The sequence below is a fragment of the Peribacillus sp. NPDC056705 genome, from assembly GCF_043656335.1.
This window is the reverse complement of record NZ_JBHTYI010000001.1, coordinates 1-115,343: the sequence shown is the minus strand read 5'-3', so window position 1 is coordinate 115,343 and position 115,343 is coordinate 1. Positions and strand designations below refer to the sequence as shown.

At 42.6% G+C, this 115,343-nt stretch carries 108 protein-coding genes, 5 tRNA genes and 1 riboswitch (1 of these 114 running past the window's edge); of the genes, 27 read left to right on the top strand and 86 right to left on the bottom strand.

Annotation, left to right across the window (positions count from 1 at the left end; all coding sequences use genetic code 11):
- The 3 genes from ACFRAK_RS00565 to ACFRAK_RS00555 all read right to left on the bottom strand — a co-directional run.
- Positions 1-170, bottom strand: the 5' end (the start) of a protein-coding gene (locus ACFRAK_RS00565) for a YwgA family protein (RefSeq protein WP_076368383.1). 340 nt of this gene lie to the left of the window's left edge; only the first 170 of its 510 coding nucleotides appear in the window; it begins with the start codon at positions 168-170; its stop codon lies off the left edge, out of view.
- Between the two features lie 32 nt (positions 171-202).
- Entirely contained in the window at positions 203-1,510 is a 1,308-nt protein-coding gene (locus ACFRAK_RS00560) for an HD domain-containing protein (protein ID WP_096339124.1), read from the bottom strand.
- A gap of 237 nt (positions 1,511-1,747) precedes the next feature.
- Positions 1,748-1,969 carry a YuzB family protein gene (locus ACFRAK_RS00555; protein WP_048683566.1) on the bottom strand — a complete coding sequence of 74 codons (222 nt, stop codon included), beginning with the start codon at positions 1,967-1,969 and terminating at the stop codon, positions 1,748-1,750.
- 290 nt (positions 1,970-2,259) lie between these two features.
- On the opposite strand from ACFRAK_RS00555, the gene ACFRAK_RS00550 reads away from it, so the two are divergent.
- Positions 2,260-3,006 (top strand): RsfA family transcriptional regulator, encoded by a 747-nt coding sequence (locus ACFRAK_RS00550; protein ID WP_394571152.1) that lies wholly within the window; start codon positions 2,260-2,262, stop codon positions 3,004-3,006.
- A 213-nt stretch (positions 3,007-3,219) separates the two neighbouring features.
- Here ACFRAK_RS00550 and lipL read toward each other — a convergent pair whose 3' ends face one another.
- Both lipL and pta read right to left on the bottom strand, forming a co-directional pair.
- Entirely contained in the window at positions 3,220-4,068 is an 849-nt protein-coding gene (lipL, locus tag ACFRAK_RS00545; RefSeq protein ID WP_377448635.1) for an octanoyl-[GcvH]:protein N-octanoyltransferase, read from the bottom strand.
- Between the two features lie 34 nt (positions 4,069-4,102).
- On the bottom strand, positions 4,103-5,089 hold the full coding sequence (gene pta, locus ACFRAK_RS00540) for a phosphate acetyltransferase (protein WP_394571151.1): 987 nt from the start codon (positions 5,087-5,089) through the stop codon (positions 4,103-4,105).
- A gap of 262 nt (positions 5,090-5,351) precedes the next feature.
- Here pta and hemQ point away from each other — a divergent pair, with 262 nt between their 5' ends.
- Together hemQ and gerQ are read left to right on the top strand one after the other, a co-directional pair.
- Complete coding sequence (gene hemQ, locus ACFRAK_RS00535; protein ID WP_260285869.1) at positions 5,352-6,101, top strand: hydrogen peroxide-dependent heme synthase; 750 nt, start codon at positions 5,352-5,354, stop codon at positions 6,099-6,101.
- Positions 6,102-6,515: 414 nt separating this feature from the next.
- Positions 6,516-7,031, top strand: coding sequence for a spore coat protein GerQ (gerQ, locus tag ACFRAK_RS00530; protein ID WP_394571149.1), 516 nt, complete (start codon positions 6,516-6,518; stop codon positions 7,029-7,031).
- A gap of 76 nt (positions 7,032-7,107) precedes the next feature.
- On the opposite strand, the gene ACFRAK_RS00525 is transcribed toward gerQ, so the two are convergent.
- The 3 genes from ACFRAK_RS00525 to ACFRAK_RS00515 all read right to left on the bottom strand — a co-directional run bounded on the left by ACFRAK_RS00525 (position 7,108) and on the right by ACFRAK_RS00515 (position 8,708).
- The gene (locus tag ACFRAK_RS00525) at positions 7,108-7,476 is read right to left on the bottom strand and encodes a DUF423 domain-containing protein (protein WP_076368389.1); all 369 of its coding nucleotides are present in this window, start codon (positions 7,474-7,476) and stop codon (positions 7,108-7,110) included.
- Positions 7,477-7,499: 23 nt separating this feature from the next.
- Positions 7,500-7,757 (bottom strand): YwdI family protein, encoded by a 258-nt coding sequence (locus ACFRAK_RS00520; RefSeq protein ID WP_192207291.1) that lies wholly within the window; start codon positions 7,755-7,757, stop codon positions 7,500-7,502.
- A 270-nt stretch (positions 7,758-8,027) separates the two neighbouring features.
- Positions 8,028-8,708 carry a uracil-DNA glycosylase gene (locus tag ACFRAK_RS00515; protein WP_387601436.1) on the bottom strand — a complete coding sequence of 227 codons (681 nt, stop codon included), beginning with the start codon at positions 8,706-8,708 and terminating at the stop codon, positions 8,028-8,030.
- 152 nt (positions 8,709-8,860) lie between these two features.
- On the opposite strand from ACFRAK_RS00515, the gene ACFRAK_RS00510 reads away from it, so the two are divergent.
- Together ACFRAK_RS00510 and ACFRAK_RS00505 are read left to right on the top strand one after the other, a co-directional pair.
- Complete coding sequence (locus tag ACFRAK_RS00510; RefSeq protein WP_394571148.1) at positions 8,861-10,294, top strand: phospholipase D family protein; 1,434 nt, start codon at positions 8,861-8,863, stop codon at positions 10,292-10,294.
- Positions 10,295-10,429: 135 nt separating this feature from the next.
- Positions 10,430-10,777: a YflT domain-containing protein gene (locus tag ACFRAK_RS00505; RefSeq protein ID WP_192207294.1), complete on the top strand. Its 348-nt coding sequence runs from the start codon at positions 10,430-10,432 to the stop codon at positions 10,775-10,777.
- A gap of 77 nt (positions 10,778-10,854) precedes the next feature.
- Here ACFRAK_RS00505 and ACFRAK_RS00500 read toward each other — a convergent pair whose 3' ends face one another.
- From ACFRAK_RS00500 to mobA, 4 genes are read right to left on the bottom strand one after another with little or no spacing between them, the layout of a single operon-like run.
- Positions 10,855-11,874, bottom strand: coding sequence for a MoeB/ThiF family adenylyltransferase (locus ACFRAK_RS00500; RefSeq protein WP_387601443.1), 1,020 nt, complete (start codon positions 11,872-11,874; stop codon positions 10,855-10,857).
- Positions 11,875-11,898: 24 nt separating this feature from the next.
- Positions 11,899-12,132, bottom strand: a complete 234-nt coding sequence (moaD, locus tag ACFRAK_RS00495) for a molybdopterin converting factor subunit 1 (RefSeq protein WP_387601446.1) — start codon at positions 12,130-12,132, stop codon at positions 11,899-11,901.
- The gene (locus ACFRAK_RS00490; RefSeq protein WP_387601449.1) at positions 12,125-12,589 is read right to left on the bottom strand and encodes a molybdenum cofactor biosynthesis protein MoaE; all 465 of its coding nucleotides are present in this window, start codon (positions 12,587-12,589) and stop codon (positions 12,125-12,127) included. The genes moaD and ACFRAK_RS00490 overlap by 8 nt, the downstream gene beginning before the upstream one ends.
- Positions 12,582-13,214 carry a molybdenum cofactor guanylyltransferase gene (gene mobA, locus ACFRAK_RS00485; protein WP_394571146.1) on the bottom strand — a complete coding sequence of 211 codons (633 nt, stop codon included), beginning with the start codon at positions 13,212-13,214 and terminating at the stop codon, positions 12,582-12,584. The genes ACFRAK_RS00490 and mobA overlap by 8 nt, the downstream gene beginning before the upstream one ends.
- Positions 13,215-13,584: 370 nt before the next feature.
- On the opposite strand from mobA, the gene pdxK reads away from it, so the two are divergent.
- From pdxK to bshB2, 3 genes are all read left to right on the top strand, one after another.
- Positions 13,585-14,412 (top strand): pyridoxine/pyridoxal/pyridoxamine kinase, encoded by an 828-nt coding sequence (gene pdxK, locus ACFRAK_RS00480; protein ID WP_181762157.1) that lies wholly within the window; start codon positions 13,585-13,587, stop codon positions 14,410-14,412.
- Positions 14,413-14,536: 124 nt separating this feature from the next.
- Complete coding sequence (locus tag ACFRAK_RS00475; RefSeq protein WP_076368396.1) at positions 14,537-14,884, top strand: YojF family protein; 348 nt, start codon at positions 14,537-14,539, stop codon at positions 14,882-14,884.
- Between the two features lie 97 nt (positions 14,885-14,981).
- The gene (bshB2, locus tag ACFRAK_RS00470; RefSeq protein WP_098370231.1) at positions 14,982-15,647 is read left to right on the top strand and encodes a bacillithiol biosynthesis deacetylase BshB2; all 666 of its coding nucleotides are present in this window, start codon (positions 14,982-14,984) and stop codon (positions 15,645-15,647) included.
- A 148-nt stretch (positions 15,648-15,795) separates the two neighbouring features.
- Here the strand turns inward: bshB2 and ACFRAK_RS00465 are convergent, their stop codons facing one another.
- The 23 genes from ACFRAK_RS00465 to ACFRAK_RS00355 form a co-directional block, all read right to left on the bottom strand.
- A complete protein-coding gene (locus ACFRAK_RS00465) occupies positions 15,796-17,001 on the bottom strand; it encodes an MFS transporter (RefSeq protein WP_387705007.1) in 1,206 nt (401 codons plus the stop codon).
- 18 nt (positions 17,002-17,019) lie between these two features.
- The gene (locus tag ACFRAK_RS00460; protein WP_228467576.1) at positions 17,020-17,439 is read right to left on the bottom strand and encodes a MarR family winged helix-turn-helix transcriptional regulator; all 420 of its coding nucleotides are present in this window, start codon (positions 17,437-17,439) and stop codon (positions 17,020-17,022) included.
- A 506-nt stretch (positions 17,440-17,945) separates the two neighbouring features.
- Positions 17,946-19,037 (bottom strand): PQQ-dependent sugar dehydrogenase, encoded by a 1,092-nt coding sequence (locus tag ACFRAK_RS00455; RefSeq protein ID WP_387601462.1) that lies wholly within the window; start codon positions 19,035-19,037, stop codon positions 17,946-17,948.
- Positions 19,038-19,063: 26 nt separating this feature from the next.
- Positions 19,064-19,930 carry a Cof-type HAD-IIB family hydrolase gene (locus ACFRAK_RS00450; protein ID WP_387705011.1) on the bottom strand — a complete coding sequence of 289 codons (867 nt, stop codon included), beginning with the start codon at positions 19,928-19,930 and terminating at the stop codon, positions 19,064-19,066.
- Between the two features lie 166 nt (positions 19,931-20,096).
- On the bottom strand, positions 20,097-21,215 hold the full coding sequence (locus ACFRAK_RS00445) for a PRK06851 family protein (RefSeq protein WP_387601467.1): 1,119 nt from the start codon (positions 21,213-21,215) through the stop codon (positions 20,097-20,099).
- 88 nt (positions 21,216-21,303) lie between these two features.
- On the bottom strand, positions 21,304-21,780 hold the full coding sequence (gene ybaK, locus ACFRAK_RS00440; protein ID WP_063234213.1) for a Cys-tRNA(Pro) deacylase: 477 nt from the start codon (positions 21,778-21,780) through the stop codon (positions 21,304-21,306).
- 97 nt (positions 21,781-21,877) lie between these two features.
- The gene (gene gntK, locus ACFRAK_RS00435; protein WP_394571145.1) at positions 21,878-23,422 is read right to left on the bottom strand and encodes a gluconokinase; all 1,545 of its coding nucleotides are present in this window, start codon (positions 23,420-23,422) and stop codon (positions 21,878-21,880) included.
- A gap of 22 nt (positions 23,423-23,444) precedes the next feature.
- Positions 23,445-23,588 (bottom strand): GntT/GntP/DsdX family permease, encoded by a 144-nt coding sequence (locus ACFRAK_RS00430; RefSeq protein WP_387601590.1) that lies wholly within the window; start codon positions 23,586-23,588, stop codon positions 23,445-23,447.
- 97 nt (positions 23,589-23,685) lie between these two features.
- Positions 23,686-23,970 (bottom strand): GntT/GntP/DsdX family permease, encoded by a 285-nt coding sequence (locus ACFRAK_RS00425; RefSeq protein WP_387705015.1) that lies wholly within the window; start codon positions 23,968-23,970, stop codon positions 23,686-23,688.
- Between the two features lie 70 nt (positions 23,971-24,040).
- Positions 24,041-24,262: a GntT/GntP/DsdX family permease gene (locus tag ACFRAK_RS00420; RefSeq protein ID WP_387705017.1), complete on the bottom strand. Its 222-nt coding sequence runs from the start codon at positions 24,260-24,262 to the stop codon at positions 24,041-24,043.
- 38 nt (positions 24,263-24,300) lie between these two features.
- The gene (locus ACFRAK_RS00415; RefSeq protein WP_387601478.1) at positions 24,301-24,999 is read right to left on the bottom strand and encodes an ATP-binding protein; all 699 of its coding nucleotides are present in this window, start codon (positions 24,997-24,999) and stop codon (positions 24,301-24,303) included.
- Positions 24,996-25,490, bottom strand: a complete 495-nt coding sequence (locus ACFRAK_RS00410; protein ID WP_387601481.1) for an ECF transporter S component — start codon at positions 25,488-25,490, stop codon at positions 24,996-24,998. The genes ACFRAK_RS00415 and ACFRAK_RS00410 overlap by 4 nt, the downstream gene beginning before the upstream one ends.
- A 2-nt stretch (positions 25,491-25,492) precedes the next feature.
- Positions 25,493-26,077 carry a cob(I)yrinic acid a,c-diamide adenosyltransferase gene (locus tag ACFRAK_RS00405; RefSeq protein ID WP_063234218.1) on the bottom strand — a complete coding sequence of 195 codons (585 nt, stop codon included), beginning with the start codon at positions 26,075-26,077 and terminating at the stop codon, positions 25,493-25,495.
- 14 nt (positions 26,078-26,091) lie between these two features.
- Complete coding sequence (locus ACFRAK_RS00400) at positions 26,092-26,466, bottom strand: bifunctional adenosylcobinamide kinase/adenosylcobinamide-phosphate guanylyltransferase (protein ID WP_387601484.1); 375 nt, start codon at positions 26,464-26,466, stop codon at positions 26,092-26,094.
- Positions 26,467-26,471: 5 nt separating this feature from the next.
- Positions 26,472-27,089 (bottom strand): histidine phosphatase family protein, encoded by a 618-nt coding sequence (locus ACFRAK_RS00395; protein WP_387705021.1) that lies wholly within the window; start codon positions 27,087-27,089, stop codon positions 26,472-26,474.
- Entirely contained in the window at positions 27,047-27,838 is a 792-nt protein-coding gene (gene cobS / locus ACFRAK_RS00390) for an adenosylcobinamide-GDP ribazoletransferase (protein ID WP_387705023.1), read from the bottom strand. The genes ACFRAK_RS00395 and cobS overlap by 43 nt, the downstream gene beginning before the upstream one ends.
- Positions 27,835-28,410 carry a bifunctional adenosylcobinamide kinase/adenosylcobinamide-phosphate guanylyltransferase gene (locus ACFRAK_RS00385; RefSeq protein ID WP_387705025.1) on the bottom strand — a complete coding sequence of 192 codons (576 nt, stop codon included), beginning with the start codon at positions 28,408-28,410 and terminating at the stop codon, positions 27,835-27,837. Before ACFRAK_RS00385 ends, cobS begins: the two co-directional genes overlap by 4 nt.
- Positions 28,383-29,456, bottom strand: coding sequence for a threonine-phosphate decarboxylase CobD (cobD, locus tag ACFRAK_RS00380; RefSeq protein WP_394571144.1), 1,074 nt, complete (start codon positions 29,454-29,456; stop codon positions 28,383-28,385). Before cobD ends, ACFRAK_RS00385 begins: the two co-directional genes overlap by 28 nt.
- Entirely contained in the window at positions 29,431-30,396 is a 966-nt protein-coding gene (cbiB, locus tag ACFRAK_RS00375; RefSeq protein WP_394571143.1) for an adenosylcobinamide-phosphate synthase CbiB, read from the bottom strand. The genes cobD and cbiB overlap by 26 nt, the downstream gene beginning before the upstream one ends.
- Positions 30,393-31,865 carry a heme ABC transporter ATP-binding protein gene (locus ACFRAK_RS00370; protein WP_394571142.1) on the bottom strand — a complete coding sequence of 491 codons (1,473 nt, stop codon included), beginning with the start codon at positions 31,863-31,865 and terminating at the stop codon, positions 30,393-30,395. Before ACFRAK_RS00370 ends, cbiB begins: the two co-directional genes overlap by 4 nt.
- 6 nt (positions 31,866-31,871) lie before the next feature.
- Positions 31,872-32,927 carry a FecCD family ABC transporter permease gene (locus ACFRAK_RS00365; RefSeq protein ID WP_076368413.1) on the bottom strand — a complete coding sequence of 352 codons (1,056 nt, stop codon included), beginning with the start codon at positions 32,925-32,927 and terminating at the stop codon, positions 31,872-31,874.
- Positions 32,890-33,855 (bottom strand): ABC transporter substrate-binding protein, encoded by a 966-nt coding sequence (locus tag ACFRAK_RS00360; protein WP_483878276.1) that lies wholly within the window; start codon positions 33,853-33,855, stop codon positions 32,890-32,892. The genes ACFRAK_RS00365 and ACFRAK_RS00360 overlap by 38 nt, the downstream gene beginning before the upstream one ends.
- 181 nt (positions 33,856-34,036) lie before the next feature.
- Positions 34,037-34,211, bottom strand: a riboswitch (cobalamin riboswitch).
- A gap of 86 nt (positions 34,212-34,297) precedes the next feature.
- On the bottom strand, positions 34,298-35,152 hold the full coding sequence (locus ACFRAK_RS00355) for a polysaccharide deacetylase family protein (protein ID WP_394571232.1): 855 nt from the start codon (positions 35,150-35,152) through the stop codon (positions 34,298-34,300).
- A gap of 228 nt (positions 35,153-35,380) precedes the next feature.
- Between ACFRAK_RS00355 and ACFRAK_RS00350 the strand changes: the two genes are divergently transcribed.
- Positions 35,381-35,454 (top strand) — tRNA-Arg (locus ACFRAK_RS00350).
- A 197-nt stretch (positions 35,455-35,651) separates the two neighbouring features.
- On the opposite strand, the gene ACFRAK_RS00345 is transcribed toward ACFRAK_RS00350, so the two are convergent.
- Positions 35,652-37,640, bottom strand: a complete 1,989-nt coding sequence (locus tag ACFRAK_RS00345; RefSeq protein ID WP_394571141.1) for an acyltransferase family protein — start codon at positions 37,638-37,640, stop codon at positions 35,652-35,654.
- Positions 37,641-38,252: 612 nt separating this feature from the next.
- Between ACFRAK_RS00345 and ACFRAK_RS00340 the strand changes: the two genes are divergently transcribed.
- Positions 38,253-38,417, top strand: coding sequence for a hypothetical protein (locus tag ACFRAK_RS00340; RefSeq protein WP_260285827.1), 165 nt, complete (start codon positions 38,253-38,255; stop codon positions 38,415-38,417).
- A gap of 145 nt (positions 38,418-38,562) precedes the next feature.
- Here the strand turns inward: ACFRAK_RS00340 and ACFRAK_RS00335 are convergent, their stop codons facing one another.
- Positions 38,563-40,755, bottom strand: a complete 2,193-nt coding sequence (locus ACFRAK_RS00335) for a DNA topoisomerase III (RefSeq protein WP_394571140.1) — start codon at positions 40,753-40,755, stop codon at positions 38,563-38,565.
- Positions 40,756-40,969: 214 nt separating this feature from the next.
- Between ACFRAK_RS00335 and ACFRAK_RS00330 the strand changes: the two genes are divergently transcribed.
- Entirely contained in the window at positions 40,970-42,520 is a 1,551-nt protein-coding gene (locus ACFRAK_RS00330; protein WP_260285825.1) for an ABC-F family ATP-binding cassette domain-containing protein, read from the top strand.
- Positions 42,521-42,625: 105 nt separating this feature from the next.
- Here the strand turns inward: ACFRAK_RS00330 and ACFRAK_RS00325 are convergent, their stop codons facing one another.
- The 3 genes from ACFRAK_RS00325 to ACFRAK_RS00315 are packed head-to-tail and all read right to left on the bottom strand — an operon-like array spanning position 42,626 to position 46,408.
- On the bottom strand, positions 42,626-43,813 hold the full coding sequence (locus ACFRAK_RS00325) for a class I SAM-dependent methyltransferase (RefSeq protein ID WP_394571138.1): 1,188 nt from the start codon (positions 43,811-43,813) through the stop codon (positions 42,626-42,628).
- A gap of 33 nt (positions 43,814-43,846) precedes the next feature.
- The gene (locus tag ACFRAK_RS00320) at positions 43,847-44,755 is read right to left on the bottom strand and encodes a phosphotransferase (RefSeq protein WP_387705613.1); all 909 of its coding nucleotides are present in this window, start codon (positions 44,753-44,755) and stop codon (positions 43,847-43,849) included.
- A 15-nt stretch (positions 44,756-44,770) separates the two neighbouring features.
- Positions 44,771-46,408: a DEAD/DEAH box helicase gene (locus ACFRAK_RS00315; RefSeq protein WP_394571137.1), complete on the bottom strand. Its 1,638-nt coding sequence runs from the start codon at positions 46,406-46,408 to the stop codon at positions 44,771-44,773.
- 296 nt (positions 46,409-46,704) lie between these two features.
- Here ACFRAK_RS00315 and ACFRAK_RS00310 point away from each other — a divergent pair, with 296 nt between their 5' ends.
- Entirely contained in the window at positions 46,705-47,997 is a 1,293-nt protein-coding gene (locus ACFRAK_RS00310; RefSeq protein WP_387601518.1) for an NCS2 family permease, read from the top strand.
- 98 nt (positions 47,998-48,095) lie between these two features.
- Here ACFRAK_RS00310 and ACFRAK_RS00305 read toward each other — a convergent pair whose 3' ends face one another.
- Positions 48,096-48,635: a hypothetical protein gene (locus tag ACFRAK_RS00305; protein WP_387601521.1), complete on the bottom strand. Its 540-nt coding sequence runs from the start codon at positions 48,633-48,635 to the stop codon at positions 48,096-48,098.
- Between the two features lie 8 nt (positions 48,636-48,643).
- A complete protein-coding gene (locus ACFRAK_RS00300; RefSeq protein ID WP_387601524.1) occupies positions 48,644-49,840 on the bottom strand; it encodes an Alp7A family actin-like protein in 1,197 nt (398 codons plus the stop codon).
- Positions 49,841-51,032: 1,192 nt separating this feature from the next.
- Here ACFRAK_RS00300 and ACFRAK_RS00295 point away from each other — a divergent pair.
- The 3 genes from ACFRAK_RS00295 (at position 51,033) to ACFRAK_RS00285 (ending at position 53,654) form a co-directional block, all read left to right on the top strand.
- Positions 51,033-52,553, top strand: coding sequence for an FAD-dependent oxidoreductase (locus ACFRAK_RS00295; protein ID WP_387601526.1), 1,521 nt, complete (start codon positions 51,033-51,035; stop codon positions 52,551-52,553).
- Between the two features lie 109 nt (positions 52,554-52,662).
- Entirely contained in the window at positions 52,663-52,857 is a 195-nt protein-coding gene (locus tag ACFRAK_RS00290) for a YwbE family protein (protein ID WP_387601528.1), read from the top strand.
- Between the two features lie 140 nt (positions 52,858-52,997).
- On the top strand, positions 52,998-53,654 hold the full coding sequence (locus ACFRAK_RS00285) for an SIMPL domain-containing protein (protein ID WP_387601530.1): 657 nt from the start codon (positions 52,998-53,000) through the stop codon (positions 53,652-53,654).
- Positions 53,655-53,710: 56 nt separating this feature from the next.
- Here the strand turns inward: ACFRAK_RS00285 and purU are convergent, their stop codons facing one another.
- Positions 53,711-54,613, bottom strand: coding sequence for a formyltetrahydrofolate deformylase (gene purU / locus ACFRAK_RS00280; RefSeq protein WP_260285818.1), 903 nt, complete (start codon positions 54,611-54,613; stop codon positions 53,711-53,713).
- 438 nt (positions 54,614-55,051) lie between these two features.
- On the opposite strand from purU, the gene ACFRAK_RS00275 reads away from it, so the two are divergent.
- The 4 genes from ACFRAK_RS00275 to ACFRAK_RS00260 all read left to right on the top strand — a co-directional run bounded on the left by ACFRAK_RS00275 (position 55,052) and on the right by ACFRAK_RS00260 (position 59,232).
- The gene (locus ACFRAK_RS00275) at positions 55,052-55,831 is read left to right on the top strand and encodes a transporter substrate-binding domain-containing protein (protein WP_387705625.1); all 780 of its coding nucleotides are present in this window, start codon (positions 55,052-55,054) and stop codon (positions 55,829-55,831) included.
- A 26-nt stretch (positions 55,832-55,857) separates the two neighbouring features.
- Positions 55,858-56,523 carry an amino acid ABC transporter permease gene (locus tag ACFRAK_RS00270; RefSeq protein ID WP_076368450.1) on the top strand — a complete coding sequence of 222 codons (666 nt, stop codon included), beginning with the start codon at positions 55,858-55,860 and terminating at the stop codon, positions 56,521-56,523.
- 11 nt (positions 56,524-56,534) lie between these two features.
- On the top strand, positions 56,535-57,272 hold the full coding sequence (locus tag ACFRAK_RS00265) for an amino acid ABC transporter ATP-binding protein (RefSeq protein ID WP_286182402.1): 738 nt from the start codon (positions 56,535-56,537) through the stop codon (positions 57,270-57,272).
- 307 nt (positions 57,273-57,579) lie between these two features.
- A complete protein-coding gene (locus ACFRAK_RS00260) occupies positions 57,580-59,232 on the top strand; it encodes a glutamine--tRNA ligase/YqeY domain fusion protein (protein ID WP_387601535.1) in 1,653 nt (550 codons plus the stop codon).
- A gap of 62 nt (positions 59,233-59,294) precedes the next feature.
- On the opposite strand, the gene ACFRAK_RS00255 is transcribed toward ACFRAK_RS00260, so the two are convergent.
- The 9 genes from ACFRAK_RS00255 to ACFRAK_RS00215 all read right to left on the bottom strand — a co-directional run bounded on the left by ACFRAK_RS00255 (position 59,295) and on the right by ACFRAK_RS00215 (position 68,179).
- A complete protein-coding gene (locus tag ACFRAK_RS00255; protein ID WP_387705627.1) occupies positions 59,295-60,149 on the bottom strand; it encodes an STAS domain-containing protein in 855 nt (284 codons plus the stop codon).
- 22 nt (positions 60,150-60,171) lie between these two features.
- The gene (gene msrB / locus ACFRAK_RS00250; protein ID WP_387705629.1) at positions 60,172-61,131 is read right to left on the bottom strand and encodes a peptide-methionine (R)-S-oxide reductase MsrB; all 960 of its coding nucleotides are present in this window, start codon (positions 61,129-61,131) and stop codon (positions 60,172-60,174) included.
- A 158-nt stretch (positions 61,132-61,289) separates the two neighbouring features.
- On the bottom strand, positions 61,290-62,474 hold the full coding sequence (locus ACFRAK_RS00245; RefSeq protein ID WP_387705631.1) for a NupC/NupG family nucleoside CNT transporter: 1,185 nt from the start codon (positions 62,472-62,474) through the stop codon (positions 61,290-61,292).
- 264 nt (positions 62,475-62,738) lie between these two features.
- A complete protein-coding gene (locus ACFRAK_RS00240) occupies positions 62,739-63,194 on the bottom strand; it encodes a hypothetical protein (RefSeq protein WP_387705633.1) in 456 nt (151 codons plus the stop codon).
- A 128-nt stretch (positions 63,195-63,322) separates the two neighbouring features.
- Positions 63,323-64,561 (bottom strand): sensor histidine kinase, encoded by a 1,239-nt coding sequence (locus ACFRAK_RS00235; RefSeq protein WP_387601547.1) that lies wholly within the window; start codon positions 64,559-64,561, stop codon positions 63,323-63,325.
- Between the two features lie 10 nt (positions 64,562-64,571).
- On the bottom strand, positions 64,572-65,243 hold the full coding sequence (locus ACFRAK_RS00230; protein ID WP_387705635.1) for a response regulator transcription factor: 672 nt from the start codon (positions 65,241-65,243) through the stop codon (positions 64,572-64,574).
- Positions 65,244-65,351: 108 nt separating this feature from the next.
- Positions 65,352-66,530: an ABC transporter permease gene (locus ACFRAK_RS00225; protein WP_394571231.1), complete on the bottom strand. Its 1,179-nt coding sequence runs from the start codon at positions 66,528-66,530 to the stop codon at positions 65,352-65,354.
- Positions 66,469-67,209, bottom strand: a complete 741-nt coding sequence (locus ACFRAK_RS00220; protein WP_387705639.1) for an ABC transporter ATP-binding protein — start codon at positions 67,207-67,209, stop codon at positions 66,469-66,471. The genes ACFRAK_RS00225 and ACFRAK_RS00220 overlap by 62 nt, the downstream gene beginning before the upstream one ends.
- A 1-nt stretch (position 67,210) precedes the next feature.
- A complete protein-coding gene (locus ACFRAK_RS00215) occupies positions 67,211-68,179 on the bottom strand; it encodes an efflux RND transporter periplasmic adaptor subunit (RefSeq protein ID WP_387705641.1) in 969 nt (322 codons plus the stop codon).
- A gap of 244 nt (positions 68,180-68,423) precedes the next feature.
- Here ACFRAK_RS00215 and ACFRAK_RS00210 point away from each other — a divergent pair, with 244 nt between their 5' ends.
- Positions 68,424-68,762, top strand: coding sequence for a DUF485 domain-containing protein (locus ACFRAK_RS00210; RefSeq protein ID WP_387705643.1), 339 nt, complete (start codon positions 68,424-68,426; stop codon positions 68,760-68,762).
- 14 nt (positions 68,763-68,776) lie between these two features.
- Positions 68,777-70,315 carry a solute symporter family protein gene (locus ACFRAK_RS00205; protein WP_387601563.1) on the top strand — a complete coding sequence of 513 codons (1,539 nt, stop codon included), beginning with the start codon at positions 68,777-68,779 and terminating at the stop codon, positions 70,313-70,315.
- A 104-nt stretch (positions 70,316-70,419) separates the two neighbouring features.
- Here ACFRAK_RS00205 and ACFRAK_RS00200 read toward each other — a convergent pair whose 3' ends face one another.
- The 3 genes from ACFRAK_RS00200 to ACFRAK_RS00190 form a co-directional block, all read right to left on the bottom strand.
- Positions 70,420-70,869, bottom strand: coding sequence for a threonine/serine exporter family protein (locus ACFRAK_RS00200; protein ID WP_260285808.1), 450 nt, complete (start codon positions 70,867-70,869; stop codon positions 70,420-70,422).
- 16 nt (positions 70,870-70,885) lie between these two features.
- Complete coding sequence (locus ACFRAK_RS00195; protein ID WP_260285807.1) at positions 70,886-71,641, bottom strand: threonine/serine exporter family protein; 756 nt, start codon at positions 71,639-71,641, stop codon at positions 70,886-70,888.
- Positions 71,642-71,925: 284 nt separating this feature from the next.
- On the bottom strand, positions 71,926-72,732 hold the full coding sequence (locus tag ACFRAK_RS00190) for an alpha/beta fold hydrolase (RefSeq protein ID WP_387601569.1): 807 nt from the start codon (positions 72,730-72,732) through the stop codon (positions 71,926-71,928).
- Positions 72,733-72,898: 166 nt separating this feature from the next.
- Between ACFRAK_RS00190 and ACFRAK_RS00185 the strand changes: the two genes are divergently transcribed.
- Positions 72,899-74,161: a dicarboxylate/amino acid:cation symporter gene (locus tag ACFRAK_RS00185; protein ID WP_394571136.1), complete on the top strand. Its 1,263-nt coding sequence runs from the start codon at positions 72,899-72,901 to the stop codon at positions 74,159-74,161.
- A gap of 365 nt (positions 74,162-74,526) precedes the next feature.
- Positions 74,527-75,198 (top strand): lysoplasmalogenase, encoded by a 672-nt coding sequence (locus ACFRAK_RS00180; RefSeq protein WP_394571135.1) that lies wholly within the window; start codon positions 74,527-74,529, stop codon positions 75,196-75,198.
- 86 nt (positions 75,199-75,284) lie between these two features.
- Here ACFRAK_RS00180 and ACFRAK_RS00175 read toward each other — a convergent pair whose 3' ends face one another.
- The 3 genes from ACFRAK_RS00175 to gltC all read right to left on the bottom strand — a co-directional run bounded on the left by ACFRAK_RS00175 (position 75,285) and on the right by gltC (position 78,892).
- On the bottom strand, positions 75,285-76,484 hold the full coding sequence (locus ACFRAK_RS00175; RefSeq protein WP_387601576.1) for a class I SAM-dependent rRNA methyltransferase: 1,200 nt from the start codon (positions 76,482-76,484) through the stop codon (positions 75,285-75,287).
- Positions 76,485-76,592: 108 nt separating this feature from the next.
- The gene (locus tag ACFRAK_RS00170; RefSeq protein WP_394571230.1) at positions 76,593-77,585 is read right to left on the bottom strand and encodes a PTS sugar transporter subunit IIC; all 993 of its coding nucleotides are present in this window, start codon (positions 77,583-77,585) and stop codon (positions 76,593-76,595) included.
- A 404-nt stretch (positions 77,586-77,989) separates the two neighbouring features.
- Positions 77,990-78,892, bottom strand: coding sequence for a glutamate biosynthesis transcriptional regulator GltC (gltC, locus tag ACFRAK_RS00165; RefSeq protein WP_387601578.1), 903 nt, complete (start codon positions 78,890-78,892; stop codon positions 77,990-77,992).
- A 156-nt stretch (positions 78,893-79,048) separates the two neighbouring features.
- On the opposite strand from gltC, the gene gdhA reads away from it, so the two are divergent.
- A complete protein-coding gene (gdhA, locus tag ACFRAK_RS00160) occupies positions 79,049-80,431 on the top strand; it encodes an NADP-specific glutamate dehydrogenase (protein ID WP_394571134.1) in 1,383 nt (460 codons plus the stop codon).
- A gap of 189 nt (positions 80,432-80,620) precedes the next feature.
- On the opposite strand, the gene rbsB is transcribed toward gdhA, so the two are convergent.
- The 12 genes from rbsB to ACFRAK_RS00100 all read right to left on the bottom strand — a co-directional run bounded on the left by rbsB (position 80,621) and on the right by ACFRAK_RS00100 (position 94,994).
- Complete coding sequence (gene rbsB / locus ACFRAK_RS00155; protein ID WP_387604945.1) at positions 80,621-81,541, bottom strand: ribose ABC transporter substrate-binding protein RbsB; 921 nt, start codon at positions 81,539-81,541, stop codon at positions 80,621-80,623.
- A 15-nt stretch (positions 81,542-81,556) separates the two neighbouring features.
- Positions 81,557-82,501: an ABC transporter permease gene (locus ACFRAK_RS00150; RefSeq protein ID WP_394571133.1), complete on the bottom strand. Its 945-nt coding sequence runs from the start codon at positions 82,499-82,501 to the stop codon at positions 81,557-81,559.
- Position 82,502: 1 nt separating this feature from the next.
- Entirely contained in the window at positions 82,503-83,984 is a 1,482-nt protein-coding gene (locus ACFRAK_RS00145) for a sugar ABC transporter ATP-binding protein (protein ID WP_394571132.1), read from the bottom strand.
- Positions 83,985-84,002: 18 nt separating this feature from the next.
- The gene (gene rbsD, locus ACFRAK_RS00140) at positions 84,003-84,395 is read right to left on the bottom strand and encodes a D-ribose pyranase (RefSeq protein WP_034316088.1); all 393 of its coding nucleotides are present in this window, start codon (positions 84,393-84,395) and stop codon (positions 84,003-84,005) included.
- Positions 84,392-85,276, bottom strand: coding sequence for a ribokinase (gene rbsK / locus ACFRAK_RS00135; RefSeq protein WP_387604943.1), 885 nt, complete (start codon positions 85,274-85,276; stop codon positions 84,392-84,394). The genes rbsD and rbsK overlap by 4 nt, the downstream gene beginning before the upstream one ends.
- Complete coding sequence (locus ACFRAK_RS00130) at positions 85,273-86,259, bottom strand: LacI family DNA-binding transcriptional regulator (protein WP_387604942.1); 987 nt, start codon at positions 86,257-86,259, stop codon at positions 85,273-85,275. Before ACFRAK_RS00130 ends, rbsK begins: the two co-directional genes overlap by 4 nt.
- A gap of 350 nt (positions 86,260-86,609) precedes the next feature.
- Complete coding sequence (locus ACFRAK_RS00125; RefSeq protein WP_387604941.1) at positions 86,610-88,421, bottom strand: IucA/IucC family protein; 1,812 nt, start codon at positions 88,419-88,421, stop codon at positions 86,610-86,612.
- Positions 88,422-88,443: 22 nt separating this feature from the next.
- Positions 88,444-89,772, bottom strand: a complete 1,329-nt coding sequence (locus ACFRAK_RS00120; protein ID WP_387604940.1) for a lysine N(6)-hydroxylase/L-ornithine N(5)-oxygenase family protein — start codon at positions 89,770-89,772, stop codon at positions 88,444-88,446.
- Positions 89,747-90,331 (bottom strand): GNAT family N-acetyltransferase, encoded by a 585-nt coding sequence (locus ACFRAK_RS00115; RefSeq protein WP_387705413.1) that lies wholly within the window; start codon positions 90,329-90,331, stop codon positions 89,747-89,749. The genes ACFRAK_RS00120 and ACFRAK_RS00115 overlap by 26 nt, the downstream gene beginning before the upstream one ends.
- Entirely contained in the window at positions 90,321-92,123 is a 1,803-nt protein-coding gene (locus ACFRAK_RS00110) for an IucA/IucC family protein (RefSeq protein ID WP_394571131.1), read from the bottom strand. Before ACFRAK_RS00110 ends, ACFRAK_RS00115 begins: the two co-directional genes overlap by 11 nt.
- A gap of 2 nt (positions 92,124-92,125) precedes the next feature.
- On the bottom strand, positions 92,126-93,634 hold the full coding sequence (locus ACFRAK_RS00105) for a pyridoxal phosphate-dependent decarboxylase family protein (protein ID WP_387604937.1): 1,509 nt from the start codon (positions 93,632-93,634) through the stop codon (positions 92,126-92,128).
- Between the two features lie 7 nt (positions 93,635-93,641).
- Positions 93,642-94,994 carry an aspartate aminotransferase family protein gene (locus ACFRAK_RS00100; RefSeq protein ID WP_394571130.1) on the bottom strand — a complete coding sequence of 451 codons (1,353 nt, stop codon included), beginning with the start codon at positions 94,992-94,994 and terminating at the stop codon, positions 93,642-93,644.
- Between the two features lie 888 nt (positions 94,995-95,882).
- Here ACFRAK_RS00100 and ACFRAK_RS00095 point away from each other — a divergent pair.
- Positions 95,883-97,346 carry an alpha-amylase gene (locus tag ACFRAK_RS00095; protein WP_387604935.1) on the top strand — a complete coding sequence of 488 codons (1,464 nt, stop codon included), beginning with the start codon at positions 95,883-95,885 and terminating at the stop codon, positions 97,344-97,346.
- 165 nt (positions 97,347-97,511) lie between these two features.
- Positions 97,512-98,747, top strand: coding sequence for a peptidase T (gene pepT, locus ACFRAK_RS00090; protein ID WP_387604934.1), 1,236 nt, complete (start codon positions 97,512-97,514; stop codon positions 98,745-98,747).
- A 63-nt stretch (positions 98,748-98,810) separates the two neighbouring features.
- Here pepT and ACFRAK_RS00085 read toward each other — a convergent pair whose 3' ends face one another.
- On the bottom strand, positions 98,811-100,880 hold the full coding sequence (locus ACFRAK_RS00085) for a catalase (protein WP_387604933.1): 2,070 nt from the start codon (positions 100,878-100,880) through the stop codon (positions 98,811-98,813).
- 266 nt (positions 100,881-101,146) lie between these two features.
- Positions 101,147-102,595: a DEAD/DEAH box helicase gene (locus tag ACFRAK_RS00080; protein WP_387604932.1), complete on the bottom strand. Its 1,449-nt coding sequence runs from the start codon at positions 102,593-102,595 to the stop codon at positions 101,147-101,149.
- Positions 102,596-102,891: 296 nt separating this feature from the next.
- Between ACFRAK_RS00080 and ACFRAK_RS00075 the strand changes: the two genes are divergently transcribed.
- On the top strand, positions 102,892-103,224 hold the full coding sequence (locus tag ACFRAK_RS00075; protein ID WP_387604931.1) for a heme oxygenase: 333 nt from the start codon (positions 102,892-102,894) through the stop codon (positions 103,222-103,224).
- 57 nt (positions 103,225-103,281) lie between these two features.
- On the opposite strand, the gene rlmN is transcribed toward ACFRAK_RS00075, so the two are convergent.
- The 14 genes from rlmN to ACFRAK_RS00005 form a co-directional block, all read right to left on the bottom strand.
- Positions 103,282-104,349, bottom strand: a complete 1,068-nt coding sequence (rlmN, locus tag ACFRAK_RS00070) for a dual-specificity RNA methyltransferase RlmN (RefSeq protein ID WP_387604930.1) — start codon at positions 104,347-104,349, stop codon at positions 103,282-103,284.
- Between the two features lie 82 nt (positions 104,350-104,431).
- A complete protein-coding gene (rlmH, locus tag ACFRAK_RS00065; protein ID WP_387604929.1) occupies positions 104,432-104,911 on the bottom strand; it encodes a 23S rRNA (pseudouridine(1915)-N(3))-methyltransferase RlmH in 480 nt (159 codons plus the stop codon).
- A gap of 387 nt (positions 104,912-105,298) precedes the next feature.
- On the bottom strand, positions 105,299-105,460 hold the full coding sequence (locus ACFRAK_RS00060; protein WP_065310847.1) for a CxxH/CxxC protein: 162 nt from the start codon (positions 105,458-105,460) through the stop codon (positions 105,299-105,301).
- Positions 105,461-105,634: 174 nt separating this feature from the next.
- On the bottom strand, positions 105,635-106,846 hold the full coding sequence (locus tag ACFRAK_RS00055) for a S1C family serine protease (RefSeq protein WP_394571129.1): 1,212 nt from the start codon (positions 106,844-106,846) through the stop codon (positions 105,635-105,637).
- 253 nt (positions 106,847-107,099) lie between these two features.
- Positions 107,100-107,894 (bottom strand): MBL fold metallo-hydrolase, encoded by a 795-nt coding sequence (locus ACFRAK_RS00050; protein ID WP_192207358.1) that lies wholly within the window; start codon positions 107,892-107,894, stop codon positions 107,100-107,102.
- 6 nt (positions 107,895-107,900) lie between these two features.
- Positions 107,901-108,698 (bottom strand): two-component system regulatory protein YycI, encoded by a 798-nt coding sequence (locus ACFRAK_RS00045; RefSeq protein WP_387604927.1) that lies wholly within the window; start codon positions 108,696-108,698, stop codon positions 107,901-107,903.
- The gene (locus tag ACFRAK_RS00040; RefSeq protein ID WP_387604926.1) at positions 108,685-110,013 is read right to left on the bottom strand and encodes a YycH family regulatory protein; all 1,329 of its coding nucleotides are present in this window, start codon (positions 110,011-110,013) and stop codon (positions 108,685-108,687) included. The genes ACFRAK_RS00045 and ACFRAK_RS00040 overlap by 14 nt, the downstream gene beginning before the upstream one ends.
- A complete protein-coding gene (gene walK, locus ACFRAK_RS00035) occupies positions 110,010-111,842 on the bottom strand; it encodes a cell wall metabolism sensor histidine kinase WalK (protein WP_387604925.1) in 1,833 nt (610 codons plus the stop codon). Before walK ends, ACFRAK_RS00040 begins: the two co-directional genes overlap by 4 nt.
- A 5-nt stretch (positions 111,843-111,847) precedes the next feature.
- Positions 111,848-112,555, bottom strand: a complete 708-nt coding sequence (gene yycF / locus ACFRAK_RS00030; RefSeq protein ID WP_034316131.1) for a response regulator YycF — start codon at positions 112,553-112,555, stop codon at positions 111,848-111,850.
- Positions 112,556-112,837: 282 nt separating this feature from the next.
- On the bottom strand, positions 112,838-114,259 hold the full coding sequence (locus ACFRAK_RS00025; protein ID WP_387705401.1) for a peptidoglycan DD-metalloendopeptidase family protein: 1,422 nt from the start codon (positions 114,257-114,259) through the stop codon (positions 112,838-112,840).
- A 410-nt stretch (positions 114,260-114,669) separates the two neighbouring features.
- A tRNA-Phe gene (locus ACFRAK_RS00020) sits at positions 114,670-114,742 on the bottom strand.
- A 27-nt stretch (positions 114,743-114,769) separates the two neighbouring features.
- Positions 114,770-114,845 (bottom strand) — tRNA-Asp (locus ACFRAK_RS00015).
- A gap of 23 nt (positions 114,846-114,868) precedes the next feature.
- Positions 114,869-114,940: transfer RNA gene (locus ACFRAK_RS00010), tRNA-Glu, on the bottom strand.
- Positions 114,941-114,948: 8 nt separating this feature from the next.
- A tRNA-Lys gene (locus ACFRAK_RS00005) sits at positions 114,949-115,024 on the bottom strand.
- Between the last annotated feature and the right edge of the window lie 319 nt (positions 115,025-115,343).

Below are 115,343 nucleotides of genomic sequence, written 5' to 3'. Positions count from 1 at the left end.
CGTAAGGTCAACTCCTCCGAATACGGTCCGTAAAAGTGAAATTGAAACTTTTCATGAAATGGGAAGGAAAGCTTCTTCGCGATATAAACGATTTTTTGCAACTTTTTCCGACCCGAGATTTCACCTGCAGTAGAAATTGCATTGATAATGTTTGCATGATCCTTAAACAAGGCTCGTCACTCCTCACCAAAAATGTACCACTTTAATCCGATAGCTCCAAAAGCTTACGAATCTGTTTTTTTATATTTTTCTTCGTAGATTCATCACGCAATAAATCCGCTGGATAATACAACTTATGATCCGTTCTTCTTTTCCCTGAAATTGCGTCGACAATTTCGGATTCACGCGATAATTCACGAATTTCTCCATTATTTTTAAGCAAGTGAATCGGCAGTCTCTCCTCTTCCTCACCTGGCCGGTAAAAATCATACGGCAGATCTGATGAAGAATCGACGACAAGATAATAATCCGGATCGATGCCTGCCTTCTTGAATAGCGTCCTTAACTCCATCAACCTGTTCATTTGACTGTTCGATGGATGGAATTCCACATATTTAAATAGTTTACGGTTAACGAAGCGAGTGCATAAATCTTTTAAAATCGCATCGTTCTCCTCTTCCCATGCTTCGAAATAATAGAGCATCACCGCTTCATCCATTTTCAAGTAGTCCGTTAAAGTCACTTCACCCTTGAACAATGAATAAAAATGGTGCGGTTCTTGAGCAAACTCATAACCGGATTCATATAAATGCTTCGCCCTATGTAGAATCTTGGTAAGTATGACCTCCGCACTTCTCGTAACTGGATGGAAATAAACCTGCCAGTACATTTGGTAGCGACTCATGATGTAATCCTCAACCGCATGCATCCCGCTTTGTTTTATGACGGCATGTTCTTCCCTTGGCCTCATTACACGCAAAAGCCTTTCCATATCGAAATGTCCATAACTAACGCCAGTGAAGTAAGCATCACGCTGTAAATAATCCATTCTATCGGCATCGATCTGACTTGAAATCAGGCTGACTACTAATTTGCCTTTATAGGTTTTCGCTATGACTTCTGCCACTTTTTTAGGAAAATCACGTCCAACTCTAAGGAGGATCTTATTCACTTCCGTATCGCCGAGGATTATTTGCCGCGTGAATTGCTCATGATCCAGGTCAAACACTTTTTCAAAAGAATGAGAGAAAGGACCATGCCCCAAATCATGCAGCAGTGCTGCGCATAAGGATAGTAACCGTTCCTCAGGTTTCCATTCCGGTCTGCCCTCGAAAACATCATCCACGATTCTCCGGACAATCTCATATACCCCAAGCGAATGGCTAAGCCGACTATGTTCCGCACCATGAAAGGTCAAATAAGTCGTTCCCAGCTGTTTAATCCTTCTAAGACGCTGGAATTCCTTCGTCCCTATTAAATCCCATATAACCCGGTCACGAACATGTATATATCGGTGCACCGGGTCCTTGAATACCTTTTCTTCTTGTAACTTTTCGCCGGAATATCCCATGAACTTCCCTCTTTTTCATAATCTCGATGCATTCATTATAGCGTGTTTTGACAAAAAACCCTAACATCCACCTTGCTAGCAAGAGAGGTCCTTTTGTAAGAAAACGGAAGTTTCAGTCTGAGTTTGTCTTGAAAATAAGAAAATAAAAAATCACCGCAGTGTGTTGAATTCTGGGTGATGATCACTTGTTCCATTTATCTTAAGCAAACAATCCACTCTACCTATATATCATGGATCCTACTTTAGTTTTTTATTGATTTTATCTAGTAACTCGTCTTCTGTCGGTGCAGCAACTGGACGGTTATTGACAAAGGCAAAAGACTTCTTTCTGCCAGGACCGCAATAGGATTGACAGCCCACTTCAATTTTCGCGTCGGGATCAAGCTTTTCAAGACGCGGGATCAATGTTTTAATGTTCACCGCCAAGCAGTCATCGCACACTCTGAATTCATTGGACATCCTCCGGTCACCATCCTTTCCATGACAAACTATTTTTCATCCATTTATATGACTAAAGGGTATTTTACCGCTTCTACTTATGAATATCAAGAGGGCTTGATTGTGTGAATAGGAAGGGCAGCCGCTGTAAAAGTATGTAATTAATCAAAAAACTAGTATCCTTTTAACCTTTTTGTATAAAAAATCCAGATTTTGTCCAAAATGCTAGTAGAACACTCCATAAATCACTGCCACACGATATTTTATATAGTTATTTATTTTAAAAGTTACCAGAAAGGGAGTATGTAGAAATGAAGGTTCGTCAAGACGCCTGGACAGAAGAAGATGATTTACTTTTGGCTGAAACGGTATTGCGCCATGTGCGGGAAGGCAGCACTCAGCTTAATGCTTTTGAAGAAGTAGGAGATAAGTTGAATCGCACCTCTGCAGCATGCGGATTCCGCTGGAATGCAGTTGTCCGCCATAATTATGATAAAGCGCTTTCCCTTGCCAAGAAACAGCGTAAGCAGCGGCAAAGGATCCTTGGAAAAGATCAAGGAGGAAAAAAACGGCTTCTTTATACACCGCCGTCCCCAACGATTTCCGATATAATGGTTCCCCATGTACAAGAAGAGGAACTAGAGGCGAAATCCGAAGCCGATACAACCAATTATGAAGCAGCAGAGGAATTCGTTGTGGCTGAAGCCCTCGCTCCTAAGACACAGCACACGCCAGTGACTCTGGAAACGGCCATGAGCCTTGAGGCCGTCATCGCTTACTTGGAATCCATGAACGCCCGCATGCTTCAAGCTGAAGTATTAAAAACCGAAAATGAAAGATTGAAGCTTGAAATTAAAGGGCTGAAAAAGCGAAATGAAGATTTGGAGAATAAAATCAGCCACCTGGAACAAAACAGCGGCTTGATGCAGGAAGATTATGAAACTTTGATGAATATTATGAATCGGGCAAGAAAGCTGGTCTTGTTAGAGGAAGAGGAACGTCCGGCAACGAAGTTCAAGATGGACCGGAATGGCAATTTGGAAAAAATGGCCGAGTAATAAGATAATGTGGGGTTCAGTTATAATAGATCAACCACATGCCAAAGGCCGTTTCACCCATGTTTATCTTAAAAAAGGGAGCCGACAAGGCTCTTTTTTTCATTGTTTCAAGAACTCCTCCTATCATACAGGCCTTTTACAGTTTCAGTGAATGCTAAAGTCGTATTTAATGAAAAAAACCGATCCCGAATTACTGGAACGGTTTCTTTTATTTCAATCCTTTAATGCATCGAATACTTTATCATTACGTTCCACCACTCTTGTCAAGTATGCCTCATACATCGGCCATTCCTGAACGGAAAGAGTGTCAGAGAATATCCTTTCACTATGTTCCTTCAATACATGCAGGAATCTGAGCATAACGTCCTGAACACTCAATTGCACGCCCAACAATTCCGTTAGGGACGCCATTACCGAAGGGACGATATCAGGATAAGCGAATTTGGTTTCTGCATTTCCTTTAGCTGCATCATAAAAACCCTTTACGAGGCTGGCACGTTCAGCCCCGCTTCCATTGACACACAAATAGATTTGCACCGCTACGCCATTGCGGATCCTGCGTTGGGATATCCCGGCAAATTTTTGCCCATTAATACTTAAATCATAACTTCCAGGACAATAGGAACCGACGATTTCCCTTGCCTCCATCGTGACCGGGAAATCGGCAAACATCAATTGGACAAGCTCCCACATCGCATCATATCCACGATTGATTTCAATTTTCTGCTCGTTTTCAGGAAAAATGAGCGACAAATTAAGGACACCCTCATCCAGCACGACTGCCAGCCCCCCGGAATTCCTCACGATCGCCTGAAAACCATGTTCTTCTAAATGATCCAACCCCTTTTTAAGAAAAGGCAACTTCGTATCCTGAATACCCATGACGATGGTTCGATGATGTACCCACGCCCTCGCTACGGCCGCTGATTTACCTGACCCTACGGAAGCACAAAATGTATCATCCATCGCAAAGGACTCCAGAGCTGGAAACTGAGGCCCAACGGAAGATTGATCAATAATCCTCCACTCTTGCTGCATTAATAATGAATCTGTTTCACTCATACGAATCTCCCTCTACATTTAATCCTCAGGGTGCCTATTGATACTGCGCCACAAATCCCTGTGCCGCTGTAATGACAGCCAGTTTATATACATCCTCTTCACTGCATCCCCTCGAAAGGTCATTCACCGGACGGTTCAGCCCCTGTAGGATCGGACCGACCGCTTCGAAGCCACCCAAGCGCTGTACCATCTTATAGCTAATGTTCCCTGCTTCGAGACTTGGGAAAATAAAAACATTCGCATCCCCCTGAATAAGGGAATCCGGCGCTTTTTTTCTTGCTACCGAAGGAACGAAAGCCGCGTCAAACTGAAATTCCCCATCAAGAATGACTTCAGGGGCCCTTTCTTTTGCCAAATCGACAGCATCAGCCACTTTTAAGGTTTCGGGGGATGTTGCCGACCCCTTCGTCGAAAAGCTCAGCATCGCCACACGCGGTTCGATATCGAACATTTGTGCAGTCTTCGCACTTTCGATAGCAATTTCGGCTAAATCTTGGGAATCGGGGTTTATATTGATCGCACAGTCCGCGAACACATATTTTTCTTCATCCCGGACCATGATGAATACTCCTGATGTTTTTTGGACGCCTGTCTTTGTTTTTATGATCTTTAAGGCGGGGCGAACCGTATCGGCAGTCGAATGCATTGCACCACTCACCATTCCATGTGCCAGTTTCATATGGACGAGCATGGTTCCAAAGTAGTTCTCATCCATTAATATTTCACGTGCTTGTACCTCGGTCGCTTTACCCTCACGGACCTTCACGAACGCTTCAACCATTTCATCCATCATGATATAATTCTTCGGATCATATATTTCGATTGCGTCAAGGGAGATTTTCATATCTTTTGCCTTCTCTTGAATCAACCCGATATCCCCGATCAATACCGGTGTCACCAGTTTAGCATTGGCAAGCCCTGCTGCCGCTCCCAAAATCCGTTCATCCAGCCCTTCTGGAAAAACGATCTTTAAATTATGTCCCATAACTTTCGCTTCCAGTATTTCAAATAAATCACCCATTGGCTCTTCCTCCTTTTTTAGATACGTTTTCCCTCTTTCCTTCAATATTTAACCATCCGGTGAAAATCCATAGTCGTCTTCTTTTAAGAATACTCTAGCAGCCAGGTAAATTCCAGCCACTTTGGTACCCTGCCAATCGGACGCAAATTTGAAAATTGTTTGAACACCGAAAAACAGTGATGGTGTTTGCGGGTTGATATAAATTTCCTTATACTGAAACTATGTTATATTAAAGTTATAATAAGACTTAGGAGTGATTGTAATGAGTGAAGCAGCACAAACACTGGACGGCTGGTATTGTTTACATGATTTCCGCCTGATCGACTGGGCTTCTTGGAAAACGTTATCAAGCGACGAACGCCAATTGGCCATCTCGGAATTCCAAGGTTTACTGGATAAATGGAATATGACACAAAGCGACAATGAAGGCAGCCATGCCCTATATTCCATCGTAGGTCAGAAAGCGGACTTCATGCTTATGTTTGCCCGCCCAACCATGGAAGAATTGAATGAAATTGAAAACGAATTCAATAAAACGAAGCTTGCCGAATATACAGTTCCCGCTTATTCATACGTTTCCGTCGTGGAATTGAGCAATTACTTAGCTGGAGGAGATGGTGAGGACCCTTACCAGAACCCTCATGTCCGTTCAAGACTTTATCCGATACTTCCAAAAGCGAAACACGTATGCTTCTATCCAATGGACAAGCGTCGTGATGGCGATGATAACTGGTATATGCTTTCCATGGAAGAGCGCAAAGGCTTAATGCGTTCCCACGGCTTGATTGGCCGCAGTTATGCCGGTAAAGTAAAACAAATCATTTCGGGTTCTGTCGGTTTTGACGATTATGAATGGGGCGTTACACTTTTCGCAGATGATGTCCTTCAATTTAAAAAATTAATCTATGAAATGCGTTTTGATGAAGTGAGTGCACGTTACGCCGCATTTGGTTCTTTCTTTGTAGGTAATATCCTGCCGGAAGAAAACGTACCTTCATTCCTATACGTATAAGACGATGGGCTTCCGGTTTCCGGAAGCTTTTTTTGCGTCCCCTCCTTTTTATTTTTCCCCGGCTGTGGAATAAATCCAATCCACATCCCATACATTTTCAATAGTGATGAATTTATTTTTTCACAGTCCCATTCAGTATCAGGAAAATTGATCAAGGCAATTCCTGACTCCAGCGAGGTGAAGGAACGTTACTTCTATTCATTGGCCGGCAAGAGGATATGGTTTATATCATGAACGGCAGCCGTTATGTATCGCTTAACTTTCATTGTGGTTTTTTAAGCCACCCGGGGATTGTCCAGAAAACATATACAATACTACCGGTCGCTATAAATCGCACAGTTTCTCCCAGTCCACACTCTTGGATTGTCCAAATTCCACAGCATCAACTAAACCTTGAATTTAGGAGGGAATGCAATGTCACAAAATAATCCTTATGGTAACTACCCGTACGGGGGAAGCCCCTATTATCCCTATGAGAATAATGAGCCTGAACTAAGGCAGCAGAATCCTAGCCCGCAACAAGGTTACCCGCAGCAAGGATTCCAACAGCAAGGATTCCAGCCACAACAGCCCACTATGGCAGGCACGCCACAACAAATGCCGATGCAGGTGAGTCCAGCCACTTCCGGGCCACAGATACCTGGCATGCTCCCGATCGAAGCGTCATACATCGAGAACATCTTGCGATTGAATAAAGGGAAATTAGCCACTGTTTATACAACGTTTGAAAACAACAAGGAATGGAATGCTAAGATCTTCAAAGGAATCATCGAGGCTGCAGGTCGCGATCACTTGATCATAAGCGACCCTCAAACGGGAAAACGATACTTAATCCCGATGGTATACTTAGATTATATAACGTTTGATGAAGAAATCGAATATGAATATCCATTTGGAGGCGCTGGGCTTGCCACCTACTCCCCAAGGTGAAGAAAATCAAAAAAAGAAGAGCCTCAGAATCCATTTGATTTTGAGGCTCTTCTTATTATTGGAATGAATTTTTTCATTACAAGTATTTATATGCAGCAATGATCATCAAAACCCAAGCAACCAAGAATGAAACCCCGCCAAGCGGTGTGATGGCCCCAAGGACTTTGATTTGCGTAACGCTTAGAACGAATAGGCTTCCGGAAAACAGGATAATTCCTATTAGCATAAGCCAGCCGGACCAGTTGATCAGCGGACTTGAGATTTTCCCAGCCAATAAACCGATTACCAATAAACCCACTGCATGGAACATTTGATATTGAACAGCGGTTTGCCAGGTTTCTAAATATTTATCAGGAATTTTCCCTTCCAGTCCATGTGCGCCGAATGCACCTAGTGCCACAGCAATAAACCCATTCAATGCACCTAAAATGATGAACAATTTCAATTATTTCGCTCCCCTTCCCTCATTTAAAAATCGAACAAGGACTCCCCATTGGCTTCATCCATTTTAACCGGTTCTACATTCGGTGTAGCCGGCATAACGGGCTGGGTCAATGTGATTGGCTTCGGCATGCTGATGTTCGCAGCTTTTTCATCCACCATTACTTCACAAAGGGACTTAATGGCGATTACATACCCCTGCACCTTATCCTCTGAATTTGCCTGTTTCGCTTTTAAAACAAGCTCTTCGATTTTATCCAACATTTGTCTTGATGAAATATCCAACTTTACCACCTCGTCTATATACAGGTCAAAACTATCATAACTAGCATAGCAAAAATCAGAGAAGAAAACACCTTGCATATTTCCTACCTCTTAATTGGCTTGGCTTGAAATTTCAAGCATGGCTGTCCTGAAGAATGAAAGACATCAAGAGAAGGCTGGTTTGATGTTTTAAATTGAAAAGCACGGCAGCCCTTTGGAAAACTGGGATCCCAAGTTATATAGAAATGGCCGCACGCCATACAATTCACCCGTTTCGATTTCTTGCCCATATCATCGGTTCGAGATTTTCCAATCAATTGGGGATTCCCCCATTTCCACCAGCAATTGATTTGTTGTGGAAAAAGGTTTGGTGCCAAAGAAACCACGGGATGCCGACAGCGGACTCGGATGTACAGACTTAATGATTTTATGACGGGTCTCATCAATTAATGGGATTTTGGTTTGTGCAGGTTTCCCCCACAGGATGAATACAACAGGTTTCGGACGGTCATTCAATAGGTGAATAACTTGATTCGTAAAGATTTCCCATCCTCTTCCGCGGTGTGAGTGAGCCTCTCCCTCACGGACAGTCAAGACGGTATTCAATAGAAGCACTCCCTGTTTTGCCCATTCGACTAGGTAACCATTATTCGGAACCTCATAGCCTAGATCTGTGTGTAACTCTTTAAAAATATTTCTTAAAGAAGGCGGGATGCGAACCCCCGGCTTAACTGAAAAACTAAGGCCATGTGCTTGTCCAGGGCCATGGTATGGGTCCTGACCAAGGATGACAACCTTTACGTCTTCATAAGGAGTATAGTGAAGTGCATTGAAAATATCGTCCTGATCGGGATGAACGACCTGCTGACTGTACTCTTGCTTTATGAATCCTCTTAGCTCCTGGTAATATTCTTTTTTGAATTCCTCTTCCAATAGAGGCCACCAATCATTTGTTAATAACTGCTTTGCCATCTGCCACAGCCCCTCTCCACTTTTTGAAACTATATTATATCAAACTTCATCGCCTTGCCTTTTTCCATAGATTACGATTTATGTTTCTATATACCCCAAAAGTGGGAACATAGAAAGTCAGCAAGCAATTTAACCATGTTGGAGGATTCCCTATGAAAAAATGGTACAAAAGAAAACGATTTTATCTGCTTGTCAGCATTTTGATCGTCCTTGCACTCGTAATCGCCTATAACAGCTACAAACCTCTCCCCGATGGCATTTCCTATGAAGGAAAGGTTCACCATGTCGAGGATATCGATTTCATCTATGACCTTTCCTATCACGATGAACAAGGGGAAATACAACATGAGCAGCGAATTTTCAAAACCATAAATCAAGCCATAGAAGAGGCTGATTCTTATATCGTAATCGACATGTTTTTGTTTAATGCTTTTTATGATGAAAAGATAAACTTCCCGAAGCTAACCGAGACTCTGAAGGATAATCTCGTTGAACAGAAGAAAAAGAAACCTGGCCTCCAGGTCATTTTCATTACGGACGAAGTGAATACTTCCTATAATTCCTACCAGCTAGAGGCCTTGGAAACGATGAAGAAAAATGGCATTGATGTCATTGTTACCAACTTAGACCGCCTCCGGGATCCGAATCCTCTCTATTCAGGTGTATATCGGACCTTTTTCCAATGGTTCGGTGAAAGCGGGAAAGGCTGGGTTGTGAATCCAATGGCTAAAAGCGCACCAAAGGTCACCTTGCGTTCTTATCTTAGACTGATGAATATCAAAGCCAATCACCGAAAAGTGGTCGCTACTGAAAAAACGGCCATCATCTCATCTGCCAATCCTCATGACGCAAGTGGATTCCATTCCAATATTGCATTCCAGATGGATGGGAATATCATCGGAGATTTTGTCAAATCCGAAGAAGCCGCTTCGAAATTCTCGGGAGGGCCGAAGTCATTTCCTGAATTTAAAGGGACATCAGCAGATAAAGGACCGATATCAGTACAACTGCTAACGGAAGGAAAAATTAATAAACATGTCCTTAAGGCTATTAAGGATGCAAAAAAGGGGGACAACATCCACCTTGCCATGTTCTACATTGCCGATCGCGGAGTTGTTGAGGCATTAACGGATGCAGCTAAACGGGGTGTGAAGATTCAAATGATACTGGATCCGAACCAAAACGCTTTCGGAAGTGAAAAAATCGGGCTTCCCAATCTTCCGGTTGCCGCCGAATTCGAAAAACTGGGGGATGAAAACATCTCGATCCGCTGGTACAAAACAGATAAAGAACAGTTCCATACAAAGTTGATGATGATCCAAAGAGCTGATGAAACGGTTATCCTTGGAGGATCCGCTAATTATACGTCACGCAATCTAGATGACTATAATCTTGAAGCGAATGTTGAAATCCATGCTCCAAATGATGCGGATGTCTCCAAGGACGTCGATAGCTATTTTCAAAGACTCTGGACAAATCAAAATGGAACATACACGGTGGATTACAGTGCATACCAGAAGAAACTGCCTGTCTTTAAATACTTGACCTACCGCATTCAGAAGGTGTTCCGCTTCACCACTTACTAAAATTTTCTTTTATATAAATGTTTATCAGTGCCCAAATGAGGTTATATATTACTATAGCCGCACAGCAACTGTAATAAGCAAGATTCCATTTACCTATATTCAAGAGAATCTCACTAAATTCAAGGAGGAGTTTATATGTATCAAGTACATGTAGTAGAAAACGGTTTACAAGCAAAGGAAAAAATCGATGAATTAGTTACATCAGGTTATACGAAAGACGATGTATATTTGTTTGCCCATGATAAAACCCGTTCAAAACACCTTACCGAGAATACAAATACAGAAGATGTAGGCATGAAGGAACAAGGTTTCCTTGATACCGTCGGAAATCTCTTTAAATCACGCGGAGATGAACTTCGTAACCGAATGAGCAACCTTGGCCTTAGTGATATGGAGGCAGAACGTTACGAGGAAGTGCTTGACGAAGGAAAAGTAGTCATCGTTGCTTCCAAACAAGATAATAAAGACGGGGTTACACACTAATACCCGCTAACCATTACCCTATATGGATTCATAAAAAAACGAGGCTCCTTAACCGGCAGCCTCGTTTTTTATACTCATTATCCCAGGATGCTTTGGTACGTGGCCTTTGCATGGACCATGTCCTTCGTACCGTGAATCAACGCCCGGCCATCCTTGAAAATGACGATACGCTCCCCAGCTTTTTCACAAGAGAGAAGAAATGGATTGAATTTCACCAAATAGCCGCTGCCGTCCAGATCTTTGGCCAGTTTCTCGAGTTGAAGTTCCAAAGGTTTTGGCGGTCTTACCTGTACAGTATCCCTCCCGCAAAGAACAGCCGTTTTCGTTGCATTTTCCAGTGTTAAAAAGGGGTAGGTCCTCTTCTCCCCGCATGAGAGACAATCCTTCTTTTTTGCTTTTGTCAATTTAACGGTTTGGTATTGATTTCTCCACAGATCAAAAGAAACAAGTGCAGGCCGTACCGATTTCCAATCTTCAACAAGGATTTTCAAAGCTTCGGCAGTTTGGTGTGCCACTACCATCGTTACAGCTGGTGATATGATTCCTCCTGTGTCACAGGTCATTCCTTGAATGGGGATTGCTTTCAGCAAACAGTGCAAACATGGAGTCTGTCCGGGAAGGATCGTCAAAGTCATGCCAACACTCCCCACACATGCCCCATAAATCCACGGTATATGAAGCTTTTGTGATAAATCATTAATAATCATCCGTGTCTCAAAGTTATCGGTTGCATCCAATATCAAATCAACATCACCAAGCAACTGTTCGAGGTTCTGGGCAGTTGCGTCCATGATGATGGCATTCACTTCAACTTCATGATTGATATCAAACAAATGACGCTTTGCCGCTTCTGCTTTTGGCAGTTTCTCCTCGACATCCCGTTCCGTATACATTTGTTGCCGCTGTAAATTACTGATCTCTACATAATCCCTGTCGACAATGGTAAGCTTTCCTACTCCTGCCCGAGTGAGGGCCTCGGCATTAGCAGATCCCAAAGCCCCTGCACCAAGAAGCAAGACATGCTTCTTCATAATTTTCAATTGGCCCTCTTCACCAATGGGGCCGAATAAAGTCTGCCTTGAATATCGCTCTTTCACCTTGAACCCTCCCTTCCGAACGCTTTAGCCCCCACTTACTGGTGGAATGAAAGCAACTGTATCTCCATCAGATAGAAGCGTGTCATCATCGGCAAATTCTTCATTGACCGCCGTCATCACGGTTTCTAGACCTTCCAATTGAAAATCCACCTTCATTTTTCCTTTTAGCTCCGCCACACTCATTCCACTTCCCTCTATAGAAAGAGTCTCTTTGCCTAGCTCATCTTTCAATTGGGCAAATAAAAGTACATTAATCATCAATATCCCCCTTTTCCGGTTTCCCCGATGGATATGGAACGGTTTCCAACTGGTTTCCTACCCATGTCTCCCCATCTTCCCAGTGTTCTTTTTTCCAGATCGGGACGATTTCTTTAATTCTTTCAATCGCATACCTGTTCGCCTCGTATGCATCATTTCGATGTGGCGTACTAACGGCAATAACCACTGCGATATCCGTGATTTCAAGTTTACCTACACGATGGGTGATCGCCGTTTCTGCATCAGGCCAACGTTCCTTGATCTCAGATCCGATTTGCTCCAATTTCTTGATGGCCATCGGCTCATACGCTTCGTAAATTAAGAAGAGAGTCTTTTTTCCTTTCGTCATTTCCCTCACTGTACCAATAAAGGTCGTTACGGCACCTGCATTTCGCTTGACTACTTTATCAATCACTTCCTGGATGACAATCGGCTCTTTTGAAATATTATTATTCATGTCTACCATCCTTTATATATAATTCAGTTTGATCAATATAACCTGCCTCTTGATAATCTTCCATTGTATTCATATTGAAAAAAAGGTATTGAAAATGTTCAGGATTCTCGCGATATAACTTAAAGTCGGTTTCTTTCATGACTTTCACCGAAATCTTTTCTAAAAATAGACTCATTTTTAATTCGTGTTTTAATAAACACTCCGTCAATGCAGGAAGGCACCTTTTATGGTAAACAGCAAAAAGCGGCTGGAGCCTGCCATTTATTTCTGGAACGACAGCATCGAATTCAGGTTCATGATGGGAGATGATATCCTTTATGGCTTCTGCACTCACAAACGGCATATCACAGGCTGCAAGAAACTGAAGCTCCGTTTTCGATGTGGTCAACCCTGCATGCAATCCGCCAAGCGGGCCTTGATCTTTATGTAAATCCGGAATGAGCGGAAGTTGCAGAAAATGATATTCTTCAAAAGTATTCGTAATGACCATGATGTTTTCTGATACCTTTTTCAATTCGGATGCCACTCTTGAAATGTTCACAACGCCACCTATGGTCAACAGGGCCTTATTCACTCCCATACGACTTGATTTCCCACCAGCTAAAAGCAACATTGTCCATTCCACAAGAATCTCCCTCCCTTTTTGGGTTTAATCCGGCATAGAACGGTAAAGCTATACTAAATGTGTCCGCTATATTTAAATATTTTAAATCAACTTTGAAAATAATGACACCTTCTCAAACTTTACTTTGTATATCAAAGGATGGAAAGTGGGGTCCAAAGCTAAAAAAGCAGGCAACCCGTCCATCCGATTTCCAGAATTCCAGGTCCGAAAAAATGACTTATGCGTAACCATTGCAATTCTTTCTCTAAGACACTCATAATAGGGTGAAAACTAAGTTTTACATAAAAGAAATTTTGGTATATTCTAAAAATAGGATATTAACTGGTATGCTGATAATATCGAAAACTAATTCTCCTGAGGAGGTCACATAATGACTATGAAAAGAGCTATGACAGTTGCCGGATCGGACTCGAGCGGCGGTGCTGGTCTTCAAGCAGATTTAAAGACATTCCAAGAATTCGGTGTTTACGGTATGTCCGCTTTAACGACAATCGTGACGATGGATCCGAAGAATGGCTGGTCGCATAATGTATTCCCTACGCCGGTCGAAGTTTTGGAAGCCCAAATCGAAACGATTTTATCAATCGGCATTGACGCAATGAAAACGGGAATGCTTGGATCAGTGGAAATCATTGAACTTGTTGCCCGTAAAATAGACGAGCTGAAGCTGGACAAAGTCGTAATCGATCCAGTTATGGTATGTAAAGGTGAAGATGAAGTATTGCACCCTGAAACGGCCGTAGCTCTGCGGGAACTGCTTGTTCCACGTGCAACTGTAGTCACGCCAAACCTGTTCGAGGCCGCTCAGTTAGCGGGAACTGCGCCTATCAAGACGATTGATGACATGAGGGCTGCAGCTGAGAAGATTCATGCACTTGGTGCAAAATATGTCTTGATCAAAGGCGGTAATAAGCTGGATCTTGATAAAGCCATCGACCTTTTATATGATGGAAAAGAATTCGAAATCCTAGAATCAGAAAAAATCGAAACGACCAATACACATGGTGCCGGCTGTTCTTCTTCTGCAGCTATTGCAGCCCAATTGGCCGAAGGGAAAAGCCCGCGTGAGGCTATCCTCATTGCTAAAGACTTCATTACCGAGGCGGTTCGCCATTCTTGGAAGATGAATGACTATGTTGGGCCTGTCAATCATGGTGCATACCATAAATATGGAATTGCGGAAAAAACACAAAAATAAAACATCAAGTTTAATGGCTGCTCAAATTCATCGAGCGGCCTTTTTCGCTTTTTTTGCTTTTATTTAGTAAAATGGAAAGAAGGAAAAGCTTATCTAGCCGCCCAGTTAAGGAGGAAATTATAGAATGAAACCTATAGACCGTACAGAGGTGCAAAATGCCATTGATTCTTTCGCAGGACAAGATGTATATCTTCACCTTGAAACGACAAATGGCGCCTATGCCACTCATGTAGATGAAGCTTTCTTTTCGGCAGGTGCCTATATTCGTAATGCTTTTATACAGTATGAACATGGGAAGATAGTTGGGGATGGACCCTACCGCATCGGCTTGAAGCTCAATATTGGCTGGGTATATGCAGAAGGCGTTAACCACTTCGAATTGGATGAACAGGGGAGATTGCTATTGGCAGGCCTTGATTTTTCCGGAAAGCTCGCTGTCTCCATGCAGCTCAGTCCCACTCCCTTTGAATGATGACAACTTGCTTGATATATATCATATGATTCCGATGAAAACTCCCATTCACCAATAACCATACTCACTGTAAGTAGAACGGAAGGAGAAATATACCTTGGAAAAAGAACGCCATGTATTAGTTATATTCCCACATCCCGATGATGAAGCATTCTCGGTCTCCGGAACGCTTGCCCTTCATAGAGAAGCGGGCACTCCTGTCACCTATTTATGCTTAACTTTAGGAGAAATGGGACGTAATTTAGGAAACCCTCCATTTGCAACAAGGGAATCGCTACCTAAAATTCGTAAAAAGGAATTGATCGATGCAGCAAATGCGATTGGCATCCAAGATTTACGCATGCTTGGATTGCGTGATAAGACAATTGAATTCGAAGATGATGAAAAGCTGACTTCATTATTTACCGATGCCATCAATGAATTGAACCCTTCATTGATCATTACGTTTTACCCAGGATACAGTGTCCATCCAGACCATGAAGCGACAGCACGTGCTGTGGTTCGGGCAGTGGAAAGGATGGAAGAGAAAGAGAGACCTAAACTTCATTGTGTCGCCTTCTCGAATAACTGCATTGACGAATTGGGACAGCCTGACATCATCCAGGATATCTCTGCCGTCGAAGAAAAAAAGGTAGCTGCATTCACTGCCCACCGTTCGCAAACGCAGGCAATGGTGATCGATTGGAAAGAGAAATTCGAAAATCAGGATGCAGATTTTCTGGACTGGATCCGCAAAGAACGATTATGGACCTATAAATTTTAAGGAAACCGCCAATAGGCGGTTTTTTTGTTTATGGCATAAAAAAAACGCCTGTCGATTACAGGCGGAGAAAAGGGGGATACTTTGGAAAATCAATCATAATATAAGCATCCCCAAAATTCTTCGTTTTATACAAACCTAATCAAAAAAATTAGGCGGACAAGCGTTTTTCATGCTGCATTTTCGTTCTTGCCGAGGCCTTTTTTCCATGCGCCAAGAAATAAATGCCAATAAGTATGAATGCAAAGATCGACATTCCCATGAATAACCCTTTGAACCCTGTAAATGGAATAAGGAATCCCAATAGGAACGGGCCGACACCAATACCGAAGTCATACATTGTAAAAAACGTGGATGTGGCTAATCCCATCCGATTTGATGGAGCTTCCTTAATCGAAATCGCTTGACAGCTTGATTGGAACGTACCATACCCGACTCCGATAAAGGCGCCGGCAATCAGAAGCGTAATACCGTGATGGGATTGGCTGAGGATGACCATACCGACGGCAAATAGTAGTAGCGATGGGTAAATGACTGCATTTTCCCCCTTCACATCAAACATACGTCCTGTAAACGGACGGGACGCCAAAAGGAATACAGCAAATACGACGAAGAAAAAGCTTGCCGCATCCATTAAATCCATTTCCTTTGCAAAAGACGTTAAATAGGACAAAATGCTCGAATAGGTAAATCCGGCAAATCCGATAAAAATGGAAATGGGCAGTGCCCTTTTCTCAAAGTAATCACTGATTTTAAACCCTTTTTGTGTTGAAGCTCCACCCTTTTCCCCTTCAGGCACATTCATGAATAATGATGCAACTAAAGAAAATGCGGCAAATAAGGAGGCTGCATAGAAAATGATGGAATAACTGAAATGCTGTGTTATCAGCAATCCAATAAACGGACCGAATGCCATTGCCAAGTTTGTACTCATGGCAAAGTAACCTGTACCTTCCCCGCGTCTTTCATTCGGAATGATATCTGCAGCAATCGTTCCAGTCGCCGTTGTGGCCAGGCCAAAAGCAAAACCGTGAATAAGCCGGTCAATCAATAAGAGGGATAAACCATTCACCAGGAAATAGCCAATGGATGCGATCAGGAATAGAACCAATGATCCAAGCAACATCTTTCTGCGGCCAATCTTGTCAATTTTTTTCCCTGCAATCGGTCTGACAAGCACAGCCCCGAGAACAAAAATACTTGAAGCAAGTCCTGCTTGTGCTTGCGACGCATGAAAGTTATCCATCGTGTAAATGGTCAATGTCACCATCAAGACATAAAAAGTTAAAAATAAAAAAAAGTTCGCAGACGAGACAATCAGGAAGTCTTTCGTCCACAGTTTCGGTTTGTGATTCATTTCAATCCTTCTTCCTTACTATTGTTTTAATTTTTCCTTCAGGAAAATCAGCGTTCGTAACGTTGCCTCTCGATCCTCTTCAGCCAAACCGCTCATTAATTGAAGTTCAAATTCTTCAACTACCTTTTTGGCCTCGTGATAAGTCCTTAAACCCGACTCCGTTAACTGTATTCTCCGTTCCCGCTTATCTTTCCCTGGGACTTGTTCAATCAAATCAAGTTCTTCCAACCGGTTTACCGTCCTGGTTACCGTCGGTTTCTCCACATCTAGATATGTGCTTATTTCAACAAGTGTAGAACAGCCAAACTGACTCAGATAATATACAATCGACCATTGGGAATGAAAAAGATCAACCTTGGCCAATTGTTCATTTAACTTTTTGGTAAATGACCTCGAAAATTGTAAGTTATGATGAAAAAAACCATTATTAAAGGACAAAGGTATTCCTCCTGTAAATTAGTTACCTAGGTAACTATACACCCATTCATTAGAAATGTCTAGCTTTCAGCTGAACGAAAATAATCGTATGAACACTGTTTCCTCAGCTTCTCCATTGCTTCAGGACAAAATTCAGGAGGTTCATGCTTTTAATTGGAAGTTTGGTGAGAAACACTGTGTATTTGGAGTAAATACCCGTGGGTTTGGACGTTACTCGTGAATTTGGAGCGAATACTCGTAAGTTTCGCGCTTTTACTCGTGAGTTTGGAGCAAATACTCGTGAGTTTCACGCTTTTACTCGTTAGTTTGGAGCAAATACTCGTGAATTTGGCGAAATCGTATGGGGCAAATCGGGGCCATGTCATGCTCTTCGTGGTCGATGCTTCGAGGCCATAAACAAAAAGGAAACCCCGCTATTAAAAAGCGGGGCGTCCGATATTCGATCCTTGCGATGCAGAAGGATTTCATTCGAACAAATCCACATCTCCGAGCTTCTCATGATAACTTCAGGGCATATTTCCTTTTAAGCTAGATAGTGGCAAACGAAAAAGTTTATCATCCTTTTCATCAGGATTTCCTCGGCCGTCCGTATTATTGCTTATGAAATAAAGGAATTCTTCATCAACGAATACATCACGTATCCTTCCTGAGCCTGTAATGATATTAGTCAGTTTTCCGCTTTTTACATCATAACTCTTAAGCGCTTCGCCCCTTAAGGCTGCAAAATAGAGCTTTCCGTCAAAATAGGCCATGCCAGATGGAGCCCACGTATTCTCACCGGAATGAATCAATGGTGTTACCATATCAGGTTTTTGCTCATCGCCCTCTATATCTGGCCAGCCATAGTTCTTACCTGGATCAATTTTATTTAATTCATCGTGTGCAGAATCTCCGTGTTCACTTTCATATAACTGTCCTGCTCCATCCCAGGCCAGACCTTGTGGATTGCGGTGACCGTATGAATAGACGTATGAATTCCCGAAAGGATTATCTTTCGGAATGGTGCCATCCAGGTTCATGCGCAGAATTTTCCCGCCTAAAGAATCCAGGTCCTGTGCGATTTCAGCCTTTCTTGCATCGCCTGTTGTTGCGTATAGCTTATCATCCGGTCCAATCTTGATCCTGCCGCCATGGTGGTAGTCCCCGCTTGGTATTCCGTCGATTAAGGTCTCCATCTCCTGCCATTTATCATCATTTTTTTCTAAAACGACGATTCGATTGATGGAATCCCCGCCTTCTTCATAGGTATAATAGGCGAAAGCTTGCCCGCTCTTAGAGAAATCGGGAGCTAGCAAAAACCCAAGCAACCCGGCTTCCGCTTTAGCTGACAATGTCCTTTTAAGGTTGACCTTTTGCCGTGTCATCTTATCCTTGTCCAATTCAACGATTGTTCCTGCCCGCTCTGACACATACATTGTGTCGCCATTCTTCTGGATCGACCATGAGGCCTGCAGGTTCGTTACAAGCACATCCGGGTCTCCCCCTATAGTGCCCGTCTCTTCTTTGACAGGATTCGGCTGAGGTTTGCTGTCGCCATCTTTCATGTTACAACCAGTTAAAATCAAAGCCATAAGGAAAAAAAAGAGCGATTTTTTCAAAATCTTTCCTCCTTCGATTCATGAGTTTAATAGGCTGACTGTTTAAGCACCTTTAAAATGGCCTCCGCGACACCGGCTTCATCATTCCTTCCTGTTATTTCATCACACAGTTTTTTAATTTCGAGCGGGGCATTTCCCATTGCGACAGACAAACCTGCCCGTTCAAACATGGATATATCATTATAATTATCCCCGATAGCCATCGTTTCTTGCATTGAGCCGGATTTTCCATTCACGTATGTTTCAAGTGCCGTACCTTTTTGAGCTGTTTCACTCATGATTTCCACATTTTCGCGTCCCGATGAAGTGACTGTAACTCCCTGTCCTTTCAATTTCGAAGCAATTTGATTTAATAAAGTTAAATCCTTTGAGAAGCTAAGAATTTTATAATATTCCTCATTCGAACGGCTGAATAACTCGGAATAATCGGAAATGGAAGTTACCTGTCCAAGCTGTAAACGCTGCTCCGCATATTTCCGCATGTTCTCAGGGTCAATGTCAGGGTTCGCTGTAACGAATACATCAACCAAAACAGATATTGCATTTTCATAGTCTTTAGAATAAATCCCTTGGCTCGTATATATTTCGAAATAAATCCCTTGTTCTTCGAGGAATTCAGCGACCATTTTGGCAGTGGCAGCTGACATTGGATTGGAAGCGGCAATTTTTCCGTCCTCCGTGAAGATGGCCGCACCATTTACACAGATGACAGGGCAAACGATGCCAGCTTCATCCAAGGCGAACCTAGCTTCCACATAAGATCTTCCAGTAGCAATGATCACTTCCACACCCTCGCTTTGCGCCTTCTGGATGGCATGTTTATTTTCCTCACTGACTTTTTGCATTTTGTTTAGCAATGTTCCGTCCATATCAATCGCAATCGTCTTAATCAATTCAATCGGCCCCTTTTTTCAATATAATCCCTATTTTAACCGAAAGATCGTGGATAAACACGTTTAACAAACCCGTATATATTCTTGGTGTGACTTCAGTCATTAGAAAATTCGATTATGTAAATAAATAAACTGCACCTAACTAAGATAGGTGCAGTTTGTTTTCTTAATGTAGAATCGTTTTTCTATCCACATCTTGGGCACGTTCAATAATCTGTTCGTGGATGTCTTTTTGAATGTCATCGATTGCTGTAAAATCCATTGCTTTTACATAAATCCTTTCGAGTTCGTCATGCAGCTCTTTTGCCTTAGCCAGATTTGCTGTCGCTTCATTCATTTTCGTCCGGTACCTAGTGGAAACATCCTTTAACTGTTCGGCATATATTTCATCTGTTCCCGGCAGGATGGCCGTCTTATATATATCAATGATTTCATCCCCTCCACAACTCGGGAAATATTCATGCGGCGATGTGCTGTCAAATATGGCGATTCCAACCTCCCGGACGATTACCATGTCCAAGCTATGCGGATCGAAACCACAATGATATATTTCCACATCAAAGCCTCTTTGCTCCGCAGCTTTTGCTATCTTCTTCAGCATCGTTGATTTACCGGAACCTGGACGGCCCTTTAAAAAGTACCGTTTTTGTATTCCCTCAGTAATATTGGGGATGAAATCAACTGCACCCTTTGGTGTAGCTGCACCTAAGAATCGGTGACGAACATCCGACTTTTTATTAAGGACGATATCTCTATAAAAGCTTTCTATCAATTTATTGGTCAACCCATTCAATTTTGCGAAATCAATATTTGCCTTATAAATGTCTTCCCATTCATCATGTATTTTCAATGCTTCAGCGAACAAGGCATATGCCTTATCGAAACTCTTGCTTCTCGCATTCGTCAACTTTATGATGGCCGCTCTTTCAGAAGCCAACTGCTGGGAATCCCAGGCTGCTCCTAGATTGACATATTCCTCAATGGCCCCTGGTGCCTTCGGTTCAATCACATGCGGGGCGGTCCCATCCACGATCCCGATTTTCAAAGCCGGTATGATGATTCCATCAATGGAATCATTATCGGATGAACAATGTAAATACTCGATGTCAAAGCCTTTATCCAGCCATTCTTGGCCGATTTTTTTCATAATGGTCGATTTACCGGAACCAGGTCCGCCTTTTAATATGAATAATCTTTCTAGACCTTTTAAATTGGAATCATATAAACTATAAAAACCTTTAGCCGTATTGCCCCCAGCAAAATAATTCATCACTTTTCCTGTCACTATCACACTCTCCCTCACAATACAGATATGACTTCAAGACAGCGTATGATGAAAAGACCCAATAGGTGAATACCTAAAGGCAAACAGTTTATTTTATGAGGGCTACAGATTCCGCTTGGGTGACTTCCAGGAATTCCGACGGTTTTAATACGATCTGTGTACCGATTTTCCCTCCACTTACGATGATTTCAGGCAGGTTTGTTGCACTTTCATCGATAAAGGTCGGGTATTGCCTTTTCATTCCGATCGGGGAACAGCCTCCCCGAATGTACCCTGTGTATTTTTGCAGATCTTTAACCGCAAGCATTTCAATTTTTTTTGCACCTGCGGCCTTCGCTGCCTTTTTCAAGTCCAGTTCGGTTGCTACAGGGATGACAAATACGTATAGCTGCTGCGGTCCGTTATGGGTAACAAGCGTTTTAAAAACGGTTTCCGGCGCTTTTCCAATCTTGTCCGCAACAGTGATCCCGTCGATTTTTCCATCGCGGGCATCATAACTCATCATGCCATACTCTATACGTTTGTTATCAAGAATTCGCATTGCATTCGTTTTACTGGCTCCCATAAGAAAATTCCCCTTATCGTTTTCTTCCATCTTACCATTTTAAAGACCGGGCAAAAAGAAAAGCACAGTGCTTATTCATCTGTGCTTTCCCTAAAATTTATTCTAAGTGGCGTCTTTGGAAATCAGCGATCCTCTTGTAGTCGCCTTCCAATTGCCTGCTCACGGATAAATAAATCGACATTAACTCTTCATACACTTTAACGTTCTCTTCGATTGGGACAAGTTCATTCGTTTCACCAACCATACCCTCAACCTCATCAAGGCTTTCGATTTCGCCTAAAGCGTATAATCCAATAACGGCGGCACCTAAGCTCGAACTCTCAAAGCTTTCAGGAATTGTCACGTTTTGATTGAATATGTCAGCCATGATTTGGCGCCAGAGCTTCGAGCGGACAAATCCGCCGCTTGCATGAATCTTCTCGGGAGCACCAGTCAGCTCCTTTACAGCAATAAGGACGCTGTACAAATTATACATCACACCCTCCAGCACTGCCCGGACCATATGGTCACGAGTGTGATGTAGCGCCAACCCAAAGAAGGAGCCCCTTGCATCGGCACTCCATAATGGTGCCCGTTCCCCTGCCATATACGGGTGGAATATCAACCCATCTGAACCAGGTGCAATATTAGAAGCCATATCCGTCAGAATCTCATAGGAGTCCTGTCCCGAAGCCTTCGCTTTTTCGATTTCCATACGGCCCAATTGATCGCGAGCCCATCGGAAGGTGATTCCCCCATTGTTGACCGGTCCGCCGATTACCCAATGATTCTCAGTAAGGGAATAGCAGAATGTCCTGCCTTTGGGATCGGTAAGCGGCCGGTCACTGACGGTCCTTACCGCACCGCTCGTTCCGATTGTCACTGCCAGAACTCCTGGCTTGATTGCGTTTTGCCCTAAGTTGGCAAGCACGCCATCACTCGCGCCAATCACAAACGGGGTACTAGCATGAATGTTCATTTTTGCAGCTAATTCCTCACTTAAGCCTGAGAGGATATGGGTCGTAGGGACAAGCGCCGGCAGCTTGTCAGCCCCGATTCCAGCGATGGTGAGTGCCTCTTCATCCCACTTCAGGTCATTCAAGTTGAACATGCCCGTTGCAGAAGCGAGCGAATAATCCATCACATACTCATTGAAAAATTTATAGATGATGTATTCTTTTATTCCTATAAATTTTTCCGTTTCGTTAAAAATCCCGGGATGCTCATTTCTTAACCACATTACTTTCGTGATTGGCGACATTGGATGAATGGGTGTTCCCGTTCTGTGATACAATTGCATCCCCTGTTCCGAAGCCTTCAATTTCCCCGCATAGGCAACACTTCGATTATCTGCCCATGTAATGCTATTCGTCAGCGGGTTGCCGTCTTTACCAATTGCGATCAAGCTATGCATCGCCGAACTGAACGATATGAAGCCCAGTTCTTGCTTTTCTATTCCGCTTGCAATCATAACCTCGCCTATTGCAATGATGACCGCTTTATAAATTTCCTCGGGATCTTGTTCCGCAACGGAAGGAGTTGGACTGTGAAGAGGATATCCCCTCGAACAAGATTGGACAACCTCCCCCCCTTTAGAAAAAAGAACGACCTTCGTACTCGTCGTACCAATATCGATTCCCATCATATAACCTGAATGTCCCATATTTACATCATGCTCCTTTCTCTTAAACAATTGAATTCAATAGTAAGATTAGGATAAGTGAAACGACTGATATAATCGTTTCCATAACCGACCAAGACTTTAACGTTTGCGTGCCTGTTAAAAAAAGCTTTTTGATCATCCAAAATCCGGCTTCACCCCCATGCATTTTTAAATGCACCGCCGGCTCCAATAATCAAGATGATGGATCCAGTGGGGCGAGGCAGGGTGCCATGAATTGGCTTAGTTCTTCTTTATTAAAACCTTTAGCTCAACCTAATGTAAAGAATGAAACAACCACAGAAACATAAGGGGATGATCGGTTTTCCAATGAAGGCAATCCCATCATCCAATATTGAATCTTCACCAAACACAGCACCGAAAGCTCCGATCAACATTAGTAAGAACGGCATTAAAATCATGATCAAGGAAATGCCGAAACCTGGGTGCTCACGGTTATGTATATTGGAGAATTGATCCGCTAACCCCTCGCGTGCTTGTCCATCCATTCTTTTAGATATGCAGGAACCAAAAACAGGTCCAGTTAACATGGGAATTCCTATTTACACACTCGGCCATCGCCTTTCCATGCATGGCACCTAAACCGACAAAGAGTGCTATCTAACCAAAATTATTACCTGCCCCTGTCTGAACAGCATCTGCAACATCCGGAATATCCATACGTGCGATAATCCCTAAAACGACGGAGGCGAGAAGTAACGCACTACATGGGTGCCATTTTACTTTGGCCATGGTAATGATCAAGAAAACTAAACAACTTAAATCAGGAAAGGAATGCATAAAGGTATGGCTCTCAAAGAAAAAAGCATCGAACCAGTTCATTGTGAACTAAACTCGATACCTGATTCAGTCTTGAAATATCATTCACCAATAAAAAGAGGACCGGATCGGTGCTTGATTTCTTCCTCCAGTTGTTCAGGATAAGCAATGAGGAAGCATGTGGATGGACCTGATGATTTTGCAATATCGACTTTATTACTAATATGCACGGAAACACCTTCACCATTTTGATCCAGATGCCCCCATTCATATGCTATCCCTTTTGAACCGATTGGAAGTGCCTGAACACCTTCCATTTCACAAAGGCTTTTATATAAAGATAACGGCGCGACCCAATCTTGCTGTTCCATTACTTCTTCTCCAACGAGCGGCCTGCCGATCAGAGCTATTTTCCGTTTAGGATGCTGCTTTTTAACGGATTCATTCGTTCGTTTACCGATCACCATAAGTCCAAGTGCTGATTGAAGAAGCGGCATGTTACTTTCAGTGCTGCCTGTAATGGGGAGATCCTCCATTCCCAATTCATTCAGCCCCTTCCTGACACCCCTGGTCAAGTCCTCCCAGGCTTGATCGCCGCAAAAATTATTTAGAACGACTGATACTGGACTCCCGCCAACGCCCAAACATTCCATGACGGCAACCCGAAAGGAATAATATCCAACGACCTCATAAGGGACATGGACAAGATCTTTTTCTTTCAGGCCGATTCCGCCGCTATTATCACTTGAAATAATCAAAGAATCTGATTCGGAAAATGGCAAAATCAATGAATCATTCATTCTGCGAGTCCATCTTTAAAAATCATTTTTTTCAAGACAGGCTCCAAGCGTGGCAGTAAAAGGCCAGCCAATGCTACATTTACCGCCGTCGCTGCCGTCAATCCCGGAACCAATAACGTGTAAAAACCAGGGCTGATCAGAAATGCGAAAGGCAGGGCTAAAACGAAGGCATTACCGATAAAGAAGAGGAAAAATGCGCCTATTTTTTTTCCGTTTATATATAAAATGCTAAACATCCATGTCAGGACCGCCATTTCGACCATGATCAAAAAGTGGAATGGCCCAAGTGGCATTCCGCCGAATAACGCTGAAATGATATGGCCAAGCCCAGCTACAATAGCCCCCGATACCGGGCCAAGTATGACAGCCGCCAAAAGGGCCGGAAAACTATCCAAAGCGATACTCCCGATCGGGGAAGGGATTTTAATCATTGCCCCTACCGCCGATAAGGCAATGAATATAGCAATTGCACTAATTTTTCTTACATCCATGTTTACTCTTTTTCCTTTCTTTTCCCTCCACGGAATACATTTGCGCTGCGGATATATTCCACATCTTTCACACCAAGACGGAAGTTGATCACACGTGCAACGGCAAAGAAATAATCCGACAAACGATTTAAATATTGAAGTGATAATGGTGAAACGGCCGCACCAGACTTGATCAATGAAACGACCAATCGTTCCGCCCTTCTTGTAACGGTACGGGCGATGTGAATGGTTGCAGCCGCTTTTGAGCCGCCAGGCAGGATGAACTTTTCCAATTCTGGCGCTTCAAGTATGAAGGCATCTATTCGTTCTTCCAAATAGGTAATGGCCTCCTCCGTCAGCTTTTGTGGGGCCTTCTCGGAAACGGTTGCCAAATCACCGCCGCAGTCAAACAGCTCATGCTGGATTTTCTCTAGATCGGCCAGTACATCCGTAAATATCGCTGAATCCAATTCTGTCACCGCAAGACCGATATAGCTATTCACTTCATCGACCGTTCCATAAGATTCAACACGGATGTCATCCTTATCAAGTCGACCTCCGATTACGCTTGTTTGTCCCTTATCCCCTGTACGTGTATAGATTTTCATCCCAATTGCCTCCTCTACTTTATTTGCTGGTTCATTCCATACCAGATGATATCAACGCGACTGGATATGGATGCTACATCTTGAAAGACCCATCCGCAGGCATCGCGCCATCTGCGATCTTTTGCTTCGATCGGGACAATGCCTTTGGAAATATCAGAACCGATCACAATGCAATTGTGTTCATCCTTTTCTTTCTCCCATATTCGCCAATCAGCCATGATTTCCTTCCATCTTTTTCGAATCGAATCTGAATCCATATTTTCTGCATCTTGTTGAATCCATGCATCCAACCCTTGCAATACAACAGTCTTGCCTTGAAAACCAATCAATTCAGGCGGTTCTTTTCGATAACCGGACAGCCAAAGGACATCATTTTCCAAACCATACAATTGCTTTACCCATTTAGTTTTCCCATTATAGGCGCCTCCTGTAACAAAGTGCAGCGTTCTCCCCTCCTTAAGCTTTCCCGGTCTTCCCATATCAGCTCATAACCCTTGCCATGGGAAATTCCCCAATCAAAAAAGGACTTTTCCTTCGGTGCATGGCGGACCAGTAAATCACGAATTACCCCTCCATGTGTCATTATGGCAATTCGGTTCTCCTTACAGGCAATCAAATGGTTCCAGCCATTATTCACACGCTCGGAAAATGCCGGATAGCTTTCACCCCCGGGCACAAGGGCCTCCATGGGACGTTCCAGCCAATTAAGATAATCTCGATCTGTCTTCAACTCATGATACGTCCGACCTTCCCAACTGCCGAAGTTCATTTCACGGAACAAAGGGTCTTTGACCGGAACTGCATGTGGAAACAGCAGTCGTGCAGTTTCCACACAGCGGGGCAAATCACTGCTGTGAATTTTTTCATACTTTGGGTAAGAGCCTCTTAATTCCAGTATTTCCTTTTCTCCTTTGATGCTTAATGGGGAATCGGTCCAGCCCAAGTAGGCCTTTCGCTCATTTGCTTCCGTCAGCCCATGGCGAAGTAGTGTAATAGCCACAATATCAGCCATAACCAAAGCTCAACCCCTTCCACTGATGCCCCCAGTACATCCCCCGTTATCCCACCGAACCAACTGACGACTTTACGTTTTATATAAACCAGGAAAAATACTGCAGCCAGACACATGATGAAAAATAAGGTGACAAGCTTAAAATCGATGATCCAGGCAACCGCCAGACTTACAAGGAGGTACAGCCAATAAATGGGCAAACTGCTTTTCTTTACTGCACTTTGAAAAAAAGCACCGAGCCCCTCTTTTTTAGCCAGCGGCATCCGGATGAGCAAATAACCCATCACGCATTTGCTTAGGAGTGGAAGGGCAATGATCAAGAAGTATGTCCATTCATTAACCCTTTCGACAATTTCATAGATAAATAGAAACCGGGCGGCCAATAGGACTATGACGGAGATGACACCGAATGCACCTGTCCTGGAATCCTTCATGATTTCCAATCGCCGCCCTTTATCCTGATAGGAAAAAAAAGCATCACTTGCATCGATCCAGCCATCGAGATGCAAACCTCCCGTCAATGCCATCGTCAAAAACCAAAGGAAAAAGGCAATGGCAAGCGATGACAATGGGGTCCATTCCACGAGCGCATACAAAACACCGCCCAATATCAAGCCTAGCAAAAGACCTACCAATGGAAAGGTTTGAATGGCACGGTGAATATATTTCTTCTCCATCGGAAGCTGCTTCTTTATTGGAAAAACCGTAAAGAACTGCAGGTTAATTAAAAAACCGATCACTCCGCTCATTCCTGCATGCACCCTTTCTTCCGCAATGGAATTCCCGCTTCAACAAGATAGGCTTCATCGGCCTGCCCGACGATCGCTTGATGAAGCTGGCCCAGTGTTTTTCCGTATATATGAAGGAAGTCATCCTGGAAAATCGGTTCCTGCACCAATTCATTGCTAACGACTATTAAACAGCTGGATTGTTTTCTTATCTCATTGATTCCGGTTATTATTTTTGAAAAAATGCTATCTAAAAATTCTTTTTCAAGCGGAATACCAGGGCCAAATAGCTCGTTATCAAGCAGGGTTGTCAGACAATCGAGCAGAATGATGGAATCCTGATCAATGTCCTCCCCTATCCTTGTAATATCCGTTGCGTATTCGGAAGTTTTCCAAGCAATCGGGCTGCTTTCTCTATCCTTCCGGTGCCGAAGGATGCGTTCACCCATCTCCACATCACTGATACGGCCACAGGCCAGGTAATGCAAGTTCCCATCCGTTTGGAGTGCATACTCCAGTGCTTTTCTTTCTGCGAAGCTGCTTTTTCCGGAACGGACACCCCCGGTTATAAAACAGAGCCTTGCTTTCTCCACTGTCTTACCCCCTCCATCAATGCTTCGTTATCATGTTCACTCTTCACTGCAAACCGAAGCCACCTTCCATCCAAACCGGGAAAATTATAGGTATGACGCGGTACGATTCCTTTTTTCAGCAAAAAGGGGAAAAGGGATAAGGATTCATCTTTCACCAAATAAAAATTGACTGTGCTATCGGAGACATTCAACCCTTGCTCCTCATAAAACCGGAATAGTTTTTGCTTTTGCCATGCAATATATTCTCTTGTCTTTCTCATATAAGCCTCTTCTGCAAGACAGATTTTCCCTACTTCAAGTGCCACATGGTTAACGCTCCAATGCGGTTTATAATTTCTTACCCGTTTTATGATGTCAGGTGCAGCAAGCAAATAGCCCAGTCTCAAACCCGGAATTGCAAAGATTTTAGTCATTGATCTTAGAATGAGTAAATGTGGAAATACATTGATTAAAGAAGCATAACTAAAGGCATCCTCAGTAAAATCATAAAAAGCCTCATCCAGGACTACCAGGCAGTCCGCTTTTTGGCATTCAATGATCAATTCCCTAACTGCATCCCGCTTAAATGAAACACCCGTCGGATTATTAGGCGTACATAAGAAAATTGCATCATATCCGGGTAATCGGGGAATCAATCGATCCAAGTCCAATTGCCACTCAGGAGCATCCAACTGGTGAAAATCGACCTTACATCCTGCTGCCAAACAAGCTTCAGCATATTCCGCAAATGCCGGCTGAATGATTAGCACCCTTTTATTGGCTAATCCGTTCGCTACCAACATGATGATTTCAGCACCGCCGTTCCCCATCAAAACGGATTGCTCAGGAAGCGCTTCTTTTTTTGCCATTGTTTTTGTCAGTTCAATGGCATGCGGATCTGGGTATTGAAGGATTCCTTCAAAAAACCCAGACCACTGTTCCTTTATGCATAAAGGCGGACCCAATGGATTGATATTAGCACTGAAATCGATAATCGATTCAGGCATCTCGATTTCCAGCGCTTCGTAAAGATAATGAGGATTAGAGCCATGAGAAGGTAATGTCAAGAATAAGTCCCCCTAGCCATAGCATCAGCAGAAATAGAAAAGATGACCGATGCATGATGGCAATCGTTTTTGGTATATGTTTTGCTTCCAATCGAACAAGCGGAACTCCCATCCTCGCACGGTCGGAAACAATTCCTTTGTACATATTCCGGCCTCCAAGCTGTATTCCCAAAATGGCAGCAACACCTGCTTCACACCACCCGCTATTCGGGCTTGGATGTTTTTTTGCGTCATTGAATAATATCTTCCATCTGGCACCGAATCCATGATGGCCAGATTTCGAGCTTAGCAACATCAGGAATCCGGTGAGGCGGCTGGGAATCCAGTTGACGATATCATCGAGCTTGGCTGAAGCCCAGCCGAATTGCCCATATTTATCATTTTTGTACCCTACCATGGAATCGCAGGTATTAACCGCCCTGTACATCATCGCGAGCGGCGCACCGCCAAATGCTGCCCAGAACATCGGTGCCGTAATCCCATCACTGGTATTTTCCGCTACGGTTTCCACGGTGCCCCTGACTATTTCGGATTCATCAAGATCAGCAGTATCACGGCCAACGATATAGGAAAGCTTTAGCCTTGCTTCAGGAAAATCCCGTTCATTAAGCGGATTGCAAACATCCATTCCAGCTTGCTTCAAGCCCTTCTGAGCTATCGTAGTGGAAATGACAACAGCTTCCCAAAGGATGCCTGCAAGCGGGTGGATCCGATAAGCCAAATAGACGGTAAGACCAGTAATCAATATCACCGCCGATACGACGGTGAACAACATGAAGAATCCATTCCGTTTCTTATATGCCCCTCTATTGAATGCCAGGTCCAACTTGCTTATCATCGTTCCTATCCATTTGACTGGATGCGGCCAATTTGGCGGATCACCAATTAATAGATCAAGGAAAAATGCCAGCGTAACTGCAAAAAGATGATGATAAATCATAAATCCTCAATCCGTTTCCGAGTATTCTTTAATGCTTCCACTGTACAATCATAAACACCGCGGCTGATCAGCTTCCCTAACGGAGTGATGGTGCCCGCATATTGAAGCTTTGCCCCTCTTTGAGTTGCCGCAATCAAAATGCTGTCTGTCGATGTTCCTGTTGCACATGTATTTGTCACCTTATCCATGACATGCAAATCATGAAGCGCTTTTACTTTTGCCTCGGTCGCAGTAACTATGCTGTGGATGAAAGCCTCTTCTGCCAAATGCCCATTTACGAATATCCAAGTATTTATCGTTCCTGGAGCGGAACTCCAAGAATGCCGGTCTGCTAAAGAAGCGTCGATAGCATTTCCTACACCAGCCGTCACGATAATGAAAACCGAGAAATCTTCAGCTCTTAATAGCTTGAAAGCAACCGTGTCGAGAAAGACGGCGGTCATCATCCCTACCGTTTCCTGAGGTTCAAAACCATGAGTCTTTAAATAGTCGGCCATTTCAACATGATGATCCTCGCAATCATAGCCATGATGGACGTGCCTATTCACAAAATATTTATGCCAGCCCGTCCCTGAACCAGTCACTCCAGAAGACATCGTTCTAAGTGGAATCGGTGAATCCAATTGAATCATCTCAGGACCGACTGTCAAATAGGAACCATCGATTTCCAATGGGATAGTATCATGGCCATGCCTTTCCGGAACGATGAACATCTGCGGTTTCGGAAGGGCGGGATGTGGATGTTTTTCGATCGTCGTATGATATACATCCTGAATCCGTTCCTGTTGGAGCACTTCGTTCGGCACATCAACAACCTGAATCTGCCCTTTCTCAAGCAACATAAGCCGATCACAATACAATCCAGCCAAATTCAAATCATGAAAAATTGAAATAACGGTCAAGTTCTGCTCTTTTGCCATTTTCCTCATTAGATCCAGAAGATCTTTTTGATAGGAAAGATCCAAGTGGTTCGTAGGTTCATCCAAAAAAAGGATTTCTGGCTCTTGGGCAAGTGCCTGTGCCAGCAAAACCCTTTGTCTCTCCCCTCCTGATAATCGTTCAAAATGAAGATCCTGAAAATCAGCTACTCCCGTTTGTTCCATAACTCGTTGGACAATCGATTCATCTTCTGCGGACCAACTGTGGAACCAACCTGATTGATGGGCATATCGACCAAGTGAGACCGTCTCTTTTACTGTATAGGAGAAAGCTAATGAGGAATGTTGGGGGAGCACAGCAATGACCTGTGCAAGTTGTTTTGACGAATAATCCTTCAAATCCCTACCTCTAATCCGTACGCTTCCGCCTTTATAATCGAGCACCCCGCTAAGCATGCTTAAAAGCGTCGTTTTTCCGCTGCCATTTGGACCAAGAATCCCGAATAATTCCCCTTTATGTACATCAAAAGAGACAGAGTCCAAAACAGCTTTGTTATGATATCCACCTGTTAACCCTCTTACTTCAAGCATCCGTTTTTACCCTTCTCTCCGTCTCTTTAATAAAATCAGCGCAAATGCAGGCGCCCCGATAAGTGAGGTGATCACCCCGATCGGCAGTTCCGATGGGGCAATGATCGTTCGTGCCACAAAATCCGCCAATATTAAGAATCCGCTTCCTACCAACAATGACAAAGGAAGCAGATGTTTATGGTCAGGCCCCCAAATCTTTCGGACAAAATGAGGAATGACCAATCCTACAAAGCCAATCGCCCCTGAAACGGCAACGGCTGCCCCTGTCAATGTCGAACCGGCTATCAAGATCCACATTTTCCGCCGCTTAACATTCACACCTAAGTGCTTTGCCCGGTCTTCCCCGAAAGTCATCGCATTCAATTCACTAGTATTCATGATCAAAATCAATGATCCAATGATAAAAAAGGGCAAAATGATTGCAATGTAATTCCAACCTCGCATTGAAACGCTTCCCATCAGCCAGCCGATGATTTGTCTTAATTCATCACCCGTCAGCGCAATCATCAATGAAATGAAGGCACTTAAAAATGAGCTGAAAATGATTCCCGTTAAAATGATCGTTTCCACTTTCATCGATCGATCCATTTTTTTTGCGAAAGTAAGTACGCAAAGCATCGTGAGCACTGAGCATAAGATACTCAATGCCGGAAGAGTATATAAACCGATGAACGGCAGTGAAATATTCAAGAATATTGTCAATACGGCGCCTACCGATGCTCCTGATGAAATACCCAATGTGTAAGGATCAGCGAGCGGGTTCCGGAGCAGTCCCTGAAAAGCCGCACCCGCAATCGCAAGTGATGCCCCGACCAAACCCGCAAGCAATACACGCGGCAGGCGGATGTTCATCACGATATTCGTAAGCATCACATCCGGATCAGCAGAAATCGGCAAATGGAAAATCTCCTTGCCGATTATTTGTATAAGTACGGGAATCGGTACTGGCACCGAACCAAAGGAAATGCCTATCGTCATCGCGAATAACAAAATGAACAACGCAATCAAATAAGCAAACGCCCATTTAGTTGTCAAATTGGTTCGGATAGACTGATTTGGCAAGTTCCTCTACTCCCTCTATTAAACGTGGACCGGAACGGGTCACCAAGTCTGAATGGACATCAAAGACTTGGCCATTCTTAACGGCATTTACGTCTTGCCATCCCTTTCGGCCCGTCACTTCACTAACTGGATCTTTCGTATAATAACCATACGTTGTAATGATGACATCCGGATTTGCAGCAATCATCGACTCTTCATCAATTTTTGCCCATCCGTCCAATTCTGCAGCAGCATTATCCGCTGAAATAATGTTAAGCATCTCATTCATGAAAGTATTTTTTCCAGGTGTGTATATTTCCGGTGAAGGCGAAACTTCCACTAAAACGGTCTTCCTATCCTCTTCCTTTACGGATTTGGCCTTTTCCTGGATATCCTTGAGCTTCGTTTTCATATCCGTAACGATTTCTTTTGCCTTATCCTGTTCACCCGTTGCCTGTCCAATCATTTCAATAGACTTATAGACTTGGTCAAAGCTTTGTGCATCATTCACTACAAGGACATCTATTCCAGCATCCTTAAGCTGCTGTAAACCCTCATTCGAATTATGGGCACTTGATGCATGCGCAAGAACAAGATCAGGCTTCATGGAGACAATCAGCTCCGTGTTCATTTCCATTCCGCCAACTTTTTCAATTTCTTTCGTTTCTTCCGGGTAATTATCATTGTCGGAAACACCAACGACCTTTTTTCCCAATCCAAGTGCAAAGACCACTTCCGTATTACTTGGTATCAACGAAACAATTTTCTTCGGTTTTTGTTCTATCGTCACTTTTTCCCCAGTTGCATCTTTAATCGTAATCGGAAAAGCTTCGTGTTGAGCATGATTCGTTTGCTGCTTTTCTTTTCCTTCATCAGCAGCGTCACTGCAGCCAACCATCAATCCTGCAGTAAGCAACATCAACAGTATCAGACCAAAAATTTTCTTCATTTTCATTCCCCACAATCTTTTCATTTAATTTCTTCCCACCTGTAATTAAGAAAACGCATTGTTGGAAGATGCCCCCAAAACAAAAAGCACCTCCCGTTAAACGGAAGGTGCTTGCATGGCAACAATATCATTACGGACTCTTTCTTAGGGTCTGCCACACACCTTCCCATCCGCGTAGGTTACAGGTGTACGAATTCTGGCAGGTCTCCTGGCTCATGGTCATCGTCAACGGCACCTTCCCATATCTCATACAGTGGTACACAGCCGTCAGCTCCCATATACAGTGGCGGGACCGCGTTGGCATTTCACCAACTTCCCTTTTAAGTCATTAAGACACCAAATCGTTCATATGTATATAATTTTCACTGCCTTCATTATACACCATGTAAGAATCGATTATTATATGATTTTTCTGAACAAGTTCGAAATGACCCGTCCATCTTCAATGATTAGAAGCATTTTCTATCAGCGACGCGAACCCACCGACTGATAATCCGGGTGAAATCCGAACTCGATGCAGGGCATGCATCCCTTGGTCCCTTGAAGCTCCCCCAGGTTCGGTGGTGACTGCCATCTTGTATCCCGCTTCTTCTGACAGCGCTAGACTCTCTTCATTATACCGGCCAACAGGATAGGAAAGCACTGTCGTGTCCTGTTTGAGGATACGATCGAACAGATCCTTTGACTGGACCATTTCAGCTTCTTGCTGTACTGCCGTCATGCGGTTCAGCTCCAAATGGTTGATCGTATGGCTTTCGATCGAAATCCCATTCCTGCTCATCACCAACATTTGATCTTCAGTCAGGTGATGACCTTTATCAATGGACTTACCGATCATGAAGACAGTTGCTTTCATATCATTTTCTTTTAATATCGGAAAAGCCTCCGTGTAGTTATCTGTATAGCCATCATCAAAAGTAAGCCAGACACACTTCTCACTTGGCATCCGATTCTCGGTTAAAACGAGGTATGCTTCTTCAGGCGATAATGTATAGTAACCATTCTCCCGAAGCCAAGCCATCTGTGCTCGGAATTCCTCAATTGGAACCCGAAGTCCATTCCCTTCAGAAATGCTGTGATACATCAAGATTGGAAGCCTGACCGCGGACTTGGCCATTATCCAGTCTCCCGTATCGATCTGGCCATCCAAATCCTGACCAGTCTCAGTCTCATTCTCGGCCGCTTCGACCACTTCAATGTCATCTTCCGCAATCGGTGCAGCCGTTTTTATGCCTATACCCTCTACAATCCCTTGTGAACATCCAGGTAAAATTAAAATTCCCACCAATGCCACCATCCATAAAACTCTATATCTTTTCACTATCATTCCCCTAATTTTTTCTAGTATAATAGTATCAGAATACTATTCGATAATAAAGTATTCCATTTAAAGAATTAATAGGAAAACAAAAGAGCATAGTGCCCTGCTGAGCATTTATGAAGATTTTTTTCATAAGTATGTGCTATAAGCTTGAAAAGTTTGCCTATAAGAAATATAATAAATAAGTCGTCGACTTAAATATATGTCCCAGTAGCTCAGCAGGATAGAGCGACAGCCTCCTAAGCTGTAGGTCGTAGGTTCGATTCCTATCTGGGACGCTAAAGTTTATAAGCCCTGTTATAATGCGGATTCTCCGTGTTATAGCAGGGTTTTTTCTGTAATTTATGTGGAGGTCAGACAAAGTTAACCACTACTTCATCAATCCCTATAGATATAAAAAAATCCAAGCCCTGTAAAACACAGAACTCAGATTTTTATTATATTTAGACTTCAAATAAATTCCAATTAGCTATACTTACTTTTCAATTAAACCTATCTCATTGATTTTTTCTTCAAAAACAGGTCCGAAACTTTCAGAATAAGTATTCGTTAAATGCCTATTGTCACGGTAAATTATAACATTACCTATAATGGGCTGGAATTTACCGTTTACCTTGAAGTAATCTGTTAAGTCAATTTTATGCAAGGATTTATTCTCTTTTTCAAATTGTCTCCAAAAGCTTTCGTCTTTCTGATTATCTGCTGAATTCATTTTTTTTGTAGTTTCTTCTAGTCCATCTGTTTCTAATGATTCCAGTACGTTAAAACTATATCTTGGATCATCACGAATCGCTAACACTTCAATACCATATTCATCTTTAACATACTGCAGCTGATCGACCATTTGTTGTTGTATTTTATTATTAGGCGAATCAGAAGCTGTGGCGTGAGAAATGACAAGATCTACATCTGCATCCTTTAGATAATCGAGAACATTATTGACCCAGATACCTTTCAAATCATCATCCGCATAACCTGTTGAAAAACGTGTACCTGAACGAGTTATATTCAATACACGATAATTATCATCTTTTGTTGCTTCTAAAATGGCACCTAACCAATGCTCTGAATGGGAACTGCCGATCAGGGCAATTGTAGCATCGTAATTTTCAGTTTTGCCATATTCCCCAATTTTCAAGTCACTTTCCTTTAACCCTTGGTTACTGCCGTCCAAATGCGCTTTTGGTAAATCATCAAAGACTTTAGAATATGACGGAATTGGTTCTTGATCAGGTATATCGTCAGGGTTTTTTACAGCTAACGCTCCTGGATAATTTTTATCGTTTATATTATTTTCCAACCTATTTTTATCTATATATACTCCAATTAAAAGAGATGCAATCAAGAGTACATTCACACTGCCCATTAACCCGATTCTCTTGAATGAGAATTTATTGTCCTTTGAGCTTCGGATTGGTTCTTCTATAAATCGAGTCATTAAAAACGAAAGGGCAATTGATGAAATGATAATAAGAGTTCCAACGATGAACCCTGGAGTTTCCTGGACATTATAACGGTAGAACTCCAATAATACCCAATGCCACAAATAGATTCCAAAGGCTATTCCACCTAGCTTCACCATTACCGGGGAACCTAAAAAGCGTTTGACACCATATTTCGTATCGCGTGTACCAGACAAAACAATGAATAATGCGCAGGTCATTGGCCATAAGGCAATATACCCTGGAAACATTTCAGATACATTGAAGACTATTCCAGTTAAAATTAATCCGATTAATCCGAGCCAGCCTATCACTGTAGCAATATATTTATTTACCTTGATTAATGATAAATTGATACAGAGCAAACTGCCTAAAGCAAATTCCCACACACGTGTCATCGTAATGAAATAAGCCCATGGCTGATTGACAGAGGTTAAATATATGGAATATATAAAAGAAGAAACAAATAATATGACTAAAATAGTATTGATTAATGTTTTAACTTTAGTTAATTTATATTTTTTTATTAAAAATAAAATTAAAGTGAATACCAAAAACCAGATGATATAAAATTGTCCTTGTATGGACAAAGCCCAAAAGTGTTCAACAGGCGTTTTCATTTGGCTGGAATCTAAATAATCCGTGCTCGAAAATGCCAACTGCCAGTTTTGGTAGAAAAACATGGAGGCAAATACTTCATGTATAGTTTTATCTAAAATTGATTTAGGTAATAAAAACCAACTTAAAACGAGAACAATTGCAAGAATAAAAAATACAGAAGGAAGTAATCTTTTCATTAACTTTGTGACATATGGCAGAAAACGATATTCCCCTGTTCGATTAATTGTGGAAACGATTGAAGTGGTAATAAGAAAACCTGAAATTACAAAGAATACATCAACCCCGCCGGAAACACGATTTAACCATATATGATATACCGCTACCAGCAGTGCCGCAACAACGCGTAACCCTTCGATCTCGGGTCTGAATTTACTCTCAATATTAATTAATGGTTGTTTCATTTGATTCTATCTCCTACTTTTTCGTCATGCATACAATTTAAAATTATATCACTTTACAATAATGATTTGTCAATATAGTAGAAAAGGTTCTTTAAAGTTCGGAGCTTCTTCCAACTTATCAACCAGGACACTTACAGAAAATGTATGTTACCTGGATACGAAGCCCCCTCGCTTTTCCATTCATTGAAATAGAACGTTACTTTATAAAAAAGGTCAGTCCACCATGGACCAACGAAAACGTGGGCATGCTCCAACAGACCGGGTTTATTAAACTGTCAAATTCAAGAAAATCCTCGCAAAAAAAACGAACAATACAATTCACACTGTTTGATTGTAAAAGGAGGTTTGTTTTATTACATGGATTTCTCGATAAAATCATGTTTTTTTAAAAATATATGTTTTAACCTGTCCCATCCGGGTATAAAAATACTGTAAGACATTCTCACCAAAGGAGATGATGTGCATGATGAGTACAATCAGAAGCCAATGGAACAAAGAGAATGACGCAGCGGTGTTTAGTCCCGGTGATCAGCGTAAGAGTCAATGGAAGCGTTAGATGATAATCAGTATGGGAATTACTAGTCTTCTCATCCAAAGGAGGAGGATACGATCATGAGTATTTACAGCCTATGGAATCCAGAGAATGATGAAGCAATTTTCAGTCCGGGTGATCAGAAACCATTCAGTACACTCACACGAGTAGATTCGGATAAACACACACACACTGACAAAACACTTGAATATGAATTACATGGCACCGTACTGAATGAAGTTTAACAGAAGCAGATATATGGAAAGGGATGGAGCACTCGCTCCATCCCTTTCTGCCGTCATTTTCATTTATAAGGATTTTGCCATTTCAAATAACCCCATAAAAAAGAGCCCTTTCACCACGGAGCTAAAGGTGAAGGTCTCTTTTCTTTTATTTATCGAATTTCAGTTTTGCTAAGGCATCCGCCAAGGCAGTATTGATCGGCTCTTCTTTATTTTGCTTTTTCATATAATTGGAGACTTCATTTTTGGATACTTTTTGATTTTTATTTTGCCCTCTTCGTTTATTGTAAGAAGAAAGTTTTTCGTGAAAACCGCACTTACAAGTGAATGTCTGTGCTTCTCCTTGACCGCGCATTTCCATCTTTTTGTGACATTGTGGGCATCTGGCATTTGTTACACGTGAAACACCTTTTTTGTGGCCACATTCTCGATCTTGGCAGACAAGCATTTTTCCCTTTTTACTATTCACTTCAAGCATCAGCTTGCCGCAATCAGGACATTTCGTTCCTGACACGTTATCATGCTTGAACTTTTGGTCACTATTTTTGATTTCATGGACGATATTTTTGGCGTAGGCGCGCATATCGCCGATGAAAGCCTGTTTTGGCAGCTTCCCTTTTGCAATCGCGGTTAGCTTCTGCTCCCATTGAGCTGTCAAAGCTGGAGATCGCAGATCTTCAGGTGCCAATTGAAGAAGTTGTTTTCCTTTCGAGGTAACATGAAGGCCCTTTCCCCTCTTCTCAATCAGGAAACTATTGAACAGCTTTTCAATAACGTCAGCACGCGTTGCAACAGTTCCGATCCCGCCAGTTTCACCCAAGGTCTTGATGAGCTCTTTGCTTTCCCCTGCCATGAAACGAGCAGGATTCTCCATTGCCGAAAGAAGCGACCCTTCATTGAATGGTTCCGGCGGTTTCGTTTCACCCTCTGTTTGTTTCACGGTCGAAATGGTTAAATTGTCACTTTTTTGAACGTTCGGAAGCAGTTGCTCTGCAAGGCCATCTTTAGCTTCTTCCTCATCGAATTGGTGATCATAAACTTCCTTCCAACCTGACTTCAGGACGACCTTCCCTTTTGCCATGAACGTCTCCTGCCCCATTTTTGCGGTGATGGTCGTTTGTTCATATTCAAAAGGCGGCATCAATACAGCAAGGAACCTTTTCACGACCAAATCATAGATTTTCGATTCTTTGTCGCTCAGTTTTCCCGGCAGCGGTGTTTGCTCAGTAGGGATGATTGCATGGTGATCGGAAACCTTGCTATCATCCACGAACGATTTATTGACCTTAATCGGGCTGCGCAGGATCCTCGATGCATACTGGGCATATGGCTTAATGCTTACAGCCTGTAATCTTTCTTTTAGCGTATCAACCAAATCCGTTGATAAAAAGCGTGAATCCGTCCTTGGATAAGTCAGGACTTTATGGCTTTCATATAAGCGCTGCATGATCGATAGCGTCTCTTTCGCCGAATAGCCGAATTTCTTATTGGCGTCCCGTTGAAGTTCAGTTAAATCATATAAAGAAGGGGCAAAACTTTTCTTATGGGACTTGTTAACTTCAACGACTTCTGCACTTTTCCCCTTCACGGCTGCAAGAACCTTTTCTGCCTTGTTTTTATCGAATGTACGGATATCTTTTGAATGGGCATCTTGCCAAACCAGGCGCAAATTAGCTTCTGCCATTGCGGTTACGCCATAATATTTCCTAGGCTGGAATTGTTTTATTTCCTCTTCTTTTTTTGCGATCATCGCAAGTGTCGGCGTTTGGACCCTCCCGCAGGATAACTGGGCATTGTGCTTGGTCGTCAGGGCACGCGTGGCGTTCATCCCAACGATCCAGTCCGCTTCCGCCCTTGCTACAGCAGAGGCAAATAGGTTTTCATACTCCTTGCCATCCTTCAGGTTTTTAAATCCATCTTTGATCGCCTTATCCGTTACAGAGGAAATCCAAAGCCGTTTGACGGGCTTCTTCACATTCGCTTTTTCGAGAATCCAGCGTGCAACAAGTTCCCCTTCACGACCTGCATCCGTTGCAATGATGACATCCTTGACATCCTTGCGGTTCAATTGTGTTTTAACCGATTGAAATTGTTTGCCTGATTGCTTGATGACGACCAATTTCAAAGTAGGCGGCAACATGGGCAGGTCCTCAAGGCGCCACGTTTTATATTTTTCATCATAAGATTCCGGATCTGCATGGGTGACCAAATGACCTAGTGCCCAAGTGACGATATACTGTTCGCCTTCAAAAAAGCCATTACCCTTTTCCCCGCAATTCAGCACTTTAGCTATATCTCTTCCGACCGAAGGTTTCTCGGCCAGTACGACTGTTTTACTCATAATAACATCCTTTCGCTTTTAAACTGATTCCTCTATTATCTCATATAATTTATGACAGGGCGATAATGCACAGCATGGCATTGATAAACAGATCGAACAGGGCTCCCCGCACCCACATATATGTAAATTAATAGATTAGATAGCAATCCCGTGCAGATTTTAGTATGATGAAACGTAGGGATTTTTTCAAATTAATTGGGAGGTTCAATATAAAATGAGCTTACTTTCTATAGATAAATTAGCACACAGCTTTGGCGACCGTACCTTATTCAAGGATGTATCCTTCCGCCTGATGGCCGGTGAACATGTAGGCCTGGTAGGGGCGAATGGTGTCGGGAAGTCAACGATGATGAATATCATTACAGGACAACTCATCCATGATGATGGCCGGGTGGAATGGACACCTGGTGTCGAATATGGCTATCTTGATCAACATACGATACTTTCTAAAGGTAAATCCATTCGCGATGTCTTAAGGGATGCATACTTACCTTTATTCGAGCAGGAAAAGGCACTGAATGAAGTTACGGAAAAAATGGGTACGGCCACTCCCGAAGAACTGGAAGAACTCTTGGAACAAATGGGTGAAATCCAGGACAAGCTGGAAGCCGGCGGTTTTTACAATCTCGATATTAAAATTGAAGAAGCGGCACGCGGTTTAGGTTTGGATGCAATCGGGTTGGACCGTGATGTCTCTGCCCTAAGCGGCGGACAACGGACAAAGGTATTATTGGCGAAGTTACTATTGGAACAACCGCAAGTCCTGCTGCTCGACGAGCCAACCAACTACTTGGATGTGGAGCATATCCGCTGGCTGAGCAGCTACTTAAAGGAATATCCACATGCATTTCTATTGATTTCGCATGATACCGAGTTCATGAACGGCGTCGTCGACGTCATCTTCCATCTTGAATTTTCTAAACTGACCCGTTACACGGCAACTTATGAAAAATTCCTTGAGCTGGCAGAATTGAATAAAAACCAACATATTAACGCTTATGAAAAACAGCGCGAATTCATTAAAAAGCAGGAAGATTTCATTGCAAAAAATAAAGCGCGCTATTCAACGACCGGCCGGGCAAAGAGCCGTCAAAAGCAATTGAATCGCATGGAACGCATCGATCGTCCAGAAACTGCAATGAAACCTACCTTCGACTTTAAAGAATCACGTGCGAGCAGCCGTTATGTCTTTGAAGGTGAAGATCTGGAAATCGGATATGACCGCCCATTGCTTCCAAAGCTATCCATGACCATCGAACGGGGAGAAAAAATTGCCGTGGTCGGCTGTAACGGGGTTGGTAAATCCACTCTTTTAAAAACGATTTTGGGTAAAATTGATCCTCTAGGCGGTAAAAGATCACTTGGGGACTTCCTTTTTTCTTCTTATTTTGAACAGGAAGTGAAAGCAGGCGATACGACGCCGATCGATGAAGTATGGAATGCATTCCCGCATCTGGACCAACCGCAAGTACGTGCAATCCTTGCCCGTGTCGGTTTGAAAAACGAGCATATTACACGTCCGATGAGCCATTTAAGCGGTGGGGAACAAGCAAAAGTGCGCCTATGTAAACTCATGCTTACCGAAAGCAATTGGCTGTTATTCGATGAACCGACCAACCATTTGGATGTCGTTGCAAAAGAAGAACTGAAACGTGCAATGAAAGAGTATAAAGGAACGATTGTCCTCGTATGCCATGAACCTGAATTCTATGAAGATTGGGTAACCAAGGTATGGGATGTAGAGGAATGGTCGGCCCAAAATTAATTTTTCAGGGGATGTCGCAGAAGCGGCATCCCCTTTATTATGAAATAAATAAAAAGCTGACTGAAAAGTCTCCTTCAGTCAGCTTTCATTTCCTCAATATGCAGCTTAAACTCGTTCCGCCACCAAGGTAAATGTTTTCGGAAGCCCAATATCATGGATTTTATGATTCGGTTCTTCCTCGAGCACTTTAATAACAAGCCCTGATTGACCTATTGACGTTATCAGTTCCCCGATTGTCCATTTACGCTGAACAACTCTTGAAAGGCTCCCTTTTTCCTCATCCGGCATATGCTTCGAAAAAGCGACCTCATTGTTTTCGATTGCCGGGTCGAAATAGTTGCCTGTTATTTTATGTTTTTTACCATTTGAAGTAATGAGCTTTGTGGAAATCGGGTGAAATTCATGCAGGACGAATCGGCCTCCAGGTTTCAGCATCTTTTTAATTTTTTCAAATAAAGGCTGCAGATCTATTAAGTAGTGAAGTACACCGAGCTCCATTAAAACCAAATCCTGATTCCCTGATTCATGCTCGGATGATAATGAAAGGACATCCGAAACGATATACTCGATGGAGACATTGGCCCCACTGGCCAGCTCATTTGCAAACATTGCATTTTCCTGGGAAAAGTCAACTACTTTCACTTCAGCTCCCAATATGGCGAGGGCAACTGCTTTAACACCGTTCGATCCCATCAAATGAGTGATTTTTTTACCGGATGTTCCTCCCATATATTTATAAAAAGGGTGCAGTCTCCATTTTGGGTTTTGCTTGATTTTCGATGCCAATTCAACGGGATCTCCATAACGATTGACCAGCGCTAAATAATTATTCTGGTTCCACGCCTGTTCATTTTCCGCTGTGAACCCCTTCTGCTCGGCAGATAAGTAAGCATGGATCTCGGAACTGCACTTTCTCATTTCTTCGTCGTATAGATAACTGTATAACGACCTGCACCAAACCTCCATATCCCCCATCTTGATGGATAAACGATAAGGGTCCGTTTTAATGGTCGTGTTAAACCGGCAGCGCACAGCGGCAGAAATCCCCTCGACATCCATTAGAAAGGAGGCAGTCTCAGGGCTTCTTTCAAGCTTTGTTGGTGCGTATTCGGAAAAAAGATCTACTGCCTCATTAAAGACATCCCATTGTACATCAATATTGATTTTCTTATACTCACCGATGTCCACTCCTTGCACGAACAGAGCGGATCGACCTGTATATTGGTATGGGATGTTAGCTTGATCCAACATGTTCGCCATTAATGTGATTGAATGATAATAACTTGCCTTCATATGAACCTCCTAAACATCAAAAGAACATGACACTTATTCTTCTATAGCAAATTTCAAACCGGTGCTCGTAATAGCAATCAGTTCTTCATCATGGCGGTCTATGCCATAAACGAGTAATGTAACGAGCATATATATCGCTCTGAACCGGGCTAAACTCTCTGTTTCCTTTTCGATTTCACCATAGATATCAAAAAAAACCTTGCGCACCTCTTTGGGGAAATAACTGTATAAAAAGGAGAAATCAATGGCTGGATTCCCGACATGAACATCTCCCCAATCAATGATACCCGCGAGAACGCCTTCGTCATCAAGTAAAACGTTCCGGATATGAATGTCTCCGTGAACGAGTGAAACTGGATGCTGAACATCCCATTCACCCAAGGTTTCAACAAAATCCTTAACCGCATGCGCCTGTTCAAAGAATCCTAGCTTTAATAGATTCGAGACACTTTCCATTAGCGATTTCTTACGATAGGATACGTCAAGCCTCATCATTCCATCAGGCTGCACACCTAAACGCATAGCCTTTTCCACAGGGAAACTGTGAAGAGCCTTCAAAAAATGGGCAAACCTTTTTGCCGATTCGGCCTTATTCGCCACTGATCCTTCTACAGGCAAGTGTCCCTTTACCATTTTATAACCGGTAAAAGGATACGGATACAGTGTACTTGGTTTCCCAAAAAAGATCGGTTCAGGGATAGCAAGCGGAAAAGTGCCTGCAATGGAAGGCAAAAGCTGGTTTTCCACCTGAATCAACGTAACTGCAATAGGGCGGCGGGGAAAACGGAATACAAATTGCCCATTGATTTGTATGACCGTGTTATCGAAACCCTCCCCAAGTTGCTTGATCTCTTTCAACTCGATTTCCGGAAACTGCATCATGATCAATTTCCCCGCTAGCTCCAGCGAAACCGGATATTCTGCCAACCAAGGCTTTTCCACTCCCGTCTCCCCCTTTTACCGGTTTCTCCCTCTATTTGGGCTGCTGCCAGATCCACCTCTAAGATTACTTGGCCCTTGTCTACGGCTGTCTCTTTGATCTCCTCGTGGATTGTCACGCCTTGGACCACGGCTGTCTTCCGACCGGCCACCCCGCGGATTCTCTCGCTTTGGTCCTCGGCTGTTTTCCATCCGGCCTCCCCGTGTATCCTCACGTCTAGGTCCTCGGCCGTTTTCCACCCGGCCTCCCCGTGTATCCTCACGTCTAGGTCCTCGGCCGTTTTCCACCCGGCCTCCCCGTGTATCCTCACGCTTTGGTCCGCGGCCGTTTTCCATCCGTCCTCCCCGTGGTTTCTCCCTCTCGATTTCACGATTGTCCGCTTGATTTGCAGAACGGTGACTGCCTCGATTCGGTCCTCTCGTATCTATCCGTTCCCGGTGTTTCCTTCCCCCTCCCGAACGCGGGCGGCGGGTACCTTCATCAGAAGAGTCTTCATAGCGTTTCCTCTTTTGCCTCACCTCATCGGGTTGGAACATTTTCACTCCTTCAATCGTCCTTCTTTCAATTTTCATGGAGATCCCTTTTTCAATCTCGCTTAAAAGCTGTAAATCCTTCGTTGCTATGAAAGTTACAGCCAAGCCATTCTCACCCGCTCGGCCTGTCCGGCCAATTCGGTGGATGTAACTTTCTGCATCCTCGGGAACATCGTAATTAAAAACATGTGTCACACCTTCCACATCGAGTCCTCGTGCAGCAACGTCCGTTGCCACTAAATATTGAAGCTTTGCGTCTCTGAAGTTTTTCATGACACGTTCCCGCTTTGCCTGTGAAAGGTCACCATGAAGCTCTTCAGAGTTGAATCCAGCTGCCTTCAAGGCATCATTCAATACCGAAACGCGACGTTTTGTACGGCAAAATATGATCGCAAGGTATGGTTGTTCTTCTTTGATCATGTTGATTAATGATGACTGTTTGGCACGATCGGTAGTCTCGATGACAAGCTGCCTGATTTTCTCGACCGTTACTTGCTCGGCCTTCACCGCGGCAGTTAATGGTTTAGTCATATAGCGTTTAGCCAATTGATGCACCTGTTCAGGCATCGTCGCTGAAAAGAGCAACGTTTGGCGTTCCTCTGGAAGCTGTCCCATGATTTCTTCGACCTCTGGTAAGAAACCAATATGTAGCATTTGATCAGCTTCGTCCAGCACGAGTGTTCCAGTTTGTGATAGATCGATGGTGCCTCTTCGTAAATGATCTAAGAGCCTGCCTGGCGTGGCGACCACCACGGAGATGTTTCTTGTCAGCTTTTTCATTTGCTGCTCGACATCCTGTCCGCCATATACTGCAAGCACTTGGAGTCCTTCTAATTCATTAGCGAATTTCTTCAATTCGGCAGTGATTTGCAAAGCCAATTCCCTGGTTGGCGTGACGATCAGGGATTGTATATGGGATGCGGCGGGATCTACTTTTTCCAGGATTGGCAGCAAAAATGCCAAAGTCTTCCCCGTCCCCGTTTGGGCCTTCGCAATGACATCCCTTCCAGCAAGGATATCTGGTATCGATTTCTCCTGGATCGGGGTAGGGGCGGTTATTCCTATTTGCTTTAATATCATGTTAATCGCCGGGCTGACGCCAAGGTCGATGAATTTTGTCATGTATGGGCCTACTTTCTGAATTTCTTCAATTAATTGACTGATAAATCCACTGAAATGGTAACAGCTTCCTTCACTTAATGTCATATTCCTTAGTCTAAGCTAATTGTTAGTATATCATTATCTATTTTCGAGAAAACCTGTACCTTAAAATTTTTCATGCTATTGTACTTTAGTTGTTTTTCTAATATAATTTATAAGATTATCCAATCGAGCTACTTACTTTAAATTAAAGGGTAAGCATCTCATCCTTGTAGTTTTTTGCAAGGATTTTTTGTATATAAAAAAGGAGTGACCGCATGTTTAAATTAAAAGAACGGAATTCAAATATTAGGACGGAAGTACTTGCGGGGCTTACAACCTTTTTAACTCTTGCTTATATCATCGTTGTAAACCCAATGATCCTTTCTGATGCCGGCGTTCCATTTGACCAGGCATTCACGGCAACCATAATCGCTATAATAATCGGTACCCTAAGCATGGCCCTATTAGCCAATTACCCTATTGTCATAGCACCCGCAATGGGATTGAATGCTTATTTTGCATACTCGGTATTGGGAACCCATGATATTTCATACACAGTTGCCTTCTCTGCAGTCTTTGTTACCGGTATCATCTTTATCCTTTTATCCCTGACCTCTTTCCGCTCAAAATTGATCGAGGCCATCCCAAATAACTTGAAGCATGCAATCAGTGCCGGAATCGGTCTTTTCATCACCTTCATCGGACTTCGCTTGTCAGGTGTCGTAACACAGCATGAATCCAACCTGGTTACCCTCGGAAGCTTCAGGGATCCTAATGTGGCGCTTACATTGGTTGGTTTGGTCATAACGATCGTGCTGATCGTTCGCAATGTGCAGGGAGCAATATTCATCGGAATGATCGTGACTGCCATAATCGCTTTCTTTACAGGACAATTGGAAATTAACGGTTTAGTTTCCACCCCTTCATTACCTGAAGGGATTATTGTCGCCAATCCAATCACATCCATCGCCGATGTCATTAACTACGGCCTTTATGGCGTCGTCTTCTCCATTTTGCTTGTAATGCTTTTCGATACGACCGGTGCTTTATTAGGCATAGTCCGGCAAGCTGGATTGCTGAAGGATAATAAGCTTGAAAAATCCGGCAGTGCCTTCTTTGCGGATTCCATCGGCACTACTGTCGGCGCCATGTTCGGTACAAGCCCGACCGCTGCCTCAGTTGAATCATCAGCTGGTGTAGGAGCGGGCGGCAAGACAGGTTTAACCGCGTTGGTTGTAGCCATCCTTTTCTTAATGACCGCCTTCTTCAGCCCACTGATAGGAGCTGTTTCAAATGTAGCGGCAATCACGGCACCTAGCTTGATCATCGTCGGAAGCATGATGATTAAAAGCATTAATGAAATTGACTGGACACACTTTGATGAATCATTCCCAGCCTTTTTGGTCATTGTAGCCATGCCTTTAACATCAAGCATCGCCAACGGGATAGCACTCGGATTCATCTCCTATCCCATTTTAAAAATGGCAAGGGGCAAATTCCGGGAAGTGCATCCGTTCGTGTACATGTTTGCCGTTTTATTCCTTTACCAACTTATTTTCCTGGCTTGATCATTTTAAGAGGGATCCATTGTGGTTCCTCTTTTTTTATAACTCCTGCAAAGAAAAAGGAGGATATCCGACTTATCGTCGGATATCCTCCTACATGTTCACTGGTTCATTTGATCAAGGAAATCACCCAGGAGATCGTCAAGATTTTCTTCTTCCGGTTCCGATTCTTCCTCATGTTGTGCGGGTTGATCCAAATTCCAATCAAAGTCATCCAGATCTTTCTTAGGTAATTCCTTGACCTCCTCCACTACCTTTTCTTCAGGCTCGGCCTGCACATACAGTTCCTCGTTCAGTTCATTATTGTTCAAAGAGGCAAGCAGGGCCGTAGCGCGTAAAGGATCGGATAAAAGGTGGTACATAATCGTTCCAAGCATAGCTTCTGAGTGGGAATGCTTGAGCCAATCACGCTGAGATTTGCTTAGTTTGTTCGGCATGGGCAGGACAATCATTTCCCGATCCTGATGGGAGGATTGCCCGACTCCATCGAGAACATACTCGGCAATTTTACTGGAAAAATTCCGTCTTTCCGTTTCCTTCAATTTCTGCAGCTGTCTTAACGTATAATCTGATACATCCGAAGGGATACGAAAAGTGATGGCTTGTCCTCTTTTAAGTTCAGAAGAAGCTGTTTTTTTCATTCTCTCACCTATTTAATGGAGCCCGTTCTTTGTTCTTTCTTCTTTTGCTGTGACTGATTCTGGTCCTTTGCATTCCGGCGGCGATTAAAATCCGAAATCAATTTATAATAGGCGTTTGCCATCATCCAAACGCTTTCCCGCTCATCTTCGAAAAAGTCTATATTGTAGCCATCGAAATTTTGATTCAATGTTTTCAAGTAATCTTTCAGGACAATCGATCCCCCGCCTACAAAATAGCAAATTTCCGTCTGGGAATTTTTTTGCCATACGTTGCGCAGGTGACGATATTGCTTTTTGGCCAGTTCACCTAAAATGCGGTCGACGATATCATGGACGCTTGTCCTGCTTCCGCGAACCATAATATGATTGCGATCATTTTTCTTCGTGATGATTTCAACGACGTCGCGCCTGCTATCCAGCTCTACACCATGTTTCTTCCTGATTTCTTCACGGATCGATTCAAGGGCTTCAGCTACTCCCAAATTAAATCCTTGTGCCTTGTCATCGTCAACTTTACGATTTTTAATGACAGCGATATCCGTCGATAATCCACCGATATCCTGGATGAGTATCCTTCTATCTATTAATTCACGGTTAATGATATTCAAATCTTTATCCATGACCAAATTTATGTATGCAGCAAAGCCCTCTGGATAGACTTTCACTTCATCAAATTTTATATTAACCTTCATGCCTTGGTATTTAGGAGTAATTAAAAATTCCACCTGGTGGACTGAGCCAAGTAATTTCGAGCGGTATCCGACGTCTTTCCCTTCTTTGACCTCCCGAAGCGGCAACCCTGTTCCAAGCGTATAGTTGGCTTCCACAACGTTATTCACTTTTTTGAATGTATCGTTGTCCCCCAACTTTGCAGCGTCTAATGCAAGAGCCGCAAAAAGCATGACTAATGTTTGATCTTCTTCCGATTTACTGCTTCCTAAATCCAATTCGGTAGGATTATCACTTTTTGTCGCCAAGTTCCCAACGCGATAAATCGCATTATTGTCTTGCAGAGCCGGTGAATGGACCCTAATATGAATCCCTTCCAATGGGTTTTTTTCATCAAGTTCCTCAATCCCGATGACCGGACGGTCTTCTATGTCTTTTGCAATGACATTCGGTATATAAAGTTCAGACTCTAGCTTTCCAAAAATAGCCTTGATAGCATCATTTCCTACGTCTACTGCTGCGATTCTAGAACTCATCTAAAAACATCCCCTTTTTATAGAAAAAAATTTTAAGTGAAGCATACCCTTTAAGGATAGAAAAAGTTTCCCCCATAGTCAATCCTTCATAAGTTGTAGCTATATTTGTCGAATTGTTTTCAAATTGTTTACAATAGGAATAAGTATGTATACACCATATATATAGCCATGTGTACGGGTTTGTAAACATGAATACCTTTTTGTGTACATCACATCTATTTTTGTTTACATGTATACACTTTTGTAAGCAACCAAATAATGTATTTCCTTACTCTTTCTTCTTACAAAAATTAGCGGATTTGGGTATGTTAATAAATGGACGATCCACTAATGAATAGAGGTATTCAAATGACTGAAAAAAATACAGATACTTCACAAATTCAGGAACACTATTGTCGCAAAGCATTAAATTCCCTTCATTTTTTAAACTAGATACAGATATAACCACTGACAACTTATTTGCAGGAGCGGGATTACAGGGATTACTCAGCTAAACAAGGGATTAAAGTTACACTGATAGAGGCTGGCGAACTTCTTAACGGATCAACGGGACACCCACAGCATGGCCTGATTTACGATTTGTTTGTTCACTAAAACATGATGAAGGAAAAGCCAAAATATATTATGTAGCCAAGGCAGAAGGAATGGTCTTATCAAAGATTTGATGGAGGAACATTCCATTGAAAGTAATTTGACTGAAATGGATACCTATATTCACACAAATACTGATGAATATAAAAGTAAAATCCCAAAAGAACAAAAGCTAATCGAAACTAGCCATTCGCGGGGATTATACAGAAGAAAATCCCTTTCTCCATTCCTTGTAAATCTTCCATTAACCAAGCGCAGTTTCACCCCTTTAAAATATTTAACGGCCTCCTCTCCACGATTCTGGAAGCTGGAAAATTTCCCTAGTCAATGCTTCATTAATAGTAGCTATAACTTTCGAATAATTTACAATAGGAACAAATGTGCATTAGCCTGATATATAGCCATGTGTACGTATTTGTAAACATGTATACTTATTTGTGTACATTACATCTACTTTTGTTTACATGTATACGTTTTTGTAAACAAACCAAATAATGTATTTTTTTCACTCTTTCTTCTTACAAAAATAAGCGTATAAATGGGGAAATTGGGTATGGTAATAAATGGACAATTGACTAATGAACTGTATGGAGGTATTCAAATGACTGAAAAAAATACAGACCTTCCCCGGTTTCCGGAACCCTATTGGCGCAGTGCGTTAACTTTCCCATCTTTTTCTAAACTAGAAACGGATATAAGCACTGATGTTTTAATAGTAGGCGGCGGAATAACTGGAATCACTTCTGCTTATCTACTAGCCAAACAAGGTGTTAAAGTCACACTGATTGATGCAGGCGAAATCCTAACTGGAACGACAGGACACACTACAGCAAAAATCACGGCCCAGCATGGCTTGATTTATGACCAATTGATAACTGATCATGGAGAAGAGAAGGCCAAACTTTATTATGAAGCCAATGCAGAAGGAATGAAGCTAATTAAAGACTTGGTAGAAGAACATTCCATTGAATGTAATTTGACTGCACAGGATGCCTATGTCTACGCAAATACAGATGAATATAAAATTAAAATTCAAAATGAACTGAAAGCCTATCAAAAGCTCGGCATTCGTGGGGATTATGCAGAGAGTATCCCATTCTCCATCCCTTCTAAAGCTGCGGTGATCATGAAAGATCAAGCACAGTTTCACCCGTTAAAATATTTAACGGCCCTCATTTCGACCATTCTCGAAAGTGGAGGGGAAATTTATGAACGGACAACGGCAATGAAGATTGAAGACGGCGATCCACCAACCGTTCAAACCGATAATGGACATACAATCAAAAGCAATCAGGTAATCGTTGCCTCCCACTTCCCTTTTAATGATGAAAAGGGCTTATACTTTGCCCGTGTCCATGTAGATAGGTCCTATGTGCTTGGAATCAGGACTGAACAGGAATATCCCGGTGGAATGTATTACAGTGCAGACAGCCCTACCCGCTCCCTTCGCTATACGGAATTGGACAATGGGGAAAAACTTATACTAGTCGGCGGCGATGGTCATAAAACAGGCCAGGGAGTCTCGATGATCGAGCATTATGAAGCACTGAAGGACTTCAGTTCCCAATATTTCGATGTGAAGGACATTCCCTACCGCTGGTCGGCACAAGATATTGTGACACCGGATAATATCCCCTTCGTCGGACCAGTGACATCCAATAATCCAAACGTTTTGATAGCTACCGGCTATGCGAAATGGGGAATGACGAATGGTTCGATTGCAGCCAAGATCTTAACTGACCGGGTTTTGCAAAGGGATAACCGCTATGCGGACTTGTATAACCCAGCCCGGTTAAAAGGCATGAAGAATATAGTCCAAGATAATGCTGATGTAGCGAAGCATTTGATCAAAAGCAAATTGGCCGTCATTCATAAAACGCCTGAAGACATAGGAATTGATGAAGGAGCAATCGTGAAGGTGAATGGAGACAAGGCCGGATGTTACCGTGATCATGATGGCCATCTACATATTGTCGATTCCACATGTACGCACATGGGGTGTGAAGTTGCCTGGAATAGCGGCGACCGTACTTGGGATTGCCCATGTCATGGCTCCCGCTACTCCATCGCTGGTGAAGTATTGAATGGCCCTGCTGTTGAACCTTTGAAAAAAATACGCTGATGGTCACAGTGATTTTATCTAATAGTCGACTGGGTCCGCCGTTTTACTTATACTGAAGTTACTGCAAGGTTGAATGGTTGCAAATAACTTTGAAAAGGATTGAATTGAAATGAACGGTAAGAATCGGAAGGACATTACCCCAGGTGCCTCTGTGGACATTGTACTTAAAGCAGATCAACGCAGCGGAAAACTGACAAGCGGCATTGTAAAGGATATTTTGACCAACTCAAGCACTCATCCTCATGGAATTAAAGTAAGATTGACTGATGGTCAGGTTGGCAGGGTTCAAGTCATTCATAAGTAATGCGCACTCGGTCCAGGCCGAGTGTTTTTTTGTGATCATTCGACCGAATTAATGACAATGGATATTTCAATCATCTTTCCCGTTTATAATTCGTACAATAGGGGTGAGATTATCTCTTTTTAAAAAAGGCTGGTGTCAAAATGAAAGGATATAATGCCCCTGATAGGGTTCATTACCGCAACGATGAACATACATTGAAAGTTTCCGGCTCTGGGACGCTATCTGCCGCTCCGGATCAAGCCACAATCACCCTAGGAGTCATAACAGAGGATAAGGACCCGCAAAAGGCCCAGCAAGCCAATTCCCAAGCAATCGCAAATGTCATCGCATCACTTAAATCCGCAGGCATTCCCGAAGAGCAATTGAAAACGAGTGATTACAGAATCGATCCGCAATATGATTTTATTGACGGAAAGGAATTGTTCAAGAACTATAAAGTCCAGCACATCATCCAAGCCCAAACGACAGACATCGAGAAAATAGGCAGCATAATCGACACGGCTGTCAGAAGCGGCGCCAATTCAATCACCAGCATCCGCTTCTCTTTATCCAACCCAGATGCATACTATAACCAGGCACTTTCTCTCGCTTTAAAAAATGCATACGAAAAAGCACTCTCCATGGCCCGAACACTAGGAATCTCATTGAACCCAGTCCCTAATAAGGTTGAAGAGCTATCTGAAACTATAACACCGATGCTTTACCAAACAAGTACCTTTTCAAAAATGGCGACTACCCCGATTCAGCCTGGTGAATTGAACATCACTGCCTCAGTAAGGGTAGAGTACACGTACTAGCACTCAGTAAATTCCATCCTAAAAACCCCCCCTTGTGAACAATGGGGGGTTTTACTTTAAAAGACTACCGTCTTATTTTCATGAACAAGGACGCGATCCTCCAAATGCCATTTAACGGCACGTGCCAGCACCCTGCGTTCAGCTGAACGACCGATTTTCTTCATATCTCCAGCAGAATCACGATGGTCCACACGTTCAATATCCTGCTCGATGATTGGACCTTCATCCAAATCATTCGTCACATAATGGGACGTCGCACCAATCAGCTTAACACCTCTGTCATAAGCTCTTTCATAAGGGCGTGCTCCTATGAATGCAGGTAAAAATGAATGATGGATATTAATGATTTTGTTTGGATGGGCTGCTACGAAGTCCGGCGTCAATATCTGCATATACCTGGCTAAGATAATAAGGTCCACCTTGAATTCTTCCAGAAGTCCAAGCTGTTTTGTCTCCACTTCCCTACGTATATCCTTATTTGCAGGAATGTAATAAAATGGGATGCCCATGGATTCGACAATTTGCCTCGTATCTTCATGGTTACTGATGACCAGCGCAATATCAGCTAATAAATCCCCGCTTTGCCACTCCCATAGCAATTCCAGAAGACAATGCGGTTCCTTGGAAACGAAGATTGCCGTCCGTTTCAGATCACTCACATGGTTAAATGTCCATTGCATCGAGAATGCTGTCGAAACTTCCTGGAATGCCAGTTGCATATCCGCTGCCCTATCCTTCAATCCCGGACAATCGAATTCGATCCTTGTGAAAAAGGTACCGCCCTCAGGATTCATCGAATACTGGCTCAATTCAACAATATTTGCATCATATTCTTTTAGAAAGGCAGTAACTGTCGAAACAATTCCTGGCCGGTCCGGACACTTTATAATCAAACGGCCTCTATCTTGATTCTTTTCGCGAAACTCCTGTAACTGTTCTTGCACAAAGTTGCTAACCATTTTCCCAACTGCCCTTCTTCTATTTTGCTATATTATACTTCAATTCAAGGGCAAAATTAAAGTCAGTCCATGCAATACGGAATTTTGTTGGCAGACAAATCCTCCAGTTTTACCCCATCCCATTCATTAGATTTGGTTTCGATAGAGTGAATTTTCAAATTCATCTCTAGACCTGAATCTAACTAAATTTCTTACTCCACCATATAATGTTTGTCATTATTTCAGGAAATTACCGGTAATTTGGAAGGAAATGAAGGCAAAGACCGAGAACCTTTATGAAATGCATAGTGAAGAGGATTCTTGAATGAAATGCCGGCATGATCTGGATGCCCTTTTTTATTTCCGTTTTAATTTCCCTAGTTAATGAGGTTATTTCACCGCCTCATAAGGGTATAGACCATTCTATTAGTTTTTTTCAAAGGGGGAAATGAAATTATCATGAAATCATCAGTTACATTTTTTGTATCCATTCTGGCTGTTCTCGGTCTTCTGTCCGGCTGTGCTGAAAAGGACCAGCTGGAGGATGGAAGCAAGCTGATCAATAAGGACCAGTTTGTTTTCGCTGCCTCAGGCGAATTCAAGCCATTCAGTTATGTCAATGATGACATGACCGTAACCGGATTCGATATTGAGGTCGGCGATGCAATAGCAAAGGAACTGGACCTGGAGCCAGTACCTAAACGGATAAAATTCAAAGGTATCGTGGAAGGTGTCAAAACCGGTCGGGCAGATGCCGCAGTTGCCAGTCATACAATCAATGAACAACGAAGTAAACATGTTGCCTTTTCGACCCCTTATTACTACTCAGGTCCTCAAATTTTCGTCCGCTCAGATAGTGATATTAAAACGGTCGAAGATTTAAAGGGAAAGGAAGTCGCGGCTTCAAAAGGCTCCACGTACGCAACCACAGCAGAAAAGTATACAACCAATGTAAAAACCTATGACAGTGATATCACCGCCCTGAAAGCATTGAGCGGAGGACGCCATGATGCCGTCATCACCGACTTCGTAACCGGCAAGGAAGCAGCCAAGGAAGGTTTCGACGTCGAAGGAAGGCAATTGATCGAACGAAGCGAGCAAGCCATCGTACTGCCTAAAGACAACCCTCAGCTGCTTGCACGTATCAACGAAGCGCTTGAAAACCTCCGGGAAGATGGAACGCTTGCGGAAATCAGCAAAAAATACTTTGGTGAGGACATCACAACCAAGCCTGAATAAAGATTGATAGAAAGGGAGTCATTACATTGCCAAGTTTTTCACATTTTTTTGATACATTATTTAACTCCTCGGACGTATTCATCCGAGCCATGCTCCTCACATTGGAACTTACGGTAGTCTCCATATTGGTAGGAATCGTCATCGGATTGCTATTTGCACTTTTAAAAATTTCCAATATAAAAATTCTTGCCTGGATTTCGGATACATATGTATTCCTGGTACGGGGAACACCGCTAATCGTACAGATATTCATACTCTATTTCGGTATCAGCAATCTCTTCTTACTGCCGGACTTCTGGGCGGCGTCACTTGCCTTGGCCTTCCATAATGGAGCTTATATTTCTGAAATTTTACGTGGTACGATCCAATCCATCGATAAAGGCCAAATGGAAGCCGGACGCTCCCTTGGCATGAGCAAATCGCTTACATTAAGAAGGATCATTTTACCTCAAGCCTTCCGTCGCGCATTGCCGCCTTTGGGCAACCAATTCATCATCGGGCTGAAAGATTCATCACTGGCTGCCTTCATCTCCATGAATGAGCTGTTTAACGTGGCGACTACGTTAGGTTCGAATAATTTCGATGAAATGACTTATTTACTGATTGTAGCGGTCTACTACTTGATTCTAGTGGCATTCCTGACCATTATCGTCAATTTATTCGAAAAGAAACTTTCCATTAGTGATCGATAGGGGGAATTGAAATGGAACAAAAAGAAATGATTCGCATTAGGAATTTAAATAAATCGTATGGAAACCTGCATGTACTCAAAGATATTGATATGAAAGTACTGGATAGCGATGTTGTCTGTCTGATCGGGCCAAGCGGTTCCGGAAAAAGCACCCTGCTTCGCTGTTTGAATTATTTAGAGAAAAAAGACAGCGGGCAAATCCTCATTGAAGGAACGGAAATCCAACCGAGTACTGATATTAATAAAATCCGCGAGAAAGTCGGAATGGTTTTTCAGCATTTCTACCTCTTCCCGCATATGACCGTGCTTGAAAATGTAATTGAGGCACCGACTCACGTCAAAAAAGTCCCTAAGGCCCAGGCGATCGAAGAAGCAAAAGAATTGCTTGCCAAAGTCGGCTTATCAGATAAAGCGGATGTTTATCCAAGCAAACTCTCAGGTGGGCAGAAGCAGCGTGTCGCCATAGCCCGTGCCCTTGCCATGAAGCCTGATATCCTACTCTTTGATGAGCCTACCTCGGCTCTGGATCCCGAACTTGTCGGGGAAGTTCTTGCCACGATGAAGGAACTTGCCTTGGAAGGGATGACAATGGTAGTCGTTACACATGAAATGAGCTTTGCACGTGAAGTTGGTGATTGGATTGTCTTCATGCATAATGGGAAGGTTGTCGAAAGCGGCCCGCCAAAAGAATTCTTCACCAATCCAAAAGAAGAACGGACAAAAGAATTTTTGCAAACGACAGTCTTTTGATTTCCACCCTAAAATCTGTCTATTAGCGAGAATAATTCTTCATAGAACTTAAATCACCATTATAAGCAATACAGGCGAGACTTCCTGTATTGCTTATTTGTTTTCTATATTCGCGGGATGGATCGTTCCCTAAGTTACATGAACCAAGTTTCTGGGATATTTTCGCTCTGATTGTACAAACTAAACACTTGATGAATTGTTTCAGATAAACCCTGATTCCGGCTCGAACATGGAAAAATATCTGTATTTATGGTATATATACAGGTAAAATTAAAAGAAGTATATAAATGAAAGAGGTCGAATTCAGTTGGAAAATAACTCTTCGAATTTTATTAAAAATATTATAAAAGATGATCTAGAGTCCGGAAAACATGATCATGTCATCACCCGCTTCCCTCCTGAGCCGAACGGGTATTTACATATCGGGCACGCCAAATCAATCATTTTGAATTTTGGGGTGGCTGATGATTTCAATGGGAAAACTAACCTTCGTTTCGATGATACGAATCCATTGAAAGAAGATATTGAGTTTGTCAACTCCATTAAGGAAGATGTAAAATGGCTCGGTTACGACTGGGATAACCTTTTCTTCGCTTCCGACTATTTTGATGAAATGTATAAAAGAGCTGTGCTGCTCATCAATAAAGGACTGGCATATGTGGACGACCTTAATGCCGACCAAATCCGTGAATATCGCGGAACGCTGACTGAGCCGGGAAAAGATAGCCCATACCGCAATAGAACCGTCGAGGAAAACCTTGAACTATTTGAAAAGATGCGCAGCGGCGAATTCGAAAACGGTGCAAAAGTATTGCGTGCCAAAATTGATATGAGCTCGCCTAATATCAATTTGCGTGATCCCGTCATATACCGTATATCCCATACTGAACACCATAATACCGGGAACAAATGGTGCATCTACCCAATGTATGCCTTTGCCCACCCAATTGAAGATGCCATCGAAGGAGTCACACACTCCATTTGTACGCTAGAGTTCGAAGACCAACGCCCTCTTTATGACTGGATCGTTGAAAATTGTGAAATGGAAAGCAAGCCAAAACAATATGAATTTGGCCGTCTTAACCTGACCAATACAGTAATGAGCAAGCGAAAACTGAAGCAGCTTGTCGATGAGGGCTTCGTGGACGGCTGGGACGACCCACGGATGCCTACCGTTTCAGGTTTGCGGAGACGCGGGTATACACCTGAGGCGATTCGTGCATTCTGCCAAGAGATTGGCGTCGCCAAAACAAGCGGTGTCGTAGACTCTCAAATGCTTGATCATTTCGTGCGGGAAGACCTAAAGCTTAAGGCTCCACGAACTATGGCTATCCTAAATCCGCTTAAAGTGGTCATCACCAACTATCCGGAAGGCGAGGTAGAATGGCTGGATGCTGAGGTCAATCCGGAAGTCCCGGAAATGGGCACACGCCAAATCCCGTTTTCACGTGAAATATATATCGAACAGGACGATTTCATGGAAAACCCGCCGAAAAAGTATTTCCGACTTTTCCCGGGCAATGAAGTCCGTTTGAAACATGCTTATTTCATTAAATGTGAAGAAGTGATAAAAGACGAAGCCGGTAACGTCATTGAACTTCGCTGCACATACGACATTGAAACGAAAAGCGGATCGGGCTTCACTGGCCGTAAAGTAAAAGGTACATTGCACTGGGTCGAAGCTTCACAAGCCGTTTCAGCAGAATTCCGCAACTACCAGCCTTTAATCTTGGATAAGGAAAATGATGAAGAGGAAGAAAAATCATTCCTGGACCGGGTAAACCCCGATTCTGTAGAAGTTTTACAAGGATTTGTCGAGCCTAACATGAAAGATGTTAAACCTCAGGATAAATTCCAATTCTTCAGGCACGGCTATTATAATGTTGATTCAAAACTCACTGCGGCCGATCACTTGGTCTTCAACCAAATCGTTGGGTTGAAAAGTTCATTCAAGTTATAGAATCACAGAGATGAACCAGATTCCTAGCGAATCTGGTTCTTTTTCATTCTCTGCACCTTATGTCACTTTTTCTCGTAAAGTTTGATCCCTTGCTTGGAAAGGGCCTGCTTAAGAGTACTATGTGTCGAAACCTGACTAAAATCAAGACCTAACTGAATCGATGTCTGGGCCACTTCGGGACGAATCCCGGAAATGGTCGATTGAATGCCCAACAGGTTCAGTGTACTTATCAATTGATAGATCTGTTGGGCAACCATCGTATCTAAAAGGGAGACTCCTGATAAATCGATGAATAAGTGAGTGACATTTTTGTTAATGCATTTGCTTGGAGTCGCATTCAAAATTTCCCTTGCCCGATAGGTATCGATTTCACCGATTAACGGCAATACCGCAATGGCATCAACAATGGGAATGACAGGTGCGCCCAGTTCATTAATCAGCTCCTGTTGAGCTAGTAAACGTTCTTTTGTCAAAAGGTAATACTGCTCTGTGAACTCACGGTTCAATTGGTCGAAGGCACCATTAATGAGCCGGCCCCACCGGATGATTGTATCCTTCGTTATCCCCGTATCCTTTAGCATATAATCAGTGATAAAAGCCCAATATGTTTCACGGACCTTATTAAGCGCTTCCAACACTTCGTAAATGGGGGTGTCCGATTCAACCCTGCTCTTCGCGACAAGTGTGGCCCACTGCTCCATCGTTGCAATAAAAGCATTTTTATCTTCAAGTAAAGCACTTGTCACTGTCTTGATGGTCAATGTATTCTGTTCTCTAAGAAGCTTTTCTATTTCCTCATTGGAGTCCATTGAATAGATGGAGCCAGACTGCTTTTCCCTTAAAGCCAGCCAGTTTTCCGTAATCTTGGATGAATTATCAATGATATATCGATATAAATTTTCATCTATTTTATCCATTTGTGTTCCCCTATCTCACTAGTTATTTCATTTTAAAAAGTAATAATAAGTCTCCATATCCCTCTCTCTCCATTTCATGTTTAGGAATGAATCGAAGGGCCGCAGAGTTTATGCAATATCTCATGCCTTTGGGCCTTGGGCCATCAGGAAAAACATGTCCAAGGTGTGAATCGGCGTCCCTGCTGCGCACCTCGGTCCGGGTCATTCGGTGGCTGAGATCCATTTTTTCATTGACACTTGCGGACATGACGGGCTTGGTGAAGCTTGGCCACCCACAGCCGCTATCATACTTATCCCGTGAACTGAATAGAGGCTCCCCAGAAACGACATCCACATAGATGCCTTCTTCAAAGTGATCCCAATAAGCATTATCGAAAGGCAGCTCCGTGCCATTTTCCTGGGTTACATGAAACTGAATCTCCGTTAAGGTCTTTCTAAGATGTGCATTATCCTTAGGCCAATTTTCTTTAATGAAAGCATCACGGCCTGACCCTTTACGATACAATGCATAGCGAAACTGATTTTTCCGATAGAAGTCTTGATGATATTCCTCAGCCACGTAAAATTTCCCCGAGGGTAGAATACCCGTAACGATAGGTTTCTTAAACCGTCCGCTCATCATTAAATCTTCCTTCGATTGTTTTGCCTCCTGTTTCTGACGTTCATTGAGATAGAAAATGGCTGCCCTGTATTGCTTTCCCCTATCCGCGAATTGTCCTTCGTCATCCGTAGGGTCGACTTGGCGCCAGAATATCTCTAATAACGTTTTATAGGAAATGATTGATGGATCGAATACCACTTGAACCGCTTCAACATGATCAGTCGAACCGGTAATTACTTGTTTATAACTGGGCGCGGCAAATTCTCCGCCTGTATAACCTGATGTCACTGAAATAATGCCATCCATTTCATCAAAGGGAGCAACCATGCACCAAAAACAGCCTCCTGCAAAGATAGCCGTTTCTTTTCCAGCCATCGTCATTCTAAAAACTCCCCTTTCACGCCTGTAATTTTATGTATTATATACCAGCAGGCCAAACGCCTTCAAATTCAAAAATTTTTTTCTCTTTTTTGATGCACAAATATAAAAAGAGGCACTTAGGAGTAAACCCAAGTGCCCTTTTGTGTTAGATCCGTCAATTAAAGTATCACGCTTACAATGATCGCTGATAGGATGCTGACAAGCGTCGCACCGTATAACAGCTTCAAGCCGAAACGGGCTACAACATTACCCTGTTTTTCATGAAGTCCTTTGACTGCACCGGCAATGATTCCAATAGATGAGAAATTAGCGAATGAAACCAAGAAAACCGAAACGATCCCTATCGTCCTATCGCTCAAGGCTGCTGATGCTTCCCCTAGGCTCAGCATGGCAACGAATTCATTGGTTACCAGCTTCGTCGCCATGATTCCGCCAGCAGTCACGGTTTCTGATATCGGTACACCCATGATAAAAGCAAACGGTGCAAAGATATACCCCATGATGTCTTGGAAGCTGATTCCGAAGACCATGTCGAATACACTGTTGATTCCTGCGATTAATGCAACGAAACCAATTAACATCGCTGCTACAGTGATAGCAACCTTAAATCCATCCATGATATATTCCCCAAGCATTTCGAAGAAAGACTGCTTCTCTGCCCCTTCTTCAACAGGGAGAATATCCTCCTCATCCGTTACGGTATAAGGATTGATAATGGATGCAATGATAAATCCTCCGAACATGTTAATAACGATTGCCGTCACAACATACTTTGGTTCAATCATCGTCATGTATGCACCGACAATCGACATCGATACAGTTGACATGGCTGATGCACAAAGCGTATACATGCGAGATGGCGGAATCGCACCGAGTTGTTTTTTCAAGGTTATGAAAACTTCGGATTGGCCCACTATTGCAGATGCAACCGCATTGTAAGATTCCAATTTACCCATCCCATTCACCTTACTTAAAAGGAATCCAATCCACTTCATGATGAACGGAAGGATCTTGAAGTGCTGTAAAATCCCGATTAATGCCGAGATGAAGACGATTGGAAGAAGGACATTTAAAAAGAATGGCGATGCTCCTTCGTTTACAATCCCGCCAAATACAAAGGTGATCCCTTCATTTGCCCATTGTAAAAGTTTTCCGAAAGCATCGGCAATCGAATTGATGATCACTAAACCAAACTTCGTATTCAATAATAAATAAGTTAAAATAAGCTGAATGACCACCATGAGGATGATCGGTTTAATTTTAACTTTCTTCCGGTCACTGCTGGCTAATAAAGCTAGTCCAAAAACAATAAGCAGCCCTAAAATTGCAATCAGAAATTTCATATATTCTGCCTCCACTAAGGGTGAATTTTATGTCGTGCATTACTAGTAGGTTACCCTCAAAAAAATTATGCAAACGTTTTCTCTTTCATCCAAAATACATGTACGTACCTCTCCAGAAGTCTATATTAAACTAATATTTTTTTAAGTGCAATTATTATTTCCCTTTTTAAAATAACAATTAGTGACAATAGTGGGTTTCATGAATGAAAAAAGAAGGTTCCCCTTCGAAAGGAGCCTTCTCTTTCCTCAAATAGCATTGAATTTTTAGGCTGTTGTTTTTCTGGATATCACCGACATCGCTAATCCAGCGCCTCCAACGATAAAGATGATGATGGATGCGGCCAAGCCACCTGCCCCTTGATAAAAGCCGATCAATTTCCCTGCAAAAGAGTCTCTGCCTTGGAAACCGCCACCGCTATGCATCTCTCCTGGAGTCCCGGAACCATTAGGCCCGCCTTGTGGAGTGCCCTGCATATCATTTGATGCCGTTCCCGTAGTTGAAGTTGAATCGTGTGTCGCCGTACTGCTATTAGCCGATTCTTCCGCAACATCCGATTCTGTTGTGTTGCGGTCGGCAGGCTGACCCATCATCGCCTGTCGATTCACGGGTTCATTGCCGCTGCCATACACATACATCATGACCCCGATGACTGCTTGGGCCATTAAGAGAACCGATGCCAATATTCCAACCAAAAAGTGTAACTTACCAAATCTTTTCATCAATGGTTTTCTCCTCCGAAAATAAATGTATTTATAAGATGATTATCTAAAAAGGCCCTTAATTTTTCCTTAAGCAACAAGGAAAAAAGTAAGGGTCCTTTTCGTATTGGATGGCATCTATTGTTGTATTAATTTTTCTTTTGATTTCTTGGAAAAGTGATTTCAAAACGGGTGCGTTCATTTTGCTCACTCGTAACTTTGATGTTCCCTTGATGTGTGTTTACAATCCATTTGGCTATGGATAAACCTAAGCCGGAGCCTTCATTTGCTGAACGGGATTGCTCGACTTGGTAAAAACGGTTAAAAATCAAGGGGAGATCTTCCTGCGGAATACCTTCTCCATTATCCTCTATAGTAAGAATGATGGATGAAGCATTCTTGATGCAGGATAGGGAAATCTCCCCGCCTTCTTCGGTAAATTTCATGGCATTATCCACCAAGATCACCAATAGCTGATGAATTCTCTCTTTATCCCCATGAAACACCACCTGTTCAGGAGCATGGCTAATGATCGATTTCTCTTGAAAAGAAGCTATATCCCTATACTGTTCCACGATATCCATTAGTAAGTCATCAAGGAAAAAGTTCGATTTCTTAACCTCGATTTGATTCGAATCCGTTCTGGTCAAGGTTAAAAGTCCGTTAACAAGCTTATTCAATCGCCGGACTTCTTTAGAAATGATGGATATATCAACGGCCTTTTCCTCGATGGTCGCGTTCGGTGATTGAAATAGCAAATCAGCCCGCGATTGAATGACAGCAAGCGGAGTGCGAATTTCATGCGAAGCATCCGAGACAAACTGCTGTTGCTGATCCCAGGATTTCTTGACAGGGATCAGGGCCCGTCCTGCCAGAAGATAGCCTGCGCCTACCGCCACCAAACTTCCAATTCCTCCACCAACAAACAAGATGAGCAGCAAGCGATCGAGCATTTCTTTTTCTGTATCCACATTCCTGATGAATTGTACGGTCATCTTTCCATACTCCGTATCGACCTTGGTGGAAAGTGCACGGTACGTGTATCCATTCACCGATATTTCTTCAATCTCTTCAAATCTTTCAGGGTAAAATTCCAATTCATTGACCTTATAGAAATTGTCTGCACTTAGTCTTGGCTCAATGATCGTATCATCCGGCCCCCAAATGATGACGCTCGGTCCCGGTCCTAAGAGAAACTCACCTTGCGGACGTCCGCCTGGCCTGCCGCCATTATTGAAATCCCTGTAATCCTGTTGAAGTGAATCATTGACATCCCTATAAATCTGATTTTCCGTATAAAAATAAATTGTTCTGCTTAAAATGGCTATTAAGACAATAAAGACGATAGAATTCAATATGGTTAGTTGAAGTCGTGTTTTTTGGAACATAATGATCCCCTTATGGTTGTTTTAGCATATAACCAATACCCCTGACGGTTTGAATATCTTTATGGTAATTGAAAGGTTCCAATTTTTTTCTAAGGTGATGGATGAACACTTCCACAATGGCAATCGTCGTATCTGAATCAAACCCCCAAATGCGGTCGAAAATCTGCTCACGGGTCAATATTTTCCCACTATTTCGAATTAGGTATTCCAGTAATTCAAACTGTTTCAAGGTCATTTTAATGACCTTTCCATCAACTAAAATATCCTTTTCTTTTTCCAACAGTTCAATATTACGGTATTTCACATGCTGCTCAAGCGATAAAATGCCACTCCTTCGAAGCAGGGCACGAATCCTGGCCTTAAGTTCCAGTGCCTGAAACGGCTTGACTAAATAATCATCGCCACCCATTTCCAATCCTCTGACACGATCCTCAAGTGCATCTTTTGCCGTCAAAAACAAGACACTTGTATCTATTTTTGCTTCCCTGATTTTCCGTACGATTTCAAATCCATCGATTCCCGGAAGCATTACATCCAAAATGATGATATCGTATATACTTTGCTGAGCCATGAATAGTCCATCTTCCCCATTATCCGCTGTATCCACTTCATATTCATCCGTCAGAATCTGTCGGATCGACTCTAATAATGAAACATTATCTTCTACCACCAAAACCTTCATGCAGGGTGCCTCCCAACCGCCTCAATTGTGATATATGTTGATTTTATCCTTTTTCATATGCAAAAGAAAGCGGGCTTTTAATCGCCTGCTTTCTTTCAAATTGTATGTTCATTCGTGACGCAGTGCCTGGATTGGATTTAATTTGGATGCCTTATTGGCAGGAAATACACCAAACATTATCCCGATTAAAATGGAGAATAAGAAAGCAAACAGTGTTACCGACCATGAATAACTGATCGTTAAGCTTGAAAAAACTGAAATCAATTTTGCGATTCCCAATCCGATTCCAACACCCAACAATCCCCCGAAGCAGCTCAGGACCATCGCTTCAATCAAAAACTGAAGAAGAATCGATTTCCGATTCGCCCCAATTGCTTTTCTAATCCCGATTTCCTTCGTCCTTTCTGTTACGGAAACCAACATGATATTCATGATCCCGATTCCGCCCACCAGTAACGAAATACTGGCTATACCGCCTAGCATGAGTGTGAACGTATCCGACACAGAGCTCATTGTATCCATCAGATCTTCTTGATTGGACACCGAATAATTATCACTCTGTTCTGGGAATGATGTGGTCATCGTACCTTGTACGTGGTACATCGCCCTATCTATGATATTCTCGTTATCCGCTTTTAAATATACGGTTCCGATTGTTGTGCTGCCTGTAGCCCTTTCGGCAGTGGTGATCGGTGCAATGATTACATCATCCCCGCTCGACCCCATTGAGGTACCTACCGATTTCAGCACACCAATCACGCGATAGGAAACTCCGCCGATAAGCACGTTCTGGTCCACAGCTTTTTGATTTTCAAAAAGCGTGCTGGCTGTATCCGACCCCAGGACGACGACCTTGGATCTTAATTGCGTTTCCATATCAGTCAAAAATCGGCCTTGACTGAGCTCCAGATCCCTAACCGATAAGTAGGATGAAGTTGCACCGGTCATTGAAACCTGTGCCGAAGCTTCTCCGTTTTTAGCATAAACGCGTCCGGTGACCACAGGCGCCACTTCCGATATCCCGTTCAGCTCTTTAAACTGTTCAATTGTATCATCCGTCAGCTCCACGGAGTCGGTATCCGTGACACTTACCGTTATCAAGTTCGTTCCCAGGCTATTGATCTCATCCTGAACGGACTGTGAGGAACCCTGCCCGATCGAAACCAGAACGATTACAGAGGCAACTCCAATTATGATCCCAAGCATGGTTAAAAATGCTCTGACTTTATTGGTTTTGATACTGCGTATAGCCATTTTCATTGATTCGCTCAGGTTCAATCCAATCACCCCCGTTCTCAAATAGCTGACCATCCTGTATCCGGACGACACGAGTCGCTTCTTTTGCCACTTCCAAGTCATGGGTTATTAGAATGATTGTTTGTCCCTTTTCGTTCAATTCTTTCAGCATCTGCAGCACTTCTTTACTCGTTTTACTATCCAAGGCCCCCGTCGGCTCATCCGCCAATAGAACGGGCGGGTCACCGGCAAGTGCCCTTGCAATCGCAACTCTTTGCTGCTGTCCGCCCGACAGTTGGTTCGGCAGATGATTCTTTCGGTCACTCAGACCTACCATATCAAGGCATGCATTGGCCACTTTTCTTCTTTCCTTCACGCTTGCCCCTCTATAAACCAGGGGAAGTTCGACATTTTCCAACGCTGTCAGTTTTGCCAACAGGTTGAAATTTTGAAAGATAAATCCTATTTTAATATTACGAATGGCAGCTAACTCATTATCCTTCATCTTTTCCACTTCTTTTCCATCAAGAAGATATTCACCTATGTCAGGCTTGTCAAGGCAGCCAATCATATTCATGAACGTCGATTTTCCTGACCCAGAAGGACCGATGATCGAAATGAAATCGCCTTTATCGATTGTAAGACAGACATCTTGAAGTGCCTTAACCGTTTCACCGCCTAATTCATATGATTTAGACATGTTCCTAATTTCTATGATGGGTTTCGCCATTTTACTGACCTCCATTGCTGCTTGGCATTCCGCCACCGTTTGGCATCCCGACGCTCGGCATTCCGCTGCCGCCCTGCATTCGTATTTCGCCTCCTTGGCCTCCCCTCATTCCATTGCCGCCAGTGCCAGTCGTGCTTTCATTGATGGTGATAGGCAAGGAAACAAACTGGCCCTCTTCAAGTCCCGAAGTTATTTCAATATACCTATCATTGCTGATCCCAGTCTCAACCGCTTTCTTTGTACTGGCAGTTCCTTCAGCTGTACCGGATTGTTGTATATTTACATATTTCTCTTCACCATCCATTTGGACTGCTTCAATCGGAACATATAAAGCATCTTTAACACTATTCGTCAAAATGCTCACTTCAGTCGACATCCCAATTTTTATATCGCCTGGTTTGTCAATTTTGATCGTAACATCGAACGAAGAAACTCCATTCTCATATGTACCTTCCTTTGCTACACTGGTCACTTCACCCGTAAACGTTTCATCTTCAAAAGCACCGGCTTTAATTTCAACTGTTTGTCCTTTTTTAACACTTGGAACATCCAATTCATCTACACTGATCGTGGTTTTCAATTTTTTATAATCCGTAACATGCGCCAACACTTCACCGCTTGATACACGATCCCCTTTTTTTACATCCATTGTTGTAACGGTACCATCGAATGGGGCTGTTATCGGGTCACTTCCATCCGTGAAGGTAATAAGTTCATCACCTTTCTCAACCAATTCATTCTTCTCTACAAGAACTTCATCCACTTCACCCGTTATAGAGGAAGTGATGTCTTCACTATTGATTGCGGCGACCGATCCGGATCCGCTTATTTGAACTTCAAGATCTCCCTTTTCAACTGTTGCGGTCACCGACTTTGCGATGACAGGCTCAGCACTGTCCTTCATGAAAAACCAAGCGCATCCCCCAATCGCCAGCACTAAAACCGTACATATCATTATCCACTTTTTCATCACTTTTCTCCTTTCAGATTTCCTTCGTTGAAACCAGTATCGTGAAAGAAGCTTAACTTTTCCTTAATGGCGATACGTTTGATTTCCATGATCTTTCATTTATACAGGACACTCCCTGTACGAAAAATTAAAACAATGTCGAACGAAAATTTAATTTACAATATATTCAGAAAATTATATACTGATACTGATATCGGAATTTGGTAATGTAATCCGAATCAATAATGATGAAGGGGGAACCAACTTGGCATCTAACGATTCTATCGCTAAGGAAACCAAGGTAAGCGCTTCCACGAACTACACCGAGATCGTCCAATCACAATCTTTTCAAGAACTGTTAAGGAAAAAACGCAATTTCATCGTCCCGCTATCCATCTTTTTCATGGTCTTTTATTTCACCCTACCCCTACTAACTTCCTATTCCAAAGTTCTTAACTCCTATGCTTTCGGGGCAATCAGCTGGGCCTGGATTTTTGCCTTCGCTCAATTTATCATGACCTGGACATTATGCATCCTCTATTCCAAAAAAGCTGCGACATTTGACCGATTAGTGGAAAAAATCATTAAAGAAGCGAAAGGATAAAAGGTGAATTCACAATGAATATACTTGCTTTCATATTGTTTCTAATCATTGTCGGGCTAACATTGGTCATTACCTATTTTGCTTCACGGCGCACCAAAACGACCGCGGACTTTTATACGGCGGACAGCAGCCTTACCGGCTGGCAGAATGGCTGGGCCATTGCGGGAGATTATATGTCCGCTGCCTCGTTTTTGGGGATAGCCGGCATGGTCGCACTCTCTGGATTTGATGGTTTTTTCTATAGCATAGGTTTTCTGGTTGCGTATCTGGTCGTTCTTTATATCGTGGCCGAACCGCTCCGTAACCTTGGCAAATTTACATTGGCAGACATGATCGCTGCCCGTTTCAATGAAAAGAAAGTACGCGGTGTCGCTGCCCTTAACACCATTTCCATTTCAACCTTTTATATGATCGCCCAATTAGTCGGTGCAGGTGCCCTTATAAAACTCTTACTTGGACTTGATTATCTTTACTCCGTCATCATTGTAGGCATTTTAATGACCGTATACGTCGTATTTGGCGGTATGACGGCCACCAGTTGGGTCCAAATCGTCAAAGCCGTTTTATTGATGGCAGGTACATTCATCATCTCCATCATCGTATTGGCGAAATTCGACTTTAGCGTGATCGAGATGTTCAAGCAGATGAAAACAGCCACTCCTTTGGGCGGGGATTTCCTCAACCCCGGTAACAAATTCAAGGATCCCTTGGATACCTTATCCCTTAATTTAGCCCTTGTACTCGGTACAGCAGGACTTCCTCACATTCTCATCCGTTTCTTTACCGTGAAAGACGCCATCACAGCCAGAAAGTCCGTCGTATATGCCACTTGGATCATTGGCATCTTTTATATAATGACCATTTTCCTGGGATTTGGAGCGGCAGCTTTTGTTGGATACGACAAAATCATTGGCGCGAACGCGGCCGGGAATATGGCTGCCCCGCTGCTTGCCGAAGCCATTGGGGGTGACTTCCTGTTCGCCTTTGTCTCTGCAGTTGCATTCGCTACCATTTTAGCGGTTGTAGCAGGTCTCGTTCTATCGGCAGCATCTGCTTTTGCCCATGACTTCTATGGCCACATCATCCGGAAGGGCCAAGCCACTGACAAGGAACAAGTCGTTGCTGCTCGTTGGGCATCGATCGGAGTGTCCGTCCTCTCCATCATCCTTGCCTTATTTGCCCAAAACATGAATGTCGCCTTCCTTGTTTCACTTGCCTTTGCCGTCGCTGCCAGTGCCAATCTGCCCATCATTGTCTTCACGGTATTCTGGAAACGTTTTAACACAGCTGGGGCCGTCACGGGCATGTTAGTTGGACTGGTCAGTTCTTTATTGCTTGTGTTCCTGAGTCCCAATGTCTGGTCACCGGTGGAGGGAGCGGCAATATTCGTCGGGGAGCCACTATTCCCGCTTGCCAATCCAGGCATCATCTCCATCCCGATTGGTTTTATCGCAGCCATCGCCGGAACACTTCTGTCAAGCAAGAAAGCCGATGCAAAAAAATTCGACGAAATTTTGGTTACAGCCAACACTGGGATGAAAGATCCTATATAAGCTAGCTTACTTATTATTTTAAAATATTAAAAAGAGAAAGGAGATCAGGGTCCGGCCTGATCTCCTTTCTCTTTATTTAGAAACATATATCAAGAAGATTCCTGCTAACTTCTCAATCTTAACTTCCTTCTATTGTACTTAGTTACTAACTGATTCATGACTTCTGCAAAGATCAGCCCCATCGCAATGGCACCAGCCAGCATGAAGACCTTGGCGGCCAATTGAACAGCAACATAAAAATCATTTCCGACAAAATGCTTCATCGCATCATACGACAAACCCCCAGGCACGAGCGGGATGATTCCCGATATATTGAAAACCGTGATCGGCGTTTTATACCTTTTAGCAAAATACTGACTGATAACCGCAACGATAAATGCAGCCGCTAATGTTGCCATGATGCTGTTTATCTCATTTTCAACCAGAAAAAAGTATAAGATCCACCCTAACATCCCTACGAAGCCACATTGTAACAATGAATTTTTTGGTACATTGAAGATGACTCCAAAGGCGGCTGAGGCAATGAAACTTGTAATAAGCTGTGCAATCATCATTCTTCCTCCCCTAAAATCATAAGAAAACAAATGCAGCCGATATTCCTGCCCCAATGGCTAAAGCAGTCAAACCTGCATCAACACCCTTGGATAGGCCTGAAACCAAATGTCCTGCAATTAAATCCCTTGCTGCATTCGTAATTAACAGCCCTGGCACAAGCGGCATCACCGCTCCAATGATTATCTTGTCCAAATGACTTCCTACTCCAATCTGGACAAAGAACATAGCTGCTAGACCTACGACTAATGAGGCGATGAATTCAGCAAAAAACCGAACTTCCAGTAACCGGTGCAAATAAAACAGGCATGAGAAACCCATTCCTCCAGCTATACAGGACCAGATGAAATCATTCCACTGGCCTTGGAACATGATTAAAAAGCAGCCGCTCGATATAAATGCAGCAAAGACCTGTACCCACATGGGATACCCCATCCCGGCCTTTTCGATTTGTTTTAACTGTAAATAAGCTTCCTCCGGTGTCATTTCCTTGCTGGAAATGCTTCGGGATATGCTGTTGACCAGCGTTACCTTATGTAAATCTGTAGATCGTTGGGAAACTCGAATTAATTTTGAAGCCGGGTGCATGCCATCCAGAGAAAAAATAATTCCTGTAGGGGTCGAAAAACTATGTGAGTCACCGCATCCAAACGCTGCAGCGATTCTTACCATCGTATCTTCCACCCGTGAAGTTTCCGCTCCGTTCTGAAGCATGATTTTTCCCGCAAGTAAACATACATCTATAATTTCATTGTATAGTAAACGATCATCCATTTTATCCTCTCCATCACTTCCTGCATGAGTTTCCCTCAATAACAGATAACGATCATACCAAGTTAAATCCACCTCATAATAGCCCAATTCCCGTGAAAAGGATATAAAAATATTACCTATTTAATTTATCAATTCCATTAACCGCCACTTCAGACTTCCTTAGTACCAGTATTCCCCTTATTTCTTGCCGAAACCGTTTAGTTAACAGAAAGATTCATTTAAACCATAAATAAAAGGAGTGCGGGCACACGAACCCTGCATCCCCTTTTTCCCGTCCAGTACGACTATACGCCCTTTTGAATGAAGCAATCCACGGTTTCATTAAACAAATCGCTTTCTTCCATAAATGGACAATGGCAACTATCTTCAAAGATTACTAGTTTGGAATTCGGAATGTTTTCATGCAAATGTTCTCCTGCTGCAACAGGAATTACTTTTTCATGCCTTCCAAAACAGAGAAGTGTCGGAATATTGATTTTTGGTAAGAATTCACGATAGTCCACAATCGATTGGTCAAATAGAATGCTACTGGCAATGGATTCCGGCATTTTGGTCACTTCCCCAAGCATCCAGCTTGCATCCTCTGCAGATAATTCATTGTTGAACATGGAAGCAAGGAAGCTTTGTAGAAATGGGGCACGATTCGTTTGAATTTCAGTCATGAAGGCAATCAACGTGTCCATATCAAATGCACCGATATTAAAATCGGGCCACTTAAAATCAGAGGCCAATTCATCCACAATCACGGTTGAATGAATATTTCCCTCACCGAATTGCTTAAGATAATCCCAGACGACAAATGCCCCCATGGACCAGCCTACAAGTATGACATCCTTTAATCCCAGTTTACCTATGAATGCATGAAGATCTTTGGCATAAACGGAGACCGTATTTCCGTAATGTACATGATTTGACTGACCATGGCTTCTTAAATCAAGTAGGATCGTTCTATATTTTTCCGAAAAGTACGGAAGCTGCCTTTTAAAGAACCTGCTGCTCATCCACACACCATGGATAAAAATAACCGGTCTTCCCTGGCCCTTTTCTTCATAAAACAACCGAACGCCCTCTTCCACCTCAATAAATGCCATTCTATCCCTCCTTCACTATTTTTTCACAGCCCATTCCCTATTATTATGTATTGCATATCTCCTTTTAACATTCCTTCCTATAAAAAAATATTGTCAAACCTGATTTTAGAGTTGATAATGAAGTATATTTTTATTGATATCTTCATCCTGAAAGGACGGAAATTTAATGAAGAGCTTTATCAAAAACTATCGATCCTCTTTAATATTACTGACTGCCATTATTATCGGTGGGCTAGCTGGCGTGGTTTTCGGGGAAAAAACCTCGATCATACAGCCGCTAGGGGACTTATTCTTAAATCTGATGTTCACGATCATCGTGCCATTGGTATTTTTCAGCATTGCTTCAGCGATTGCCAATATGAGCGGAATGAAGCGTCTCGGAAAAATCATGGGAAGCATCGTTCTCGTTTTCATGACAACAGCCGCTTTAGCTGCCGTCATTGGATTCATTGGGACAACCATCGTAAATCCGTTGGAAGGCACAGATACGACAGCCATTAAGGAACTGATGGAAAACAGTTCCCCTGAAGAGACCATCGAAGAAGTTTCTTTCTTCAGTCAGCTGGTCAACACTGTAACCGTTTCCGATTTCCCAGAACTGTTCTCTAGAAGCAATATGCTTCAGCTTATCGTTTTCTCGGTATTAATCGGGCTTTCCACTGCACTGGCCGGTGAGAAAGCAAGACCGATTACCGAGTTTTTGACAGCGGGTACGGCTGTCATGATGAAGGTCGTCAAAATCGTCATGTACTATGCTCCAATTGGACTTGGTGCTTATTTTGCGGCGATAATCGGGCAGCTTGGGCCGCAGATTTTAGAAGGCTACGCTCGCACTTTCATTCTTTATCTAGTCTTGGCCTTGATTTATTATTTCGGCTTCTTCACTTTGTATGCCTTTATCGCAGGCGGAAAAGATGGAGTTAAACTATTTTGGAAAAATGCCCTGACACCGTCCATTACAGCCATTGCAACATGTTCTAGTGCCGCATCCATTCCAGTCAATCTGGAATCAGTCAAGAAAATGGGCGTGCCTAAGGATATAGCGGAGACTGTCATCCCACTCGGAGCCAACACTCATAAAGATGGTTCGGTATTCGGCGGGGTATTGAAAATCGTTTTCCTATTCTGCTTATTTGGAAAGGATATGACAAGCATATCAAGCATTTTAAGTATACTGGCTGTTGCCTTTTTGGTTGGAGCCGTTATGGGTGCCATTCCTGGGGGCGGCATGATTGGGGAAATGCTGATTCTGAGTGTATTCGGCTTCCCTATTGAAGTCCTGCCGATCATTGCCGTTATATCCACGATCATCGATGCTCCTGCTACACTGCTTAACTCAACAGGAAACACCGTTTGTGCCATGCTTGTCACAAGGCTAGTTGAGGGAAAAAAATGGTTAAAACAAGCATTCATTAAAGAAGCAGTATGATTCTTATAACTGACTGGCTCCTGGTTAAAACAGGAGCCAGTTCATGTTGTAGACAAAAGGAGTTCTATCTAAATTTTAAACAACTTGATTGGAACGGAAGGTGCGGGACTCCTGCTTAGAAAAGCGCGTCCAAGGGAGACCCCGCAGGCGCATGGGCGCCGAGGAGGCTCCCGGACCGCCCGCGGAAAGCGAGTGCCTGGAGTGAAAATCAACTTTCTAATTGTACAAACGCTAAATCTGTATACAACTCGCGATAAAACAGGAGCCAGTTTTTTCATTTTTCGCGCCTTTCTTTCAAACAGTACTTTAATTGACAAGGGGTTCCTACCCCTTACATAGAATTAAAGATTGAAGGAGGGATTTGAATGTTAATGAAATGTTTACCTGCCGCAATCCTTATCACGGGACTATTATATATTTTTTTTATACCGGAAGAGCCTTTAATCATTAAAATCATGTTCAAGGTCCTCCCCATGTTATTAATTTTGCTCTACGCCTGCACAAATGTGGGAATACGGGATCGATACCTATCCTTCATACTTCTTGGTTTATTCTTTTGCATGCTTGGAGATGCTTTGTTAATCTGGTTCGTCATCGGGCTTTGTGCCTTCTTGATCGGCCACCTTTTCTATATTTCGGCATTCTTTAGACTGTGGAACTTTTCATGGCTCCGATTCGCGGCAATTCTTCCGATTAGCATTTACTCCACTTGGATTGGACGTGAAATTGTACATTCGTTAATCGAAAAAGGTGAACATGACCTCATCATCCCTGTAATCTGTTATGTAACGGTCATCTCCCTCATGGGCTGGGCGGCATTCATGACCGGCAATGCGGCCGTCATCATCGGCGGGGTCTTGTTCGTGATCTCCGACTCCATTTTATCTTGGAACAAATTCATCGATGATGTTGCCTATTCTGGACCACTGATCATGCTTACCTACTATGCAGCCCAGTTTTGCATCGCTAACAGCATTCGCAAGAAACCTTCTTTCCAGTTATCGAAAGACTTGCAAAGTGAACGGCCAAACCTTTGAACCCCGAATATCCGTTCGTTTCACATGAAACAATTTTTCATTAAAAAAGGCATCCACAGCTCTAATGGAACTGCGGACGCCCTTTTTCAACCTTTAATTTTCTTAATGAAGACTACTTTTAAATAATTGCCTTCCTTATATTCCCTGATTGTTTTGAAATCAGCCGGTAATGAGAATTGTTCCATGATTTCGTATTTTCCATTCATTTCCTTGAAAGCAACATCAATGAAGCTCTTGAATTTTTTCATATCGAACGTACTGCAATTAGTTGAGGCGATAATGATCCCATTGTCTTCCGTAATGGAAATGGTATCCTTCAATAGATTCGTATAGTCTTTCCCGGCACTAAAAGTAAACTTCTTCGATTTGGCAAAGCTGGGCGGATCAAGGATAACCATTTCAAATTTCAAAGCTTTCTTCACCGCATATTTAAAATACTTGAAAACATCCATCACCACGATATTGTGAGCTTCAGGATCTATGCCATTCACACTGAACTGCTCGATCGTCTTTGGTAAACTGCGATTCGCCAGGTCGACACTCGTTGTTTTAACAGCACCGCCTAAAGCGGCAAACACGGAGAATGCCCCCGTATAGGAGAACATATTCAACACCGTTTTCCCTTTTGAATATTCATCCCGGATTTTCCTTCTGACATCGCGTTGATCAAGGAAGACACCGACCATTGCCCCATCATTCAGATAAACAGCGAAGTGGACTCCATTTTCCTTTACAAGAAGCGGAAATGCCGGCTGTTCGCCCATGACAAAATCGTCTTCATCCACGTACTGCCCCTTTGTATCAAAGCGTTTCTTCTGATAAATCGATTTAACCTCGACCGTTTCCTGCAATGCCTTAATGATGTAGTCTTTAAAGGAATATATTCCTTTGCTATACCAGCTAATGACATAGTGACCATCATAATGATCAATGATTAAACCGCCAATTCCATCACCTTCCCCATTAAACAAGCGGAAAGCTGTAGTCTCCCCATCTTCAAAGAATGACTTTCGGAATTCGCATGCTGCCTGGATTTTTCCGGTAAAGAAGGCCTGATTAATCTTTTCATCTTCTCTTTGGGTCAATACCCAGCCATAGCCCTTATTCTGTTTACCATAATACCCTTTTGCCAGAAAGCGGTTGTTTTCATCCACCAAACGCACCAATGACCCCTCTTCCCTAAGGTCATTAAGGTTGGCTATCGACTCTTTAACAATCAAGGGAAAACCCTTGCCGACTTTACTCACGAATTTAGCCTTCACTTTTATATCTATTTCTTTTCCCATATATATCATCCTATCTATGCATATGCTTTCCTCCCCATTTTACCCTAATCCCTTTATAAATAAAAACCAGCCCGGTTCCTTAACCAGGCTGGTTTCTAGAAACTTTGATTATGAAACTTCCAAATGAAGATCTCCTGGCTTAACTTTACCCATCATCTTCAATACCCGATGCAATGCAAGTGTGATCAAAGCTGGCAATACCATACCCACTGCCACATAAACCAGGAACGTGTACAACCCCTGACCAGTTATGATGGCAATCGGGGCAATCATTGAACTTAACCCCATGCCTCCAAGCTCATACGGCACTTGAAAATCGAATGCCAAGGTAGCGATAGGCGCACAGATGATTGCCGCCACAAAAGGCGGAACTGCATATAATGGTTTCTTGATTAAGTTAGGAAATTGAACTTTTGGCGTAACGACCATCTGTGCCAGGAACCCGCCCATATCATTATCTTTATAAGACATGACAGTGAACCCTACAAACTGAACGGTACATCCGATTAGAGCCGCAGCACTGGAAACAGGATCTAATTGCAGAGCGATCGCCAGTGCAGCGGAAGACGCCGGTGTCATCAATAATATGCTCCATACCAAGGCAATGACCATTGAACCGATTAAGGGAGAACCTGCGACCGCAGCGGTGGTTTGGCTGCTTATCCATGTTAGGAGCGGAGTGGTGACAAGAGCCAGGCCATACCCCGAAACTCCACCGACAAGAACTGCTCCCATTGGGATGGCCATGATGTCCAACTTCGTTTTGCCGATTAGGCGCTTACCTATATATGTTGCAATTACTGCTGCCAAGACAGCACTTAGCGGCTGACCCGTAACAATCGTGAAAGCACCCTCAGCAGTTCTGTGAATGGCAGCACCCCCAACAGCACTTGAAGCCATGGCGCTAAAGATAATTAATGAATTTCCACCTAGCTGATATGCGATGCCTGCTCCTAAAGCCGGTGCCAGCAAGACCTTTGCGGCCCCGCCTATTGCCAGCATGACCTCCCAATCTAAATATCCCCCTATGGATTCAAACAATAACCCGATCCCTAATGTAACCAAAACAGCGTTTGCTATCCCTGTCGATGCCTTGTACATTCGATCGCTGAAGTATTCTTTCCTGCTCACTATATCTTCACTCCTTGTTAATTATCAGAATATTCAATTTTGTAAAATGCAAAAAAAATAAAGGTCTTCATTTTAAAAGCCTATTAAGTATATCGCACCGCTTCCTATAACGTCTGCTCGTATAATAACATGAATTTTCTGATAATGTAAGAAGTATTTTTATTCTAATAAAATAAAAGCGTTTTCAAAAGTAAAGGTTTAACCCATTATTATACAAGAAAATACTAATATTATATTATTTCAAAATATATTTTCCTTTTTTAGGATGTGCTACATGGAAGATATTTCGAGACATTTGCGACAAAAAAAAGAACCCGATTCAAGGATTCTCTCACTAGCTGGATATCTGGCTCTAATAGGGACCCACCTTATTCTTATTGAAAACCTTCCAATGTTGCAAAAGTGTCCTTCAAAAATTGGTAAAACAATTTCTCCGTTGGCATAAGTTCCCGGTCAGTTGGAACGATGACCCCTACAGCCCTGGTAACAGACGGTTCCTCCAGCGACAATTTAACCGTAAAACGTGGCAAGCTATCAATCAAGGAAATCTCAGGTATCAAGGTTATACCCAACCCTGCCCCCACCAGGCCTTTTATAGCATCAGTATCTTTTCCTTCAAATGCCACTTCCGGTTCAAAGCCATGCAGTTTGCAAGCTTTCATGACAAGATCCCTTAAAACATAGCCCTTTGGAGATAGGATGAATGGATTTCCTTTAAGTTCATTCAAGCATAGTGATTTCTTCAAGGCCAAAGGATGACTTTCTGGTAAAAGGGCAACTAAGTTCTCAATAAATAGCGTTTCACCTTTGATTTTCTTTTCATTCGTCGGCAGAGGCCCGATCAAGGCCATGTTAATATTACCTTTTATTACCGAATCTATCAGGTATCGATATGAGCCTTGTTTCAAAGTGAACTTTGCCTGCGGATAACTTTCCCTGAAGTCGGAAATGACCCTTGGCAATACATAAGAAGCCAAACTGCTGGGAAAGCCAATGCGGATTGTCCCTTTTTCTGGATCCAGACTTTCAGCCATCTCACGCTTGGCACGATCGATTATATCCATAGCTTGTTCCATATTCGTTAAAAATGTATGTCCTATAGGCGTCAATCTGATCTTTCGGCCTTCCCGGATAAAAAGGGGCACACCTAATTCTTCTTCTAAATTGTAGATTTGACGACTGACTGCCGACTGGGCAACATGCAAGTTCACTGCTGCTTCCGTCATATGTTCACGCTTTGCCACTTCAATGAAATATTCGATTTGCCTTAATTCCACTCTAAGCTCCCTCTTCCATATCAAAACAGCATGTTACTTATCTAATATTCAGATTGTTTGTTTTATTTTTAAATTATATCATGAAAGTATCGTATAAAGACTGATATCTTATTCAATTGTATTTTAAGACTAAATTACCTTAAGGGAGAGAGAACAATGACCACTTCACAAGAAGTCGAGCATAAGGAATTACAAGTTGCCAAAGAGTTCGTAAGTCAAGTATATGCAAAGGTGAAGGAGCGCAACCCCCACGAAAGTGAGTTCCATCAAGCCGTAAAAGAGATATTCCTTTCATTGGTCCCCGTTTTTGCAAATCATCCTGAATATATGAAAAGCGGAATATTGGAGAGGCTGGTTGAACCCGAAAGAATGATCACCTTCCGTGTTACATGGGTTGATGACCTGGGAAATGTTCAAGTCAACCGTGGTTTTCGTGTACAATTCAACAGTGCAATCGGGCCATTCAAAGGCGGTCTTCGATTCCATCCCACTGTTAATTCCAGCATCATAAAGTTTCTTGGTTTCGAGCAAATCTTTAAAAACTCTCTTACTGGCCAGCCGATCGGTGGGGGAAAAGGCGGATCGGACTTCGATCCTAAAGGAAAATCGGACGCGGAAATCATGCGCTTTTGCCAAAGTTTCATGGCAGAACTAGCTCGCTATATCGGACCTGATACAGATGTACCGGCTGGAGATATCGGAGTCGGTGCAAGGGAGATCGGTTACCTGTTCGGTCAGTATAAAAAGATGCAAGGCAGCTACCATGCTGGTGTCTTAACCGGTAAAGGCATAAGTTACGGCGGAAGTTTGGCCCGTACAGAAGCGACTGGTTATGGAACGGTTTACTTCGTCGAAGAAATGCTAAAAGACAAAGGGTTACAATTCCATGGCAGCACTGTTGTTATCTCCGGATCTGGCAATGTATCCATTTATGCCATTGAAAAAGCTACACAGCTAGGCGCAAAAGTTGTTGCATGCAGCGACTCCAATGGCTATATATATGATGAAAATGGCCTGAACCTTGACACAGTTCGACGTCTAAAAGAAGTGGAACGAAAACGTTTGAGCGAGTATGTCGATACGCACCCGGAAGCCGTATACCATGAAGGAAGCTATGGTATTTGGTCTGTACCATGTGACATCGCACTGCCTTGTGCCACACAAAATGAAATCGATGAAGAAGCAGCAAAATTACTGGTCAAAAACAATGTGAAGGCAGTTGGTGAGGGTGCCAATATGCCCTCAACCCTCGAGGCCATTGATGTATTCCTTAATAACGGCATCCTTTTTGGACCAGCAAAAGCAGCCAATGCAGGCGGTGTTGCCGTGTCTGCACTTGAAATGGCCCAAAACAGTGCCAGAATGCCTTGGACTTTTGAAGATGTCGATACCAAGCTGCACGAGATCATGAAAAACATCTATAAAAATAGTGTAGAGGCCGCAGAGGCATATGGTGCGCCTGGCAACTTAGTTGTCGGGGCCAATATTGCCGGATTCCTTAAAGTGGCGGATGCGATGCTGACTCAAGGTATACTCTAGCAATCAGTTGATTTAGGAGGAGGTTCCGACAAGGACTGCCTTACTTTTGTAGAAGAGCGTTTTCACTTTCTTATACCACTCATTCATATCAATTCAAGCTAGATAACATCAATTGGATTCAAAACATTTCTTTCTTACGACAAAAAAGAGTGCCGGAAAAGTTCCGGCACTCTTTTTGTTGAAAGACAATCATTCTTTTGTGACCAATTTCAATGGAACGGATATTGTGTCATCCACTTTGTCACCTTTTAGGATTTTTTCAGACGCATTAACCGCTTCTTCACCGATAAGTGCCGGTTGTTGGGCGATTGTAGCTTTTAGTTCACCGTTTTCAACTGCTTTCAATGCATCATCATTTCCGTCAAAACCAACCACGATGATGTCTTTTCCTGCTGCCTTGATTGCTTCAATGGCCCCTAGTGCCATTTCATCATTATGGGCGAATACCGCTTGGATGTCTTTATTGCCTTGCAGGATATTTTCCATGACATTAAGCCCTTTTGTCCGGTCGAATTCCGCCGTTTGGCTTGTCAGGACATCTAACTGCTTGTCCGCAATATTGTGGAAACCTTTCCCGCGTTCACGAGTTGCGGAAGCTCCGGATACCCCTTCAAGCTCCACTACTTTCGCTTTATCGCCAAGCTCCTTAACTAGATATTCTGCAGCCATTTCCCCGCCAGCCACATTGTCGGAAGCGATGAATGTTTCAATGTCACCTTCGTCTGAAGAGCGGTCAATCGTGATTACCGGAATGCCCGCTTCATTTGCAGATTGAACGGCTGAAGATATTGCCGCAGAGTCAGTAGGATTCACAAGAAGGACATCAACCTTTTGAAGAATTAAATCTTCAATTCCGCTAATTTGTTTTGCCGTATCATCTTGGGCGTCAACAACTGTGACTTTCATGCCTTTTTCTTTTGCTTCTTTTTCAATGCCATCTTTTAAGGAAACGAAGAATGGGTTGTTTAAAGTAGAGATGCTGACTCCGACTTTCACGTCTTTCATGGAGTCTTTCTTTCCTTTTTTATCATCCGATAAACCAGAGTCCATTGAACAGGCAGCCAAGACCATTAAAGAAAGAACCATGATAATTGATACTATTTTTTTCATTGATTACACCTCTTCTTATGATTTTTTACGGTCAAGTAAGACCGCGATTAATATAACTGCACCCTTTACCACTTGCTGGTAGAAAGAGGATACACCAAGTAAATTCATGCCGTTATTCAAGGTACCGATGATCAGGACACCCACCAGCGTACCGAACAACCGCCCTTTACCGCCTGAAAGGCTCGTTCCGCCTAGCACCACGGCTGCAATGGCATCCATTTCATAGGATTGGCCTGCAGTCGGCTGTGCCGAATTAAGACGGGATGTTAAAATGGCACCAGCGATTGCCGCCATCGTACCGGCCAGACCATATATGGCCACCTTGACTCGGTCAACTTTAATCCCTGAAATACGGGAAGCCTTTTCATTTCCCCCAATGGCATATGTTTTACGGCCAAAGGATGTTTTATGAAGCAGGAACCATAGGATCAAGAAAGCGATGACCATCACCACGGCCGGTACTGGCAGTCCCAGGAAGTAACCTCTCCCAAGCATCTGGAACATTTCAGAATCGCCGATTCCAGTAATCGGCTTTCCATCTGTATACACAAGCGTTAATCCCCGGAAAATCGTCATGGTTGCCAGTGTCACGATGAAAGGGGCCATTTTCCCCTTTGAAACGAGAATCCCATTGATTACACCCATTATTGCACCTAGTAGAATCCCTACTAGTATAGCTAAAATCGGATCTAATCCCGAGACCATCATACCAGCCATAAGTGCGCTGGATAGAGCTAAAATGGAACCGACGGACAAGTCGATGCCACCTGTCAATATGATAAATGTCATTCCAAATGCAATAAGTGCATTGATGGAGGTTTGACGCAATAAATTCAAAATATTATTCGGTTCCATGAATGATTGATTTAAAACGGTTATTACGATAAATAAAAGTACCAGGGCGAGTAACGGACCAAATTTCTGCCAGATCCCGCTTTTCCCTGTAGCCTCAAGTTTCATCCTAGTTCCCTCCTGTCGCCAATGCCATAATTTTTTCTTGTGTCGCTTCCTGCTTTAACAATTCCCCAGCAATTTCACCTTCGTGAACCACAAGGATTCTATCACTCATTCCAATGATTTCGGGTAGTTCTGACGAAACCATGATGATGGCTATGCCCCGCTCCGTCAATTCATTCATCAATTCATAAATTTCACGTTTCGCACCAACATCTATGCCCCGGGTCGGTTCATCCATGATTAAAACTTTAGGGGAAGTGCCGATCCACTTGGCTATTACCACCTTCTGTTGATTTCCTCCGGATAGATTGCCGATGACCGTTTCGGCAGAAGATGTCTTCACATGAAGTCGCTTAATCATCATTTCGGCAAAGTTCATCTCATCTTCCGTTTTTACGATTCCGCCAGGAGCAAAACTCTTGAGATTCGGCAAGCCGATATTTTCCCTTACAGAAAAGTCCAGAATCAACCCCTCTTCTTTACGATTTTCCGTAATGAAAGCCAGGCCGTGCCGAACTGCATCAGTTGGTTTCCGTATGGAAACTTTTTTGCCTTCAATGGTAATTTCACCACTGTCTATTTGATCGACACCAAATAGGGCGCGCATTATTTCTGTTCTGCCTGCTCCCATTAATCCGGCTACACCGACAATCTCACCTTGCCGAACCGAGAAATGGATATCTTCAAAAAGCCCCTTTTTAGTTAAACCTTTTACATCAAGGACTTTGTCGCCAGCATTCGCTTCACGATGAGGAAACCGATCCTCCAGCTCCCGCCCGACCATTTTCTGAACGACTTCATCGAAATTTGTATCTGCAATTCTTTTCGTATCGACTGTTTTACCGTCACGCATTACGGTGATCCTGTCACAAATGGCGAATATTTCTTCCATTCGGTGAGAAATATAAACAAGCGATACTCCCTTTTTGGTAAGTCCCTTCATCACTTCAAAGAGCTTCTCTATTTCTCTATCAGTTAAAGCGGCTGTGGGCTCGTCCATGATGATGACTTCGGCATCCGTCATGAGCGCCTTGGCAATTTCAATCATTTGCTGTTCCCCGACAGAACAAAGTCCGGCTTCCTTATCAAAAGGAAGGGAAATATTAAGTGTTTTAAAAATCTCGTTTGCACGCGCTTTCATTTGTTTCTCCTTCAGGACACCGAAGGCATTCACCATTTCCCTGCCGATAAATAGATTCTCCAGCACAGTCATTTCCGGCCAAATATTCAATTCCTGACGGATAAAGGCCATTCCCGCCTCTTCCGCTTCCTTTGAATCCTTGAATGAGGTTTCTTTACCGTTAATCTCAATCGTTCCTTGATCTTGTTTGTGCAGCCCGGTCAAAATGTTCATCAAGGTTGATTTCCCCGCTCCATTTTCCCCCATTAGTGCATGTACTTCCCCAGCCTCTAAAGAAAAATGAACACCTTCCAATACCTTGTTTTGACCAAATGCTTTATAAATATTGTGCATTTCGATTTGCATGCTCATCATCTCATTTCTTTAAAAGAATACTCCAGACTGCAATATGCAATTTGAATATGGCGTCGTCTCCCCGGTCCGGATTATTGCTTTCGCGTTACTTGTCAGCCTTTTAAAATCCTCATGGGAAACATATTCAATCGCTGCTCCGAATTGCTGCTCCATGTATTGATGCTGTTCCGGGTTTTTAACCTTCACTTCTGTGGCAGCGATAACTTTTTCAACAACCATATCTTCGTGAACCGCCCGGACGACATCTTGAAATGATGGTGTTCCAGGCGTCAATGCTAAGTCTATCTTGCAAACTCCTGGTGGCACCGGCAGCCCGGCATCACCTACGACAATATAATCGGTATGACCAAGGTCAACCAGGACCTTGGCTATTGAACTGTTGATGATTCCTTGACGTTTCATGCTTCAAAGCCCCTCTCGACCTCTAACCTTTGCGGCATGCCACCTTGAGCGCCTAACTTCGTCACGGAAATGGAGGCTGCCCGGTTCGCGAATGACAAACATTCGTCAAAACTTTTTCCTTCTGCAACCGCCACGGCAAAGGCAGCATTGAATGTATCCCCTGCACCTGTTGTATCCACCGCTTCGACTTCAAAGCTTGGAACAACCTTTTCTTCATGTCCGTCAAAATAACGGACACCATTTTTCCCTTCGGTAATGAATAATTTATTTGGATACTCGGTCAAGACTTTCGTTCTATCTCTCCCATTGAATAGAATCTCGAATTCATGCTCATTCGGAGTAAGGAATGACGCCTGTTGAATGACAGCCTCGCTTAGCTTGCGGGCGGGAGCTGGGTTCAATAGTAATCTCTTTTGAAGCGTGTTGCACATTTCAGCCAGATATTCCACGGTTTCCTCTGGTATTTCCTGCTGGACCATCACGATATCCGATTCCTCTATCACCTTTTTCGCCTTTTGTACATATTCGGGAGTAATGAAATCATTCGCACCTTTAACAACAATAATGCTGTTATCCCCTTCCGAAAGGGTAATGTGTGCTGTCCCGGAAGCGGAACCTGTAACCGGTTCCACATACTCCGTATTTACATGATTTTTTTTCAGGTTTTCTAAGATGATCTCTCCATAGACATCATCCCCTACACATCCAACCATTGACACTTCTGCACCAAGACGTGCGGCTGCAACAGCCTGATTGGCCCCCTTTCCTCCAGGGACCGTGATAAATGACTCTCCTAAAACCGTTTCCCCGGCCATTGGCCTCTTAGTCGATGTCACCACTAAATCCATTGAAGAACTTCCCACTACTGTAATTCTAATCATGTCTTCTCCGCCTTCCTTCTCGTTGTTTGTCTCTCCACAAAAGAAACAGGGAGCTTTTTATGTGTTACTTCCATTTTTTCTTGATCGATCTTTTTAATTAGCATTTCTGCCGCTTGTGCCCCCATCTCATAGGCTGGCTGCCGAATTGTCGATAACGGTGGGTGCAATAACGCCGTGAAGGAGATATCATCATAGCCGATCAATTGTATGTCTTCCGGTATTCGTATTCCCCGTTTTAAAATCTCTTGAAGTGCGGCAGCTGCAACAATATCATTACAAGCAATGATTCCATCCGTTTCCGGATATTTCTCGAACAGCTGCTTCACGCAAGTTTGGCCGCCCTGAAGTGTTAGGGATGAATCTATGACTTGCACGTTCACTTTTGCTTGTTTCAATTCCTCCAGTGCTGCCATGTACCGTTCATATACAGGCTTTATTTCGACTGGCCCCCTAATGAGGACGATATTCGTACTGCCTCTATCCAGCAATACGCGTGCCGCCAGTTTACCGCCTGTTTTTTGATCGGAATAAACAGCTGGTAATTTCTCTCCCGTACGGTCGAGAAGGACTACTGGAATATCCAGATTATCGAAATTTTCATTGGCTTCTACACTAGTGGAAGCAATCATGCCCACTACATTATTTTGCAGAAAAGTGTCAATATATTCTATTTCTTTATCTCTCTTTTCATCACTATTTCCAAAAATTAACCGATATCCAAATTGCTGCAGATAATCCTCGACACCTCTTGCCATTTCTGGGAAGAAGGGATTCGTAATGTCCGGTAAAATCAATCCAACCAATTTGGATTTACGTTTGTAGAGGGATCTTGCCACTTCATTCGGTTTATAATTTAATTTTTCAACAGCCGCCATGACCACCTTTTTTGTGTCCTCATGTGCATAACCACTGCCATTCATAACTCTGGAAACCGTTGCCACAGAAACCCCAGCTTCCTTTGCCACATCCCGAATAGTTGCCAATATATCACCCTCAATAATTTTGTGTAACCGTTTACACATAGCTTATCACCAAATTATATGAACGGCAAGCCCTATTCCAAAGATAATTTTTAGGTAATTCGAACCAAATAGGATAACATAATCTTATTTATGCGTATATTTATTAACCATTCCCGCTTTATAAACTTTATAACAAAGTTGATTGGAACAGGTGTACGAGACTCCTGCGGGAAAAGCGCGTCTAGGGGAGACACCGCAGGCGCAAGCCGGGGGCAGACCGCCCGCGGAAAGCGAGTGCCTGGAGCGGAAATCAACGGTCAATTGGTAAAAGCCAAAAGAAAACTGGCCCAAAAGTCTGAGCCAGTTTAACTTTATAGCGTTTTTGCAGGTAACTTTTCATAAAGGGCATTATTCACATGCCCGAATTCAGATGCATGCGGACGGTCTTCACCATCGCTATATCCATATTGAAGCATCCGATTTCTATTCAGGCAGAGTTTCGTCAATTTTGGCGCAAAGAAATTGAATGTATCGAAACGATCCTGTAACTTAGGGAATTTTTTCTGATGCGTAAGGATTGTTTGAGCTACGCCTTCCCAAAAAGCATTCTCATCCAAAAGGGACCTCTTCATCAGGAGTGTTGACAAGTATCGGAAATGACAGATGAATAGTCCCGTGAAAATGAATTGAACCAGCCCCTCGGGAGTCTCACTTCTTAGTACTTTCCTTAAATCATCAGGAAGCTTGCTTAATTCAGGAAGCGGCTGATCACTGACGTTCACATCATCCACAAAATCCTTGATGGCCAAACGGTGAGGCTTGTAATCCTTCAAAACTAAAATGGTATTTTGACCATGCGGCGAGAAGACCAATCCATATTGATAAATAAAATGTAGCAATGGTGATAGAATGACGTCGAACAATTGAGCTGTCCAGGCATCTGCAGTCAATCCCGATTTTTCAATGAGGCTTTCTACATATGGTTTCCCTTTGCTGTCCACATGTAAAAGGGACGCAAGCGTAATGGGCTTTTCACCGTCTTCCATATAACTGTATATGCTTTCTCTCCAAATACCACCCAGCATCTCTAAATATTGATAGGGTACATTCTCTAGTTTGGAATAATACGGGTGATCAACATTTAAACTGGCCACTTCACCAGGAAGCACTACTTTGCATTGTTCTTTCAAGAATGAATCATTTTGATAAATGTTCTTTATATACGTTGTGATTTTTGGGGCAATGACCGTGCGTTCAGCTGGCAATCCTCGGTAGACCAGCGTATTTAAAATGCTCATCGGCAGCTTGACGTGGTGTTTATCCTTATTCGATACATTAACGAATGTCCGGATGGATTGTTGCGGCAGATACTTATCAGGGCCATTTCCCAAAGCTACGATCAGCCCTTTGGCCAAGTCATCCGTAAAGTTCTGGATGATTACATTCTTCCACTGCCATTCATGGACTGGGAGATAGTAATAGTTTTCTGCGTTCAGCCCTTTTTCCGTCAATATCTTTGCAAAAGATTTTTGGGTTTCCCCATCCAGTTCATTCTCCATCAATTGCTTATAGGATAACGTTTCGACTGAATTGAACTCCCCCCTCGTTTGATGGACGGCAATCCAAGATAACTGAACTTCCTTCTGGTTTTCTGGAGCGAACTTCAAATAATCATCATAACCGAAACCGATTCTTCCCTTGTTATAAGCAATCCAAGGGTGACCGCTCATTTCTCCTTCAAGTAATGCATAATCCAGTTCGACTAAACCATCTGCATCTTGTTCAGGTTTGGATAGCAATTGAAGATCCGCAAGCAGCGTATGATGGAATTCCTTGATTAAATGTCCTGTAGTTTCTGCAGTCATCCCAATTAATGGCTGAATGTCTAAAATGAATTGAATGGCATCATTGGCCTGTGTAAAGCCTTCCTTTTCACATACCTGGATCGACTCGGCCTGTACTTCATAGCTGTCAAAAAGACGGGGCAATGCCAAAAATTGATAAGATTTCCCCTCATTTATTTTTAACTCATATAGGTTTCCCGTTGCATTTTCGTTCAGAATTGCTGGATGGATCATATCTTCATACATATACTCAGAAATCATCTTGGCCAGCAGGTTTTGGTTTACTATCGACCAATTGTTTTCTGAAACCGCCTGTTCCACCTCTTTTATGAACTGCATATCATTCTCCCCTTCCCTTCTCTTAGTAAGCCATGACAGGTGTTTTTACACGGAATGACTGAAATGCACCCTTTGGCTCGGATGGATAAACTTCTTTACCTGCCAATTGATTGATGATAATCGAATTTCGGAATGCTCCCAAGCCTAGATCCGGAGCACCCACACCATGTGTATGTATCTCGCCATTTTGAATGAAGAGGTGATTCGGTGTAGGGATGTCCGTTCCTACCCGATAGTCTTTCGTTATTGCAAGACGCCCTAAATCATCGCGGACTAAATGGTCCTCCAAGGTTTCAAGGAATGCCGGAAGGGCTGATTTATAGCCCGTTCCAAAAACGATCGCCTCTGTGTCCACATCAAATTCGCTATCTTCTACCCACTGTCGGCATTTCAAACTCCAGCCATTTTCGGCGGGGGTAACGGCTGCAACTTCCGTCATGGCCCGAAGTTCAATGGAAAGTTCGGCATTTCCAATCGATTTTTCATACATTTTGTCAAAAATTGCTGCAATTGTCGTAGCACTGATCCCTTTATACAATAAATCCTGTTTCGGCAGGATTTCATCCTTCTTTTCCTGTGGCAGCCGATAAAAGAAATCCAGGTAATCCGGAGTGAAGTATTCCAAACCGAGTTTTGAATATTCCATAGGGAAAAACCCCTTGGATCTTGTATACCAGTTTAGCTGGTAGCCATTTTCCCCCTGCTCATTAAGCAGATCCAGAAAGACCTCTGCTGCACTCTGTCCAGACCCGACAACCGTTATGGATTTTTTCTTTAAGACATTTGCTTTATTCCGTAAATAATCGGCCGAATGCAGGATGCTCTCTCCCATATATGGATGAAAGGCCGATGGAACAGTCGGGGCGCTGCCAATTCCCATGACTACATGACGGCTATAATAGACTTCGATCTTTTGTGTTTGTGCATCCCTTACACTGATTTGATAGCAGGGTTTACCTTGATCCCCTATATATTCAACTGCCTCCACCGCTTTTCCGAAACGGCAGCTATCAAGTTGATCGGCAGTCCAGCGGCAATATTCGTTATATTCTTTTCGTGGAATCAAGAATTTTTCAAGAAAGTAGAAATGATAAAGCCGATCATGCTGCTGTAAATAATTCAGGTAACTATATGGGCTTGTCACATCTGCCATGCTGACTAGATCGGCAAAGAAAGGTACCTGCAGAGTTGTCCCTTCCAACAGCATTCCTTCATGCCAATTAAATTCCCGCTTTTTCTCAAAAAAGACGGCATTCAGCTCCGGGGTTTTCTCCAAAAGGGCCGCAAGTCCAAGGTTAAAGGGACCTATCCCAATCCCTACCAGGTCATAAATAGATTGTTGCTTCTCCATACTTCCACTTCCTCTCGAAATTCTCCCGTGTACATGACATAAGTAATGCTGTTTTATCAGGGAGCTCAATTTCTTTAATTGGGGTAAACCCGCACTTTTCAAATAAGTAAATCATCTTTGCATTTCGAATATCCGGTTCAGCCATCACTTTTTTTGTTTTCGCAGAAAGCAATTGGTATTTCACCATTGCACGTAAAAATGGCAAAGCCAGTCCTTTTCCTAGATATTCCGGATCACCTATGAGTAAATGTATGCCTTGATCTCCCTCTTCGGATTCATAATAATCTTCGATGATATCGCCTTTTACCCAATACGATTCCCAATAGCTCATGGGAATGGAGTCCAGACAGCCTAAATAGAGTGTTTGATGTGTATCAGCCAATGCCTTTTTTAAATGAACGGCGAATTTTTCTTTTGTGAAATTCAAATTCCAGTAGGGTATCACATGACCTTCATGCATCCATTTATGCAATATATCCAAATCCCTCTCAAATTCAACTTTGACAAATGAAAGCTGTTGATTACGGCCCTTCAGCATTTCTTCATAACTATTTTTCATGGACGGCCATAACCCCCTGCGCGAACGGATTATCAATCGTTGTATAAACGGATTGTGTCTCAAGTGAACCAACAAGCTCATCCATATCATGGAATCGTGTCAGTAAATTAGCCTTACACGATGATTCCCGGGCATGAAGCAACTTTGAAACAACTCGTTTCATCCCTTCATCTTCGCTTTCCCTGCTGCATGTTTCCAGTTGTTCCTGAACGAGCTGTAACAGTTTGTTCTCTGATACTAATCCTTCCGTACCAAAATTATTGATTAAGCCTAATAAGTGATTAAAAAAGAAATAGTATTGCAGTCTTTCTTCAGCGACTTCATCAGAACAAATCGTGAAGCTTTTTTCACTTAGTTCAGGCAAGATCTTCAGCAGCCTGTCCACTTTGGACTCACAATAGTAATACCCTTGATTATCACGAAAATAAAAAGTGGCTGGATAACCATCGTGAAGTTGAATGATGGAGTTTTGTTGATGGGCTTCCAAAACAATCCCATACTCTTCAAAAAGCCAAAGCATCGGTTTTAATGTCATTGACAGATAGGTTTTGAACCAATCCTTACTTACTTCTTCGGTACTGCGGTTTTCTTCAGCTGATAATTTGCGGATGATCGCTCCAAGCCTTGATGGTGCACCATAGGCATTATCCTGGCATAAGCCGGCAATCAGGCTTGCTTGTTTATCGTTTTCATAAAAAGGGTTTTCCCGGATATCGACATCGAATCCCGATTCTTGCTCGGTTGTTTTGATCGTTAGGTAAGCCGGGTCCTTGATGATACGGAAGGAGGGATGCCGTTCTTTTAGATCGTCGCCCACTTTAGAATCTATTAATTTAGCAATTTCCACACCGCGATCTAATTCTTTTTGCAGATTTGCACGTAAGGAATTCGTGATTTTAACCGGAACGGAAAATTTGTACATATATCTTGATGTGGCATTATATACCGTTCTAAAGGAAGAGGTGGCCGTGAATTTTTTCCCAAGCGGTCCAGCATAAACTAGTGTCCCTTGCTCGATCAGCCTCTTGACCTCTTCTTTTTCGATAAGCACTTTTGCCTGGAACGGATGTGCCGGGATGATGATAAATTTGCTTTCCTTTTGGCAATACGTGCCTCTGAATTCACTGGAAATCTCCAAGTCACCGGCTAATTCCTGTTTAATGATCTCACTTGCCGATCGGACTTCACTTGAATCCTGGATGACAATCGAAGGTTCTGCCAGGAAGTAGTGCAGCTGAAACTCCCCTTTTAATTCGGGTGAATAGATCCATTCTTCCTTTTCTGAAATGCCCTGCTTGCTTTTCGGCGTCGGGTGGAACAGGTGCCCGAATAAAAGTGACTGCTCTGCTTCGATGTAGGTGAAATCAGGGCTTTGAAGTGCATCAATGTCTTCCGTCCTTGCTTCAACATACCGTTGAATATTTTGGCTGCTTAGGATGACACGCAGCATCAATTCATCTTCACTATCGGTCCGGCCCTGCTCATTCAATAATTCTTTAGAAACGATCGTGACCATTGTCACGTAATCTAATTCATGTACTTGCTTGGATGCCGTCTGATAGTAAATCGGGAAGTTGAAAATATGACGCCCCGTTTCCGACCAATATTTAAGCGGAACAAGCAAGGCAATATCTTGGGACATGAGCTTACTGACTACTAATGAATCCGGAATGGCCCCTTCCAAATTCGGCCAGTTTTTCGTTTCTTCTAAACTGTAATTTCCGGTTTCCCGGAAATAACAATTCAGAAAGCTTTGCATTGTCGCCCTTTCAGCTATTTGCTTACCATTCATCTTCATTCCTCCATTATCTTGAACATTTCACCTAATACTCGGATTTCGTCTAAAATTCCTTCTATGTGTTCAAGGCTTGTCATTGGATTCAATAGTGTCATTTTTAAATATACCTGTCCGTCAAAACGCGTTTTTGCTAAAAACGCCCGTCCGCTTTTCAGTAATTCTTGCTGAATCTGTTTATTTAATAGATTTACTAACTGATCACTTTCTCCCTCGGGATTATAACGGAATACAACCGCATTCAATTCAGGTTCCTTATTTAATACTGTGAACCCTTCCTGCTTATCGATCTTCGCTGCCACTTCACGTGCAAGATGACAAGTATAGTCGATCATTTCCGCAAAGGTATCCAGTCCAGCGACCTTCAATGACATCCAGAGTTTCAATGCGTCGAACCTTCTCGTCGTTTGAACCGATTTATTGACTAAGTGAACCATGCCCTCGGCTTCATCTTCCTGAGGATTCAGGTAATCGGCGTGATGCTGGATATATTGAAATGAGCTGCTGTCAGAGACAAGAAAAGCACCACAACTGATGGGTTGATAGAATAATTTGTGAAAATCAACCGTAATCGAGTCGGCCCGTTCCATTCCGCTGATTAACTCTTTGTAATCCTTACTTAAAATCATCGCGCCTCCATATGCGGCGTCCACATGCAGCCATATCCCATTCTTCCTTGCCGCTTCGGACAATTCGTGTAATGGATCGATTGAACCGAAATCCGTTGTTCCACAAGTTGCAACGATGGCAAATGGCAGTAAACCCTGTTCCACTAAAATCGACATTTGATGATTTAATTCATCTATGGGCAGACGGTGATTTGAATCCGTTTTAATCGTGACTACAGCCTGTTCACCAAGCCCCAGCTGTGCCGCTGATTTACGGACCGTAAAGTGGGCAGCCTCGGAGCATAAGATCCGCAATTTTTTTGCCTCGACTGGCAAACCTTGCTGCTGAACATCCACACCCCAGAAACGCTTACAATAAGCGTCCCTCGCCAATAGCAGTCCCATATAATTAGATTGGGTTCCACCGCTTGTGAAAATCCCATCTGCTTGTTCAGGCAACCCCACCTGGCTGCACAGCCAATCTATTAAACGCTCTTCAACGAAAGTGGCCGCCGAGCTTTGATCCCATGAATCCATGGATTGATTCAACGTACCTATAATCATTTCGGCAGCCACGGCAGGTATTAATGTCGGGCAATGCAAATGTCCGATACAAGTGGGGCTGTGTACATTGATGCTGTCGTTAATAACAAACTCTGCCAGCTCATCCGCTACCGCTTCCATTGTCTTCCCCTTTAGAGAAGCAAGGGACAGCTCATTTAATCTTGCTTCGATTTCATGCGGTTTTTTCCCGGAGTATGGTAAATCATTCCCTTTTAAAAAGTCCGTCAGCTTTTTTTCAATGACTTTTAATGACTGGCTATAGTTATTGAAACCTTCTTCGTTATTCAAGAACAATCGAGAATAAGCAAAATCCGTTTTATTTATCATTTCGATCATTGATCATTCACCCTCTTGCAACAGCTGCACGAACAGCTTGTTCAAAAATTGCTGTGGCTTCGCGAAGCTGCGATTCCGTTACGATCAACGGAGGCAAGAACCTCACTACACTTCCATGTCTGCCGCCAACTTCCAGTATCAACCCTCTTTGAAAACATTCCTGTTGAATGGCACTGGCAAGTGGCGAATCAGCAGGATGGCTTCCATTCGCATTTTGCGGTACTTCAGGATTGATCATTTCCACACCGACCATTAATCCCCGGCCCCTGACATCACCGATCTGCTTAATATCTTTTTGCAAATCTTTAAGAATATCCTTTAAGATTTCTCCCATTTTAGCGGCATGCTCCACAAGATTCGTCTCTTTCATGTATTTTAAAGTAGCTGTTCCTGCCGCCATTGCCATTTGATTTCCGCGGAACGTACCGATATGTGCACCTGGTGACCATAGGTCAAGCCCTTTGTTATAAATCACCACCGATAATGGAAGACTCCCGCCTATTGCTTTGGATAGTACAAGAACATCCGGAATGATTCCTGCATGTTCAAAGGCAAACATTTTCCCTGTACGGCCGATGCCTGATTGAACTTCGTCGATAATTAGCGGAATGCCCTTCTCTTTTGTTATTCTCCTGATTTCCTTAAGCCATGGAATTGGAGCTGGAATGGAGCCTCCCTCGCCTTGTACTGCCTCTAAAATCATTCCTGCAGGCGGCAATAATCCGGACTCAGGATCGTTCAATAGATTTTCGATATACTGGCTGCTGATTTTATGGCTTTCTTCTCCGCCTATTCCAAAGGGACAGCGATATTGATAAGGATACGGCAGGAATTGTACGTCTGGAATTAACCCTTGTATTTTTTCCTTTGGTTTTGTATTGCCGCTGATTGACATGGTTGCATGCGTTGCCCCGTGGTAAGCACCTTGGAAGGATAAAATGCTTCTATTGCCTGTCGCTGTTTTTACCAGTTTAAGTGCCGCCTCAATGGCGTCTCCTCCAGTAGGACCACAGAATTGAATTTTTGCATTTCTCCTGAATTCCTCAGGCAGGCATTCAAAAATTTCATCGACGAACCGCTCTTTGATCGGCGTCGTAAAGTCCAATGTATGCAAAGGACGCTTGTCCTTAAGAATTTTTTCCATTGCCTCCAGCACTGCCGGATGATTGTGCCCAAGCGCTAATGTTCCAGCCCCCGCAAGAAAATCAATATATCGTTTTCCATCCATGTCTGTTAAGTAAATTCCCTCCGCTTGATCAATCGCCATGGGTAATCTTCTAGGATATGATCGGGCATTTGATTCCCTTGTATTTTGTTGCTCCAATAGTTGATCATTTTTCGTAAGCGTGTTCGTTACCATAGTGAACCTCCATGTATTGAATTAATTGAGAATAATTATCATTATCATGGAATTCATTTTACTGATAATGATAATTATTCTCAATGAGTAAATTCACTCATTTTTCTGCTATTAAATTCCAATAAAATTAAGAAAAGGTTAAAACTGGGGCCTGTTCTCTATTTATCTATTGAATATAAAAAATGTTTTTAAGGTTTTATTAAGAGTCTGTTTATAAGCTGAACGCAGTCAAAGATCATGGAAAAGGTGGAACGACAATGAACGGTTTAAAAGGAAGGCGGGAACACAAACTTGCAATCACCAAAGCGGATAATCTGCAAAACTTCATGAGGCTTGATCCCCATGGGCTAGATGGAAATATTTAATTCATAGTGTTCATTTCGATAACTTTGACAATAAAATCCTGAGGCAAAAAACAGGGGGATTCTATCACAGGGATAAGTTCAGGGCGTTTACGCCGAGGATGCCCACCGCCCGCCCGGCGGAAAGCGAGCATCTGGAGGGGAAATCAACCACACCGCTTTACTTGGTAAATAGCAACAAAGTATGAGAAATAGCCTTTAAAGAAAACGGTAGGCAAACTGCTTTTCTTCGAATTCTCTATAGTCTGAGGTATCCCAAAATATTCGGGATACCTTTTTTATTGAATTGGCGTATGGCCTCTTCCGGGTTATTCCTCCACATTTGATTAATTTTTAGCTGCTAATCAATATAAAATACCCTTATTTGGTATAAAATAGTAAAATAGAGAGGTAAATGACCCTCAATCAAGAGGGTTATTCACTTGTTTATCAATTGAATTTAGGGGGTAAAGATTTCCATTATTACTTTATCCGATCGTACAGTTTCACTTTTGTTAAAAACGGGTCGGTGTCAGGGGGGAAACGGATGAAAAGAAATCATACGATGATGCAATTTTTTGAGTGGCATCTTGAAGCAGATGGTTCTCATTGGGAGAGATTGAAATTTGCAGCCTCCAAGTTGAAAGATATAGGAATTGACTGCGTTTGGCTTCCGCCAGTTACGAAAGGGCAATCCGTTGGGGATAATGGATATGGAATATACGACGGATACGATTTGGGGGAATTTGACCAAAAAGGTACAGTTCGTACCAAATATGGGACCAAAGATGAATTGCTGCAAGCAATAGCCACCTGTCATAACTACGGGCTTTGCGTTTATATCGATTTAGTCATGAACCATAAAGCAGGAGCCGATGGAACCGAAAAATTTGAAGTGATTGAAGTCAATCCAGAAAACCGTATGGAAGATATCTCAGAACCATTTGAAATGGAAGGCTGGACAAAATTCGATTTTCCAGGCCGTAAAAATAAATACTCTGATTTTAAGTGGAACCATACTCATTTTAATGGTACAGACTATGATGCCGAAAACGACAAAATGGGTGTATATCGAATCACAGGCGAAAACAAGCACTGGAATCAGCATGTCATCGATGAATTTGGAAACTATGATTATTTAATGTTTGCCAACATCGATTACAGCCTGCCGGAAGTTCGTCAGGAAATGATTAGCTGGGGAAAATGGATGGTTGATACGTTAAAGTGTGATGGTTTTCGTTTGGACGCCGTTAAACATATCGATTATGAATTCATCAATGAATTTCTCCAAGATCTCATCCCTTATACAAAGGAACATTTCTTCATGGTCGGCGAATTTTGGAAGGCTGATGTTAAAGCTTGTCAAACATACTTAGAGCAAACCAATCATGACCTCAACTTGTTCGATGTTTCCCTGCATTATAAATTTCATGAGGCCTCAAACGCAGGAACTGACTTCGACCTCTCAACCATCTTTGATGATACCCTCGTCCAAACCAATCCGGCACAGGCCGTCACTTTTGTCGACAACCATGACTCCCAGCCTCATGAATCACTGGAATCTTGGGTAAAGGACTGGTTCAAACCATCAGCATATGCACTTACCTTGCTTAGACTTTGCGGTTATCCATGTGTCTTTTACGGGGACTATTATGGAATCGGCGGGCCTTCTCCGGTGCCTGGGAAAAAGGACATTCTAGATCGCCTATTATATGCTAGATATGAAAAAGCTTACGGAGAACAGACGGACTACTTTGATGATCCAAATACGATAGGCTGGGTCCGGCACGGAGTTGAAGAGCTGAATGGCTCGGGGTGCGCCGTCATAATCTCGAATGGAGATCACAACAGTGAAAAAAGGATGTTCGTCGGTGAACATCGTGCTGGTGAAATCTGGAGTGATTTAACTTGTCATAGAGATGACCACATCATCATTGAAGAAGATGGTTTCGCGACCTTCCCCGTTCATGGGAAAAGCGTATCGGTATGGGCCTTGAATAATCCACTTTAAAAAGGAAAGCAAAGAACGGCATGCCATTTCGGATATGCTGTTCTTTGCTGAGGACACCACCGTTGAAGATTTGGAAAATAAGTCTGTATGTCTCACATAGGTAAAGATAATTTTTCCATTTCGTTCAATCATGGTAAGATAAGGGAAAAAGGAGTTGAAGGAAAAGTGAAAAATGAAATCATTGAAAGATTCACCTCTTATGTGAAAGTGGATACCCAATCGAATGAAGAAAATCCATCATGCCCCTCTACACCCGGACAGTTGACCTTGGCAAATGCATTGGTCAAGGAACTTCAATCCATTGGGATGAAGGAAGTGACAATTGATCAGAACGGATATGTCATGGCAACCTTGCCAGCCAATTCAAGTAAGGATGTCCCGACAATCGGTTTCTTGGCCCATGTCGATACAGCAACGGATTTCACTGGAAAAGATGTAAAACCGCAAGTCGTTGACAACTATGATGGCAACAATCTTACTTTACATGAAAAATTGGATGTCGTTCTTTCACCTGATGATTTTCCTTCGCTTAAGAACTATATAGGGCATACCTTGATTACAACGGATGGGACAACCCTGTTGGGAGCCGATAATAAGGCTGGAATTGCCGAAATCATGACTGCCATGGATTATTTGATCCAGCATCCGGAAATCAAGCATGGAAAAATCCGGGTTGCTTTTACTCCCGATGAGGAAATCGGCAGGGGACCCCATAAGTTTGACGTAGATGCTTTTGATGCCCAATTTGCCTACACCGTGGACGGTGGACCACTTGGAGAACTTGAATATGAGAGCTTCAATGCGGCATCTGCCAAAATCCTGATCAAAGGGACGAATATTCACCCTGGTACGGCTAAAGGAAAAATGGTCAACTCCGCCAAAATCGCCATGGAATTCCATAATAAACTCCCATTGGCAGAAGCACCGGAATATACGGAAGGTTATGAAGGATTTTATCATCTGATTTCTTTTAACGGTGATGTGGAAGAGACCAAGCTTTCTTATATCATCAGGGATTTCGACCGCCAAAAATTCATTGAACGCAAGGAATATATAACAAAAGTAATCGAAGATTTAAAAGAAAAATATGGGCAAAACCGTATTCAGCTTGAATTACACGACCAATACTTCAACATGAAGGAGAAAATCGAGCCCGTGAAGGAAATCGTGGATATTGCCCACGAGGCAATGGAGAAACTCGATATAAAACCGAAAATTTCGCCAATACGCGGTGGTACGGACGGTTCTCAATTATCGTATATGGGCCTGCCAACCCCCAACATCTTCACGGGCGGGGAGAACTTCCATGGTAAATATGAATTTATTTCCGTCGATAATATGATCCTGGCCACCAAGGTGATCGTCGGCATTGCATCGCTTTTTGAAGAAAAAGCAAAGTAGCTTGATAGAAATGCCTTTATTGAAAAACCCCCGACCAAAAGTCTGGGGGTTTTTCATCCAATATTAAGCGCGATTCCAGTGACGGTGCTTGGCAATTGCCTCGATAAAGACAGTACCACTATTATTATCCGTAACGGCTACAATGCCTGAAGCTGGATCATTGGAAACGATGCCTGCCTTCGATAAGATCTCGGCACCTTCTTTTCCTGCACCAATCGCTTTGAAATGACTGTAGGCTTCATCGATAAAGTAAATTGGTTCCTTGGATGCCTTTAGAGCATCGACACTCTTCTGGCCTCCTGCCACATATACAGCATCGAAAAGTACCGAATCGGCTGTCAAGAATGTCTGATTCACCTCGGCCTGCTGTCCTTCAGAACTTGTAATCAATCCACGATTATGACTGATGATTTCAGCCGTTATCCCTGCTGATTTAAATGATTCCAAGACTTGATTAACCTCTGACCCGTTGAAACCATCTGCAGCCAAGATTGCCACTTTCCTTGTTGCGGCCGTGTTCACTTTCATTTGCTCCTGGCTTAAAGCCGGAGAAGCCAAATCCATTTTGACCTCACTTTTGTTGGCTGGAGGATTCACGCCCACTCCAATAGCGATCGTTTTAGCCAGCTCGACATCTACATTGCTGAACATCTCGACGATTTGCTGCTGAACGTCCTTACTTTTCACTTTTCCCACTTCAAAGTGGAAAGCCTGAATAATATGCTCCTTCTCCACTTCCGTCATGCTATTCCAAAATAATTTAGCCTGGCTGTAATGATCCTTGAAGCTTTCACTGCGTTGTCGGACCTTCCTGCCATCGACTTTTTCCTGATAATGTGCATAGCCGCCTTCTTTTTCTGAAGCAGGTTCGGGATAGTTGTCTGCAAGGGAATTTTTGTGGTAGCTGACCTGCCCTGGATTAATAGACATTCGGTGCATGCCATCGCGTTGATTATTATGAACGGGGGCAACCGTCCTATTAATCGGAAGCTCATGGAAATTAGGTCCTCCCAATCGGGATAGCTGGGTATCGGTGTATGAGAATAAACGTCCCTGGAGCAGCGGATCATTTGAAAAATCAATACCCGGTACGACATGCCCCGGATGGAATGCTATCTGTTCTGTCTCTGCAAAAAAGTTATCCGTATTTTGATTCAAAACCATTTTTCCGATTATTTTCACCGGGATTTGTTCTTCCGGCCATAGTTTAGTGGGATCAAGGATATCAAAGTCGAATTTGAATTCATCTTCCTCTTTAATCATTTGCACACCAAATTCAAATTCAGGATAATTTCCGGTATCTATCGCTTCCCATAGATCTTGGCGGTGAAAGTCAGGATTCTTCCCTGCAATTTTCTGTGCCTCATCCCAGACAAGGGATTTAACTCCCAGTACAGGCTTCCAATGGAATTTAACGAAATGGGCCACGCCTTGTTCATTTACAAAACGGAATGTGTGGACACCAAACCCTTCCATCATCCGGAAACTTCTTGGTATGGCCCTATCAGAAAGATGCCACATGACCATATGAGCCGTTTCTTCATTGTTGGCGACGAAGTCCCAAAAAGTATCGTGGGCAGACGCAGCCTGAGGTATTTCGTTATGAGGCTCCGGTTTAACCGCATGAATTAAATCAGGGAACTTAATGGCATCCTGGATAAAAAATACCGGAATATTATTTCCGACCAAATCATAGTTCCCTTCCTCCGTATAAAACTTTGTCGAAAATCCCCTTACATCACGGACCGAGTCTGCCGATCCACGGGAACCTGCCACCGTGGAGTAACGAACGAATACCGGTGTCTTGACTGAAGGGTCTTGAAGAAACTTGGCCTTTGTATATTCGGCCATCGGTTCATATACTTGAAAATATCCATGAGCACCAGATCCACGGGCATGGACAATTCGCTCAGGAATACGCTCATGGTCAAAATGAGTCATTTTTTCCCGGAAATGAAAGTCCTCCATCAACGTTGGACCACGTGTGCCCGCCTTTAAAGAATGCTCATCCTCAGAAATGCGCAAACCTTGGTTAGTCGTCATCTTTTTCCCATTATCGTCCACTCGATATTGATCCAGCTGTCTCTGCTTACTTTTCTCATCGATTCTTCCGTTTTCATTTGCTTTTGTCATCCCACTCATTCCCCTCCATGTCTAAGAATTCAGATTAAATCGTGTTGTATGTATTATTTGATTCGAAATAATTGCGTCATCCTTCCTCATATACCACTCTATTTTGACGGATAAACAGAATTCAGAAAAAGAAACTTCACGGTAGGTAAAATTATTTTGGGGTAGGTCGAATTCGTTTTGAAACACTGGGGACGGAAAGAAAAACATATAAAAAAGAAGCGGGAAGACCGATATTTCGGTCTTCCCGCTTCCTTCCATTCAACACCTTACCTTTTAAAAGCCTCTGAAACCTTCAAAAGTTTCCCTTTTACTTTCGTATTTTTCATCACTTTCAAGACAAGCGGTCCCTTTTCATTCAATATTTCCACATAAGACACATTGTCCTGGATCGTAATGATCCCGATATCCTCTGCATTCACTCCATCAATCTTTGCGATGGTTCCGACAAAATCTACTGCCCTGAGTTTCTTTTTCTTGCCGCCATTAAAATACAGTTTCATGATTTGTTTATTCAACTGTTCACTTTTATCTTTTTTGATTTTTGGACGAGCTTCCAGTTTCGCTTCGAATTCCACTTTTTTATTGGAGACTTCCTCTTTTGAAGGAACAGTCATCTTAGGGATTTCAAAACCGATATATTCTTGAATCTCAGCAAGGAATTTATCTTCGTACGGCGTCACAAAAGTAATTGCTTTTCCTTTTTTACCGGCACGGCCCGTTCTTCCAGTTCGATGTACGTAACTTTCTTTTTCCATTGGCAGGTCATAGTTAATCACATGGGTTATATTGTCGATGTCAATTCCACGGGCAGCAACATCTGTCGCAACCAAATAGCGGAATTCACCTCTTCTGAATTCATTCATCACTGCAAGGCGATCTTCCTGAAGCATACCGCCGTGAATCATATCACACGGATATTCCAGTTCCAGCAGCTGTTCACATACTTGGTCTACCCTATCCTTCGTCCGACAGAAAATGATGCAGCTATCAGGGTTTTCCGTGATGGTGACGTCTCTAAGCAGGGAAAACTTATCGTCTTCCTTCACTTCAATAAGAGCATGTTCAATTTTCTCCGTCGTTACACCCTTTGCTTTGATTTCAATATCCAAGGGATCTTTCATATATTGCTTGCATAGCTTTTTTATACTCTCAGGTAACGTAGCAGAGAACAGCATGGTTACTCTATCTTTCGGAAGCTCTTTAATAATGGCTTCCACTTGTTCGATGAAGCCCATATTCAGCATTTCATCAGCTTCATCAATGACCAAATGAGTTAAGCGTTCCAAGGCAAATGTCCCTTTCTCGATATGATCCAGGACACGCCCCGGGGTTCCGACGACTACATGGCTCTTTTGTTTCAATTCCGCTTTTTGCAGTGCGAAAGGATGCTTTCCATAAACCGCAGTTGCCTTTATCCTTTTAAATCTGCCTATATTCGTAATATCCTCTTTTACTTGTACAGCCAACTCACGTGTCGGTGTTAAAATAAGCGCCTGAGGCTTATTCTCCTCCCAATCGACCATTTCGCAGATCGGTATGCCGAATGAAGCGGTCTTGCCACTTCCCGTTTGGGATTTAACGACAAGATCCTTCTTTTCCAGCGCCACTGGTATCACCTCACGCTGTACTTCTGTTGGACGTTGATATCCCAAGCTTTCTAATGCCCTTACAATTTCATCGCTTAATGTATAATCAGTAAAACTCAATTCATTCATATGACAGCCTCTTTTGTTGTTTAGTATGTTGCTTTATTGTTTCCATAATCGTAATTTCCTTATACAAGGTTCTATTATACGCGATATGCATCGATAAACCTTGTAATAACCCAATTCAATTGCCTTATTTCAATATAATGAAACGTTCGTCTTCATTAAAACAATGGTCATCAGGGTATCATGATCTGAGATATTCAAAATGGACCCTGCTTCTTTCAATATGCTAAAATATGTATGATATAAAAGCCGAAATAGGGTGTAGTTTCTAAACTGATGTCCAAAAGGAGTGCTGATTTATGATAATCGTAACGAATAGAATCAGAGTCAAAAAAGGGATGGGTGCAGTCATGGCCCCAGGATTTACTGCACCAGGTCCACTTGATACTACGGAAGGCTTCGTAAAAGTTGAAGTATTATTAACGCAGAATTTGTCGGACCACGATGAACTGAGCGTTAATATGTACTGGGAAAACCTTGATAACTTTACCGCTTGGAGAAATAGCGATGCATTCAAAGCTGCACATAAACGGCCTGAGCCAGGTTCCGGTGAAGCAAAAAAAGAATCTCCAATTCTAGGCAGCGAGCTTACAACGTATGAAGTCGCCTCGATAAAGGAAATAGCTAAATAATAAAACAAAAAGAGGCCGCAAAATATGCGGCCTCTTTTGTTGTTTTCTCTTAGTGAATTACTGGGCTTCAGCTTTCTTGATTTGCTTGCTTCTAAGCTGGCCGCAAGCTGCATCAATATCCGTTCCATGTTCTTGGCGGATTTTACAATTTACGCCTCTCTTTTTCAGCGTATCATAAAATGCGAGAACGGACTCTTTTTCACTTCTTTGGTATTGACTATGCTCATCTACAGGATTATAGGGAATCAGGTTGACATAGAGCCGATGTTTTTTGTCCTCAAGAAGAGTGGCGAGTTGCTCGGCTTCTTCTTGGTGGTCATTGACATCTTTCAATAGGATATATTCAATCGTAATTCTCCTATTCGTTTTCTCTAAATAATAATCAAGAGATTTCATCAATTTTTCTATCGGGATACCTCGGTTTATTTTCATGATCTGTGTCCTGAGCTCATTATTCGGCGCATGCAATGAGATGGCCAGATTCACCTGTAATTGGGTATCAGTGAATTCATAAATCTTATTGGCAAGACCGCTCGTCGAAACAGTAATGCGCCTGCCCGCTATAGCAAGGCCCTTATGGTCCATGAGCACCTTCAAAAAGTCTAACATATTTTCAAAGTTATCGAACGGTTCGCCAATCCCCATTACAACAACATGGCTTACAACATCCTCATGTTCCAATTTATCCAGATGAAGTTGAACGTTCATGATCTGTTCCACTATTTCCCCGCTGGATAAATCACGGCTTTTGGCCAATAATCCACTGGCACAGAAACTGCAGCCAATATTGCAGCCCACTTGGGTGGTGACACAAACCGATATTCCGTATTTATGTCTCATCATGACCGTTTCGATAAGGTTTCCATCCTGTAATTTAAACAAGAACTTAATCGTGCCATCCGCTGATTCTTGCTTGACGTGTTCAGTCAAAGTCTGTATGACAAAGTGCTCTTCAAGTAATTTTATGCACTCTTTATTAACATCCGTCATTTCAGAGAAACTTGTCACACGTGTTCTATAAAGCCACTCCCAGACTTGGGAAGCTCTGAATTTTTTATGGCCATGGTCCGAAAGCCACGCCGTCAATTGTTCGAATGTTAAACCATAAATGGACTCTTTATTCATTCGTTACCCTCTTTTCATTACATTAAGATTTAAAATGTTATCCCATTACCCTTACGGGGAATTCCCCAGGAATCAGTTCAGTTCATTTATGATATGGTTCATTTCTATTTATCCGAAAAGCCCGATATATCTGCTCCACTAGAACCAGTTTCATTAATTGGTGCGGAAAGGTCATTTTCGAGAAGGAAAGGGCATAATCACTTCTTGATAACACCTCGGTGCCAAGCCCAAGCGACCCGCCAATAATAAACGCAATTTTGCTCTTTCCATAGGTGGCGAGCTGATCCAAATGAGTGGCCAGCTGCTCTGAAGTAAGCTGTTTTCCAGTGATCTCAAGCGTAATTACATAGGTGTCCGGGCTGACTTTCGCCAGGATTCGTTCACCCTCCTTTTGCTTAACAATGTCCATGTCCGCTGCACTCAGGTTCTCCGGAGCTTTTTCATCCGGTACTTCGACAAGTTCTATATTAGCATAGGCGCTTAACCTTTTTGTATATTCAGCAATTCCTTGCTTTAAGTATTTTTCCTTTAGCTTGCCAACAGTAATAATCGTTATTTTCATATATATCCTCTAGCTTTCATTATGTTTTTACTATCAATTGTTGGATTTGCCTACCTATTATCATACCTTACAGTGACCTATAAGCAAAACAAGCATATCCTTTCCAATTTTTAATGCTTTTATAATAAAAACCGCTGCCCCTGAAAGCGGCAACGGTAACTTTCATTATTTTTTAATGTGTATTGAAGAAATTGAGCGGACTTAGTTCAGATCCGATGAAGAATTATGTTGATTTTCATACAACCAAAAGCTCGAATCTAAACCATCCCACCCGCCGCTTCATTCTTCGGAAAATGTTAAGAACATGTTAAGAACAGGTTACGAACATGTTATCCACAAAAGTTATCCACATATCCACAAAATCTATCCACATCTTGTATGGGAATACTAGTTCCCTACTAGATATATTGCCACGTTTCGACAATATTCACAGGTTGTTGATAACTGATTTTCTTCTGGAACCAGCGTTAAGACAGGATAAGTTTCACATTCGTATACCACTTCATCCAGCGCCATGTCCACGTGTTCCTGACAGCAATATAATTTCATCTTTCATATCTCCTTTCCCACTCATTATTCCCAATGCTTCTATTCCCAATTATCCACAAGTTACTTGAGATCTTTAATTTAAGTATATATCCACAGGTAATCGTAACAAAAAATAAGAAAATCGCAAGGAAATAGAAAGGACAGGGGTCATTTTTCCCCCTGTCCTTTTTGCTTTTAAATTTCGCTGCTTGAAAGTTTGACTTCCTTAGTTTCTTTCTTTCCGTCACGGTAATAAATGATTTTAACTTTATCTCCGATTTTCTTTTCGTTGTAAAGGTATTTTCGTAATTCCACGACGTCATGAATTTTTTCATTATCCATTCCAACAATGACGTCAAATTCCTTCAATCCTGCTTTGGATGCTGGAGAATTGCTTTGAACGCCTGTTATTGCAACGCCAGATGTAACTTTCCTTGGTAACTTTAATGTATTTTGTTGATGGTATTGGGAAATCTCTTCTACAGATGCCAAGTTCACACCCAAGAAGGCACGTTTCACTTCACCAAATTCCTCTATATCGTTAATAATTGGTATAACTGAATCGATCGGAATGGAAAGACCGATTCCTTCCACTGCATTTTCCGCAATCTTCATCGAATTTATTCCGATGACCTGCCCTGACATATTAACGAGTGCCCCCCCGCTGTTACCCGGGTTAATCGCCGCATCGGTCTGGATGACCTCCGCATTCCAATCGACTTGCCCGTCCTCATTGATATCCACCTCTATCGTACGCTCCAAACCTGAGATGATTCCTTGTGTGATCGATCCAGAGAATTGGAGGCCTAATGGATTGCCAATGGCAATTACAGGCTCACCAGGTTTCAATTTGCCGGATTTTCCGAATTCGGCAATGGTTTTGATTTTATCACCATTCACGACAATGACAGCTAAATCTGTCCATGGGTCACTACCTTGCAGTTCAGCTGGCAATTTAGTTCCATCACTTAATGTCACTTCCAGTTCATTAGCGCCTTCAATGACGTGATTATTCGTGACGATATAAGCTTTGCCCCCATCTTTTTTGTAGACGACTCCAGAACCAGTGCCGGCTTCTGCCGAACTGTCCCCGGCTTTGCTCCCTTGACCCCAGAAGTTCGTTTCCTGAATGTTAGTTATCCCGACCACTGCGTCACTGGCCTTATCAACAGCATTGGTGACAGCACTTGTTACATCAAGGGTAAGGTTTTGCTGTGACTGCTCCGCATGCCCATTCTCCGTTGATTTCTCCATTGTAATTTCGTTATCATCGTTATTTAACAGCCCACTTCCCAGTAAAATAAGTAAGGCCCCGATGATGACGCCCCCCAAGCCTGCTAGAAAATAGCCCATTTGGCCTTTTTTCCGTTTATTTTGGTTCTCATCATTCTGATCATAATAACCCAAGACCGCCCCATCCTCTCATTTTAGGAATGAATTATAGCAATTCTATTGTTTGGCATCCTCCCTCAATTATACTCAATTACCGAATTTTTTCTAAAAAAATGTATGCTTTTTTTTAGGGTATACAGCGATTTTCCTTTTACTTATACAGTTCTAACCAAACGATACCCCTTTTAATCCGATTCGTAACTTGCGAATCGAATTTTTTAAAAACAAAAAAGGAATGAACAAGGTACCCCTCGTCCATTCCTTTTATTTATAACGTAACAAGTTCCGTTGGTCTTTTCGGATCAGTATCATATAAGGAAAATTGTTCGCCAACGATAATCCCCTTTGTTTTTAACGTCTGTTCCACCGACATTCTTGCTAGATCCTTCATATTGTTATCAAGGCTTAAGTGGGCCAAGTAAATCCGCTTGGTCTTATCACCGGCCACTTCACTCATTGCAAGGGCAGCGTCTTCATTACAAACATGTCCGACATCACTTAAAATCCGGCGCTTGATGCTCCATGGATATTTTCCCATCCTCAGCATGGACACATCATGGTTACTTTCAAATACATAAGCATCGGCATTCGAGATGATTCCTTTCATCCGATCACTTACGTACCCTGTATCGGTGATGACTACAAGTTTCTTATCCTCATGATGAAAGACATAAAACATCGGCTCTGCCGCATCATGTGAAACGCCAAAAGATTCTATATCAAGACTGCCGAACGTTTTGACCTGTTCCATTTCAAATGTGAATTTTTGTTCTGTTGCAATTTCACCGATTGATCGATCCATGGCATTCCATGTTTTTGCATTCGCATATATCGGGAGTTTATGTTTTCTGGCAACCACGCCAAGACCTTTAATATGGTCGCTGTGTTCATGGGTAACGAGGATACCGGATAGCTTCGACATATCACGGCCAATATCCTGAAACAATGCTTCCAGGGCTTTACCGCTTAAGCCGGCATCGACAAGGAATGATTGATCCCCCGTTTCCACGAAAAGGGCATTTCCTGTACTCCCGCTTGCGAGAACACTAAAATGCATTGTCATCTTTACTCACTCCAGTATTTTTTCTTCTGTATTCAATTCAATGACCTCTCCATCAAAGGCATTCACGAAGAGATCCGTTTCATCATCAATGACCACCCACCATGTTGGCACAAGTAAATGTGACACAGATGTCGTCTGCAGCGAATTATAAAAACCCAGTTGCACATTCGTGACTTTGCTTTTTGGATCAATATCGCCATTCTGATACAATTCTCCAATAGCATTTAAAGCAGATACCAATTCTTTAGGTTTATTGAATTTTTCAATTCCCTCCAAATACATCTGTTCATAGGAAACGATTTCACCCTTCTTATTCAGATATAAAGTGACCTTCCCCTTACTATTATTATAAAACATCTTTTTATCTGCCACTTGATAGCAGATGATGGTCTGGCTGATTTCATCATAGCTCCAAAAATGATACTCACTACCTTTTAAAATATACTCCTTCAGGAATATATCAAGGTCTGCAGCATTAATTTCCGATTTCATGCTAACTGGTATCTTAAATGTACCCACAAGCTTCTTATCATCGATGATTTTTGCTTTTTGGTTTTTCAGGTGCTGTATATCCTTCTTCTCGAAATTCTTGCTTTGGGCAATCAGGAATTGATCCTTCAACTTTTGTTTTGGAAGTGGTATTTCTATTGAAATCTCGTCTTCTTTCAAAAGTTCATCCGTAAGGGGCTCCGTAAAGCTTTCTAATTGGGATTCATTAATCTTTTCAAGGAATTGATAAAGAAGAAAAATATTCAAAACGAAGAATACCATGATGAAAATCGACTTTGTATTATTCCAATCCACTTTGATCGCCTCCTTCTTCAAAAGGCACAATAAACCATTTATCGCCGATACGATAATACCAAGTGGGATCGAGTGTAACTAGTGTTACAAGTTTGGAATCGAGGGATTTATTCAATCTATAACCAATCGAGATGTCCTCCACGCTTTTGAAATCGATATTATCTTTCGATTTCAGCTTATTCAATACTTCTTTTCCGCTTGGTAAGATCACTGCCGCTCCTTTTGACGGGAGGACTGAGTCAAGTGAAAAGTATGGGCGGTCATAACTATAAATTTCTTCTTTCCCCCAAATTTGCTCGATTTCTGTCATTCCCGATTCATTGAAGGCCGGATAACCGTTTATGAATAAGCGGAATACCACTCGTTGTTCATTCTCCGACATATAGGCAAAGCGGTAATTGTTATCTTCCCAGCCGGCATGATCATTGATGAAATCGATGCTTTTTTGCAAAAGGTCACTGGAACGGCCAAATAGCTTGATCTTTTGTGCTGGATTGATATAAGAAATTAAGTAATTCTCTTTATTGACCGTCATAAGTCTTGTTCCATCCGTGTATTCCTCACCGACCGAAACGGATTCCTGGCGTACGAACTTCGGATAATTAAATAACGCATTTTTCAAGTTTCCAATATCCAAATCGTCAATATAATATTCAAGTCTGTTGATCTCCACTGGGTTTTCCGGGACGAACAGCGTCCTTTTGCTGTTTATCGTTTCGGCCATATATTCAGGGTGCTTATCGTATGAACCCTTATAAAATGAATCCATGAAATTCCTTAGTTTTTTAGTGTCGACCATACCTTGATAAATCTTCTCATGATCATAGGAAACAAAATAAACGGGAGATTCCTTACCGCTGATATCCTTTTGTTTAATGATCATTCGATCAAATGAAAATTCAGGCACTTCCTTATCCGTTATATTCAATACCGTTTTATAAAGAGCGATGGGTATATCATCGGAAAATTCGATTTCAATCGACCCATCTTCATGGACAAAATCGTCAAATTTCCTTTGCAGCCTTTTTACGGATACCTCTTTTAAGCCTCTGAAACGCCATTGCGAAAATTCTTTTTCCATTTCATTCATTTCTGCCGGATTGGAAGTCTGGAAATGCTGCCCATTTCCATGGAAAAGGATACTGACTGGTTTAATGACATCGCTGACAATCTGGACATCGCTTTTAATCTTTATATAATTCGATTGATCAAATTGATCATATTCAGGCTCGTACGTCCAAATGCTCCATGTCAAAAAAATGCTTGTCCCGACCAAAATAATCAGTATGATACTTTTTGCACGTTCAAAATTCATGACCAATCATCCTCTTCTTCCTGTTCGTAAGGAAGTGTAAAGAACACGGTAGTTCCTTTTCCATCCACACTTTCCGCCCATATTTTTCCGCCATGCGCCACGACCATCTCTTTTGCAATGGCTAAACCAAGCCCTGTCCCGCCTAAGTTACGGGCCCTTGCTTTATCCACACGGTAGAAACGGTCGAATATTTTATCAATGACGTTTTTCGGGATACCCACTCCTTGATCTGTAATGCTCACAATGATAAAGCCATCGGATGCCCTGACGCGGAAAGTCACTTGACCCCCTTCAGGTGAGTACTTTAAGGAGTTGGAGATTACATTATAGAGAACCTGGGTGATTTTATCTTCATCAATATCCACAAAATAGGCTTCCTTCGGCAAATCACGTTTAAACGTGATGTCATCATTTTTCGTCATTTCAAAACGATCGATGATGTGGTCATAGAATTTATTGAAATTGACCCAGCCCGTTTTAAGCCTGTAATCTTTACTGTCCATTTTCGAAAGCTGCAACAGATCATTAACAAGCCTGATCATTCGCTCCGTTTCATTTTGGGTCACACTTAAAAAGGATGGAGCGATTTCCTCGTCCTTCCATGCGCCTTCAGCCAATGCTTCCAGGTAACTTCTCATCGTCGTTAACGGAGTTCGCAGTTCATGTGATACATTGGCAACAAACTCCCTGCGTTCGCCCTCGATTTTTTCCTGCTCTGTTATATCATGCAAAACAGTAATCAATCCATTGACGAATCCCGTTTCCTTTTGAATGACCGAAAAGTTCCCCCTCAAAATGAAAGGCCGATTTTTTTTGCTGTAATCAAGGATTACGGAATCTCGCTCTTCCAGTAAATCCTCAAATTTATATTCTTCTTCAAGACCCAAAACCTCAATGATCGGTTGGTTCATGACGGTTTCACTCGAGACATCCAATAATTGTGCCGCCGGTTCATTAATCAAGTTCACCCGACCGCGCCTATCCGTTGAAATTACGCCATCGGTCATATTGGAAAGTACAGAAGAAAGCTTGCGCCGCTCTCCTTCTGTGCTTGATTGCGACTCTTGAAGCTTTTTGGTCAAATTATTGAAAGTGACGGCAAGCTGGCCAATTTCATCATCGCCATATACCCTAACTTTTCTGGAGAAATTCCCTTTCGCCATCACCAAGGCCTGTTTTCTCATATCGGACATCGGCCTTGTGATCGTTCGTGCGAGCAGGATCCCCAAGATTGCCGTAATGGCTAGGGCGATGGCCGTACCCGTCATGAAGATGCTATTGATTTCATCCATCTGCTCAAAGACATTTTCCATCTCTGCTATTACATAGACGGCGCCAATGACCTCCTCATTTGCTTCAATGGGTGTCGAAAGGACCCAGAGCCGCCTGCCTGTTTTCTTGTCCCGAAATATATCACTATCTTCTTTTCCATAAATGAGCGTATTCTTAATAAGGACCTCCGTTGTCTTCTTCCCTACAATATCCTGGTTACTTCGAGCTGAAGTCCCGATCACGCGTCTGCTGCGGGTGTCGATGACACGTACTTCCGAAATATCATTCGATGAATTATCCCGGTCTCTCAATATCGTATCAATCGCTTCTTCGAGGGTCGGATCTTCCTCTCCCCTCTCTTTTTCCATTTCTTCACCAATACTGTAGGTAAGCAGGTTAACGTGACCTTTTATTGATTTCGTAAAGTTCCCGACAAGATTTTCTTCCAATTCCCCAACAAAATATACCCCGATTATTTGCATAGCTACGAAAATGAGCAATACATAAATCAGAACAAATTTAAAATGAATTGAGCGAAAAAAACCAACCTTTTTCATAGAAACTACTCCTGTTCAGGGTTACGCAGGTAATAACCGACCCCTCTTCTAGTTACAATCCAGCCAGGATGGCTTGGATTGTCTTCAATCTTCTCACGAAGACGTCTCACCGTTACATCGACCGTCCGCACATCACCAAAATAATCATAGCCCCACACGGTTTGTAATAAGTGCTCCCTTGTCATGACCTGACCGATGTGCTTCGCTAAGTAATGAAGCAACTCAAATTCGCGATGCGTTAATTCAATCGTATCGCCCCGCTTGGATACTACATAGGCATCCGGATGGATAGTGAGCGTTCCTATCGTAATTTCCTTCGGTTCATTTTCTTGATCAGGAACCGGAACAGCTTGCTGACGTCTTAGGTTCGCCTTAACGCGGGCAATTATTTCCCGGGTACTAAATGGCTTTGTCACATAGTCGTCTGCACCAAGCTCCAACCCTAAGACCTTATCAATCTCTGAATCTTTTGCCGTTAACATGATGATTGGCGTTTCATACTTCTTCCTTACTTCCCGGCAAACTTCCATGCCATCGCGCTGCGGTAGCATGATATCAAGTAAAATCAAATCGGGTTGCCGTTCTTCTACCATTTTGAGGGCTTCATTGCCATCATAAGCACAAAAAACTTCATAGCCTTCTTTTTTCAGATTGAATTGTAATATATCAGCAATTGGCTTTTCGTCATCCACTACCAGAATCTTTTTATCCATGTACTTATCTCCTTTATAATAACTGAACTGAATCTATTAAAAACCATGTCCTTATCCGGGACCTTATTCACTTTTCCTTCTGCTTGCACAACGCCGGCAACCTAATTTTAAGCAAAGTTACATATATATACCCAATAAAAGGGGGGCTGAACACCGGAATGAAAGCAAATTGTCTCTATTCTACTTTATCATTTTATAGGCATTAAATCACCTTTTTCCTATTATTCTCATCTATGTATGAAGCAAAGAAGTCTTCGAATAAATTTCGAAGACTTCCATCGATTACTGGCTTATATAGTTTAGAGGATTAACGAGAGACCCGTTTTTATATATTTCAAAATGGAGGTGGACACCAGTCGAGTTCCCCGTTGAACCCATCATGCCAATTTTCATGCCTTTTTCAATCTTTTGTCCTGTTTGTACATCTATTGATTCCAAATGGGCATACACTGTCTTATACCCGTTATTATGATTGATCGTTATCTTATTTCCATAGCCTCCGGAGTTTCCGGCACTTTCGATTATCCCATGATCTGCTGCCGTTATCGTCCTGGTGGTTGGCCGGGCAATATCTATACCTTTATGCAGTTTCCCCCAGCGCTGACCCTGCTTACTGGAAATATAGCCCCCATCTGCAGGCCAGGAATATGTACCGCTGCCCTGTGAAGGAATGACCTTGGTTCCTTTTCTGGTAATTTCTGCTTTGGCCTTTTCCGTGACTTCTTTTTTTGCGATCGTTTCACTGATTTTCTTTCCATTTGTTTCGGATACATTATAGGTGAACGAAAGAATCCCCTCATTCCCTAATTGTTCAGTAATGAGCTCGCCCTTTGGAAGTTCGGCATCCTCCTTCACTTTCTTTTCAAAAGGAATCCTCTCTTCCTTATATATTTCTCTTTCTACCCTTACGTTCACATAGGGCATACGTTGGGTCACATAGAGCCGCTCACCCTCTTTAACACCTTTGTCCTCATCCTGTCCCGGATTTAGCTCCAGCAGTTGATCCAGGTCCATATCATGCCTAGTGGCAATGGCTTCAAGATCCTCATCTTCCTTAGCCTCATAGATCATCGTCCCTTCCTTTCCTTCTTCTAACATGGAAAGGGTTTCATCGACGCTCTTGATTTCGTCTGGATATACCATTGTCTCTTTAAACGTGACGGGTAGTGAAAATTCGATGTCCAGAATTCTACTTCCCGGCTCTTTTAACGGATCTGCATCTTTTTCACTTTCCTTTTTACCTGATTCATATTCAGCGTATTCCTCTTCATTCACATATAATAGAGTGATTTTCTCCATAACGTCCTCGGCATCTTCCTTTGACGCAACATAAGCGACCGCCTGATTATCTATGTCGATTTCATACGCCTCTGCCTTCACATTCAACCGATCTTGAATTCCCTTAACAGTCTGATCCTCTTTTACCTCTTCATCGAATACCTCTTCAGGTACAAACATCAGCTGTGTCTCTTTATCGAATGTAAATTCCGGATAATCTTCCTGTGCTGCCTCTACCTTATCAGCTACGATCTTTTCGATTTCCGTTTCATCCGTAACACTTCCAACGAACTCATCGTTAAGATAAACATGCTGAATGGTGGTTGTAGTTTCCGATATCCCAGCAGCAGTTGCCCGGTTTGCTGCAAGCATTAAAATGACGGAAACCGTCAACAGGATGATACCCTTGCCTTTTGAGCTAAACATATATTGTCCTCCTTAACGGCTCAGTCACCAATTAAGAAACTAATCAATTTTATTTCAAGAATTATTAGTCCAATTTAAATATCCACATGCATATGACTGATTTCTATAATGATTTTTATCACTCATAACTCTACCATATTAAGAAAAAAAACAAGAAACAGACTTCATAATGTAATGGAACTGTATAAATGGTGACAACATGTACCAATAAATATAGGAACGGGGTAAGTTCAATAAACTGCAGAAAAAGGAGTGGGCCTAGGCCCAGTAAGGTTAAAAGCGAGTTATATGCCGAACTGGCCAAAATTGGTATATTACAAATCGTTAACAATCTATTAACAAGATTTCATTCAAAATACATCTGGAAGCAAAACAAAAAACGCCCTAAAAGAAAGGCGTTTATAAAAGGATGGCTCAGGACGGAATCGAACCGCCGACACAAGGATTTTCAGTCCTTTGCTCTACCGACTGAGCTACTGAGCCAAATATTCTATTTTAGGAAAAATAAAATGGCGGTCCCGACGGGAATCGAACCCGCGATCTCCTGCGTGACAGGCAGGCATGTTAACCGCTACACCACGGGACCAGTAAAGCTTTTATATAAAGAAGTGACCCATACGGGATTCGAACCCGTGTTACCGCCGTGAAAGGGCGGTGTCTTAACCGCTTGACCAATGGGCCGGAAAAAATGGTGAGCCATGAAGGATTCGAACCTTCGACCCTCTGATTAAAAGTCAGATGCTCTACCAACTGAGCTAATGGCTCGTACTAATGAAATGTTTCTTTTCAAGATGTTAACTTCTATTGTGACGACGCTTTTGATAATATCATGGTTCATATAGGTTAGGCAATACTTTTTTGAAATAAAATTATTTTTTTCTTATTTTTTTCATTTTCCAACAGTTTAATCCATTCATTCGGTATCCAGGACCTCCAAAACGTGACATATAATGGATGGATGTTAATAAGGAAAGAAGAGCCGGCAAAAATGAACTGCACCCCAATTGTTAGACAACATCTAACAATTGGAGGTGCAGTTTTTTTGACTAAATATACGATAGACGAAAAATCAAATGCAGTTTTA

What these genes read in the sequence shown, in the direction of transcription:
- ACFRAK_RS00050 (WP_192207358.1), bottom strand. Translation starts at nt 107,894, where the DNA reads ATGACAATGCATTTTAGTGTTCTCGCAAGCGGGAGTACAGGAAATGCC.
- ACFRAK_RS00345 (WP_394571141.1), bottom strand. Translation starts at nt 37,640, where the DNA reads ATGAAACAACCATTAATTAATATTGAGAGTAAATTCAGACCCGAGATC.
- ACFRAK_RS00180 (WP_394571135.1), top strand. Translation starts at nt 74,527, where the DNA reads ATGTTAATGAAATGTTTACCTGCCGCAATCCTTATCACGGGACTATTA.
- ACFRAK_RS00190 (WP_387601569.1), bottom strand. Translation starts at nt 72,732, where the DNA reads ATGGCATTTATTGAGGTGGAAGAGGGCGTTCGGTTGTTTTATGAAGAA.
- ACFRAK_RS00175 (WP_387601576.1), bottom strand. Translation starts at nt 76,484, where the DNA reads ATGGGAAAAGAAATAGATATAAAAGTGAAGGCTAAATTCGTGAGTAAA.
- ACFRAK_RS00145 (WP_394571132.1), bottom strand. Translation starts at nt 83,984, where the DNA reads ATGCAAATCGAAATGCACAATATTTATAAAGCATTTGGTCAAAACAAG.
- ACFRAK_RS00415 (WP_387601478.1), bottom strand. Translation starts at nt 24,999, where the DNA reads ATGAATGATTCATTGATTTTGCCATTTTCCGAATCAGATTCTTTGATT.
- ACFRAK_RS00285 (WP_387601530.1), top strand. Translation starts at nt 52,998, where the DNA reads ATGAAAGGATATAATGCCCCTGATAGGGTTCATTACCGCAACGATGAA.
- ACFRAK_RS00255 (WP_387705627.1), bottom strand. Translation starts at nt 60,149, where the DNA reads ATGGATAAAATAGATGAAAATTTATATCGATATATCATTGATAATTCA.
- rbsD (WP_034316088.1), bottom strand. Translation starts at nt 84,395, where the DNA reads ATGAAACGTCAAGGAATCATCAACAGTTCAATAGCCAAGGTCCTGGTT.
- ACFRAK_RS00200 (WP_260285808.1), bottom strand. Translation starts at nt 70,869, where the DNA reads ATGATGATTGCACAGCTTATTACAAGTTTCATTGCCTCAGCCGCCTTT.
- ACFRAK_RS00560 (WP_096339124.1), bottom strand. Translation starts at nt 1,510, where the DNA reads ATGGGATATTCCGGCGAAAAGTTACAAGAAGAAAAGGTATTCAAGGAC.
- ACFRAK_RS00465 (WP_387705007.1), bottom strand. Translation starts at nt 17,001, where the DNA reads ATGAATCACAAACCGAAACTGTGGACGAAAGACTTCCTGATTGTCTCG.
- ACFRAK_RS00395 (WP_387705021.1), bottom strand. Translation starts at nt 27,089, where the DNA reads ATGGCTGATATTGTGGCTATTACACTACTTCGCCATGGGCTGACGGAA.
- rlmH (WP_387604929.1), bottom strand. Translation starts at nt 104,911, where the DNA reads ATGAAAATAACGATTATTACTGTTGGCAAGCTAAAGGAAAAATACTTA.
- ACFRAK_RS00120 (WP_387604940.1), bottom strand. Translation starts at nt 89,772, where the DNA reads ATGGAGAAGCAACAATCTATTTATGACCTGGTAGGGATTGGGATAGGT.
- ACFRAK_RS00220 (WP_387705639.1), bottom strand. Translation starts at nt 67,209, where the DNA reads ATGGCGAAACCCATCATAGAAATTAGGAACATGTCTAAATCATATGAA.
- rbsK (WP_387604943.1), bottom strand. Translation starts at nt 85,276, where the DNA reads ATGATTAGAATTACAGTAGTGGGAAGTTCTTCAATGGATTTAGTGGTG.
- ACFRAK_RS00300 (WP_387601524.1), bottom strand. Translation starts at nt 49,840, where the DNA reads ATGAGTTCTAGAATCGCAGCAGTAGACGTAGGAAATGATGCTATCAAG.
- ACFRAK_RS00330 (WP_260285825.1), top strand. Translation starts at nt 40,970, where the DNA reads ATGAGCTTACTTTCTATAGATAAATTAGCACACAGCTTTGGCGACCGT.
- ACFRAK_RS00355 (WP_394571232.1), bottom strand. Translation starts at nt 35,152, where the DNA reads ATGGTGGCATTGGTGGGAATTTTAATTTTACCTGGATGTTCACAAGGG.
- ACFRAK_RS00150 (WP_394571133.1), bottom strand. Translation starts at nt 82,501, where the DNA reads ATGAAACTTGAGGCTACAGGGAAAAGCGGGATCTGGCAGAAATTTGGT.
- gdhA (WP_394571134.1), top strand. Translation starts at nt 79,049, where the DNA reads ATGACCACTTCACAAGAAGTCGAGCATAAGGAATTACAAGTTGCCAAA.
- ACFRAK_RS00060 (WP_065310847.1), bottom strand. Translation starts at nt 105,460, where the DNA reads ATGAAATTATATTGCTGTCAGGAACACGTGGACATGGCGCTGGATGAA.
- ACFRAK_RS00290 (WP_387601528.1), top strand. Translation starts at nt 52,663, where the DNA reads ATGAACGGTAAGAATCGGAAGGACATTACCCCAGGTGCCTCTGTGGAC.
- ACFRAK_RS00340 (WP_260285827.1), top strand. Translation starts at nt 38,253, where the DNA reads ATGAGTATTTACAGCCTATGGAATCCAGAGAATGATGAAGCAATTTTC.
- ACFRAK_RS00295 (WP_387601526.1), top strand. Translation starts at nt 51,033, where the DNA reads ATGACTGAAAAAAATACAGACCTTCCCCGGTTTCCGGAACCCTATTGG.
- ACFRAK_RS00410 (WP_387601481.1), bottom strand. Translation starts at nt 25,490, where the DNA reads ATGGATGTAAGAAAAATTAGTGCAATTGCTATATTCATTGCCTTATCG.
- ACFRAK_RS00425 (WP_387705015.1), bottom strand. Translation starts at nt 23,970, where the DNA reads ATGTTAACTGGACCTGTTTTTGGTTCCTGCATATCTAAAAGAATGGAT.
- walK (WP_387604925.1), bottom strand. Translation starts at nt 111,842, where the DNA reads ATGAAAAAGGTTGGTTTTTTTCGCTCAATTCATTTTAAATTTGTTCTG.
- ACFRAK_RS00430 (WP_387601590.1), bottom strand. Translation starts at nt 23,588, where the DNA reads ATGCATGGGGGTGAAGCCGGATTTTGGATGATCAAAAAGCTTTTTTTA.
- ACFRAK_RS00185 (WP_394571136.1), top strand. Translation starts at nt 72,899, where the DNA reads ATGAAGAGCTTTATCAAAAACTATCGATCCTCTTTAATATTACTGACT.
- ACFRAK_RS00125 (WP_387604941.1), bottom strand. Translation starts at nt 88,421, where the DNA reads ATGCAGTTCATAAAAGAGGTGGAACAGGCGGTTTCAGAAAACAATTGG.
- ACFRAK_RS00515 (WP_387601436.1), bottom strand. Translation starts at nt 8,708, where the DNA reads ATGGCAAAGCAGTTATTAACAAATGATTGGTGGCCTCTATTGGAAGAG.
- ACFRAK_RS00075 (WP_387604931.1), top strand. Translation starts at nt 102,892, where the DNA reads ATGATAATCGTAACGAATAGAATCAGAGTCAAAAAAGGGATGGGTGCA.
- cobS (WP_387705023.1), bottom strand. Translation starts at nt 27,838, where the DNA reads ATGAGCGGAGTGATCGGTTTTTTAATTAACCTGCAGTTCTTTACGGTT.
- ACFRAK_RS00245 (WP_387705631.1), bottom strand. Translation starts at nt 62,474, where the DNA reads ATGAAATTTCTGATTGCAATTTTAGGGCTGCTTATTGTTTTTGGACTA.
- ACFRAK_RS00115 (WP_387705413.1), bottom strand. Translation starts at nt 90,331, where the DNA reads ATGAAAAATAGTTATGAAGAAATGCTGAAGGGCCGTAATCAACAGCTT.
- pta (WP_394571151.1), bottom strand. Translation starts at nt 5,089, where the DNA reads ATGGGTGATTTATTTGAAATACTGGAAGCGAAAGTTATGGGACATAAT.
- ACFRAK_RS00405 (WP_063234218.1), bottom strand. Translation starts at nt 26,077, where the DNA reads ATGAAAATCTATACACGTACAGGGGATAAGGGACAAACAAGCGTAATC.
- ACFRAK_RS00240 (WP_387705633.1), bottom strand. Translation starts at nt 63,194, where the DNA reads ATGAAAAGATTTGGTAAGTTACACTTTTTGGTTGGAATATTGGCATCG.
- ACFRAK_RS00505 (WP_192207294.1), top strand. Translation starts at nt 10,430, where the DNA reads ATGTATCAAGTACATGTAGTAGAAAACGGTTTACAAGCAAAGGAAAAA.
- purU (WP_260285818.1), bottom strand. Translation starts at nt 54,613, where the DNA reads ATGGTTAGCAACTTTGTGCAAGAACAGTTACAGGAGTTTCGCGAAAAG.
- ACFRAK_RS00420 (WP_387705017.1), bottom strand. Translation starts at nt 24,262, where the DNA reads ATGAACTGGTTCGATGCTTTTTTCTTTGAGAGCCATACCTTTATGCAT.
- ACFRAK_RS00235 (WP_387601547.1), bottom strand. Translation starts at nt 64,561, where the DNA reads ATGTTCCAAAAAACACGACTTCAACTAACCATATTGAATTCTATCGTC.
- msrB (WP_387705629.1), bottom strand. Translation starts at nt 61,131, where the DNA reads ATGACGATGGCTGGAAAAGAAACGGCTATCTTTGCAGGAGGCTGTTTT.
- ACFRAK_RS00490 (WP_387601449.1), bottom strand. Translation starts at nt 12,589, where the DNA reads ATGAATAATAATATTTCAAAAGAGCCGATTGTCATCCAGGAAGTGATT.
- ACFRAK_RS00305 (WP_387601521.1), bottom strand. Translation starts at nt 48,635, where the DNA reads ATGAAAAAAACAGCTTCTTCTGAACTTAAAAGAGGACAAGCCATCACT.
- rlmN (WP_387604930.1), bottom strand. Translation starts at nt 104,349, where the DNA reads ATGAATAAAGAGTCCATTTATGGTTTAACATTCGAACAATTGACGGCG.
- ACFRAK_RS00040 (WP_387604926.1), bottom strand. Translation starts at nt 110,013, where the DNA reads ATGAATTTTGAACGTGCAAAAAGTATCATACTGATTATTTTGGTCGGG.
- ACFRAK_RS00360 (WP_483878276.1), bottom strand. Translation starts at nt 33,855, where the DNA reads ATGAAGAAAATTTTTGGTCTGATACTGTTGATGTTGCTTACTGCAGGA.
- gerQ (WP_394571149.1), top strand. Translation starts at nt 6,516, where the DNA reads ATGTCACAAAATAATCCTTATGGTAACTACCCGTACGGGGGAAGCCCC.
- ACFRAK_RS00265 (WP_286182402.1), top strand. Translation starts at nt 56,535, where the DNA reads ATGGAACAAAAAGAAATGATTCGCATTAGGAATTTAAATAAATCGTAT.
- ACFRAK_RS00025 (WP_387705401.1), bottom strand. Translation starts at nt 114,259, where the DNA reads ATGTTTAGCTCAAAAGGCAAGGGTATCATCCTGTTGACGGTTTCCGTC.
- cbiB (WP_394571143.1), bottom strand. Translation starts at nt 30,396, where the DNA reads ATGATTTATCATCATCTTTTTGCAGTTACGCTGGCATTTTTCCTTGAT.
- ACFRAK_RS00105 (WP_387604937.1), bottom strand. Translation starts at nt 93,634, where the DNA reads ATGATCGAAATGATAAATAAAACGGATTTTGCTTATTCTCGATTGTTC.
- ACFRAK_RS00085 (WP_387604933.1), bottom strand. Translation starts at nt 100,880, where the DNA reads ATGACAAAAGCAAATGAAAACGGAAGAATCGATGAGAAAAGTAAGCAG.
- ACFRAK_RS00215 (WP_387705641.1), bottom strand. Translation starts at nt 68,179, where the DNA reads ATGAAAAAGTGGATAATGATATGTACGGTTTTAGTGCTGGCGATTGGG.
- rbsB (WP_387604945.1), bottom strand. Translation starts at nt 81,541, where the DNA reads ATGAAAAAAATAGTATCAATTATCATGGTTCTTTCTTTAATGGTCTTG.
- ACFRAK_RS00230 (WP_387705635.1), bottom strand. Translation starts at nt 65,243, where the DNA reads ATGAAGGTTTTGGTGGTAGAAGATAATGTTTCATTATTAGAGTCGATC.
- ACFRAK_RS00335 (WP_394571140.1), bottom strand. Translation starts at nt 40,755, where the DNA reads ATGAGTAAAACAGTCGTACTGGCCGAGAAACCTTCGGTCGGAAGAGAT.
- ACFRAK_RS00555 (WP_048683566.1), bottom strand. Translation starts at nt 1,969, where the DNA reads ATGTCCAATGAATTCAGAGTGTGCGATGACTGCTTGGCGGTGAACATT.
- ACFRAK_RS00205 (WP_387601563.1), top strand. Translation starts at nt 68,777, where the DNA reads ATGAATATACTTGCTTTCATATTGTTTCTAATCATTGTCGGGCTAACA.
- ACFRAK_RS00275 (WP_387705625.1), top strand. Translation starts at nt 55,052, where the DNA reads ATGAAATCATCAGTTACATTTTTTGTATCCATTCTGGCTGTTCTCGGT.
- ACFRAK_RS00550 (WP_394571152.1), top strand. Translation starts at nt 2,260, where the DNA reads ATGAAGGTTCGTCAAGACGCCTGGACAGAAGAAGATGATTTACTTTTG.
- ACFRAK_RS00080 (WP_387604932.1), bottom strand. Translation starts at nt 102,595, where the DNA reads ATGAATGAATTGAGTTTTACTGATTATACATTAAGCGATGAAATTGTA.
- lipL (WP_377448635.1), bottom strand. Translation starts at nt 4,068, where the DNA reads ATGAGTGAAACAGATTCATTATTAATGCAGCAAGAGTGGAGGATTATT.
- hemQ (WP_260285869.1), top strand. Translation starts at nt 5,352, where the DNA reads ATGAGTGAAGCAGCACAAACACTGGACGGCTGGTATTGTTTACATGAT.
- moaD (WP_387601446.1), bottom strand. Translation starts at nt 12,132, where the DNA reads ATGATTAATGTACTTTTATTTGCCCAATTGAAAGATGAGCTAGGCAAA.
- ACFRAK_RS00370 (WP_394571142.1), bottom strand. Translation starts at nt 31,865, where the DNA reads ATGCTTGAAGTAAGAGGGTTAACAGGTGGATATCATAACAAAGCTGTT.
- ACFRAK_RS00110 (WP_394571131.1), bottom strand. Translation starts at nt 92,123, where the DNA reads ATGAATGGTAAGCAAATAGCTGAAAGGGCGACAATGCAAAGCTTTCTG.
- ACFRAK_RS00510 (WP_394571148.1), top strand. Translation starts at nt 8,861, where the DNA reads ATGAAAAAATGGTACAAAAGAAAACGATTTTATCTGCTTGTCAGCATT.
- ybaK (WP_063234213.1), bottom strand. Translation starts at nt 21,780, where the DNA reads ATGGGAGCCAGTAAAACGAATGCAATGCGAATTCTTGATAACAAACGT.
- ACFRAK_RS00325 (WP_394571138.1), bottom strand. Translation starts at nt 43,813, where the DNA reads ATGAAGGCAAGTTATTATCATTCAATCACATTAATGGCGAACATGTTG.
- yycF (WP_034316131.1), bottom strand. Translation starts at nt 112,555, where the DNA reads ATGGATAAAAAGATTCTGGTAGTGGATGACGAAAAGCCAATTGCTGAT.
- ACFRAK_RS00095 (WP_387604935.1), top strand. Translation starts at nt 95,883, where the DNA reads ATGAAAAGAAATCATACGATGATGCAATTTTTTGAGTGGCATCTTGAA.
- ACFRAK_RS00315 (WP_394571137.1), bottom strand. Translation starts at nt 46,408, where the DNA reads ATGACAAAATTCATCGACCTTGGCGTCAGCCCGGCGATTAACATGATA.
- gntK (WP_394571145.1), bottom strand. Translation starts at nt 23,422, where the DNA reads ATGGGACATTCAGGTTATATGATGGGAATCGATATTGGTACGACGAGT.
- ACFRAK_RS00100 (WP_394571130.1), bottom strand. Translation starts at nt 94,994, where the DNA reads ATGGTAACGAACACGCTTACGAAAAATGATCAACTATTGGAGCAACAA.
- ACFRAK_RS00170 (WP_394571230.1), bottom strand. Translation starts at nt 77,585, where the DNA reads ATGTACAAGGCATCGACAGGGATAGCAAACGCTGTTTTGGTTACATTA.
- ACFRAK_RS00195 (WP_260285807.1), bottom strand. Translation starts at nt 71,641, where the DNA reads ATGGATGATCGTTTACTATACAATGAAATTATAGATGTATGTTTACTT.
- ACFRAK_RS00475 (WP_076368396.1), top strand. Translation starts at nt 14,537, where the DNA reads ATGAAACCTATAGACCGTACAGAGGTGCAAAATGCCATTGATTCTTTC.
- pdxK (WP_181762157.1), top strand. Translation starts at nt 13,585, where the DNA reads ATGACTATGAAAAGAGCTATGACAGTTGCCGGATCGGACTCGAGCGGC.
- ACFRAK_RS00310 (WP_387601518.1), top strand. Translation starts at nt 46,705, where the DNA reads ATGTTTAAATTAAAAGAACGGAATTCAAATATTAGGACGGAAGTACTT.